Origin of the sequence: Bradyrhizobium sp. WSM3983 (genome assembly GCF_000473045.1) — a bacterium.
Lineage (GTDB): Bacteria > Pseudomonadota > Alphaproteobacteria > Rhizobiales > Xanthobacteraceae > Bradyrhizobium.
The window spans coordinates 1-112,481 of record NZ_AXAY01000027.1 but is presented as its reverse complement, the minus strand read 5'-3'; the positions used below and the strand labels follow the sequence as shown (position 1 = coordinate 112,481).

At 62.7% G+C, this 112,481-nt stretch carries 112 protein-coding genes and 3 pseudogenes (1 of these 115 running past the window's edge); 52 read left to right on the top strand and 63 right to left on the bottom strand.

Features of this window, described 5'->3' with window-relative positions:
• The 3 genes from YUA_RS0130505 to YUA_RS0130495 all read left to right on the top strand — a co-directional run.
• On the top strand, positions 1–637 hold the 3' portion of the coding sequence (locus YUA_RS0130505) for an ABC transporter permease (RefSeq protein WP_027534100.1). Its footprint begins 212 nt before the window's first position; 637 of the gene's 849 nt are visible here — the last part of the coding sequence; its start codon lies beyond the left edge, outside the window; it ends in the stop codon at positions 635–637.
• Positions 634–1,248 carry a hypothetical protein gene (locus YUA_RS0130500; RefSeq protein WP_027534099.1) on the top strand — a complete coding sequence of 205 codons (615 nt, stop codon included), beginning with the start codon at positions 634–636 and terminating at the stop codon, positions 1,246–1,248. The genes YUA_RS0130505 and YUA_RS0130500 overlap by 4 nt, the downstream gene beginning before the upstream one ends.
• A 134-nt stretch (positions 1,249–1,382) precedes the next feature.
• Entirely contained in the window at positions 1,383–1,682 is a 300-nt protein-coding gene (locus tag YUA_RS0130495; protein ID WP_027534098.1) for a copper-binding protein, read from the top strand.
• A gap of 153 nt (positions 1,683–1,835) precedes the next feature.
• Here YUA_RS0130495 and YUA_RS0130490 read toward each other — a convergent pair whose 3' ends face one another.
• Positions 1,836–2,408 carry a PQQ-dependent catabolism-associated CXXCW motif protein gene (locus tag YUA_RS0130490; protein ID WP_027534097.1) on the bottom strand — a complete coding sequence of 191 codons (573 nt, stop codon included), beginning with the start codon at positions 2,406–2,408 and terminating at the stop codon, positions 1,836–1,838.
• Positions 2,405–3,244, bottom strand: a complete 840-nt coding sequence (locus YUA_RS0130485) for a substrate-binding domain-containing protein (protein WP_371259921.1) — start codon at positions 3,242–3,244, stop codon at positions 2,405–2,407. Before YUA_RS0130485 ends, YUA_RS0130490 begins: the two co-directional genes overlap by 4 nt.
• A 160-nt stretch (positions 3,245–3,404) precedes the next feature.
• Here YUA_RS0130485 and YUA_RS0130480 point away from each other — a divergent pair, with 160 nt between their 5' ends.
• Positions 3,405–4,334, top strand: coding sequence for a quinoprotein relay system zinc metallohydrolase 2 (locus YUA_RS0130480; RefSeq protein WP_371259920.1), 930 nt, complete (start codon positions 3,405–3,407; stop codon positions 4,332–4,334).
• 47 nt (positions 4,335–4,381) lie between these two features.
• Complete coding sequence (locus YUA_RS0130475) at positions 4,382–5,200, top strand: quinoprotein dehydrogenase-associated SoxYZ-like carrier (RefSeq protein WP_027534094.1); 819 nt, start codon at positions 4,382–4,384, stop codon at positions 5,198–5,200.
• Positions 5,201–5,379: 179 nt separating this feature from the next.
• Here the strand turns inward: YUA_RS0130475 and YUA_RS0130470 are convergent, their stop codons facing one another.
• Complete coding sequence (locus YUA_RS0130470; RefSeq protein WP_027534093.1) at positions 5,380–5,739, bottom strand: hypothetical protein; 360 nt, start codon at positions 5,737–5,739, stop codon at positions 5,380–5,382.
• Between the two features lie 120 nt (positions 5,740–5,859).
• Here YUA_RS0130470 and YUA_RS0130465 point away from each other — a divergent pair, with 120 nt between their 5' ends.
• Genes YUA_RS0130465 through YUA_RS0130450 form a run of 4 tightly spaced genes read left to right on the top strand, consistent with a single transcriptional unit; the run spans position 5,860 to position 8,647 of the window.
• A complete protein-coding gene (locus YUA_RS0130465) occupies positions 5,860–6,807 on the top strand; it encodes an ABC transporter substrate-binding protein (RefSeq protein WP_035972274.1) in 948 nt (315 codons plus the stop codon).
• 1 nt (position 6,808) lies between these two features.
• On the top strand, positions 6,809–7,546 hold the full coding sequence (locus YUA_RS0130460) for an ABC transporter permease (protein ID WP_027534091.1): 738 nt from the start codon (positions 6,809–6,811) through the stop codon (positions 7,544–7,546).
• The gene (locus YUA_RS0130455) at positions 7,536–8,246 is read left to right on the top strand and encodes an ABC transporter ATP-binding protein (protein WP_027534090.1); all 711 of its coding nucleotides are present in this window, start codon (positions 7,536–7,538) and stop codon (positions 8,244–8,246) included. The genes YUA_RS0130460 and YUA_RS0130455 overlap by 11 nt, the downstream gene beginning before the upstream one ends.
• A gap of 47 nt (positions 8,247–8,293) precedes the next feature.
• Positions 8,294–8,647 carry a hypothetical protein gene (locus tag YUA_RS0130450; RefSeq protein ID WP_027534089.1) on the top strand — a complete coding sequence of 118 codons (354 nt, stop codon included), beginning with the start codon at positions 8,294–8,296 and terminating at the stop codon, positions 8,645–8,647.
• A gap of 4 nt (positions 8,648–8,651) precedes the next feature.
• Here YUA_RS0130450 and YUA_RS0130445 read toward each other — a convergent pair whose 3' ends face one another.
• From YUA_RS0130445 to YUA_RS0130425, 5 genes are all read right to left on the bottom strand, one after another.
• Entirely contained in the window at positions 8,652–8,861 is a 210-nt protein-coding gene (locus YUA_RS0130445) for a hypothetical protein (RefSeq protein ID WP_027534088.1), read from the bottom strand.
• 106 nt (positions 8,862–8,967) lie between these two features.
• Positions 8,968–9,873, bottom strand: a complete 906-nt coding sequence (locus YUA_RS0130440) for a hypothetical protein (RefSeq protein WP_027534087.1) — start codon at positions 9,871–9,873, stop codon at positions 8,968–8,970.
• Positions 9,874–9,902: 29 nt separating this feature from the next.
• The gene (pqqA, locus tag YUA_RS45530) at positions 9,903–9,983 is read right to left on the bottom strand and encodes a pyrroloquinoline quinone precursor peptide PqqA (RefSeq protein WP_012029362.1); all 81 of its coding nucleotides are present in this window, start codon (positions 9,981–9,983) and stop codon (positions 9,903–9,905) included.
• A gap of 223 nt (positions 9,984–10,206) precedes the next feature.
• Positions 10,207–10,530 (bottom strand): hypothetical protein, encoded by a 324-nt coding sequence (locus tag YUA_RS0130430; protein WP_027534086.1) that lies wholly within the window; start codon positions 10,528–10,530, stop codon positions 10,207–10,209.
• A gap of 125 nt (positions 10,531–10,655) precedes the next feature.
• Positions 10,656–11,048, bottom strand: coding sequence for a calcium-binding protein (locus YUA_RS0130425; RefSeq protein WP_027534085.1), 393 nt, complete (start codon positions 11,046–11,048; stop codon positions 10,656–10,658).
• Between the two features lie 343 nt (positions 11,049–11,391).
• Here YUA_RS0130425 and YUA_RS0130420 point away from each other — a divergent pair, with 343 nt between their 5' ends.
• From YUA_RS0130420 to YUA_RS0130400, 5 genes are all read left to right on the top strand, one after another.
• The gene (locus YUA_RS0130420; protein ID WP_027534084.1) at positions 11,392–13,056 is read left to right on the top strand and encodes a methanol/ethanol family PQQ-dependent dehydrogenase; all 1,665 of its coding nucleotides are present in this window, start codon (positions 11,392–11,394) and stop codon (positions 13,054–13,056) included.
• 12 nt (positions 13,057–13,068) lie between these two features.
• The gene (locus YUA_RS0130415) at positions 13,069–13,422 is read left to right on the top strand and encodes a c-type cytochrome (protein ID WP_035972244.1); all 354 of its coding nucleotides are present in this window, start codon (positions 13,069–13,071) and stop codon (positions 13,420–13,422) included.
• Entirely contained in the window at positions 13,419–14,345 is a 927-nt protein-coding gene (locus tag YUA_RS0130410; protein WP_027534082.1) for an ABC transporter substrate-binding protein, read from the top strand. Before YUA_RS0130415 ends, YUA_RS0130410 begins: the two co-directional genes overlap by 4 nt.
• 156 nt (positions 14,346–14,501) lie before the next feature.
• Complete coding sequence (locus YUA_RS0130405) at positions 14,502–15,524, top strand: FUSC family protein (RefSeq protein ID WP_035972272.1); 1,023 nt, start codon at positions 14,502–14,504, stop codon at positions 15,522–15,524.
• A 106-nt stretch (positions 15,525–15,630) separates the two neighbouring features.
• A complete protein-coding gene (locus tag YUA_RS0130400; RefSeq protein ID WP_027534080.1) occupies positions 15,631–16,056 on the top strand; it encodes a hypothetical protein in 426 nt (141 codons plus the stop codon).
• A 55-nt stretch (positions 16,057–16,111) separates the two neighbouring features.
• Here YUA_RS0130400 and YUA_RS0130395 read toward each other — a convergent pair whose 3' ends face one another.
• Positions 16,112–17,080, bottom strand: coding sequence for a helix-turn-helix domain-containing protein (locus tag YUA_RS0130395; protein WP_027534079.1), 969 nt, complete (start codon positions 17,078–17,080; stop codon positions 16,112–16,114).
• A 513-nt stretch (positions 17,081–17,593) separates the two neighbouring features.
• On the opposite strand from YUA_RS0130395, the gene xoxF5 reads away from it, so the two are divergent.
• The 7 genes from xoxF5 to YUA_RS0130360 all read left to right on the top strand — a co-directional run bounded on the left by xoxF5 (position 17,594) and on the right by YUA_RS0130360 (position 25,465).
• Complete coding sequence (gene xoxF5, locus YUA_RS0130390) at positions 17,594–19,402, top strand: lanthanide-dependent methanol dehydrogenase XoxF5 (protein ID WP_027534078.1); 1,809 nt, start codon at positions 17,594–17,596, stop codon at positions 19,400–19,402.
• Positions 19,403–19,513: 111 nt separating this feature from the next.
• The gene (locus YUA_RS0130385; protein ID WP_027534077.1) at positions 19,514–20,005 is read left to right on the top strand and encodes a c-type cytochrome, methanol metabolism-related; all 492 of its coding nucleotides are present in this window, start codon (positions 19,514–19,516) and stop codon (positions 20,003–20,005) included.
• 61 nt (positions 20,006–20,066) lie between these two features.
• Positions 20,067–21,176 (top strand): S-(hydroxymethyl)glutathione dehydrogenase/class III alcohol dehydrogenase, encoded by a 1,110-nt coding sequence (locus YUA_RS0130380; protein ID WP_027534076.1) that lies wholly within the window; start codon positions 20,067–20,069, stop codon positions 21,174–21,176.
• A 31-nt stretch (positions 21,177–21,207) separates the two neighbouring features.
• Positions 21,208–21,771 (top strand): S-(hydroxymethyl)glutathione synthase, encoded by a 564-nt coding sequence (gene gfa / locus YUA_RS0130375; RefSeq protein WP_027534075.1) that lies wholly within the window; start codon positions 21,208–21,210, stop codon positions 21,769–21,771.
• 610 nt (positions 21,772–22,381) lie between these two features.
• On the top strand, positions 22,382–22,834 hold the full coding sequence (locus YUA_RS0130370) for a (2Fe-2S)-binding protein (RefSeq protein ID WP_027534074.1): 453 nt from the start codon (positions 22,382–22,384) through the stop codon (positions 22,832–22,834).
• Position 22,835: 1 nt separating this feature from the next.
• Entirely contained in the window at positions 22,836–25,148 is a 2,313-nt protein-coding gene (locus YUA_RS0130365; protein WP_027534073.1) for a molybdopterin cofactor-binding domain-containing protein, read from the top strand.
• Between the two features lie 56 nt (positions 25,149–25,204).
• Positions 25,205–25,465 carry a hypothetical protein gene (locus YUA_RS0130360; protein ID WP_027534072.1) on the top strand — a complete coding sequence of 87 codons (261 nt, stop codon included), beginning with the start codon at positions 25,205–25,207 and terminating at the stop codon, positions 25,463–25,465.
• Positions 25,466–25,800: 335 nt separating this feature from the next.
• Here the strand turns inward: YUA_RS0130360 and YUA_RS52395 are convergent, their stop codons facing one another.
• From YUA_RS52395 to YUA_RS0130345, 3 genes are all read right to left on the bottom strand, one after another.
• Positions 25,801–26,505, bottom strand: a complete 705-nt coding sequence (locus YUA_RS52395) for a ubiquinol-cytochrome c reductase iron-sulfur subunit (RefSeq protein ID WP_256375391.1) — start codon at positions 26,503–26,505, stop codon at positions 25,801–25,803.
• 354 nt (positions 26,506–26,859) lie between these two features.
• Positions 26,860–27,324, bottom strand: a complete 465-nt coding sequence (locus tag YUA_RS0130350) for a group III truncated hemoglobin (RefSeq protein ID WP_035972270.1) — start codon at positions 27,322–27,324, stop codon at positions 26,860–26,862.
• Positions 27,325–27,459: 135 nt separating this feature from the next.
• Positions 27,460–28,311, bottom strand: coding sequence for a 3-hydroxybutyryl-CoA dehydrogenase (locus tag YUA_RS0130345; protein WP_027534070.1), 852 nt, complete (start codon positions 28,309–28,311; stop codon positions 27,460–27,462).
• Between the two features lie 817 nt (positions 28,312–29,128).
• Between YUA_RS0130345 and arsC the strand changes: the two genes are divergently transcribed.
• Positions 29,129–29,560 carry an arsenate reductase (glutaredoxin) gene (gene arsC / locus YUA_RS45520; protein ID WP_084292966.1) on the top strand — a complete coding sequence of 144 codons (432 nt, stop codon included), beginning with the start codon at positions 29,129–29,131 and terminating at the stop codon, positions 29,558–29,560.
• Positions 29,557–30,255: an ABC transporter permease gene (locus tag YUA_RS0130335; protein WP_027534069.1), complete on the top strand. Its 699-nt coding sequence runs from the start codon at positions 29,557–29,559 to the stop codon at positions 30,253–30,255. The genes arsC and YUA_RS0130335 overlap by 4 nt, the downstream gene beginning before the upstream one ends.
• Here the strand turns inward: YUA_RS0130335 and YUA_RS0130330 are convergent.
• The gene (locus tag YUA_RS0130330; RefSeq protein WP_027534068.1) at positions 30,229–31,038 is read right to left on the bottom strand and encodes a substrate-binding domain-containing protein; all 810 of its coding nucleotides are present in this window, start codon (positions 31,036–31,038) and stop codon (positions 30,229–30,231) included. The two genes, YUA_RS0130335 and YUA_RS0130330, sit on opposite strands and share 27 nt — an antisense overlap.
• Before the next feature lie 232 nt (positions 31,039–31,270).
• Here YUA_RS0130330 and YUA_RS0130325 point away from each other — a divergent pair, with 232 nt between their 5' ends.
• The 3 genes from YUA_RS0130325 (at position 31,271) to blaBJP (ending at position 33,658) form a co-directional block, all read left to right on the top strand.
• Positions 31,271–31,534 carry a hypothetical protein gene (locus YUA_RS0130325; protein WP_027534067.1) on the top strand — a complete coding sequence of 88 codons (264 nt, stop codon included), beginning with the start codon at positions 31,271–31,273 and terminating at the stop codon, positions 31,532–31,534.
• Between the two features lie 163 nt (positions 31,535–31,697).
• A complete protein-coding gene (locus YUA_RS0130320; protein ID WP_027534066.1) occupies positions 31,698–32,594 on the top strand; it encodes a hypothetical protein in 897 nt (298 codons plus the stop codon).
• Positions 32,595–32,767: 173 nt separating this feature from the next.
• Positions 32,768–33,658, top strand: a complete 891-nt coding sequence (blaBJP, locus tag YUA_RS0130315) for a BJP family subclass B3 metallo-beta-lactamase (RefSeq protein WP_027534065.1) — start codon at positions 32,768–32,770, stop codon at positions 33,656–33,658.
• A gap of 73 nt (positions 33,659–33,731) precedes the next feature.
• On the opposite strand, the gene hutU is transcribed toward blaBJP, so the two are convergent.
• The 3 genes from hutU to hutI are packed head-to-tail and all read right to left on the bottom strand — an operon-like array spanning position 33,732 to position 38,183.
• Positions 33,732–35,402, bottom strand: a complete 1,671-nt coding sequence (hutU, locus tag YUA_RS0130310) for a urocanate hydratase (RefSeq protein ID WP_027534064.1) — start codon at positions 35,400–35,402, stop codon at positions 33,732–33,734.
• A 10-nt stretch (positions 35,403–35,412) separates the two neighbouring features.
• On the bottom strand, positions 35,413–36,972 hold the full coding sequence (gene hutH / locus YUA_RS0130305; protein ID WP_027534063.1) for a histidine ammonia-lyase: 1,560 nt from the start codon (positions 36,970–36,972) through the stop codon (positions 35,413–35,415).
• Entirely contained in the window at positions 36,969–38,183 is a 1,215-nt protein-coding gene (gene hutI / locus YUA_RS0130300; RefSeq protein ID WP_027534062.1) for an imidazolonepropionase, read from the bottom strand. The genes hutH and hutI overlap by 4 nt, the downstream gene beginning before the upstream one ends.
• A 98-nt stretch (positions 38,184–38,281) precedes the next feature.
• Between hutI and YUA_RS0130295 the strand changes: the two genes are divergently transcribed.
• The 6 genes from YUA_RS0130295 to YUA_RS0130270 all read left to right on the top strand — a co-directional run bounded on the left by YUA_RS0130295 (position 38,282) and on the right by YUA_RS0130270 (position 44,266).
• Complete coding sequence (locus tag YUA_RS0130295; protein ID WP_027534061.1) at positions 38,282–39,640, top strand: formimidoylglutamate deiminase; 1,359 nt, start codon at positions 38,282–38,284, stop codon at positions 39,638–39,640.
• Positions 39,637–40,365, top strand: coding sequence for a histidine utilization repressor (gene hutC, locus YUA_RS0130290; RefSeq protein WP_027534060.1), 729 nt, complete (start codon positions 39,637–39,639; stop codon positions 40,363–40,365). Before YUA_RS0130295 ends, hutC begins: the two co-directional genes overlap by 4 nt.
• 106 nt (positions 40,366–40,471) lie before the next feature.
• Positions 40,472–41,416: an ABC transporter substrate-binding protein gene (locus YUA_RS0130285; protein WP_027534059.1), complete on the top strand. Its 945-nt coding sequence runs from the start codon at positions 40,472–40,474 to the stop codon at positions 41,414–41,416.
• Between the two features lie 69 nt (positions 41,417–41,485).
• Positions 41,486–42,259, top strand: a complete 774-nt coding sequence (locus YUA_RS0130280) for an ABC transporter permease (RefSeq protein WP_027534058.1) — start codon at positions 41,486–41,488, stop codon at positions 42,257–42,259.
• Positions 42,256–43,041: an ABC transporter ATP-binding protein gene (locus YUA_RS0130275; RefSeq protein WP_027534057.1), complete on the top strand. Its 786-nt coding sequence runs from the start codon at positions 42,256–42,258 to the stop codon at positions 43,039–43,041. Before YUA_RS0130280 ends, YUA_RS0130275 begins: the two co-directional genes overlap by 4 nt.
• Positions 43,034–44,266 (top strand): Zn-dependent hydrolase, encoded by a 1,233-nt coding sequence (locus tag YUA_RS0130270; protein WP_027534056.1) that lies wholly within the window; start codon positions 43,034–43,036, stop codon positions 44,264–44,266. Before YUA_RS0130275 ends, YUA_RS0130270 begins: the two co-directional genes overlap by 8 nt.
• Here the strand turns inward: YUA_RS0130270 and bamA are convergent.
• The 6 genes from bamA to YUA_RS0130240 all read right to left on the bottom strand — a co-directional run bounded on the left by bamA (position 44,263) and on the right by YUA_RS0130240 (position 52,939).
• On the bottom strand, positions 44,263–46,776 hold the full coding sequence (gene bamA, locus YUA_RS0130265; RefSeq protein ID WP_027534055.1) for an outer membrane protein assembly factor BamA: 2,514 nt from the start codon (positions 46,774–46,776) through the stop codon (positions 44,263–44,265). The two genes, YUA_RS0130270 and bamA, sit on opposite strands and share 4 nt — an antisense overlap.
• Before the next feature lie 275 nt (positions 46,777–47,051).
• Complete coding sequence (locus tag YUA_RS0130260) at positions 47,052–48,620, bottom strand: GMC family oxidoreductase (protein WP_027534054.1); 1,569 nt, start codon at positions 48,618–48,620, stop codon at positions 47,052–47,054.
• Between the two features lie 40 nt (positions 48,621–48,660).
• A complete protein-coding gene (locus YUA_RS0130255; protein ID WP_035972241.1) occupies positions 48,661–49,518 on the bottom strand; it encodes a carbohydrate ABC transporter permease in 858 nt (285 codons plus the stop codon).
• The gene (locus YUA_RS0130250) at positions 49,515–50,402 is read right to left on the bottom strand and encodes a carbohydrate ABC transporter permease (RefSeq protein WP_027534052.1); all 888 of its coding nucleotides are present in this window, start codon (positions 50,400–50,402) and stop codon (positions 49,515–49,517) included. The genes YUA_RS0130255 and YUA_RS0130250 overlap by 4 nt, the downstream gene beginning before the upstream one ends.
• Before the next feature lie 66 nt (positions 50,403–50,468).
• Complete coding sequence (locus YUA_RS0130245; protein WP_245285298.1) at positions 50,469–51,698, bottom strand: extracellular solute-binding protein; 1,230 nt, start codon at positions 51,696–51,698, stop codon at positions 50,469–50,471.
• Between the two features lie 206 nt (positions 51,699–51,904).
• The gene (locus YUA_RS0130240; protein WP_027534050.1) at positions 51,905–52,939 is read right to left on the bottom strand and encodes a LacI family DNA-binding transcriptional regulator; all 1,035 of its coding nucleotides are present in this window, start codon (positions 52,937–52,939) and stop codon (positions 51,905–51,907) included.
• 131 nt (positions 52,940–53,070) lie between these two features.
• On the opposite strand from YUA_RS0130240, the gene YUA_RS0130235 reads away from it, so the two are divergent.
• Genes YUA_RS0130235 through YUA_RS0130220 form a run of 4 tightly spaced genes read left to right on the top strand, consistent with a single transcriptional unit; the run spans position 53,071 to position 57,052 of the window.
• Positions 53,071–53,853: a glucosamine-6-phosphate deaminase gene (locus YUA_RS0130235; RefSeq protein ID WP_245285297.1), complete on the top strand. Its 783-nt coding sequence runs from the start codon at positions 53,071–53,073 to the stop codon at positions 53,851–53,853.
• Entirely contained in the window at positions 53,850–54,998 is a 1,149-nt protein-coding gene (locus YUA_RS0130230) for an N-acetylglucosamine-6-phosphate deacetylase (protein ID WP_027534048.1), read from the top strand. Before YUA_RS0130235 ends, YUA_RS0130230 begins: the two co-directional genes overlap by 4 nt.
• Positions 54,964–56,043, top strand: a complete 1,080-nt coding sequence (locus tag YUA_RS0130225) for a Gfo/Idh/MocA family protein (protein WP_245285296.1) — start codon at positions 54,964–54,966, stop codon at positions 56,041–56,043. Before YUA_RS0130230 ends, YUA_RS0130225 begins: the two co-directional genes overlap by 35 nt.
• 4 nt (positions 56,044–56,047) lie before the next feature.
• Positions 56,048–57,052 carry a Gfo/Idh/MocA family protein gene (locus YUA_RS0130220; protein WP_027534046.1) on the top strand — a complete coding sequence of 335 codons (1,005 nt, stop codon included), beginning with the start codon at positions 56,048–56,050 and terminating at the stop codon, positions 57,050–57,052.
• Between the two features lie 37 nt (positions 57,053–57,089).
• Here YUA_RS0130220 and YUA_RS0130215 read toward each other — a convergent pair whose 3' ends face one another.
• Genes YUA_RS0130215 through YUA_RS0130190 form a run of 6 tightly spaced genes read right to left on the bottom strand, consistent with a single transcriptional unit; the run spans position 57,090 to position 62,955 of the window.
• Entirely contained in the window at positions 57,090–58,139 is a 1,050-nt protein-coding gene (locus YUA_RS0130215) for a LacI family DNA-binding transcriptional regulator (protein WP_027534045.1), read from the bottom strand.
• Entirely contained in the window at positions 58,136–58,780 is a 645-nt protein-coding gene (locus tag YUA_RS0130210; RefSeq protein WP_027534044.1) for a ThuA domain-containing protein, read from the bottom strand. The genes YUA_RS0130215 and YUA_RS0130210 overlap by 4 nt, the downstream gene beginning before the upstream one ends.
• Before the next feature lie 10 nt (positions 58,781–58,790).
• The gene (locus YUA_RS0130205) at positions 58,791–59,888 is read right to left on the bottom strand and encodes a Gfo/Idh/MocA family protein (RefSeq protein ID WP_027534043.1); all 1,098 of its coding nucleotides are present in this window, start codon (positions 59,886–59,888) and stop codon (positions 58,791–58,793) included.
• A 22-nt stretch (positions 59,889–59,910) separates the two neighbouring features.
• On the bottom strand, positions 59,911–60,759 hold the full coding sequence (locus tag YUA_RS0130200) for a carbohydrate ABC transporter permease (protein WP_027534042.1): 849 nt from the start codon (positions 60,757–60,759) through the stop codon (positions 59,911–59,913).
• Complete coding sequence (locus YUA_RS0130195; protein ID WP_027534041.1) at positions 60,752–61,693, bottom strand: carbohydrate ABC transporter permease; 942 nt, start codon at positions 61,691–61,693, stop codon at positions 60,752–60,754. Before YUA_RS0130195 ends, YUA_RS0130200 begins: the two co-directional genes overlap by 8 nt.
• Before the next feature lie 2 nt (positions 61,694–61,695).
• Positions 61,696–62,955, bottom strand: a complete 1,260-nt coding sequence (locus YUA_RS0130190; RefSeq protein WP_027534040.1) for an ABC transporter substrate-binding protein — start codon at positions 62,953–62,955, stop codon at positions 61,696–61,698.
• A 165-nt stretch (positions 62,956–63,120) separates the two neighbouring features.
• Between YUA_RS0130190 and YUA_RS0130185 the strand changes: the two genes are divergently transcribed.
• Together YUA_RS0130185 and YUA_RS0130180 are read left to right on the top strand one after the other, a co-directional pair.
• Positions 63,121–63,879, top strand: coding sequence for an SDR family NAD(P)-dependent oxidoreductase (locus tag YUA_RS0130185; protein ID WP_027534039.1), 759 nt, complete (start codon positions 63,121–63,123; stop codon positions 63,877–63,879).
• Positions 63,880–64,014: 135 nt separating this feature from the next.
• Positions 64,015–64,374, top strand: coding sequence for a RidA family protein (locus tag YUA_RS0130180; protein WP_027534038.1), 360 nt, complete (start codon positions 64,015–64,017; stop codon positions 64,372–64,374).
• Positions 64,375–64,422: 48 nt separating this feature from the next.
• Here YUA_RS0130180 and YUA_RS0130175 read toward each other — a convergent pair whose 3' ends face one another.
• From YUA_RS0130175 to leuB, 5 genes are read right to left on the bottom strand one after another with little or no spacing between them, the layout of a single operon-like run.
• Positions 64,423–65,298, bottom strand: coding sequence for an ABC transporter permease (locus tag YUA_RS0130175; protein ID WP_027534037.1), 876 nt, complete (start codon positions 65,296–65,298; stop codon positions 64,423–64,425).
• The gene (locus YUA_RS0130170; protein ID WP_027534036.1) at positions 65,295–66,080 is read right to left on the bottom strand and encodes an ABC transporter ATP-binding protein; all 786 of its coding nucleotides are present in this window, start codon (positions 66,078–66,080) and stop codon (positions 65,295–65,297) included. Before YUA_RS0130170 ends, YUA_RS0130175 begins: the two co-directional genes overlap by 4 nt.
• Positions 66,081–66,124: 44 nt before the next feature.
• Positions 66,125–66,421, bottom strand: coding sequence for a hypothetical protein (locus YUA_RS51960; RefSeq protein WP_245285295.1), 297 nt, complete (start codon positions 66,419–66,421; stop codon positions 66,125–66,127).
• Positions 66,348–67,172, bottom strand: coding sequence for an ABC transporter substrate-binding protein (locus YUA_RS45515; protein WP_245285294.1), 825 nt, complete (start codon positions 67,170–67,172; stop codon positions 66,348–66,350). Before YUA_RS45515 ends, YUA_RS51960 begins: the two co-directional genes overlap by 74 nt.
• A complete protein-coding gene (gene leuB, locus YUA_RS45510) occupies positions 67,172–67,984 on the bottom strand; it encodes a 3-isopropylmalate dehydrogenase (RefSeq protein ID WP_245285293.1) in 813 nt (270 codons plus the stop codon). The genes YUA_RS45515 and leuB overlap by 1 nt, the downstream gene beginning before the upstream one ends.
• Here leuB and YUA_RS45505 point away from each other — a divergent pair.
• A complete protein-coding gene (locus tag YUA_RS45505; RefSeq protein WP_245285303.1) occupies positions 67,874–69,112 on the top strand; it encodes an FAD-binding protein in 1,239 nt (412 codons plus the stop codon). The genes leuB and YUA_RS45505 overlap by 111 nt on opposite strands.
• 39 nt (positions 69,113–69,151) lie before the next feature.
• Here the strand turns inward: YUA_RS45505 and YUA_RS51955 are convergent.
• The 10 genes and pseudogenes from YUA_RS51955 to YUA_RS0130095 form a co-directional block, all read right to left on the bottom strand.
• Positions 69,152–69,689 (bottom strand): annotated as a pseudogene (locus YUA_RS51955) (enoyl-CoA hydratase-related protein); the annotation flags it as partial.
• A gap of 48 nt (positions 69,690–69,737) precedes the next feature.
• Positions 69,738–71,564 (bottom strand): AMP-binding protein, encoded by a 1,827-nt coding sequence (locus YUA_RS0130135; RefSeq protein ID WP_027534034.1) that lies wholly within the window; start codon positions 71,562–71,564, stop codon positions 69,738–69,740.
• A gap of 84 nt (positions 71,565–71,648) precedes the next feature.
• Positions 71,649–72,818, bottom strand: a complete 1,170-nt coding sequence (locus tag YUA_RS0130130) for an iron-containing alcohol dehydrogenase (protein WP_027534033.1) — start codon at positions 72,816–72,818, stop codon at positions 71,649–71,651.
• 71 nt (positions 72,819–72,889) lie between these two features.
• Positions 72,890–74,095, bottom strand: a complete 1,206-nt coding sequence (locus YUA_RS0130125) for an ABC transporter substrate-binding protein (RefSeq protein ID WP_027534032.1) — start codon at positions 74,093–74,095, stop codon at positions 72,890–72,892.
• A gap of 103 nt (positions 74,096–74,198) precedes the next feature.
• Positions 74,199–75,206: a nitronate monooxygenase family protein gene (locus tag YUA_RS0130120; RefSeq protein WP_027534031.1), complete on the bottom strand. Its 1,008-nt coding sequence runs from the start codon at positions 75,204–75,206 to the stop codon at positions 74,199–74,201.
• A gap of 21 nt (positions 75,207–75,227) precedes the next feature.
• Entirely contained in the window at positions 75,228–76,415 is a 1,188-nt protein-coding gene (locus tag YUA_RS0130115) for an acetyl-CoA C-acyltransferase (RefSeq protein ID WP_027534030.1), read from the bottom strand.
• Positions 76,416–76,429: 14 nt separating this feature from the next.
• A complete protein-coding gene (locus tag YUA_RS0130110; protein ID WP_027534029.1) occupies positions 76,430–77,560 on the bottom strand; it encodes an acyl-CoA dehydrogenase family protein in 1,131 nt (376 codons plus the stop codon).
• A 23-nt stretch (positions 77,561–77,583) separates the two neighbouring features.
• Positions 77,584–78,765, bottom strand: a complete 1,182-nt coding sequence (locus YUA_RS0130105) for an acyl-CoA dehydrogenase family protein (RefSeq protein ID WP_027534028.1) — start codon at positions 78,763–78,765, stop codon at positions 77,584–77,586.
• 12 nt (positions 78,766–78,777) lie between these two features.
• The gene (locus YUA_RS0130100; RefSeq protein ID WP_027534027.1) at positions 78,778–79,515 is read right to left on the bottom strand and encodes an SDR family oxidoreductase; all 738 of its coding nucleotides are present in this window, start codon (positions 79,513–79,515) and stop codon (positions 78,778–78,780) included.
• Between the two features lie 166 nt (positions 79,516–79,681).
• Positions 79,682–80,320, bottom strand: coding sequence for a 2-hydroxychromene-2-carboxylate isomerase (locus tag YUA_RS0130095; RefSeq protein ID WP_027534026.1), 639 nt, complete (start codon positions 80,318–80,320; stop codon positions 79,682–79,684).
• A gap of 198 nt (positions 80,321–80,518) precedes the next feature.
• On the opposite strand from YUA_RS0130095, the gene YUA_RS0130090 reads away from it, so the two are divergent.
• On the top strand, positions 80,519–81,022 hold the full coding sequence (locus tag YUA_RS0130090; RefSeq protein WP_027534025.1) for a helix-turn-helix domain-containing protein: 504 nt from the start codon (positions 80,519–80,521) through the stop codon (positions 81,020–81,022).
• Positions 81,023–81,341: 319 nt separating this feature from the next.
• Here the strand turns inward: YUA_RS0130090 and YUA_RS51950 are convergent.
• Positions 81,342–81,467 (bottom strand): annotated as a pseudogene (locus YUA_RS51950) (LysR family transcriptional regulator); the annotation flags it as partial.
• Positions 81,468–81,561: 94 nt separating this feature from the next.
• On the bottom strand, positions 81,562–81,933 hold the full coding sequence (locus tag YUA_RS52385) for a cation:proton antiporter (RefSeq protein ID WP_027534024.1): 372 nt from the start codon (positions 81,931–81,933) through the stop codon (positions 81,562–81,564).
• A gap of 371 nt (positions 81,934–82,304) precedes the next feature.
• Between YUA_RS52385 and YUA_RS45495 the strand changes: the two genes are divergently transcribed.
• Both YUA_RS45495 and YUA_RS0130070 read left to right on the top strand, forming a co-directional pair.
• Complete coding sequence (locus tag YUA_RS45495; protein WP_084292963.1) at positions 82,305–83,834, top strand: alginate export family protein; 1,530 nt, start codon at positions 82,305–82,307, stop codon at positions 83,832–83,834.
• 164 nt (positions 83,835–83,998) lie between these two features.
• Positions 83,999–84,340 (top strand): hypothetical protein, encoded by a 342-nt coding sequence (locus YUA_RS0130070; protein WP_027534022.1) that lies wholly within the window; start codon positions 83,999–84,001, stop codon positions 84,338–84,340.
• 373 nt (positions 84,341–84,713) lie between these two features.
• Here YUA_RS0130070 and YUA_RS0130065 read toward each other — a convergent pair whose 3' ends face one another.
• The 5 genes from YUA_RS0130065 to YUA_RS0130045 all read right to left on the bottom strand — a co-directional run bounded on the left by YUA_RS0130065 (position 84,714) and on the right by YUA_RS0130045 (position 89,182).
• A complete protein-coding gene (locus tag YUA_RS0130065) occupies positions 84,714–85,598 on the bottom strand; it encodes a pirin family protein (protein ID WP_027534021.1) in 885 nt (294 codons plus the stop codon).
• Positions 85,599–85,789: 191 nt separating this feature from the next.
• Positions 85,790–86,563 carry an SDR family NAD(P)-dependent oxidoreductase gene (locus tag YUA_RS45490; protein ID WP_063627829.1) on the bottom strand — a complete coding sequence of 258 codons (774 nt, stop codon included), beginning with the start codon at positions 86,561–86,563 and terminating at the stop codon, positions 85,790–85,792.
• Positions 86,560–87,603 carry an Atu2307/SP_0267 family LLM class monooxygenase gene (locus tag YUA_RS45485; RefSeq protein ID WP_245285302.1) on the bottom strand — a complete coding sequence of 348 codons (1,044 nt, stop codon included), beginning with the start codon at positions 87,601–87,603 and terminating at the stop codon, positions 86,560–86,562. The genes YUA_RS45490 and YUA_RS45485 overlap by 4 nt, the downstream gene beginning before the upstream one ends.
• A 48-nt stretch (positions 87,604–87,651) precedes the next feature.
• Complete coding sequence (locus YUA_RS0130050) at positions 87,652–88,011, bottom strand: nuclear transport factor 2 family protein (RefSeq protein ID WP_051383471.1); 360 nt, start codon at positions 88,009–88,011, stop codon at positions 87,652–87,654.
• A gap of 517 nt (positions 88,012–88,528) precedes the next feature.
• A complete protein-coding gene (locus tag YUA_RS0130045; RefSeq protein ID WP_027534019.1) occupies positions 88,529–89,182 on the bottom strand; it encodes a hydrolase in 654 nt (217 codons plus the stop codon).
• A gap of 148 nt (positions 89,183–89,330) precedes the next feature.
• On the opposite strand from YUA_RS0130045, the gene YUA_RS48885 reads away from it, so the two are divergent.
• From YUA_RS48885 to YUA_RS50355, 5 genes and pseudogenes are all read left to right on the top strand, one after another.
• Positions 89,331–90,227 (top strand): LysR family transcriptional regulator, encoded by an 897-nt coding sequence (locus tag YUA_RS48885; protein ID WP_027534018.1) that lies wholly within the window; start codon positions 89,331–89,333, stop codon positions 90,225–90,227.
• The gene (locus YUA_RS51945) at positions 90,228–91,577 is read left to right on the top strand and encodes a redoxin domain-containing protein (RefSeq protein ID WP_245285292.1); all 1,350 of its coding nucleotides are present in this window, start codon (positions 90,228–90,230) and stop codon (positions 91,575–91,577) included.
• Positions 91,578–91,648: 71 nt separating this feature from the next.
• Positions 91,649–92,491 (top strand): annotated as a pseudogene (gene dnaE2, locus YUA_RS48875) (error-prone DNA polymerase); the annotation flags it as partial.
• A gap of 147 nt (positions 92,492–92,638) precedes the next feature.
• Positions 92,639–92,965, top strand: a complete 327-nt coding sequence (locus YUA_RS50360) for a hypothetical protein (RefSeq protein ID WP_156947346.1) — start codon at positions 92,639–92,641, stop codon at positions 92,963–92,965.
• 94 nt (positions 92,966–93,059) lie between these two features.
• On the top strand, positions 93,060–93,212 hold the full coding sequence (locus YUA_RS50355) for a hypothetical protein (RefSeq protein WP_156947344.1): 153 nt from the start codon (positions 93,060–93,062) through the stop codon (positions 93,210–93,212).
• Between the two features lie 706 nt (positions 93,213–93,918).
• On the opposite strand, the gene YUA_RS47160 is transcribed toward YUA_RS50355, so the two are convergent.
• The 6 genes from YUA_RS47160 to YUA_RS0129965 all read right to left on the bottom strand — a co-directional run bounded on the left by YUA_RS47160 (position 93,919) and on the right by YUA_RS0129965 (position 100,617).
• Positions 93,919–94,863: a DUF4432 family protein gene (locus YUA_RS47160; protein ID WP_051383463.1), complete on the bottom strand. Its 945-nt coding sequence runs from the start codon at positions 94,861–94,863 to the stop codon at positions 93,919–93,921.
• On the bottom strand, positions 94,860–96,398 hold the full coding sequence (locus YUA_RS45465; RefSeq protein WP_035972232.1) for a sulfatase: 1,539 nt from the start codon (positions 96,396–96,398) through the stop codon (positions 94,860–94,862). Before YUA_RS45465 ends, YUA_RS47160 begins: the two co-directional genes overlap by 4 nt.
• Before the next feature lie 24 nt (positions 96,399–96,422).
• Positions 96,423–97,253, bottom strand: a complete 831-nt coding sequence (locus YUA_RS0129985; RefSeq protein WP_027534013.1) for a carbohydrate ABC transporter permease — start codon at positions 97,251–97,253, stop codon at positions 96,423–96,425.
• A complete protein-coding gene (locus YUA_RS0129980; RefSeq protein ID WP_084292961.1) occupies positions 97,250–98,218 on the bottom strand; it encodes a carbohydrate ABC transporter permease in 969 nt (322 codons plus the stop codon). Before YUA_RS0129980 ends, YUA_RS0129985 begins: the two co-directional genes overlap by 4 nt.
• 8 nt (positions 98,219–98,226) lie before the next feature.
• On the bottom strand, positions 98,227–99,585 hold the full coding sequence (locus YUA_RS45460; protein ID WP_051383461.1) for an extracellular solute-binding protein: 1,359 nt from the start codon (positions 99,583–99,585) through the stop codon (positions 98,227–98,229).
• Positions 99,586–99,696: 111 nt separating this feature from the next.
• Positions 99,697–100,617, bottom strand: coding sequence for a LysR family transcriptional regulator (locus YUA_RS0129965; protein WP_027534010.1), 921 nt, complete (start codon positions 100,615–100,617; stop codon positions 99,697–99,699).
• A gap of 641 nt (positions 100,618–101,258) precedes the next feature.
• On the opposite strand from YUA_RS0129965, the gene YUA_RS48870 reads away from it, so the two are divergent.
• The 4 genes from YUA_RS48870 to YUA_RS0129955 all read left to right on the top strand — a co-directional run bounded on the left by YUA_RS48870 (position 101,259) and on the right by YUA_RS0129955 (position 103,336).
• Positions 101,259–101,537, top strand: a complete 279-nt coding sequence (locus YUA_RS48870) for a hypothetical protein (RefSeq protein ID WP_084292960.1) — start codon at positions 101,259–101,261, stop codon at positions 101,535–101,537.
• Between the two features lie 76 nt (positions 101,538–101,613).
• Complete coding sequence (locus tag YUA_RS51940) at positions 101,614–102,084, top strand: hypothetical protein (RefSeq protein WP_245285291.1); 471 nt, start codon at positions 101,614–101,616, stop codon at positions 102,082–102,084.
• Positions 102,008–102,535, top strand: a complete 528-nt coding sequence (locus tag YUA_RS51935; RefSeq protein WP_245285290.1) for a tyrosine-type recombinase/integrase — start codon at positions 102,008–102,010, stop codon at positions 102,533–102,535. The genes YUA_RS51940 and YUA_RS51935 overlap by 77 nt, the downstream gene beginning before the upstream one ends.
• A gap of 513 nt (positions 102,536–103,048) precedes the next feature.
• A complete protein-coding gene (locus YUA_RS0129955; RefSeq protein ID WP_027534009.1) occupies positions 103,049–103,336 on the top strand; it encodes a transcriptional repressor in 288 nt (95 codons plus the stop codon).
• 84 nt (positions 103,337–103,420) lie between these two features.
• Here YUA_RS0129955 and mntR read toward each other — a convergent pair whose 3' ends face one another.
• Positions 103,421–103,894, bottom strand: coding sequence for a manganese-binding transcriptional regulator MntR (mntR, locus tag YUA_RS0129950; RefSeq protein ID WP_027534008.1), 474 nt, complete (start codon positions 103,892–103,894; stop codon positions 103,421–103,423).
• Positions 103,895–104,107: 213 nt separating this feature from the next.
• Here mntR and YUA_RS45450 point away from each other — a divergent pair, with 213 nt between their 5' ends.
• The gene (locus YUA_RS45450) at positions 104,108–107,296 is read left to right on the top strand and encodes a TonB-dependent receptor domain-containing protein (RefSeq protein ID WP_198029530.1); all 3,189 of its coding nucleotides are present in this window, start codon (positions 104,108–104,110) and stop codon (positions 107,294–107,296) included.
• 25 nt (positions 107,297–107,321) lie between these two features.
• On the opposite strand, the gene YUA_RS0129940 is transcribed toward YUA_RS45450, so the two are convergent.
• The 6 genes from YUA_RS0129940 to YUA_RS45435 all read right to left on the bottom strand — a co-directional run.
• A complete protein-coding gene (locus YUA_RS0129940; RefSeq protein ID WP_027534007.1) occupies positions 107,322–108,074 on the bottom strand; it encodes an energy transducer TonB in 753 nt (250 codons plus the stop codon).
• Positions 108,071–108,496, bottom strand: coding sequence for a TonB system transport protein ExbD (exbD, locus tag YUA_RS0129935; RefSeq protein ID WP_027534006.1), 426 nt, complete (start codon positions 108,494–108,496; stop codon positions 108,071–108,073). The genes YUA_RS0129940 and exbD overlap by 4 nt, the downstream gene beginning before the upstream one ends.
• A 4-nt stretch (positions 108,497–108,500) precedes the next feature.
• A complete protein-coding gene (gene exbB / locus YUA_RS45445; RefSeq protein WP_063627828.1) occupies positions 108,501–109,169 on the bottom strand; it encodes a tonB-system energizer ExbB in 669 nt (222 codons plus the stop codon).
• A gap of 729 nt (positions 109,170–109,898) precedes the next feature.
• Entirely contained in the window at positions 109,899–110,186 is a 288-nt protein-coding gene (locus tag YUA_RS45440) for a hypothetical protein (protein ID WP_063627827.1), read from the bottom strand.
• Positions 110,187–110,288: 102 nt separating this feature from the next.
• Complete coding sequence (locus YUA_RS0129920; RefSeq protein ID WP_027534005.1) at positions 110,289–111,269, bottom strand: GTP-binding protein; 981 nt, start codon at positions 111,267–111,269, stop codon at positions 110,289–110,291.
• A 12-nt stretch (positions 111,270–111,281) separates the two neighbouring features.
• A partial coding sequence (locus YUA_RS45435) for a GTP-binding protein (RefSeq protein ID WP_051383457.1) occupies positions 111,282–112,481 on the bottom strand: 1,200 nt, incomplete at its 5' end.

The window sequence follows — 112,481 nt, the reverse complement described above, 5'->3', positions numbered from 1 at the left end:
AACCTACATCCTCTACGAGGTCTTCATCGCGCCGGGGCTGATGGCAATGATCCAGCTCTTCAACGGCATGCAGTCCTCGCTCTCGATGGTCTATGACCGCGAGATGGGCAATATGCGCACGCTGCTGGTGAGCCCGCTGCCGCGCGGCTTCCTCTTGTTCTGCAAGCTGCTCGCGGGCACCGCAGTGTCGCTGCTCCAGGTCTATGCGTTCCTGATCATCGCCTGGTTCTGGGACATCACCCCTCCCCCGATCGGCTATCTCACCGTGCTGCCGGCGCTGATCCTGTCCGGGTTGATGCTGGGCTCGCTCGGCATGCTGATCTCCTCCGGCATCAAGCAGCTCGAGAATTTTGCCGGGGTGATGAATTTTGTCATCTTCCCGATGTTCTTTGCTTCCTCTGCGCTCTACCCGCTGTGGCGCGTGCAGGAGGGCAGCCCATATCTCTATTATCTCTGCGAGGCCAATCCATTCACCCACGCGGTCGAGCTGATCCGCTTTGCACTTTATGGACAGATCAACTGGGTCTCGCTGGCCGTGGTCGCCGGCTGCACAATCGTCTTCATGATCGCCGCGATCTATGCCTATGATCCCTCGCGCGGGCTGGCACGGCGCGGGCCTGCGGGAGGCGAAGGATGATGGTTCGGACACTTGCCATGGCGACCCTTGCGTTGGCGGTCTCGGCCACCGCCGCACGCGCAGCCGATCCCCGCTATCCCGACTGGCCGTGTGCGCAGGCCAAGGTACCCGAGATCTCGCTCGCCGCCGTTTGGGCCGGCCCTGCGCTCGACGACGCCGCGAGCAAGTGGAAGGACGACAGCAAGGTCAGCGCGCTGGTCTCGAAGCTGGCGGCACGCAAGACGCCGCTGGACGAGGCCGAGAAATCGGTGAAGGAATTTTTGACCGGCGCCGCCGCCGACAAGACCGCCAACGCAAAGCTGCTGTTCGCCGGCCTGTTCGACACCCTCAATGCCCAGCGCGCCCAGGTCATGAGCGGGCTCGAACGGGTCAGCCGCAAGCAGCGCGAGGCCGCCGACAAGATCCGCGAGGAGACGATCCAGCTCCAGGCGCTGCAGGACGCCACGCCGCGCGACGACACCAAGGTCGATGCGATGAGCAACCAGCTGATCTGGGAGACTCGCATTTTCGAGGACCGCCGCAAGGTGGTGCGCTTCGTCTGCGAGGTTCCGACCACGATCGACCAGCGCCTGTTCGCGCTCGGCCGCGTCATCCAGCAGGAAATGGAATAGCGTCAGCCCCGCTGTCGGCTTTCATAAAAGTTCCCGCGATATCAACGCCATCCTTAATGTTGCCATGTTATCTGCCGGAACCAAATCGATCTACGATGGCTTGTCCTGTGAATCTTCAACGCCGGGAGGCCTCGATGGGAACAGCAAAATTCATCCTCGCAGGCGCTGCAGCCGTCACCATGCTCTCGTCCAGCGCCTTTGCTGACGACATGACCGGAATGGTCACCAGGATCGATCGGCTCAACAACACGATCTCGATCCAGCAAACGCAAAAGGGTACGGTCGGCGGCAGTGCCGGCGGCGCCGGCGCGCTGCAACAGTTCAAGGCCAAGGACGCCGCGATGCTGGACGCCGTCCACGCTGGCGACAGGGTGACTTACACCGCGACCGACACGGATGGCGCGGGCACGCTGACGAAGCTGCAGAAGCAGTAGGGCGACGCTCCACCACATCGTCATTGCGAGGAGCCCTTGCGGCGAAGCAATCCAGAGTCCCTCCGCGGAGGGATTCTTGAATTGCTTCGCTGCACTAGCAATGACGGATTGCGCGTCTCTCCGACACCGTGATCGCAGGACCCATCGATTCGCTCACTGCTCCGGCCGCGGCTCCGGCTGCGCCTCGTCGGTGGGCAGCTTGGCGTGCTCCCAGCCATCCGTCCCCTCTGGATACCAGGCGACATTGGAATAACCGTAAGCCAGCGCGCGCTTGGCGGCATTCCAGGACATCCAGCAATCGGCGAGGCAATAGATCACGAGCAGCGCGGTCTTGTCGCCGTGCGAGGCTTGCGCGAGACCGCGCTGGAAATACTCGTCCATCGCCGGCGCCAATGCGCCGTAGCCAGTATCCGGCAGCCAGATGCTGCCGGGAATGTTTTTCCGCGGCGCATCGCGCCACAGCGTGCCTGCGGGAAGGTTCTTCGGCTTCGGGGCGCGCGGCAGCACGTCGATGAAGGCACCGCTCTTCGCGCGCCAGATCGCCTCGGTCTCCGCCGTCGTCAGCACGCGCGCGCCTTCCAGCGTCGCCGGCACCGGCGCGCGGTAATTGTCGGTGCGGTAGCCCTCGGGCTCGAACGGCTCCTGCTGCTGCGCCGAATCTTGCTGCGCGACGGCCGGCGCCGCCAGCATGGCGGCGACGAGCGCAGCGGCAAGAGGCCGCTTCATGGCACCTTCTTCGTCTCCGCACCGAGCGGCCGGTCGTTTTCGTCCAGCAACGGCACGCCGAAGTCGAGCAGGATCTTGTTGATCTCGCCCTGGTTATCCTGAATCAGCTTGTTGAGCTGCCGCTTCCAGTTCTGATCAGCGGCACGCACGCCCATGCCGATGCGATAGACCAGCTTTGGACCGGTGGTTTCCTTCACCAGAGGCGTCACATGCAGCGAGCCGGCCTTCTTGGCGTAGTACCCCGCCATCGGTCCCCACAGCACGCCGGCGTCGATCTTGCCTGCGGTGAGATCATCGATCATCGCCTGCGCGGAGTTGTCGTAGCGCGTGTCGATCATCAACGGATACGGTTTGGCATCGCCCATCAGACCGGCGAGTGCCATGTTGGTCGCCGGTGGCGTGCCGGCGACGATGCCGACATGCTTGCCCTTCAACCTGGGGTCCTCGAGCGTGTCGACGTCTTCAAGTCCGCTGCCTGCTTTCGCAACCAGCGCGTACGACGTGCGATAGTAAGGATTGGTGCCTTGCACGAGCTCGTCGCCCTGCGGAAAGCCCATGATGACGTCGCAGCGATGCGCGCCCAGCGTCATCCGCACGAAGCCCGTGGCCTGTGGAAAGAAGACGTAGTCGAGCTTCTTCTGGAGCTTGTCCGCGAACAGCTCGGCGAGCTTGTTCTCGATCCCTTCGCCCTTCTCGTTGGAGAACGGCAGATTGCGCGGGTCGGCGCAGACGCGCAGCACCTTGGGGTCGACCAGCTCGAACGAGAGGTCACCACTATCGGTCGTCTGCGCGCGGGCGACGTCGCCGATCAAACAAGACGCCGCCATCACACACATCGAAATCAACCAGCGACGATGTTGTCCGGCCTCCATCGCGCTTCCTCCTCATTTCATTCGAATTCTATCCATGCAACGCAGGACCGCACCATGTTTTGCCAAACTTTGTGTTGGCTTGATGTGTTGCAGTGCAACGCAACGAACCCTGAACTGAGGCGGAATAGTGTCGCATCTCACGTCAAAGATCGCAGCCCTGTCCCTGCTGGGGATAGCGACGCTAGCACGCGTCGGGGCAGCCGAATTGCCTGTAAGCGAAGTCGCACCGGGAATCTTCGTGCACTCCGGGACCATCGCCTTGATGACCCGCGAGAATGAGGGCGACATTGCCAATGTCGGCTTCATCGTCGGTGAGGATGCCGTGGCCGTGATCGACACCGGCGGCAGCCTTCGTGAAGGCGAAGCACTGCTGGCCGCGGTGCGGGCCCGCACCAGCAAGCCGATCCGCTACGTCATCAACACCCATGGTCATCCCGACCACGTCTTCGGCAATGCGGCCTTTGTCGCAGAGGGAACCGGCTTCGTTGGCCACAGCAAGCTGCCGCAGGCGCTGGCGACGCGCGGGCCGTATTACCTCGACAATTTTAGGCGCATCATGGGCAGCGAATTGATCGATCCCGTCAAAATCGTGCCGCCCACTATGCTCGTTAAGGACACCATGACGCTCGATCTCGGGTCACGGCAGTTGACCTTGCGGGCGTGGCCGACCGCGCACAGCGACAACGATCTGACGGTGTTCGACGAGACCACGATGACGCTGTTCGCAGGCGATCTGGTCTTTCTCCGCCACATTCCGGTGATGGATGGCAGCATTCGCGGCTGGCTTGCCTTGCTGAAAGAGCTGGAGGCCGTTCCGGCGGTCCGCGTCGTTCCCGGTCACGGCCCTGTGAGCGACTGGCCAGCCGCTTTGGCCGATGAACTGCGTTATCTCTCGACGCTGCTGTCGGACGTGCGCGCACTGAACAAGAGGGGCGACCCGATCCGGGCAGCCGCCGACAAGGCGGCCTCCTCCGAGCGCTCCAACTGGGATCTCTTCGACGACTACAACGCCCGCAACGCAACCGCAACATTTTCAGAAATTGAATGGGAGTAGCGGACGCGCTACGCTCATCACTGCTTCGTCCTCGCAGGACCACGACCATGATGGGATGCACACGCCGCCTGCCCCTGATCGCCGCACTGCTCGGTATCGCCTTCGTCGCGCCTGTCGGCGCCGAAGAGGCTTATGATCCCTGGCCGGGCCTGGTGCAGGACATCTTCAACAGCCGTCCGATGAACGACGGCAACGGCGTCATTGCCATCGAAATGCCCTATCGCGCCGAGGACGCGGCCATTGTGCCAGTGACCCTGCGCAGCAGGCTGTCACCCGGCGATGCCCGCCGCATCCGCTCGATCACGCTGGTGATCGATCGTAATCCGGCGCCAATGGCCGCGAAATTCGAGCTTGGCGCGGATGCCAACGTCACCGAGATCTCCACGCGCGTGCGCGTCAACAACTACACCGACGTGCATGCGGTCGCCGAACTCAGCGACGGCCAACTCTACGTCTCCAAGACCCATGTGAAGGCGTCAGGCGGCTGCTCAGCCCCGGCGGGGAAGAATGCCGAAGATGCCCAGAACCGCCTCGGCCAAATGCGCTACCGGCAATTCGCGCGCGAGGAGGCGCCGGCGAGCCGCATCCGCGAAGCGCAGATCATGATCGGCCATCCCAACAATTCCGGCCTGCAGATGGACCAGGTGACACAGCTCTATATTCCCGCCTTCTTCATCAACCAGCTGAAGCTGACCCAGGACGACAGCCCCGTGCTGTCGATGGAAGGCGGCATCTCAATCTCGGAAGATCCCAATCTGCGCTTCTCCTATGTCTCCAACGGCGCGAAGCGATTCCGCGCGGAGGCGACGGACACGGACGGGCACGTGTTCCGGAATGAGTGGGACGTGGAGAAGCCGGGGACGTGAGGATCGGAGTACCCTCCCCTGGAGGGGGAGGGTCGGCTCACATTGAGCGCAGCGAAATGTGAGACGGGGTGGGGTGACGGTCTATCCACCTCGCACAGTGCCCGAGTGGAGAGATCACCCCACCCCGCTCGCGCTGCGCGCGATCGACCCTCCCCCTCCAGGGGAGGGTGAGACACCATTCAGAAACACCTCACCTCGGCTTCCGCCTGTGCCCGCCGCAAATCATTCACAGCCGAATTCGCCTGCTCTGATGTCCGGAACTGGGTGCCGAGATTGCCGCGGACCTGGGACATGCTGAGTGCGGTTTCGGCGGTGACATATCGTTCATAGGGTACGATCGAGGCGACCACGTCGATTGAGCAGGAGCATTGCTCGATCGCTTGCCGCGTTTCGCCATTGGCCTTCATGCAGCCATAGACATATTCCGCGCGCGCCGACGTCGGATAATCATTGGCCTCCTCGGCCCGCGCCGCGCAGGCGGTTGCCGCGAGCACGGCCACAGCGGCGACAATCGGTCGTACCCGTCCCGCAAAACTCATGAGCGTCCTCCCGCTGGTTGCGATGGAAGCTATGCTATGCCTATTGTCCTGAAAAGCACTCCCTTCGAGGAAATGGCTCACAAGGCGATGAGAGTTTTGGCACGAATATTGGCGCTCGCAATGATGCTGGCGCTGACGCATGGTGCACCGGCCCGTGCTGCGGACACCATCCGCCTGGCGGTGCAGAAGACCGGAACGTTCTCCTGGGAACTGGCGACGATCCGTGGCGCCGGCCTCGACAAGGAGGCCGACCTGTCGCTGGAGGTCACCGAGCTTGCGAGCCCCGAGGCCGGCAAGATCGCGCTTCGTGCCGGCAATGCCGACATTATTCTGTCGGACTGGCTGTGGGTCTCGCGCGAGCGCGCGCTCGGCGCCAAGCTCACCTTCTATCCCTATTCCAGCGCGCTCGGTGCGGTAATGGTGCCAGCCGCTTCGCCGATCAAGACGCTCGCCGACCTCAGGGGCCGCAAGCTCGCCGTCGGCGGCGGCCCCATCGATAAGAGCTGGCTGCTGCTGCAAGCGCGGATGAAGCAGGACGGCATCGACCTGAAGTCCGATGCGACGATCGTCTATGGCGCGCCGCCTCTGATCGCCGCCAAGGCACTCGACGGCGAGATGGATGCAAGCCTCAATTTCTGGAATTTCTGCGCCCAGCTTGAGGCCAAGGGTTTTCGGCGCCTCGCCGGCATCGAGGAGATTTTGCCGAAACTCGGCGCCAAGGGCGCGGTCTCCGCCGTCGGCTATGTCTTCGACGAGGGCTGGGCCGCGAGCCATCGCGATGCCGTGGCGCGCTTCATCGCCATGACCCGCAAGGCCAAGCAGCTGCTGGTCACCTCGGATGCGGCCTGGGACAAGATCGCACCGCTCACCGGCGCGAGCGATCCGGCCATGCTCAAAACCTACCGCGACCGCTATCGTGACGGCATTCCACGCCGGAACATCAACGATGAGGAAGCGGATGCGCGCGTGCTCTATCGCGTGCTGGCCGAGACCGGCGGTCGCGACCTTGTCGGCCCGGCAGCCGAGCTTGATCCCGGCACGTTCTATCACGAAGTCCCCGGAGACTGAGGTGCTGCGCCTTCTCTCGTTCGCCCTTTTCCTCGCGATCTGGTGGATTGCCGCGCTGTTCGTCGGCGGCGCCAAGCTGCCTTCCCCGCCGGCCGTGCTTGACGTCATCATCGCGGAAGCGTCAAGCGGCGCGCTGTTTCTGCATCTCGGTGCGACGCTCGCGCGCGTCGCGTTGTCCTTCGTGCTGGCGATGTCGGTCGGCAGCGCCATCGGCTATTTGATGGGGCGGGTGAAGCTCGCCGACCGGCTCGGCGATCCCTGGCTGATCCTGCTGTTGAACCTGCCGGCGCTGGTAGTGATCGTGCTGGCCTATATCTGGGCCGGGCTGACCGAGGCCGCGGCGATCGCTGCCATCGCCATCAACAAGCTGCCGACTGCAGTCGTCACCTTGCGCGAGGGCACGCGTGCGCTCGACAGGTCGCTGGATGAAATGGCGACCGTCTTTGCGATGCCGCGCTGGCGCGCGTTCCGCCACGTCGTGCTGCCGCAGCTTGCGCCCTATATCGCGGCCTCCGCCCGCTCCGGCCTGTCGCTGGTGTGGAAGATCGTGCTGGTCGCCGAGCTGTTGGGGCGGCCGAACGGCGTCGGGTTCGAGATCGGTGTCGCCTTCCAGCTGTTCGACACGCCGCGGCTGCTCGCCTATTCCCTGACATTCGCCGCGGTCGTGCTCGTGATCGAGACAGCGCTGGTCCAGCCGTTCGAGGCCCGCGCAACGCGGTGGCGGCCCCGTGCGGCTTGAGGTCGAGATCACAGGCAAGACCTACAGGAGCGCTGCGGGCGAGACGCACGAGGTGCTGGCGCCGCTGAAATTCGCGCTGCAGTCCGGCGAGATCGGCGTGCTGATCGGCCCCTCCGGCTGCGGCAAGAGCACGATGCTGCGCATCATCCTCGGGCTCGACCGCGACTTCGCCGGCCATGTCGCGCGCCCGCCGAAGGCGCGGATCGGCATGGTGTTCCAGGAGCCGCGGCTGTTGCCGTGGCGCTCGGTCGAGCAGAACGTGCGGTTGGCTGCGCCTGACGCCTCCGATGCGAAGCTCGCCGAGCTGTTCAGGATATTAGAGCTCGACGCGCATCGCAGCCACTATCCCGGCGAATTGTCGCTAGGGCTCGCTCGCCGCGTCGCACTGGCCCGCGCCTTCGCAGTCGAGCCCGACCTGCTCGTGCTCGACGAGCCGCTCGCCTCGCTCGACGACGCGCTCGCCCGCCGCCTGCGCGACGAGATCGCGACGCTGGTGGCGAGCCGTTCGGTGATGACGTTGCTCGTCACCCACAGCCTCGACGATGCGATCCGTCTCGGCGACCGCCTGTTCTTCCTGTCGCCGCGCCCGGCTCGCATCGTGCAGGAGGTGCCGATCTCGATTCCGCGCGCTGAGCGCAGTGAGGCTGAGCTTGCCGGGATCAGGGTGGGGCTCGCATCGCCGCCGCTTGAATCGAAATGAGAACTCGTGGTCAACTGAGCCCAACGAGATTGTCGAGGGAGATCACCATGCGCCGTCACCTGATTGCGATCGGCATCCTGTTGGTCGCGATGCCGGGCGCGGCGCTCGCGCAGACCAAGGGCAAAGGCATCCGGCTTTGGAATTTGACGAGTGAGACGATCTCGGGCTTCCAGCTCGCACCGGCCGGCAAGACCGACTGGGGTCCGAACCAGTGCCTGAACGACAAGGACAAGGAGGTCGACCACGACGAGCGCCTGCGGATCACCGGCGTCGAGCCCGGTCGTTACGATGCCAAGGTCAGCTATCCCAACTCACGGCAATGCGTCGTACGCGACATCGAGATCAAGGCCGATGCGGTGTTCTCGATCGCCGACAAGGATCTGAAGGACTGCACGAAGTAGCGCCTTAGGCCTTGTCGTTCGGGTGCGGATATTCGCAGCGCCAGCGTACCGCTTGCCACTTCGGATGCTCACCGACCCACTGCGCGATATAGGGCGGCGCGGCCATCGCGCATTGCGTCGGCGATCCCGCATAGTTGAACACCAGATGCTGCTCCTCGCAGGTCGCAGGCGAGAGCACCGCACACACAGTCACCACCAGGTCGATTGGATTCATGCCGGGATCCTCGCGCGGAAGCGATTGAGATTAGCACGAAAAGTTACGCTCCAAGGAGCGGGAAAGTTTCAATCCGGCGTGAGAAACGGGCGGGGAACGCGTTTTGCTAGAAGTTAATCCCGAACACCAGCCGCGCCTGATGGCGCTCGAAATTGACGAGATCGAGATTGGCCCCCGATCCGGCTGGACGGCCCCAGGCCTGCATGCTCCAGCTCAAAGTGAGCCGCGATTGCCCGGAGAGCTGGAAATAGGCGGTCGGTCCGACGAATAGGGCCTGGCCGGAGAACTCGCCGAGGCTGATGCCTTCATACTGGCGGAAGTAGCGTATCTCGCCGCCGAGCAGCACGTTGGGGCTTACGCGCACCATGCCGGCGAAGGCCGCGCCGATGGTCGAGCTTTTCTCTGACAGTCCGCTCACCTCGAAGCGAGTCCACTCCGGCTGGTAGATCAAATTGAGCGCGCCGATCGCAAAATTCGGGATCAGCTCGCGATCGAAGGCGAGCGTAAAGTCGGTGCCGTACATCCGCCCCTTCGCACCGCTGACCTCGTCGATGCGATCGCCATGGGTCTCGGCGGCGACGGTCATCCCGAACGGGGCTCTCTCGCGGTCGAGCAGGCGATAGCGCAGGTCGAGCGAGAGGCCCTGGAAGTTGAACTGGCGCCGGTCGTCGATATCAGGGACGCCGGTGATGTCGTGCAGCGTGGCGGTGCCGCCGACCTCGATGCGAAAATTCGGCAACGGCACGATTTCGATCTCGACCTCATGGCCGAGCGCGCGATAGTTGCCGCCGCCCTTGCCGAAGCGTCCCGTCGTCTCGGTCTGGAATTCGCGCTCGCCGACATTGCCGACATCGCTACCGATCATGAAGCCGAAGATGTGCTCGGTGTCGAAGCCCTCTTCGGCGCTCGCAGGTACCGGCGCAAGCGCGATTGTGCAGGCAGCTATGGTCCAGAGTGTATCGGCTCTCGCGCGCATCCCTGACACTACCACGGCTTCGACGGCATCCGCCATCGAAGCCGTGGTAGGTCGTTCGTTCAGTCTTACTTGCGCGCAGCGCAGGCGTACATGTTGATTTCCATGCCGACCGGCACTTCCACGATCTTCGGAGCTTTCCAAGCCATTCGGGGTCTCCCCAAGTATTGAGCGCGACATCGCGCCGGGCAAAACCTAGGGCTGCGCCCGATACAGTTCAAGCCTCGATTCGAACGTCGAGCGAGTCCGTGCCGATTCTTCGCGGCTGCATTTCTCTCTCGGGCAAAGCCAGTTCTCTCGTGGTCAAACGCGGCCTGTGGAGGGCGCCTTGCGCGACGCCGCGAGCGTCTCGATACGAGGCACGCCTCGCTGTCAGCAGCCCTCGTTGGAGGCCATCGCGTTCGGCTTGGCACCTTCGGCCTCCTGAGCCGCCGTCGGCTGGCCTTGCATCTGACGCTGTGCGTCCTCAGACGACGCCGGCGTTTCGCCGCTCGCACGATTCATCGTGCTGGTCGGCGGGTGCTGGCCGGTGTTGCCGGCCGCGTCGGATGAATGGGACTGCGCCGAGCCCACCGTGGGACCAGAGCCGGCGTCCTTGTCCGCGGCGCTGCCGGTGCTGCATGGGCCCGCCATCGCCGTGCCGGCGCTCAACGTCAGGACTGTGCACGCAACAAGAATGGATCGTTTCGTGTTCATCTGCTTCGTCTCCTTATCCTTCCCGCCGCGCGGCCCCAGCGCCGGGATGTTGAGGAGAACAGGTCGAATCGACCGATGTTCCGAATTTCAGGGCAGAAATTCGGTGTCCGCTCCCGGCGGCCCGCCTATCGCAACAGCCGCAGCAGTGCGCGGCCGGCGCGCGACTTCAACTCCTTCGCATCCAGCGTTCCATCCTTGTCGGGATTCGCGGCGTTGAAGCGCTGCTCCACCACGGCGAGATATTCATCGAGCGTCAGCGTGCCGTCGTGATCGGGGTCGGCGGCGGCGAATTCTTTCGCCGTTAACCGTCCGCGCAATTCGCGCGCGTCGAGCGTCCCGTCGTGGTCGGGATCGAGCTTTGCGAAGAGCGCGGCTGCAGCCTTCTTCGCCTCGGCGAGATCGAGCGTGCCGTCATTGTCGGTATCGAACATCTTGACGGCGTCGCCGGATGCCGACCAAGCCGGCCCCGCCAACAATGCAGTCGTGAGCGCAAGCGCAACTGAGCGACGCGATATCATTTGAGACCTCCCTGACCAAGAGCCCCGATTCGATGGGGACCGAATGACATAAATCCACTTGGGGGCGCCCGGTTCAAGTCCGGAAGTGCAACCTGCGCACCGCACAATTCGCGGATCCGGCCAGCCCCGCGCCAGAGCCGATCGCTGGCCCTGCATCATGCCGCGGAATTTTTTCAGCGCCTGCGCGCAAGTGACGACAAGATTGTCAGGTTTCCGTCAGGTGACCGGCATCCGCCGCGCAACATATTGGCAGCGCGCTTTCGACTTTCGTATTGACGCGTTTTGCTTTCCGACGGAGTGTTGTTCCTGCAGCGCCAAAAGGCGCGCATATTGGGAGGAACGGATGAAACGCTTTGCGATGGCCGCGAGCCTCGTCATATCCGCATGCTCGGTTGCGAGCGCGCAGACGACCGATCAACTGGTCAAGGGCGCAACCGATACGTCGAACGTTCTCAATTACGGGATGGGCTACAATCTTCAGCGGTTCTCGACGCTGAACCAGGTGAACAAAGACACCGTCAAGAACCTCGTCCCGGTCTGGAACTATTCCTTCAACGACGATCGCAGCGAGGAATCGCAGCCGCTGGTGTACCAGGGCGTGATCTACGTGACCTCTCACAACGCAACCATGGCGGTCGACGCCAAGACCGGCAAGCAGATCTGGAAATCCAAGATCGAATATCCGGCCGAGACGCCGCGCATCGTCTGTTGCGGCATCATCAACCGCGGCGCCGCACTGTTCGACGGCAAGCTGTTCCGCACCACGCTCGACGCCAACGTGATCGCGATCGATGCCAAGGACGGCAAGGAGCTGTGGCGGCAGAAGGCGGCCGACATCAAGGAAGGCTATTCGATGACGGTGGCGCCGCTCGTTGCCGACGGCGTTGTCATCACCGGCATCTCCGGCGCCGAATTCGGCACGCGCGGCTTCATCGACGGCTGGGATCCGGCGACGGGCAAGCATCTCTGGCGCACCCATTCGGTCCCCTCGCCGGATGAGCCCGGCGGCGACACCTGGAAGGGCGACACCTGGAAGCTTGGCGGCGGCTCGACCTGGATCACCGGCTCCTACGATCCCGAGCTGAACACGGTGTATTGGGGCATCGGCAATCCCGGCCCGTTCAACGCGGCCGTGCGTCCCGGCGACAATCTCTACACTTGCTCCGTGCTGGCGATGGATCCCAAGACCGGCAAGATCAAGTGGCACTACCAGTTCTCGCCGAACAATCCGTTCGACTATGACTCAGTGGCCGAAATGGTCCTCGCCGACATGAACGTCGAGGGCAAGCCGACCAAGGTGCTGATGGACGCCAACCGCAACGGCTTCTTCTACGTGCTCGACCGCACCAACGGAAAGGTGCTCGCGGCCAACCCTTACGTGAAGGTGAATTGGGCAACCGGCGTCGACCTGAAGACGGGCAAGCCGATCGAGACTGACGTCGTCAAGGATGCGCGCGACGGCAAGAAGGTCACGGTTTATCCGTCAGTCCTCGGCGGCAAGAACTGGGAGCCGATGTCGTTCAATCCGCAGACCGGCCTTGCCTACGCCAACACGCTCGCCTTCGGCGGCAGGTACAAGTCGGAGCCGGCCACCTTCAAGCAGGGTGAATGGTATCTCGGCATGGACCTGACCGATCCCTGGGAATGGGGTGACGGCGCGCGCGGCCATCTGAAGGCGATCGATCCGATGACCGGCAAGGCGAAGTGGGAGGCGGCAAGCGACATCCCGCGGTTCTCCGGCGTGCTCTCGACCGCGGGCGGCGTCGTGTTCACGGGCGCGCTGACTGGCGAGTTCGAGGCCTTCGACGCCGACACCGGCAAGAAGCTCTGGCAGTTCCAGACCGGCTCCGGCATCGAGGGACAGCCGGTGACATGGCAGCAGGACGGCGTGCAATACATCGCCGTCACCTCCGGCTATGGCGGCGTCTACTCGCTGTTCTCCGGCGACGAGCGGCTGGCCAAGGTGCCGCCCGGCGGCTCACTGTGGGTCTTTGCGGTGAAGCAGTAACGGCAAGAGACGTTGAGAGACATATCTCACAAGACGGTGGCGATCCTCGCCGCCGTCGCGGTGCTGACGGTCGCGCTTGCGACGACCGTTCGTGCCGCGGATGATTCAAACGGCAATCCGCTGCAGGCGCAGATCGACCACGGCAAGTCGACCTATGCCGAAAAATGCTCGCACTGCCACGGCCCCAACATGATGAACTCCGGCACCATCACGCCGGACCTGCGCGCCTTTCCCGACGACAGGACGCGCTTCGTCACGACCGTGAAGAACGGCAAGAACAACAAGATGCCGCCCTGGGGCGACATTTTGAACGACGACGAGATCGGAAATCTCTGGGCCTTCATCTCGAGCCGGAGGAAGCCATGAGAGGCCGGCTGGCAGCACTCGGTCTCGCCGCAATGCTTGCGACTCCGGCAACGGTGGCGTGGGCGGCAGATCCCCTGAGCATCTGTCTCGACGAGGACCGGCCGCCTCTCTCGGCGCATCACAAGGGCCAGGCGGACGCAGGCTTCGACGTTCTGCTGGCACAGGCGATCGCGGACCGAATGGGACGCCCGCTCAGGATCCAATGGTTCGAGAGCAAGCTGGATGAAGATTCGAGCCCGCAGCTCGAGGCCAACGCGCTGCTGTCCGACGGCCGCTGCGCGCTGGTCGGCGGTTACGCGCTGACGACAGACTCTCTCGTCAAGCCTGGCTTGAAGACGGCGCGCTTGCCGGATTTTGCGGGTGCCACGCGCGACGACCGGCGCCGTCGCGTTGAGCTCGGCGTGCTGACGCCGAGCCGGCCTTACGTCTATTCGCCGATGACGGTGGTGCTGGGGCCGAAGGCGCGCGAGCGCAAGATCAGCGATATCGGCGACCTCGCCGGCCTACGCCTCGCGATCGAAAGCGGCTCCCTGGGCGACGCCATCCTGATGACCTTCGACAGGGGACGGCTGATCGACGACATCACCCATCTCGTCCCCGCCCGCGACGACATCCTGGGCGCGCTCGATCGCGGCGACTATGATGCGACCCTGATCGATCTCGCGCGCTTCGACGCCCACCGCACCGCGCATCCCGACACCGCCATATCAGCCTCCGGCTATTATTATCCAATCGGGGCCAATCGCGCCTATGTCGGGCTTGGCAGCGATCCAGCCTTGATCGAGGCTGTCAACAAGGCACTCACGGATCTTGCGGCCGAGGGCAAGATCGCCGAATTCGGCAAGCAAGCCGGCCTGACCTATCTGCCACCGCGCGAGCCCGCGATTCTCGGGGACGTCTGGACTAAGATCATTCAGCGGTGAGGTGGTCTCACGTACCGCCTCATAGCCACTGTCATGCCCCGCGAAGCCGGGCGATGACAGCGAGAACGTAGAGAACGCCCGCCAAAATCCATTCGCTGGCCTAGCGGCATCCGGAGCCATATGATCGCGGCGTTTCATCCGCCCCTGCGGTGCCCCGTGAACGCCCCGACTATCCCGCCCTCCACCGGCCTGCGCGATCTCTTTTCCCGCGAAATCAACACCGGCGAGCTGCTGCGCGCGCTGATCGTCGTCGGCCCGTTCGTGGCCGCCTATTTCATCTCGCGCGAGACGGCGCTCTTGAACTTGGGACTGATCGCCGTGTCACTGCTCATTCCCGCGCTCAGGCTGCACTGTCCGCCCAAAGTGATCGCGTGGCACTATTTTGCAATCCTCGTGGCGTTTGCCGCGCTCTTCCTTGCGGCTCCCGTCAAACCGCTGTTCGTGGTGCTGACGGCGCTCGCCGGCTTCCTTGCGGTGGCGGCGACACGCTATGGCGAACATCTTCGCACGCTCGGCAATTGGGTGTTCATTCCGGCCGTCTATCTCGCCTGCGAGGTGCGCGAGGGCGTGAGCGCCTCGGAAGCGCTGCGTCACGCCGGCATCATCATCGTCTCGTCGCCGATTGCACTGGCGCTGGTTTGCGGCATCCAGATTTACGACCAGCGGCGGCGTGGCAATGCCACGACCTCATTCGGGCCGGCGGCGGCCGAGTGGCTGCTGCCCGCGGCGGCCACCGCCATAGCGGTGTTCGCCGCGGCGGCGCTGGTCGAGATCCTGGATCTTGCGCAGGGGCAATGGGTCATGTGGTCGGCCGCGAGCGTCGTCGTCGGCGATCTCTCCGCCTCCACCGACAAGCTGAAGCTACGTGCCATCGGCGCCTTCGTCGGTGTGCCCCTGGGCTTCCTCGCTGGCCTCGCGCTTCCGCAAAATCGCGTCGGTTATGCACTTGCGGTTCTCGCGGCCACGCTGACGCTGATCTCGTTCTCTCGCTATGTCGTCGGCTTCGGCCTGCGCTGCTTCTTCATTGCGCTCGCCGCATCCTTTGCCGGCGGCGCAAGCGGCATCGCGGAGGAGCGCGTCGCCAATGTAATCATTGGTGGCGCGTTCGGCCTCATCGCGGTGGCCCTGACCGACATCGTTTGGCAGCGCATGGTGCGGAAAGCCCCGTCATCGGGTTAGAGCCCGGCATTCAACCAAAGCCTAGTGTCGGGGACGCGTTTGCGAGTTATGATCAGGCGCTACAACCGGAAGCCCCTTACCGTCCGGTACGAGAAAGGCCGCTCGCATGAGACCCGATGCTGTCGCCGTGGCCGCCTTGGTCATCCTGCTTTTTCCGACGGGCTATTTCCTGCTGGCGTCGCCCGCCTTCCTGCTGGTGAAGCTCGACATCCCGCCGGTCACGCAGCTGTTGCGCGGGATGTTCAACATCCAGTTCAGGATGATCAGCGTGGCCGGGATCATCGGGACGGCGGCTTTCATCTTCGCAGGACGACCGCTGTTCGCGGCGGGTATCGCCCTGATTGCAGCCCTCGCAATCTGGGGACGCCCGTGGTTCATGCGCCAGATGGACGACCAGCTCAGTGCCAGAGATGCGGGTAATGCGGACGCCGTGCGCCAGCTACGTCGCCTGCATTGGAGTGGGATGCTGTGTAACGCTGCGCTGATCGCCGCTCTCGTAGCCAGCATTCCCTACGTTGCCACATCGACGTGAGACGATCACGGATCCGGGAACCGAAGTCCACGATCAGCCGCAGTCTGACGCGCGCTTAATTCTCGTCCACGGCAACGGCGCCCTGCTGCCCTTTATGGATCGAGGACGGCACCACACCAAAGTATTTCCGGAACACGCGGCTGAAATGCGATGAGCTGGAAAAGCCCCAGGAGAACGCGACGTCGGTGATGGTCTTGCCGCCGTGAGCCTCGAGCTCCTGGCGGCAGTTCTGCAGGCGCGCCTGCCAGATGTAATCGCTGACCGTGGTGCCGCGCTCGGAAAACAGCATGTGCAGATAGCGCTTGGAGCAGCCAAGCTCGGCGGAGATCTGGTCGATGCACAGATCAGGATCGCGCAGGTGCTCGCGGATGAAAAATTGGGCACGCACATACATCGCCTCGGGCCCGACTCGATCGAACATCGTGTCGGCTTCGCGCAGCGGCAGCAGCAGCAGGTCGATCAGCGAATCGGCAACGCCGACCGCGCTGTTGGCCGACAGCTTCGCCGCCTCGTCGAACGTGGCATGGACGAAATCATGGGCGATCCGCCCCGTCCCCGTCTTCGCCGACAGCTTGCAGGCCGGCATGCGTTGCGACGGGAAGCCGCGATCGCGCAGCAGCGCCTTCGGCACGATCACCACGTCGTGGCGCGTGAAGGCAGGGCTGACGATCAGATGCGGGCAGGAGACGTCATAAGCGATGATGTCGCCGGGGTTCAGCTCGATGTGGCGACCTTCCTGCTCGAAATAGGACACGCCGTAGGTCTGGAAGTGAATCTTTATGTACGGGTGCTCATTGGCCTTCGCGCGCGCCAGCGTGTGCGAGATGCGATGCTGGCTCACCTCGATCTGGCAGAGCTTCAGGCGCGAGACGCTGGTGTAGTCGATGCGCCCTTCGAGCGATGACGCCTCCAGCGGATCGACATCGAAGTGTCCGCACAGACTCGTCAGCCCGTCGATCCAGCTCTGGATCTGCCGCTTCGGCGTCAGTCCGGTCGTCGAGAGCGTATGAATTGTGTCGGACATTAATCCAGCCACTGGTGATACCCGGAGATTCGACGCGAATCGCGGCCAGCGCCTGCTGCAGCCCTCAGCCAAGATTGCGTGACGTTTACCTCAAATTTGGGCGGTCTTTTGAAACGAGCGCCATCGTTCCTTTGCTACCCTTGTAACTTAATCCTCCGCCTTAGTAGCAGCGCCGTCAAGGGGAACCTGAGCGCTGAGCGTGGCCCCGCGCCGCACGGAAGCCGCTGAATTCGCTACCGCAATATCAAAAACTTTGCCTCCGTGCGCTGTCGAGCAAAGCGGGTTCACTCTTGGGCAAGTTTCCTGTTGGCGAAGTCGTTAGAAATTGCGGCAGGAACAAAAAGAACGGGCCGCTCCTGCGCGTGGACCCGTAGCTCTCATCGGAGGAGGAAACAGCACAGCATCGTTTCTGGTCCCCCAAGTGACCGCCCTGCACGAGCAGACGCCGGACGAGAAGCCCGGTGATTGAGCAATGCTTCGGAAACAATAAACGAGACCAACGGAGGAATGACTATGCGCAAGGTGCTACTGGCAACCTTTCTTGGCTCCGCGGCCGCTCTCGCCGTCGGGAGCGCCTCGGCCAATGACGAGGTCCTCAAGATGTCGCAGAACCCAAAAGACTGGGTCATGCCGACAGGTGACTATGCCAATACCCGCTATTCCAAGCTGAACCAGATCAACGCCCAAAATGTCGGCAAGCTCCAGGTCGCCTGGACATTCTCGACCGGCGTGCTGCGCGGCCACGAAGGCGGCCCGCTGATCATCGGCAATATGATGTACGTCCATACGCCGTTCCCGAACAAGGTCTACGCCATTGACCTTTCGCAGGAGAACAAGATCGTCTGGAAGTACGAGCCGAAGCAGGATCCGAACGTCATCCCGGTGATGTGCTGCGATACGGTTAACCGCGGCCTCGCCTTCGGTGACGGCAAGATCTTCCTGCATCAGGCCGACACGACCCTCGTCGCGCTCGACGCCAAGACCGGTCAGGTCGCATGGACCGCCAAGAATGGCGATCCGAGCAAGGGCGAGACCGGCACCTCGGCACCGATGGTCATCAAGGACAAGGTGCTGATCGGCATCTCCGGCGGCGAGTTCGGCGTTCAAGCTCACATGAGCGCCTACGACATCAAGACCGGCAAACTGGCCTGGCGCGGCTATTCGGAAGGCCCGGATAACGAGCTTCTGGTCGACGACAAGACCACTGCACTCGGCAAGCCGATCGGCAAGGATTCGAGCCTCAAGACCTGGCAAGGCGATCAGTGGAAGATCGGCGGCGGCGCCACCTGGGGCTGGACCTCCTACGATCCCGAGCTGAACCTGATCTACTACGGATCGGGCAACCCCTCGACCTGGAATCCGAAGCAGCGTCCCGGTGACAACAAATGGTCGATGACGATCTGGGCACGTAACCCGGACACCGGCGTCGCCAAATGGGTCTACCAGATGACGCCCCATGACGAATGGGACTATGACGGCGTCAACGAGATGATCCTCTCGGATCAGTCGATCAACGGTCAGCCGCGCAAGCTGCTGACGCATTTCGATCGTAACGGTCTCGGCTACACGCTCGACCGCACCAACGGCGAACTGCTGGTCGCCGAAAAGTACGATCCGAAGGTGAACTGGACCTCCGGCGTCGACATGGACAAGAACTCCGCCACCTATGGTCGTCCGAAGGTGCTCGACGCAGCTTCGACCGACAAGGCCGGCGAAGATCACAACGTGAAGGGCATCTGCCCGGCAGCGCTCGGTACCAAGGACGAGCAGCCGGCGGCCTACTCGCCCGACACGCAGCTGTTCTACGTCCCGACCAACCACGTCTGCATGGACTACGAACCGTTCAAGGTGAGCTACACCGCGGGCCAACCCTATGTGGGCGCGACGCTGTCGATGTATCCGCCGCCGGGCGAGACCAACATGGGTAACTTCATCGCCTGGGACGGCAAGACCGGCAAGATCGTCTGGTCGAACAAGGAGCAGTTCTCGGTCTGGTCGGGTGCGCTCGCAACCGCCGGCAACGTGGTGTTCTACGGCACGCTCGAAGGCTACCTGAAGGCAGTCGACGCCAAGACCGGCAAGGAACTCTACAAGTTCAAGACTCCCTCCGGCATCATCGGCAACGTCACCACCTACGAGAACGGCGGCAAGCAGTATGTCGCAGTGCTCTCCGGCGTGGGCGGCTGGGCCGGCATCGGTCTGGCAGCAGGCCTGACCGATCCGACCGCAGGTCTCGGTGCAGTCGGCGGCTACGCCGCGCTCAGCAACTACACGGCACTCGGCGGCACGCTGACCGTGTTCTCGCTGCCCGCGACGAACTAGCCTCGACTCCGTATCGCTCCGGCGCGTGGATCAACTCCACGCGCCGGCTCGTCTCCACCTGATGCCTTCGAGGAACACCTTTTGCGTAAAATCTGCTCTGTCATTGCTGCGATGATCTTCGTTGCGTCCGGAGGAATTGCTGTCGCGGACGACGGCTCGGGCGACCCGGCCGCCGTCAAGCAGACCGAAACTGGCGAATGGCTCGATAAGGAGGGCAACCCGACCTACAAGATCAACGGCGACACCGTCGACTGGTACACCTATTCCGGATACCGCCGCTATCACTCGGACTGCCATGTGTGTCATGGCCCGGATGGCATGGGCTCGACCTATGCGCCCGCACTGAAGGATTCGCTCAAGACGATGAGCTATGCCGATTTTCTCGGCGTCGTCGCCTCGGGCCGCAAGAACATCTCCACCGCCGCAGAGAACGTGATGCCGGCCTTCGGAGATAACCCGAACGTCGCCTGCTACATGGACGATCTCTACGTCTATCTGCGCGCCCGCTCCAACGAGGCCTGGGGCCGCGCCCGCCCCGGCAAGCATGAGGACAAGAACGACGCCTATACCAAGAACGAAGACTCGTGCATGGGCAAGAAGTGAACGTTTGCAGCCCGGCCGAGACTTAAGTCTTGGCATCCTGCGAGAATTTGAGGAGTTACCGATGAAGACACGCGCCGCTGTCGCTTTCGAAGCGAAAAAACCGCTCGAGATCGTCGAAGTCGATCTGGAAGGGCCGAAGACTGGCGAAGTCCTGGTCGAGATCAAGGCGACGGGCATCTGCCACACCGATGCCTACACGCTCGACGGTCTCGACAGCGAAGGAATCTTCCCGTCGATCCTCGGCCATGAGGGCGCCGGCATCATCCGCGAGATCGGCGCGGGCGTGAGCTCGGTCAAGCCGGGCGACCACGTCATTCCGCTCTACACGCCGGAATGCCGGCAGTGCAAAAGCTGCCTGAGCCAGAAGACCAATCTCTGCACCGCGATCCGCGCGACGCAGGGCAAGGGCGTGATGCCTGACGGCACCAGCCGCTTCTCCTATCAGGGCAAGCCGATCTACCACTATATGGGCTGCTCGACCTTCTCCAACTTCACGGTGCTGCCGGAGATCGCGGTGGCGAAGATCCGCGAGGACGCTCCCTTCGACAAGAGCTGCTACATCGGCTGTGGCGTCACCACCGGCGTCGGCGCCGTGGTCAACACGGCCAAGGTCGAGCCGGGCTCCAACGTCGTCGTGTTCGGCCTCGGCGGCATCGGGTTGAACGTCATCCAGGGCGCCAAGATGGCCGGCGCCGACAAGATCATCGGCGTCGATATCAACGACTCCAAGGAGGAATGGGGCCGCCGGTTCGGCATGACCGATTTCGTCAACCCCAAGAAGATCACCGGCGACATCGTCCCGCACCTGGTGACCCTGACCGACGGCGGTGCCGACTACACCTTCGACTGCACCGGCAACACCACGGTGATGCGCCAGGCGCTGGAAGCCTGCCATCGCGGCTGGGGCACCTCGATCGTCATCGGCGTTGCCGAATCCGGCAAGGAGATTGCCACCCGCCCGTTCCAGCTCGTCACCGGCCGCAACTGGCGCGGCACCGCCTTCGGCGGCGCCCGCGGCCGCACCGACGTGCCGAAGATCGTCGACTGGTACATGAACGGAAAGATCCAGATCGACCCGATGATCACCCACACGCTCAAGCTCGAAGAGATCAACAAGGGCTTCGACCTGATGCATGAGGGCAAATCGATTCGTTCAGTCGTCGTGTTCTAACTCAAGCGTCACACCCAAGGAGGATCGACCCATGACTGTTGCACTCCACCCCTCGATCGACAACGGCATCAAGCAAGGCAGCGGCCACTTTGCCGGCGGCACGCTCGTCTGCAAATGCAAGGACCATCCGGTCAAGGTCGGCATCAAGGGCGACGTGGCGCACAACCACGCCTGCGGCTGCACCAAGTGCTGGAAGCCGCAGGGCGCGACCTTCTCCGTGGTCGCGGTGGTGCCGCGCCAGAACGTCACCGTGCTCGAGAACGGCGACAAGCTCCAGATAATCGACGCTTCGGCGGTGATCCAGCGACACGCCTGCAAGGCCTGCGGCACCCACATGTACGGCCGCATCGAGAACAAGAACCATCCGTTCTACGGGCTCGATTTCATCCATCCCGAGCTGTTCCAGGAGCAAGGCTCGCAGGCGCCGCAATTCGCCGCCTTCGTCTCCTCGGTGATCGAATCGGGCGTGAAGCCGGAGCAGATGGCCGGCATCCGGTCGCGGCTGAAGGAGATCGGCCTCGAGCCCTATGACTGCCTGTCGCCGGCGTTGATGGACGCAATCGCGACCCACGTGGCGAAGGCCAAGGCCGCCTGAGCAAGCCGCCAAAAATTTGTCCGTCGCCTCGCTGGTCGCCAACGAGGCGACGGACAGCTCTCGAATGATCGCGGCGAGTTCGCCGCCCGTGCACTTTGCGTATGCGAGCGCTTTCCGCTCCCTCAGTCCTGGTCTCTGAATGACTGCGCAGTGCCGTCCTCTTCCTGCTTGAAGTCAGCGCGCCTTGCGATTCTCCCTCCCTCGACTGAGGAATACTGCTTCGTCCGCGCAGTCCCTCTGGCGGACGAAGCTTTTTTTCACCCGTCTCAGATTCTATATTTGCGCAACGCGCGACATGTGGCCGCGCCCAGCTTTTGACAAACCCCGGATGCAATCTGTTCACGTCGAGAACACCCGGCTGTGAATGCCGGTCCGGCGCGATCTCTGCTACGGTCGCGTCGTCACGATGCCGCGCGAGTTCAATCAATCAAGAACAAAACGGAAGGTATCGAGCACATCCGGACATTGCGATTCGCATTCCAGCTTCCTGCCGGGATTTGCCCGCGCGGGACAACGGGCCGGGATGCGGTTGCGACGACACACGGACCACGGAGCCGACCGACGTCGGCTATTCCAACTTCGGCAAGCTTATGAAGAGCGAGGGACGATCATGATCAAGGTGAAGATCAACGGCCAGGAAAAGAGCTGGGACGGCGACCCGGATCTCCCGCTACTCTGGTTCCTCCGCGACGAAGCCGGGCTGACCGGCACCAAGTTCGGCTGTGGCCAGGCCCTGTGCGGTGCCTGCACCGTCATCGTCGACAAGGAGGCGGTGCGGTCCTGCATCACATCGATCAACGACGTGGCGGGGCGCGAGGTCACCACGATCGAGGGGCTGCATCCGGACGGCGATCATCCCGTCCAGAAGGCATGGCGCCAGGTCAATGTTCCTCAATGCGGCTTTTGCCAGGCCGGCCAGATCATGCAGGCCGCAGCGCTCCTGATGGATAATCCCAAGCCGTCGCACGACCAGATTCGCGAGGCCATGTCCGGCAACATCTGCCGCTGCGGCTGCTACCAGCGCATCGAGAACGCGGTCCATCTCGCATCGACCGGAGTGTGACATGAATTTCATCGACAATCCCCGGAAGCTTCGTGGCTTCGAAAAGAATTTGAAGGTCGAGAAGGTATCGCGTCGCAGCATCCTGAAGGGGCTCGGCGTCACCAGCGGCTTCGTGCTCGCCGCACCCGTGATGACGCGCCAGGCTTTTGCCTATGAGACCGGCGCCGGCAAGATGCCGCACGGCGTCGTGGTCGATCCGCGCGTCTTCGTCGCGGTCGCGCCCGACGGCACCGTCACCATCCTGGCGCATCGCGCCGAGATGGGCACCGGCGTGCGCACCAGCCTGCCGCTGATCGTGGCCGAGGAGATGGAAGCCGACTGGTCCAGGGTCAAGGTGCAGCAGGCCCATGGTGACGAGGTCAAGTTCGGCAACCAGGACACCGACGGCTCGCGCAGCACGCGGCACTATCTGATCCCGATGCGCCAGATCGGTGCCTCCGCCCGCACCATGCTGGAGCAGGCCGCGGCCAAGCGCTGGGGCGTGCCGGCGACCGAGGTCAAGGCGGTCAATCACGAGGTCGTCCACAGCGCCAGCGGTCGCAAGCTCGGCTTCGGCGAGGTCGCAGCCGATGCCGCCAAGGAATCGGTGCCGAGCATCGAAGGCCTCAAGCTGAAAGACCCCAAGGACTTCCGCTATCTCGGCAAGGGCCAGGTCGGCATCGTCGATCTCCACGACATCACCACCGGCAAGGCCCGTTACGGAGCCGACGTGCGCCTGCCCGGGATGAAATACGCCGTGATCGCGCGCCCGCCGGTGACCGGCGGCAAGCTCACCTCGTTCGATCCGGACGCGGCGCTGAAGGTACCTGGCGTCGAGAAGGTGATGCAGGTGCGCGGCTGGCCGTGGCCGTCGAAGTTCCAGCCGCTCGGCGGCGTCGCGGTGATCGCGCGTAACACCGGCGCCGCGATCAAGGGCCGCGACGCGCTGAAGCTCGTTTGGGACGACGGCGCCAACGGCAAATACGACTCGGTCGCCTATCGCAAGGAGCTCGAGGAGGCCTCGCGCAAGCCGGGTTTGGTCGTTCGTCAGGAGGGCGACGCGGACGCCGCCCTGAAGGCCGCTGCCAAGGTCGTGATCGGCGAATATTATCTGCCCCATCTCGCCCATGTCTGCATGGAGCCGCCGGTTGCGGTTGCCGACGTCAAGGGCGACAAGGCGGAGATCTGGGCGCCGGTGCAGAGTCCCGGCGGCACGCGCGAGGATGTCGCCAAGACGCTCGGCATCCCCGAGGGCAATGTCACCGTCAATGTCACGCTGCTCGGCGGCGGCTTCGGCCGCAAATCGAAATGCGACTTTGCACTCGAGGCCGCGCTGCTGTCGAAGGAGCTCGGTGCGCCCGTCAAGGTGCAGTGGACGCGCGAGGACGATCTCCACCACGACTTCCTGCACACCGTCTCGGTGGAGCGGATCGAGGCCGGGCTGGACAAGGACGGCAAGGTGGTCGCCTGGCGCCACCGCAGCGTAGCGCCGACCATCGCGTCGACCTTCGCGGCCGGTGCCAAGCACGCAGCGGCATTCGAGCTCGGCATGGGGCTCGTCGACATGCCGTTCGAGATCGCCAACATCAGTTGCGAGAACCCGGAAGCCGCGGCGTTCACCCGCATCGGCTGGTTCCGCTCGGTCTCGAACATCCCGCGCGCCTTCGCGGTGCAGTCGATGGTCGGCGAGATCGCGAACGCGACCGGACGCGACCAGAAAGAGACGCTGCTCGCGCTGATCGGCACGCCCCGCATCGTCAAGCCAGCGGTCAAAGACCTCTGGAACTATGGCGAGCCCTATGACAGCTACCCGATCGATACCGCACGCCTGCGCAAGGTCGTCGAGCTGGTCGCCGAGAAGGGCGAATGGGGCCGTCAAGTCCCGAAGGGCCACGGCCTCGGCATCGCCGTGCACCGCAGCTTCGTCAGCTACATCGCGACCATTGTCGAGGTGGCCGTCGACGACAAGGGCAAGCTGACGGTGCCGCGGGTCGACACCGCGATCGACTGCGGCACCTATGTCAACCCCGAGCGCATCGCCTCGCAGATCGAGGGCGCGGCAATCATGGGCCTGAGCCTCGCCAAATATGGCGAGGTCAGCTTCAAGGACGGCAAGGTGGAGCAGAAGAATTTTGACGACTTCCAGGTCGTCAGGATCGACGAGGCTCCGCTGGTGACGAACGTCTACATCGTGCCACCCGGACCCGACACGCCGCCGAGCGGCGTCGGCGAGCCCGGCGTGCCGCCATTCGCACCGGCGCTGATGAACGCGATCTTCGCGGCGACCGGCAAGCGCATTCGCGCGCTGCCGATCGGCAAGCAATTGGAAGCTTGACGCGGAACATCAGGCGGCTTCGCGCCGTTTCTCTTCGATCTGACAGGAGCAGATCGATGATCAACTTCCCAAGGGCGCTCGCAGTCTCGCTGCTGTCGAGCGCCTTTCTTTTGACGAATGCAGCCGCGTTCGCCCAGAGCACCGCCACACCGCCAACCACGGCAACGCGCCCCACCGCGCCGGACCAGAACTCGCCTCCCAACGCCAGCGCCCCGCCCGCTTCGACCACCCAGACCACCGGGCAGAGCAGCACCGATCCGAAGGTTCAGGAGATGAATCAGGCGGAGAAAGACAAGGTCGACCGTCAGGGGAAGTAGTGGTTTGACGCCTGCGCATTGATGTGCCCTCTCCGCTTGCGGGAGAGGGCAGCGACGCTGATTGCTGCGATCTCACTTGGGTGAGGGGGCCGCCTCCGCGAGGCTCGCGCATTGTTGTTCGCGGATAAATACCCCTCATCCGGCGCCATAGCCGATGCGAAGCATCGGCGTTCTCAAGAACGGCGGCCGAAGGCCGCCTATTGCCACCTTCTCCCACAAGGGAAGAAGGGAAGAATCTCTTCCCATATCACGCTACGCAAAGTGCGGCGGACGTTGCCGTCCGCCGCACTCGCCACCCCCCCGCGGCTCCGCTGTCTTCGATCCGCCTGCGGAGCTTACTTCTTCAGCGCGAACACCCAGATCACGCCGCCTTGCGGCACGTTGGATTCGATGCCGATATTGTTGGTCGCGAGCGCGTCCGGGATCCGCTGCGCGTCCACGCCCCAGCCCGACTGGATCGCGACATATTGCGTGCCGTCGATCTCATAGGACATCGGCGTGCCCATGATGCAGGAGTTGGTCTTCTGCTCCCACAACAACTCACCGGTCTTGGCGTTGAAGGCGCGGAAGTTGCGGTCGTTGGTGCCGCCGGCGAAGACGAGATCGCCCGCGGTCGCCGTGACCGAGCCGTGGCACATGCACTTGAGGACGTCCTTGTCGCCGACATCGCTCTTGACCCAGGCGGTGACGGGACAGCCGGCATGGGAGCAGATCGCCGAATAGGCGAGGATGCCGTCGACGGCACGAGCTTTGGTTTGCTCGTCGAGCTCGGCGGGATCGAGCTGGATGATCAGGATCTCGTTGAGCCGCGAGGCGTTGCGCACCACCGATGTCTTGGGATCCTGCGGCCAGGCATGCACCGGCGGACCGCCGGCCTGCAGATCCGCGGTGATGAGCTTTCCTTCGCTGTCGCCCTCGGAGAACACGAGCACATCGCCCTTCTGCGGCCGCTCGTCGGAGCCAGGCGGATCTTCGCCCGCACGCGCTTGCGCGGAACAGCCGAGACAGGCGGTGGTGGCGAGCGCTCCGAGCAGCAGCATTCGCCGCGTTTGCTCCGCGTTCACATCGGCTTCGGGTGCCGCAGTGCTGTCGGAGGATGGGGATACAGTGTTGAACGATGTCCGCGACATGCATGCTAGCAGGCGCTGGAACTCTGCCGAAATGAAGGCGCAGATTTGGCGCCGCAGTGCATCAATATGGCTTTACTCGCTTTGATTGAACGCGATTGCACGCATTCATGCGCGTTTTTGCGATTTCAACGTCATGCTGCGCGAGCGGCATGACGTTTTTGCAGATCAGACCGATGATGTTGGAATTGATGCGACGCGCTGCTTTCTACGCAACGCAACCATAGCGCGATTCAACTGCACGTTTCGCAGGCAGGCCCGCTGTGGTCAGGACCGCAGCAGGTGACGCGGCGCGGCGATGCGGCCGGCAATGGTGGCCGATGCCATCTCAAAACTGTCGGCAATGCGACGCGCCTTGTCGATGAAGAGCGCAGCCGCCGGCGGCGGGCAGACTTCGCGCGCGGTCAGTTCGAACAGGTCGAGCCAGCGGTCGAAATGATCGCCAATCAAACTCAGCGGCATATGCGCCCGCATCGGCGAGCCATGGTAGCGCCCGCTCATTAGCACGACCGACGACCAAAAATCCCTAAGCTTGGCGAGATGCTCGTCCCAATTCTGCACGATCGCGAACACCGGCCCGAGCAGCGCATCCTCGCGGACGCGTCCGTAGAAGCGGGTGACGAGTTCCCCGATCATCTCCTCGGTAATCCCGGTGCGCTCGATCGCATCCTGGGTCAGCAGGTTCCGCCGCGTGGCCGCAGCTTCCCGCTCGGCCTTCAGTCGAACCGACATGTCCTTCGTTTTCCGTTCGTTGTTCTCGCGAGCCGCCCGTTCGACATTCTCGGGCCAATTGCGCGCGACGTCCTTGTCCTGGCGCAAATTGCGGCATGGGCGGCGGATGATCACCATCCGCCGCCCACGCCATGATCAGGCGCCGTAGGTGTAAAAGCCCTGCCCGGTCTTGCGGCCGAGATGGCCGGCATCGACCATTTCCTTGAGCAAGGGGGCCGGACGGTATTTGGGGTCGTTGAAGCCCTTATAAAAGACCTCCATCACCGACAGCATGGTGTCGAGGCCGACGAGGTCAGCCAGCGCCAGCGGCCCGATCGGATGGTTGCAGCCGAGCTTCATGCCGGCGTCGATTTCTTCTGCGGTCGCGATGCCCTCCTGGAGCGCGAAGATCGCCTCGTTGATCATCGGGCACAGGATGCGGTTGACGGCGAAGCCCGGGCTGTTCTTGGCCGTGATCGCCACCTTGCCGACGCGCTGGGCGAAATCGAGTGCCTTGGCGTGGGTGTCGTCCGAGGTCTGCAAGCCGCGGATGAGTTCCAGCAGCGCCATCACCGGCACCGGGTTAAAGAAGTGCATGCCGATGAAGCGGTCCGGGCGATCGGTCGCAGCCGCAAGCTTGGTGATCGAGATCGACGAGGTGTTGGTCGCAACCAGCGTGCGCGACGACAGCGTGGCGCAGAGGTCCTTCAGGATCTTGACCTTGAGCTCCTCGTTCTCGGTCGCGGCCTCGATGACGAGATCGCAATCGGTAAGCTTCGCACGATCGGTCGTGCCGGTGATGCGCTTGAGCGTCGCCTCGCGATCGGCCGCCGACATCTTCTCCTTCTTGACCAGGCGCTCGAGGCTGCCGCCGACTGTCGAAATGCCGCGGTTCACTGCCGCATCGGAGATGTCGACCATCACGACCGAAAGCCCGGCTGCGGCGCAGATCTGGGCAATGCCGTTGCCCATGGTTCCTGCTCCGATGATGCCAACGGTATTGATCATGGAATGACGTCCTTCTCGTTGAGCGAGCCCGGCCGCAATGGCGGCGTGCCCGGTTTGACCTGAATTTCGATCCGCGGACGCCTTGAGTGCTGCGCCGCATCCAGGCTCTTCCTTAAAGCATCCGTGGCGAGAATAAAGTCGCCTTTCCGCTCGCAAAGGGCATGATTTCGCGGCCTCGCGGCCATTTCGGCCCGAGTTTTGCGGCTGGTTTGGCCCCCCGGGAATGCCGAGGGCGCAGGGAAGGCCGGGCGCCAGCTGGCACCCGCGGTTCGCTGTGCGTGTGTAGCGCAAAAGGAGGCTGCACAGCGACGTACAGGGCAGCCGAGACATCCCGACCTTCCCTGCGCGAGTGGTTTGACGGCTTATGCCGTGCCCCCGGAGCCGAATTCCTTTGGCCTCCGTCGCCCTGCGAAAAGTTGACGGCGAGGGCCGGTTGGCCCTCATGCCGCCTTCCGCAAGACTTGACTGTAGCGACGACAGTCAGGACCACACGGCTTTGCCGTACGCCGCCCGCGCCGTTCGTCACACGCGGCCAGGTGCTCACGAGGTTCGGCTCAATCCTCCGCTCGCCCTGCTCCCGACCTTCGCGTGCCGACGCGAGCCCGCGTCCACCGCAACTCACCCACGTACCGGACGACTCGCGATCCGTCCCTCGTGCCGGGTGAGATGCGCGAAACATACGCCAATTCCGAATTTCGGTAAAGTGGAATATTTTTGTGGGCAGGGCTTGACCTTTTGTGGCGGCGCGGGTGGCAAGGTGTTTTGCCCGTCGGGACAGCCAGATTTAGGTTGACGCGCCAGGCGCGAGGGGGGATCGATGATTTCTGCGACGCGGTTCGTAATCTTGAATGAGCTCGTCAATCTGACGGAAGGTGCTGCCGATGGACCGATCATCTACCACAATCCCGAATGCGGCACGTCGCGCACCACGCTTGCCACGATGCGGAATGCCGGTATCGAGCCGCACGTGATCAAATATCTGAAGACACCGCCGTCGCGGGCGCTGCTGCAGCAGCTGATAGCCCGCATGGGGATTTCGGTGCGCGAGGCCGTACGCGAGAAGGCTGCGCCCTATGCCGAACTCGGACTCGAAAACCCGGCACCAACTGACGATCAGTTGCTCGATGCGATGACGGCACATCCGATCCTGATCAACCGGCCGATCGAGGTGACGCCGAAAGGCGTCAGGCTTTGCCGTCCCTCCGAGCTGGTGCTGGATCTGCTGCCCACACGGCGAAATCCGGGATGAACGATTTCGCGCGCTCCATCGTTGCTGCGTTCGCGCTGATTAGCGAGGCCGATCCCGAACTGCTCGGCATTGTCACCCTGTCGGTGCACGTGAGCCTGACGGCCAGCATCATTGCGCTGTTGATCGGGGCCCCATTCGGGGCCCTTCTTGCGATCACCCGCTTCCGCGGACGGCAGGTCATCATCGTGCTGACCAATGCGTTGCTCGGCCTGCCGCCGGTCGTGGTCGGGCTCGCGCTTTATCTCATGTTGTCGCGGTCCGGCCCGTTCGGGGCAGCGGGCCTGTTGTTCACGCCGACGGCCATGGTGATCGCACAGACGTTGCTGGCCACCCCGATCGTGGTCGCACTGGTGCACCGGCCGGCGAGCTTGCTGTGGGCGGAATATGGCGACCTCGCGCGGATCGACGGGCTATCAACGCTGCGCAGCATCGGCCTGCTGTTCGCACTCGGCCGGACCTCGCTGCTGACGGCCTTTCTCGCAGCGTTCGGGCGCGCGATCGCCGAAGTCGGCGCTATCATCATCGTCGGCGGCAACATCCGCAGTTTTACCCGCACGATGACGACGGCAATTGCGCTCGAGACCAGCAAGGGCGACCTGCCGCTGGCGCTCGGGCTCGGGCTGATCCTGCTCGCGCTCAGCGTCGCCGTCTCGACCGTCGCCTTCCTGCTAGTGGGACGCGTTCGGGAAAAATAGCTGCTCGCCGCCGACCTTGTAGCCTGCGATCGCATCCTGCCCCTTCGGGGAGACCAGCCAGTCGATGAAGGCCTGCCCGTCCTTCGCCTTCACATTCGCATGCTTTTCCGGATTGACCAGCATGACGCCGTATTGATTGAACAGCCGCTTGTCGCCCTCGGTCAGGATCGCAAGCTCGCCGCGGTTCCTGAACGACAGCCAGGTGCCGCGATCCGACAGCAGATAGGCGTTCGATGACGATGCCATGTTCAGCGCCGGGCCCATGCCCTGCCCGATCTCGCGATACCAGCTGTCCTTGCCATCAGCGATGTCGACGCCCGCCTCCTTCCACAATCTCAGCTCGGCGGCATGGGTGCCGGATTTGTCGCCGCGCGAGATGAACGGCGCCTTTGCCGCCGCGATTCTGCGCAAGGCATCAGCGACGTCCTTGCTGCCGGCGATCTTCGCGGGATCGCTCTTTGGCCCGACGATGATGAAATCGTTGTACATGACGTCGAAGCGCTTCACGCCCTGCCCTTCGGACATGAACTTGTCTTCGGCCGGCCTGTCATGGACGAACACCACGTCGGCATCGCCGCGCCGCCCGATGTCCAGTGCCTGGCCGGTGCCGACGGCAACGACCTTCACCTCGATGCCTTCGGCCTTCGAGAACAGCGGCAGCAGATAGCCAAACAAGCCCGACTGCTCCGTCGACGTCGTCGAGGCCACGGTGATGCTGCGGTCCTGCGCGTAGGCACAACTCGACCAGACCAGAACCGCTGCGATGGCGGCAAGCTTCTTCATGGCGTTCCTCACTCCCCGGATGTTTCAAATTAGGCCGGAAGGATGGCGCTGGAAAGCCCGACGTTATGTCTTGCCGGTCACGTGTTCGCTCCTTCGCTGTCGAACGGACACGCCCCCTCACGCCGGCCTCACGGCCGTTAAACCCCGCGTGAGCTGCCGCGCGATCATGTGGCGGCGCGGAATATCGTCCCGCCTAGCCTGATCCTGCTGATGGAACGGATTGGAGCGTCCCATGACAAAGACAATCATCGTCACCGCCTTGCGGCTCATCTTGTCCCTGGCAATCGCCGGCCCGGCGCAGGCGTGGTCCGCACAGTCGTCAAGCCTCGACTACGCATGGAGCAGCGAACAGGCGGAATGCGACGCGCTGACCGTGGCACTGGTCCGCAGGCACGCGCCTGCGCATTCGCACATCCGCAAGACGGAGCACGCGGTTGCTCCGACGCATCTGCCCAATCGCGACGAAGATCCGCTCGCATCGATGCATTTCGAATGACCACTGTGGCGCGCGAGGCTGTGCAGATGTTCTGCAATTGGTCTCGCCTCAATTGACAGGGGTGTGACGGCCGGGGCAGTTTTTCACATTGCTGGCGAATCAGCGATTGCCTACGGCCTGCGTACCTCTTGGACAACTCCCGGTGCTTTCGAGACTGATATCGTTGCTGAGCCGCATCCCTGCGGTGAAATGGGCGTTCAACCGGCTTCGGCCTCTGCCGCACAGCGGCAGCATCGACGTGGCGCAGATCGCTGCGCATGAGTCGCCGGCCGTCCTAGCTGTTGCAGAAGCTGCTCCGGTACTCGACGGCGCTGGGCCGTTGCATCGTAACGCCGACATCGAGGTCGTGACTCCGATCGCTGAAGACACCGCTGCCATCTCCGTCCCCGTGGAGAGCCTGTCAGCAGCGCCGACAGAGACCATCGTCAGCGACGATTCATCAGTAGAGACGCCGGCAGAGGTCGAGCCCGTCACCGTGGAGGAGGTCTCGGTCTCTTCGATTGAGACCGAGAGCGAGCCGGTTGACGCGCCCGAGTTCGTCACTGAGGACGAACCCGCATCCGTCGCTTCCGTGGAGATCGAGCCGGTCGTCGCAAACGATCTTCAGCCCGTCGCGGCCGTTGCCGCCGAGGAGACGATCGCCGACGCGCCGGTTGTCGCCCCGCACATCGAGCCGGAGCCCGTGTCGCCCGCCCCAAAGAGCTCCAGCACGCCGAAGCCTCGCGCGAAAGCCGTCGAGCCCGCCGATCGCGCCGCGCTGATCCGCCAGCGCTGGACTGAGACAGGGATCAGGATGTGGAATCCGCGGCTTCACGGCACGGGCGAAGCCACGCTGAACATCCAGGGGCGCATCGGACTGCTGCCGCCCGAGCCTGGCGAAACACTGCCGCGCTACGACAAGCTCGAATTCAGGATGCTCGGCGGCCAGATCGTCTGCGAAGGCGTGATCGTCGAGGCACCCGTGCATGCGGGCCAGCGCAGCTTCACCCGGCTCGCCGAGCCGCGTGGCGCCGATCGCAGCCGCGAGACGGTGCGGGAACGCCAGGCCGCCCTCGCCTGACGTCCAAAGGACGCGGCGCGCTCGACCGCTGGGGTGACGATTATTCCGCGCATGACGCGGAATTTTTCGAACGCAGGCCGTTGCTGCCTCATCGCTTAACATTTAGCGTGCGGCCGGTCGATCAGCGCGAAGGCGCGGTCGCAACGAAAAACAACAATCGGGAGGACCCATCCATGAGAAAGCTCACGGCCGCGCTGTGTACGCTGACACTCTTCGCACCTGTGGCGCAGGCGCAGACCCTCAAGGACTTCCTGGCAACAGTGATGCAGAAATGGACCGCCCCGTTCGAGCCGTTCCAGCTGATCGACAACATCTACTATGTCGGGACCGACGGCATCGCTGTCTATGTCATCAAGACGTCCCAGGGCTTGATCCTGATGGACACGGCGATGTCTCAGTCGACCGGCATGATCAAAGGCAACATTGCCAGACTCGGCTTCAAGGTTGCCGACATCAAATACATCCTCAACACGCACGCCCATCTCGACCACACCGGCGGCTTCGCCGAGATCAAGAAGGAGACGGGCGCGCAGCTCGTGGCCGGCGAGCGCGACAAGCCGCTGCTCGAAGGCGGCTATTATCCGGGCGACGAGAAGAACCAGGATCTCACCTTTACCCCCGTGAAGGTCGACCGCGCCGTGAAGGAGGGCGACAAGGTCACGCTCGGCGACACCACGCTGACGGCACATGCGACGCCCGGCCACTCGCCCGGCTGCACGAGCTGGGAGATGACGGTGAAGGACGGCGGCCAAGACCGCAAGGTGCTGTTCTTCTGCAGTGGCACCGTGGCGCTGAACCGGCTGGTCGGCCAGCCGACCTATCCCGGTATCATGGACGACTACCGCGCAACCTTCGCCAAAGCCAAGGCGATGAAGATCGACGTGCTGCTCGGGCCGCATCCGGAGGTGTATGGCATGCAGGAAAAGCGTGGGCAGCAGATCAAGAACGAGACGCCGAATCCGTTCGTCAAGCCAGGCGAGCTTGCGACTTACGCTACGGGCCTGTCGGAGGAATTCGACAGGCAACTCGCCAAGCAGACCGCCGCGCTTCAGGGCGCGAAATAACACCCTCCCGGAGAATGGCCGCGGCGTCGCCAGCGACGCCGCGCGCGAGGCCAAGGTCGTTGCTGACGTAGCGCTACTTCGCCAGGCTCGGCAGATCGAGCCCCTTGTCGCGGGCGCAGTCGATCGCGATGTCATATCCCGCGTCGGCATGGCGCATGACGCCGCTGGCGGGATCGTTCCAGAGCACGCGCTCGATCCGCTTGGCGGCCTCAGGCGTGCCGTCGGCCACGATCACCATGCCGGCGTGCTGGGAATAACCGATGCCGACGCCGCCGCCGTGATGCAGCGAGACCCAGGTCGCGCCGCTGGCGCAATTCAAGAGCGCGTTGAGCAGCGGCCAGTCGGACACCGCATCCGATCCGTCCTTCATCGCCTCGGTCTCGCGGTTGGGGCTCGCCACCGAGCCGCTGTCGAGATGATCGCGACCGATCACGATCGGTGCTTTCAACTCGCCGCGCGCGACCATCTCGTTGAAGGCGAGGCCGAGGCGATGACGATCGCCAAGGCCGACCCAGCAAATCCGCGCCGGCAGGCCCTGGAACTTGATGCGCTCCCTGGCCATGTCGAGCCAGTTGTGCAGATGCTTGTCGTCGGGCATCAGCTCCTTGACCCTGGCGTCGGTCTTGAAGATGTCCTCGGGATCGCCCGAGAGCGCGGCCCAACGGAACGGCCCGACGCCACGGCAGAATAAGGGACGGATATAGGCAGGCACGAAGCCAGGGAATTCGAAGGCGTTCTTCAGGCCCATGTCCTGCGCCATCTGGCGAATGTTATTGCCATAGTCGAGCGTCGGAATGCCCTGCGCATGGAAATCCAGCATGGCCTGGACGTGCTCGACCATCGACGTCTTTGAGGCGCGCTCGACCGCCTTCGGATCGGACGCGCGCCTGGTTTCCCAATCGGCGAGGGTCCAGCCCTTCGGCAAATAGCCGTTGATTGGATCATGCGCGCTGGTCTGGTCGGTGACGATGTCGGGCTTGACGCCGCGGCGCACCAGCTCGGGAAAAATCTCCGCGGCATTGCCGAGCAGGCCGACCGAGACGGCCTTCTTCGTTGTCGCGGCGTCCGACATGATGGCGAGCGCTTCGTCGAGCGTCGCGGCCTGGCGATCGAGATAACCGGTCCGCAAGCGCATCTCGATGCGGCTCGGCTGGCATTCGACCGCGAGCATCGAGGCACCCGCCATGGTCGCCGCCAGCGGCTGCGCGCCGCCCATACCGCCGAGACCGGCGGTGAGGATCCATTTGCCGGCGAGGCTGCCGCCATAATGGCGACGGCCGACCTCGACGAAGGTCTCGTAGGTGCCCTGCACGATGCCCTGGCTGCCGATATAGATCCAGGAACCCGCCGTCATCTGGCCGTACATCATCAGGCCCAGGCGATCGAGCTCGTTGAAATGATCGAGCGTCGCCCAGTGCGGCACAAGGTTGGAGTTCGCGATCAGCACGCGCGGGGCATCGGCATGGGTGCGGAACACGCCGACCGGCTTGCCGGACTGGACCAGCAAGGTCTGGTCGTTCTCGAGCTTGCGCAGCGCGTTGGTGATCCGGTCAAAGCTCTCCCAGTCGCGCGCGGCGCGGCCGATGCCGCCATAGACGACGAGCTCGCTCGGACGCTCCGCAACGTCGGGATCGAGATTGTTCATCAGCATGCGCAGAGGGGCTTCGGTCAGCCAGCTCTTGGCGCTGATGTCGCTGCCGCGGGGGGCGCGGATGGTGCGGTCATTGTCCAGTCGGCGGTTCATGAAGACCTCTTCAGACGAGTCTTGGGAACGGATCAGATGGAAGCGCGGCGATCGCGACGGCCGGGAGTGCATCGGCTTCGATCAGCGCAGCGGCTTTGGCGAGATCGCCGGCCATGTAGCGGTCGGCACCGAGCGCGGGCACTTGCTCACGCAACGCCGCGATGATGGCAACGAGCGGCGCGCTGGTTGCATGCGGCGCGCGCAGCGTGATGCCCTGCGCGGCAACGAGCAGCTCGATGCCGAGGATCGGAGCGAGATTATCGGCCATGTCGGAGAGCCGCCGCGCGGCATGCGCGGCCATCGAGACGTGGTCTTCCTGGTTGGCGCTGGTCGGCGTCGAGTCGATCGAGCAGGCCGCTGCGCGCTGCTTGTTCTCGGCGTAGAGCGCAGCCGCCGTCACCTCGGCGATCATGAAGCCGGAATTGATGCCGGGGTCCGGTGTCAGGAACGGCGGCAGGCCGAAATTGAGCGCGGGATCGACCAGCGTCGCGATGCGCCGCTCGCTGATCGCACCGATTTCCGACAGCGCCAGCGCGATCGTATCGGCGGCAAACGCGACTGGCTCGGCGTGGAAATTGCCGCCGGAGACGATCTCGCCGGTCTCGACCAGCACGAGCGGGTTGTCAGTGACGGCGTTGGCCTCGACGACCAGCGTGCGCGCGGCCTGCGTGATCAGGTCGAGCGCGGCACCGGCGACCTGCGGCTGGCAGCGCAAGCAATAGGGATCCTGCACGCGCTCGTCGCCTTCGAGATGCGACAGGCGGATATCGCTGCCGTCAAGCAGCGCGGTCAGCGTCGCAGCAGCGGCGATCTGCCCGGGATGACCGCGCAGCGCCTGGATTTCGGGGCGGAATGGCGCGGTCGAGGCCATCGCCGCATCGACCGACAGCGCACCCGTGACGAGCGCGGCGCGCGCGAGACGAAATGCGCGCAGCACGCCGGCGATGGCATAGGCGGTCGAGAACTGCGTGCCGTTGATCAGCGCAAGCCCCTCCTTCGGACCCAGCGTCAGGGGCGCAAGCCCGGCCGCAGCGAGCGCCTCGGCGCCTGATACGGTCTTCCCGTCAACGATCGCTTGCCCCTCGCCGATCATCACCGCGGTCATATGTGCAAGCGGCGCCAGATCGCCGGAGGCGCCGACCGAGCCCTGCTGCGGCACCAGCGGGTAGACGCCGCGCGCCAGCATCTCTTGCAATTGCTCGATCACCTCGCGGCGCACGCCGGAGGCGCCGCGCCCGAGCGAGACAATCTTCAGCGCCATCATCAGCCGAACGATGGGCTCAGGCGTGGCCGGCCCGACGCCGCAGCAATGCGAGACGATGAGATTGCGCTGGAGCAGCGCAGTCCGGTCCGGCGGAATCCGCTTCGACGCCAGCTTTCCAAATCCGGTGTTGATCCCGTAGACGGGCGCGGCGGCCTGAGCAGCCTTCGCGACGATCGCCGCAGCCCTATCGACGCGCGGCCAGAACGGGGCATCGAGCATGACGGATGCGCCTGCAAGCACGCGCGCGAGATCGTCGAGGCTCACCGTTCCCGGCTTGACGACGATTGCGGCGCCCTGCTCCGTCATTGCCCCCTCCACACCCGGCGATGCAGCGGATTGAATCCGATGCGATAGACCAGCTCGGCGGGCCGCTCAATGTCCCAGATCGCGAGATCGCACCATTTGCCGGCTTCCAGCGTGCCGGTTTCATGGAGCACACCGAGCGCCCGGGCGCCTTCACGGGTGATGCCGGCCAGGCATTCAGCGACATTCATCCGGAACAGCGTCGCGCCCATGTTCATGGCGAGCAGCAGCGACGTCAGCGGCGAGCTGCCGGGATTGCAGTCGGTCGCGAGCGCCATGGGGACGCGATGCTTGCGGAAGGCTTCCACTGGCGGCTTTTGCGTCTCGCGGATGAAGTAGAAGGCGCCCGGTAGCAGCACGCCGACCGTGCCGGCCTTGGCCATCGCGGCCGCGCCGGCTTCGTCGGTGTGCTCGAGATGATCAGCTGAGAGCGCCGAGTATTTTGCGGCGAGCGCAGCGCCGCCGAGATTCGAGAGTTGGTCGGCATGGAGCTTGACGGGCAGACCGAGCACCTTCGCCGCCTCGAACACGCGCGCCGTCTGCTCAGCCGAGAACGCGATGCCTTCCATGAAGGCATCGACGGCATCGGCCAGGCCAGCCTTTGCGACGGTCGGCAGCATCTCGTTGCAGACAAGATCGATGTAACGATCCTTGTCGCCGTCGGCCTCGACCGGCAGCGCGTGTGCGCCGAGGAAGGAGGTGCGGATTGCAACCGGCCGCTGACGGCCGAGGCTGCGCGCGGCGGCGAGCTGCCGCATCTCGGTCTCGGTGTCTAACCCGTAGCCGGACTTGATCTCGATCGTGGTCACGCCCTCGCCGATCAGCGCGTCGAGCCGCGGCAATGCGCTCGCGACCAGTTCGGTTTCGTTCGCCTTGCGCGTCGCGGCCACCGTCGAGACGATGCCGCCGCCGGCGCGCGCGATCTCCTCGTAGCTCGCGCCCTTCAGGCGCAGCTCGAATTCGTGCGCACGGTTGCCGCCATAGACGAGATGGGTGTGGCAATCGACGAGGCCCGGCGTGATCCAGCGCCCCTCGCAATCGATCCGCTTGATCGCGTCGGCGTCCGCCGGAAAATCCGCCGCAGCGCCCGCATAGACGATGTGGCCGCCGCGCATGGCGATCACGCCATGCCCGATCTCGCCGAGATCGGGACGGTCGGCCCGCATCGTGGCGAGCCGGGCGTTATGCCAGATCCGGTCGAAGCGTTCTGCCATGCAACGGTCCCTTCGCGAAGTCCCTGCGCCCTGGGATGCTTGACTTATATGTCTAGACATATAATCGTAAGATGGTTCTGTCCAGCCGGCGTGTCACCATGTCCCGACTGCATTTCGCCTCCGCGCTCCTGCCTTCGGGCTGGGCCAATGACGTGCAGGTGGTCATCACCGCCGGCGCGATCGCAGCGGTGACGCCGGGCGTAGCGCCTGCCGCAGGCGACGAGCGCCACGCTGTCGCGCTTCCCGGACTTGCGAGCCTGCACAGCCACGCCTTCCAGCGCGGCATGGCGGGACTTGCCGAGCTGCGCGGCGACAGCACCGATACATTCTGGACCTGGCGCGAGACGATGTATCGCTTCGCGCTGGCGATGACACCGGACGATGTCGCCGCCGTCGCCACGCTGCTGTATGTCGAGATGCTGGAGCAGGGTTTTACCCGCGTGGGCGAATTCCATTATCTGCATCACGATCGCGACGGCTCACATTACACCGATCCCGCCGAGATGGCCGCGCGCATCGCGCAGGCTGCCGAAGCCTCCAGCATCGGCCTGACGCTGCTGCCGAGTTTTTATGCGCATGGTTCCTTCGGCGGTGCCGCACCGCATGACGGCCAGCGCCGCTTCATCTGCTCTGTCGATCAGTTCACCACGCTGATGGCTGCCTCGCGCAAGGCGATCGCAACATTGCCGGGTGCGAATATCGGCATCGCACCGCACAGCCTGCGCGCAGTCATGCCGGACGAGCTCGCAGCCATCATTCCGCTAGCGGATGGCGGGCCGGTGCACATTCACGCCGCTGAGCAGGTGAAGGAAGTCGAGGACTGCCTGGCCTGGTCGGGTCGGCGCCCCGTGCAATGGTTGCTGGAGCACGCGCCGCTCGATCAGCGCTGGTGCCTCATTCACGCGACCCAAACGACGGATGCGGAGGTCGCAGCATTCGCGAAGACCGGTGCGATCGCTGGCCTCTGCCCCATCACCGAAGCAAGCCTCGGCGATGGCATCTTTCCGGCACGGGAATTTCTCGACGCTGGGGGCATGTTCGGTGTCGGCACCGATTCCAACGTGCTGGTCGGCGTCGCCGACGAGCTACGCCAGCTTGAATACGGCCAGCGGCTGAAGCATCGCGCGCGCAACCTGCTGTCCGGCGGCGCCGGCCGTTCGACCGGGCGCACGCTGTTCGACGATGCCCTCGCTGGCGGCGCGCGGGCACTTGCGCAGCCGATTGCCGGCCTCACGCCGGGCGCGCACGCTGATATCGTCACGTTTGACGCTGCCCATCCATCGCTGGCAGGGCGCGCGGGCGATGCCATCATCGACGGCTGGATTTTTGCGGCCGGCAACGGTGCAATTGATTGCGTCTGGGCCGGCGGAAACAAAGTTGTTGAGCGCGGGGAGCATAAATTGCGCCAGTCCGCGCGCGAGCGCTTCAACGCATCCGTGCGGAGGCTCGTCGCATGAGCCTCGCGACCGACGCGGCCGACAAGCCGACGCTCTACAAGCGTATCCGCGCCGACATCGAAAAGCGCATCCTGACCGGCGAATGGCCGCCAGGCCACCGCATTCCATTCGAGCACGAGCTGGTCGCGCGCTACGGCTGCTCGCGCATGACGGTGAACAAGGCGCTGTCGGAGCTCGCCCAGGCCGATTTGATCGAGCGCCGGCGCCGCGCCGGCTCTTTCGTCCGCCGGCCGCAGCATCAATCGGCTGTGCTCAAGATTGCCGACATCCGGGCCGAGATCATCGCACTCGGGCGCGGTTACGGCTACGAGCTCATCAGCCGCAAGCTGCGCGCTACGACCGCCGCCGACCGCGAGCGTCTTGGCGTCAAGAAGGCTGGCAAGGTGGTTGCGATCTCTTGTCGACACAGCGCCGACAATGTGCCGTTTGCGGTCGAGGACCGGCTGATCGACCTTTCATCCGTGCCTGACGCCGCGACCGCGGATTTCTCTCGCGAGCCGCCGGGCTCGTGGCTGCTTCATCATGTCCCATGGACGGAAGCCGAGCATACGATCAGCGCCATTGTCGCGGATGATCGCATGGCGGACGCGCTCGACATCGCCGTCGGTGCGCCTTGCCTCGTGATCGACCGCTATACCTGGCGCAGCGCGCGCACGATCACTGCGGTACGCCTGCTCTATCCCGGTGACTCTCACCGCCTTGTCGCCCGATTCAAGGGAGGCTGAGAGAACGATGTCGGCACAAATCGTGCAGCGCTTCGGGCAACGGTCCCCACAGACCGACAGAGATCAACAGGACGTCAATCCATCGATCGGCAAGAGGACGACAATCATGCGTAGTTCGACAGTTTTTGCGACAATCATTGCGCTTACGGCCGCCACTCCCGTGCTCGCCGACGACGTCAAGGTCGGCGTCGGCATCTCCGGTTGGACCGGATTCGCGCCGCTGACGCTGGCGAAGGAGGCCGGCATCTTCAAGAAGAATGGCCTCGACGTCACCATCAAGAAGATCCCGCAGAAGGACCGCCACCTCGCCATCGCCTCCGGCGACGTGCAGTGCGCGGCGACCACGGTCGAGACCTGGATTTCCTGGAACGCCAACGGCGTCGCGACCAAGCAGATCTTCCAGCTCGACAAGAGCTTTGGCGCAGACGGCATGGCTGTGCGCAACGACGTCACGTCGATCAAAGAATTGAAGGGCAAGACCGTTGCGGCCTCCGCGCCCGGTACCTCACCCTATTTCGCGCTGGCCTGGATGCTGAAGAAGAACGGCCTCACCGTGAAGGACGTCACTGTCGTGAACCTCGAGCCGGCCGCAGCTGCGCAGGCCTTCGTCTCCGGCCAGAACGACGCCGCGATGACCTACGAGCCGTATCTATCGACCGTGCGCGCCGCCCCCGACAAGGGCAAGATCATCGCGACCACGCTCGATTATCCGATCGTGATGGACACGTTCGGCTGCACGCCGAAATTCCTCAGCGAGAACCCCAAGGCGGCGCAGGCATTGGCCAACAGCTATTTCGAGGCGCTCGACATGATCGCCAAGGATCAGGCCAAGTCCTATGAGATCATGGGCGCCGACGTGAAGCAGACCGGCGAGGCGTTCGGCAACTCGGCAAAGTACCTGCGCTGGCAGGACAAGGCCGCGAACCAGAAGTTTTTCGCCGGCGACTTCCTCGCCTTCAACAAGGATGCGGCCGACCTCCTGCTCGAGATCGGTATCATCAAGGCCGCGCCGAAGGTCGAAGACCTCTACGACGCAAGCTTCATCAAGTAAGCCTGGATAAGCTGCTGGTCCTGCCGCGCGGTGGGACCAGCACAAGATCGACCATTCGGATAACTATCGATGCGTCCTCTGGATTCCGTGACATCGAGGCAGCGCGTGGCCTATGGCCTCGCGTTCTTCGTGCTGTTCGTCGCCCTCTGGTCGTGGGCAACCTTCGGCGGCCATGTGTCAAAAACCTTCCTTGCCAATCCGCTGACTATGGTGCAGGAGGGTTATGACCTCCTGGCCAAGCAAGGCTTCCTGTTCGACATCGGCATGACGATATGGCGCGTTGTCGGCGGCTTTGCGCTGGCCGCGATCATCGCGGTGCCGCTCGGCGTTCTCATGGGCGCTTACAAGCCCGTCGAAGCCTTCCTCGAACCCTTCGTCTCCTTTGCGCGCTACCTGCCCGCCTCCGCTTTCATCCCGCTCCTGATCCTGTGGGCCGGCATCGGCGAGTTGCAGAAGCTGCTGGTCATCTTCATCGGCTCGGTGTTCCAGGTCATCCTGATGGTCGCCGTCACCGTGGGCGCGACGCGGCGCGATCTGGTGGAAGCCGCCTATACGCTTGGGGCAAGCGACCGCGGCATCATTCGCCGTGTGCTGCTGCCCTCCTCCGCGCCGGAGATCGCAGAGATCCTGCGGCTGGTGCTGGGCTGGGCCTGGACCTACGTCATCGTCGCCGAGCTGATCGGCTCGTCCTCCGGCATCGGCCACATGATCACCGACAGCCAGGCGTTGCTGAACACCGGCCAGATCATCTTCGGCATCATCGTGATCGGACTGATCGGCCTGCTCTCGGACTTCATGTTCAAGGCGTTCAACGCCTGGCTGTTTCCGTGGAGGCTCGCATGACCGCGCTGAAGATCGAGCAGGTTTCGCGAACCTTCCCCGCGCGCCACGGCAACGCTCCGACCAAGGCTCTGGAGCCGACCGACCTTGTCATCGGCAACAACGACTTCGTCACCATCCTCGGCCCGTCCGGCTGCGGCAAGTCCACGCTGCTGCGCATCGTCGCCGGCCTCGACCGCCCGACCAGCGGGCGCGTCACGCTCGACGGGCGCGAGGTGACCGGTCCTGGCGCCGATCGCGGCATGGTGTTCCAGTCCTACACGCTGTTTCCCTGGCTCACCGTGCGCGAGAACATTGCCTTCGGCCTGCGCGAGCGCGGCGTGTCCGAGGCGGAGCGCAACAAGATCGCCGACGCCTTCACCCGCCAGGTTGGGTTGTCCGGCTTCGAGAACCACTGGCCGAAGCAGCTCTCGGGCGGCATGCAGCAGCGCACGGCGATTGCACGCGCGCTCGCCAATGATCCAAAGATCCTGTTGCTCGACGAGCCCTTCGGCGCGCTGGACAACCAGACCCGCGCCTTGATGCAGGAAATGCTGCTGGGCATCTGGGAGCGCGACCAGAAGACGGTGCTGTTCGTGACCCACGACATCGAAGAGGCAATCTTCCTCGGCAGCCGCGTCATCGTGATGAGCGCGCGTCCCGGCCGGATCAAGGCCGAGATCAATGTGGACCTGCCGCATCCGCGCTCCTACAGGATCAAGACCACGCCCGAATTCGTCCAGTTGAAGGAGCGGCTGGTCGAAGAGATCCGCACCGAGGCGCTGAAGGTTGCCGAACATGCCTGACACCAAGCCGCGCGCCAATGGCGAGCGTGTTCTCGCCGATCTCAATGCGCTGCGTGCGCTCGGCATCTACAAGACCGGCGTGCACAAGCCGACCTTCTCCGGGCCGCACAAACAATCGCTGGACTGGCTGGTGCGGAAGTTGCCCGATGCCGGACTTATTGGTGCGATCGACGGCATCGGCAACATTCTCGGCACGAGCGCCAAGCCCGGGCCAAGACTGCTCGCGGGCTCCCATCTGGAAAGCCAGAACTACGCCGGCTGGCTCGACGGCCCGCTCGGCGTCGTTTACGCACTCGAAGCCGCGCGCGTGCTCAATGCCGATCCCTCCGTGAAGGGTGCCGTCGAAGTGGCCGCGTGGTGTGACGAGGAAGGTCATTTCGGCAGCTTCCTCGGTTCGCGCTCCTATGTCGGACAGGTGACCGAGGCGGAGATCGACGCCGCGCGCGACCGCACCAATGGCCGCGCCATGCGCGACGCGCTGGCCGACATGGGGCTCGCCGGGCGTCCGCGTATCGCCGCCGAGCCCGGACGGCACGTCGGCTATCTCGAGGCGCATATCGAGCAGGGTGACACGCTCGAGAGCGGCAAGCTCGCGATCGGCGTCGTGACCTCGATCGTCGGCATCTGGCAGTATCGCATCACTTTCGCCGGTGAGCAGAACCACGCCGGCACCACGCGCATGGCCGTGCGCAAGGATGCTGGCCTGGCGCTTGCCAAGTTCTGCGTGGCGATCGATGAGAGCTTCCCGGCTGCATGCGGGCCGCGCTCGGTCTGGACCACTGGCCGCATCACGCTCGATCCGGGCGCCCCGAGCATCATCCCGGGTGGCGCGGAGATGCTGTTCCAGATTCGCGATGACACCCCAACCGTAATCGCGCGGCTGGAAGAACTGCTGCGCACGATGGCGGACGAGGCTAGTGCCAAGGGCCCCTGCATCGTCAACGTGGAGAAAATCCGCACCGGCGCTCCCGCAATGATGAACGCCGGTTTTCAGGACGCGATCGAGGCCGCGAGCAGGGCACTGGCCGGTGGACGATCGCTGCGCATGCCGAGCGGCGCCGGCCACGACGCGCAGATGCTCGCGACCATCATGCCCGCTGGCATGCTGTTCGTGCCCTCGATCGGCGGCATTAGCCACCATTGGACCGAGAACACCGCCGACGCCGACATCGTTACCGGCGCGCAGGTGTTCGTCGATGCCTGCCTGCGGATTTTGGCAGGCTAGAACGATGTACCGCCGCCGAACCTGAACTCCTGCACCACGTCGTATTTGCCCTTCGTGAGCGGCACGGCGTAGTCGAAGCGCAGCGGTCCGAACGGCGAAGCCCAGATCAAGCCGACGCCGACTGACGAGCGCACCACGCTGCTGTCGTCATATTGCAGTCCGCAGGTCGGGCAGGCCTTGGTATTGACCTCGCCCGTGGCCGTCCACGAGGTCGGCCCCTGATAGCCCCAGAGCGAGCCGGCATCGGCATAGACCGCGCCCTTCAAGCCAACCTCCTTGGGCAGGAACCAGAACGGCATCTGCAATTCCATGGACGCGCCCCAGTATTTCGTACCGCCCAGCGCATCGCCGGTGGCGCCGAAGCTCGCATAGGTGATGTCGCGCGGACCGATACCGTTGGAGGCGAAGCCACGCACGAGGTTCGGGCCCATCTGGAAGTGATCCAGCATGCGCAGATCGTTGTTGCCGATCTTGCTGAGAACGCCGCCCTGGAGGTGGATCACACTGATGATCTCGGACACCAGCGACGTGTAGTACTTGGTGTCCAGCGCAGTCTTCAGATAGGTGACGTCGCCGCCGACGCCGGCAAAATCCTGCTTGAAGTCGACCAGCAGACCGTCGGTCGGGTTCTTGGTATTGTCGAGCGTGTTGTAGGTCAGCGTGTAGCCCAGCGCCGAGGTCCAGGTCGGACCGTTCCCCAGTTCTTTTCGGACCGGCAGGCTGGATTCGCCGTCGCCGTAGCAGCCATAGCCGTAGACGCCCGAGCTCGTGGAGTTCGTCGGATCCACCCCGCCGAGGACATTCTGGATGTAGGCCGGCGTCGGATTGAAGGCCAGCGACATGTTGGCTGCGTTGTTGTTGCAATTGTTGTAGGCGCTGGCGAGCGTGATGCTCTGCTGATAGAGCGAGTAGCGGAGCTGGAGCGACAGGTCCTCGCGCAACGCGAAGCCTACGCGCGGCGAGAAGCCCAGCGTCGTCACCCCATAGCTCGTATAGCTGTTCGACAATTGCTGGCGCCAGTAGGTGTCGAATCCAAGCGCAATCCGGTAGTCGAGCAAATAAGGCTCGACAAAGGACAGCGATAGCCCGCGGGCATATTGGCCGTAGGTCACCGACGCCTTGGCGAACAGACCGCGGCCGAGCAGGTTACGCTCGGAGACCGAGACTTCGGCCAGCGCACCGTCGGTGGTCGAATAGCCGCCCGAAACCGAGAAGTCGCCGGTCGACTTCTCCTCCATGTCGACGATCAGAGTCACGCGGTCGCTGGACGAGCCGGGCTCCGTGGTGATCTTGACGCTTTTGAAATAATCGAGGTTCTTCAAGCGGCGCTCGGCGCGATCGACCAGCGCACGGTTGTAGGCATCGCCCTCGGAGAGGTCGAATTCGCGCCGGATCACGTAGTCGCGCGTGCGGGTATTACCCCGCAGATTGATGCGCTCGATATAGGTGCGCGGCCCTTCGTCGATGTTGAACACGACGGAGACGGTGTGCGCCTCGAAATTGCGGTCTCCGCCCGGCCGCACCACGGCGAAGGCATAGCCGCGGCGCGAAGCCTCGATCTGCATCTCCTCGGTCGACTTCTCGACCGATTCAACGTTGTAGAGCGAGCCGACATTGACGCGCGAGAAGATGCGCAGCGAGTTCGCATCAAAATTGGCGATGCCGGAGCGGAACTCGACGGTGCCGACGCGGTATTGCTGGCCCTCCTCGATCTTGAAGCTGACGAGGAAGCCCTTCTTGTCCGGATCATATTCGGTCAGCGCCGCCACAACCTGCGCGTCGGCAAAACCGTTCTTCAGATAGAAACGTCGGATCAGGTCGCGGTCGGCCTCGACGCGATCGGGATCATAGATGTCACCGCTGCTGAGGAAGCTGAGCAGATTGCTCTCATGGGTCTTGATCACGTCGCGCAGGCGCGCGGCTGAGAAGGCGCTGTTGCCGATGAACTCGATCGACTTGACGCCGGTCTTGGCGCCCTCCTCGACCGTGAAGACAAGATCGACGCGGTTGCTCGGCTGCTCGATGATTTCAGGGGTGACGCGAACATCGTAGCGGCCCGAGCGGCGGTAGATCTCGGCGATCCGCAGCGTGTCGGATTGCACCATTGCCCGCGAGAAGGTGCCACGCGGCTTGGACTGGGTTTCGGCCGAAAGCTGCTCGTCCTTGATCTTCTTGTTGCCCTCGAACGCAACGCGGCCGATCACGGCGTTTTCCACCACCGACACGACGATATGGCCGCCGGCCCGGTTGACCTTCACATCCTGAAACAGGCCGGTCTCGATCAATGCCTTGAGACCGTCGTCGATGGCCACCTGGTCGAACTGCCCGTTGGGGCCGGCCTTGAGGTAGGAGCGAACCGTCTCGGCCTCGACGCGGCGATTGCCTTCGATCACGATCGCGTCCGTGGTCTGCGCCGCGGCCGGCTGCGGCAACAGCACCAGCGGAAGTGAAGTTGCAATCGACACGCCACCCACGACCGCCGCGACTAGCCAGGCCCGCAAAAACGACATTCCACACCTCAAGAGCACCTGACCTGCTCTGAAACGGGAAAGCTGTGGCCACGGTGTGGCTTTCAGATTGCTGGACTGTTTCCGGGGATTGAGTTTGATTGAGCCGCCAATCTACATGACGTTGCCCGCGCCCGGCACGTCATTCGCCAACCAGAACAAACAACCGCCCGCTCGACCGGCAGCCGCTCAGCCCGGCCTCGGACCCCAGCGGATTTGAGCAGAGGATGCCGCTCGCCTGGTAACAGGCCGAGACCATTTCTCACGCCCATCACGTCTTATATTGTGCCCTTCATCCGATCTGCCATGCGCTCAGCGATGGCGACCGTGGTCAAATGGGTGTTGGCGCGTGGCACTTCCGGCATGATCGAGGCATCGATCACGCGCAATCCCGCGCATCCGATCACCCGGCATTCGTGATCGACGACCGAACGTGCGTCGTCCGACGCGCCCATTCTGCAGGTGCCGCTGGCGTGCTGCGCGTCGCTACACTCGGCGAACAACCAGTCATCCAACTCTGCGTCGCTGAACGGCGCGTCCATGGAGCGTCCGCTGGCGCCATAATCGACGCGGTGAGCGATATCGGTCACCGCTGACTGCAGGCAGATATCACGCAGCCGGCGGACGCCGTCGCGCATGCGCACGAGATCGCGAGGATCGGACAGCATGCGCTCCTCGACCACCGGATCGACCTCGGGGTCGGTCGTAGCGATGCGAACGTAGCCTTGGCTGAAAGCCTGATAGACGGAAACGGCGATGCGTCCCAGCGTGACATCAGCCATCGATTGCGATGAGCGGGCAAGATTGCCGGCGATCATGATCATGTCGTTGTCGCCGGCGTCTGCGAGGCTGGACGAATAGCGCAGGCAGCAATTGGTGTGCCGGTGCATCAGCGTGCTGACATGGCTGCCCTCGCGCAAATGCAGCAGTGCGTTGACGATCGGATGGTCCAGCAAATTCTCGCCCACCGGCAAGGCCGCGCGGATGGGGATGCCGAGCTCCTCCAACAGGGCGGCGGGCCCAATGCCGGAGCGCTGCAGAATGGCCGGCGAATGGATGGCACCGGCGCAAAGGATAACGTCCCGCGTCGCGCGGGGCGTGTAGGACCGATCGTTCACGCGGACCCGGACGCCGCTGGCGTGCAGCCGATTGCCTTCGAAGGTGATGGTATCGACCAGCGCGTCACCGACGATGTCGAGATTGGTGCGACCGCGCGCCGGCTCCAGATAGCCGTCATTGGTGGAGATTCGTAAGCCGCCGTCGCTGTTGATGGCGTAGGGTGAGACACCGGTGCCGGTCGGCGCGTTGTGATCCTCACACCAGCCATAGCCAAGGCCGAGCGCCGACGCGCGCAGCGCGCGGTCGACGTTGCCCCAATCCGGGATCGGAGCGCGATACACCGGGATCGGACCGCGCTCGCCGTGATAGGGTGCGTCGGGAAAATTCTTGTCCGTTTCGAGCTTGCAGAAATGGGGCAGAAGCTCGTCCCATGACCAGCCCGTGCAGCCCGCGCACGCCCAGCGGTCGATGTCGTCGGGAACGGCGCGGATCGCGATCTGGCCGTTGATTGTCGAGCTGCCGCCCATGGCACGGCCACGCCAGAGCAGGATCGGCTGCTGACGCTCGGTGCGTCGCGCCAGGAGCTTCGGCCAGCGGAAGTCGTCGTCACCGATGGCGCGCATCGGATTGGGAATGCGGATGTGTTCCGGCGTGGTCGCGGTGCGAAGATCTTGCCCCGCTTCAAGCAGCAGCACACGATGCGATGGATCTTCGCTGAGGCGCGCGGCCAGCGTCGCTCCGGCGGAACCTGCTCCGATGATGATCGTATCGTATTCCTGTTCAATCACGTCCGGTGCGCTCCTACGACGGCCCAATGGGACGTGGCGATTATTCCTTCAGACCGGTTCCCGCCACACCACGCACGAAATTTCGGCGCATCAGCGAGAAGAATAGCGCGCTAGGAACGAGGGCGAGGGCCGCAGCCGCGCTGAGATGACCGATATCGACGGTAAAGCCGGTCTGGAAAAGCGCCAGCCCAACTTCGAGCGTATACGTATCCTTGTTGGTCGTCACGACAAGCGGCCATGCGAACGCGGTCCAGGCCTGAAAAAACGCCAGCACGGTCAGCGCCCCCAAAGGGCCTCGCATCAGCGGCACCACGATCCGCAGAAAGATCCACCCCTCGCCCGCGCCATCCACCCGCGCGGCCTCCAGAAGCTCGTCGGGGATCGACGTCGTCACATATTGCCGCACCAGGAAGATGCCGAAGCTCATCACGAGATAGCCGACCAGGAGTCCGGGCAGCGTGTTCAACATCCCTGCCGCCTGAACATTCAGGTAGAGCGGGATCATGTACACTTCAAAGGGAACGACCGATGTCGCGATGATGATGCCGAACACGGCCGGAAACCAGGGCAGATCGAACTTGCCGAGCACGTAACCGGCGATGGCGGAGGTGGTGACGATGCTGGCCGTCGAAAGCCCCGCAAAGACGAGCGTATTGCCGATCCAATGAAGCAGCGGCGTCTCGTGCAGCACGCCGAGGATGTTCTCCAGCGTCGGTCGGTCCGGAATGATGGTTGGCGGCCACGCCAGCAATTCTGGCGGCGTCTTGAACGCGTTGCTGATCAGGAAGACGAGCGGCAGCAGCATCATCAGGCCGACGGCGAAGAGAACGACATCGATCGCGAGGCCGGCAGGCGTGTTCCGATCGGCATCGCTGGACGGATGGTCTGGATCGCTCACGCGCGGCTCCGATCCCGAAATAGTCTGAACTGCGCGCCCGTCAGAACGAGCACGATCGCGAGAAGGACAACGGCCTCGGCGGCGGCATAGCCGACCCGGTAATTTCGAAAGCTGTTTTCGAGCATGTCGAGGACGAGGACGCGAACGAGATGTCCTGGCGCACCCTGGACGTCCGAGGCCAGGACGAAGGCCTGCGCATAGATGTTATAGGACGAGATCAGCGTAATCACCGACACGTACAGCATCACCGGCTTCAACAGAGGTATTGCAACGTAGCGGAAGGCCTGGAACGAGGATGCGCCGTCAAGGCGCGCCGCCTCGTAGAGCGCCTCGGGAACGTTCTTCAAGCCGACGAGAAAGATCAGGACGGCGTAGCCGATTGACTGCCAGGAGCACAGGACGATCAGACACACTATCGACAGGACGGGGTCGAACAACCAGGCCTGGGCGGGAATTCCAAACCACCCAATGAGGGCGTTGAGTGGCCCGAGCCGGGCATCGAAGATCCATTTCCAGGCCATCGCCGCCGGCACCAGCGACACGACGTGCGGCAGGAAGATCGAGGTTTCGTAGAAGCCACTACGCCGCAGCCCCTGCCGGCTGTTGATCAGTGCGGCGAGCGCCAGTCCGACGGGAATCGTAATCACCAGGACGCCGAAGGCTACAATGGTGGTATTGAAGATCGCTTCGAGAAACAGCGGGTCACTCATCAACTCGATGAAGTTGTCGAGTCCGACGAACGGCTTGCGCCGCGAGATGATGTTCCACTTGAACAGGCTGAGACGGAGTGTCTCGGCGATCGGATAAATGCGCAGGCAAGCATAGAGGCCGAGAACCGGGAGCAGCGCCAGAACCGGAAACAGCCATTTCGGCTTGGAACGCATGAATTCTCCCGGAGGTGGCCGCCGGCTAGCGCCGCAATTGTGTCGTCGCGACCATGGGCGGCGATCTTACGGTTTGGCCAGCAAATCTTCCCGGGCAAGAATCTTGTCGCTTTCCTCAGCAGCAGATTTCAGGAAGGCGTCGATGGCGGCATCGTTTCCGGCCAGCGATTTGTCGGTGAATGTCTTCTCGAGGCGCGCCGCGAGCCGGGTGAGAATTTCGCTGGCCGGACTGATCGCTGGAACGGTGAAGAAGACGTGGTCGGCGGGGGTGTTAACGAACGCGCCGAGTTGAGGAATCCTGCCGAGGACCGCAGAGTAGTCGAGCCCCTTGCGGTTCGGCACCCATGCTGTGTTCTCAAGCAGCCACAGCAAATTCTCCGGCTCGTTTGCCTTCCGAACGAAATCCCAGGCGATCTGGCTCTTCGGCCCCTTGTTGGGGACGTAGAGGTCGACGGGGACCATCAGCGTTCCCTTCGGCAACGGCGCTGTTGCATATTTGAGGTTGGGCGCCTTCTTGGCGACGTCGCCGATCACCCAGGACTCCCGGATGAACATCGCCGTCTGGCCGAGCTCGAAGGCTTCGGCATCTGCCTTCATCTCGGGCGACACCGTCCGATAGGTTACGACGTTGTCGAGGTACTGCTTGAGCGCATTGCGGCCTGCTTCGTTCGCATAGGCCGCGCGCCACTTGCCGCCCTTCTCCTCCAACAGCGTGCCGCCGTGATTATAGAGGATGGTCCAGTACTTCTCCGCGATCCCGGAGCCACCGCCGCTGAGACGCAGGCTCCAGCCGCTGACCGTCGGCGCGCCGGACGCGTCACGCTGCACGAGCTTCTGCGCATAGGCCGTGTATTCCGCCATCGTCTTGGGAGGCGAGTTGAGGCCGGCCTTGGCAAACATGTCGGTGTTGTAGAACAGCGCGCCCTGCCCCTGGAACAACGGAACGCCGTAGATCTTGCCGTCATACGTGGCGGTCTTCACGCGCGTCATGTCGTAATTGGCTTTGACGAAATCCACGATCGAGGCCGGCGGCTCCGGAATCAGGCCCGCCTCCAGATATCGCGCCGCCTCGACCTCCATCTCGATGACGTCTCCGGCCGCGCCGGATGGAAGCGACAACGCAAGCCGCTTCTCGTGCTCACGCAAGGCAATTGCCTCGACGCTGATTTCGAGATCGGGATACTTCGCCTTCAGCTGATCTCCGACGCGCTTATAGAATGGGGCGAGGTCAGGCCAGCCGCTCCAGATGGTCAGCTTCTCCGCCGACGCAGGCGACGCCAGCATTGGCAGGGCCATAGCCACCGCCAGCCACCGAGCAGCTGACAGCCATGAACGACGCTTCTTCCCGGGAGAGGTTGGATATCCGAATCTGCCGACCGATGTCGCGATGAAGGCCATGTCCCCGCTCCCTACATACATAAATCCCGATCAAAAGCTGTCATGCAACCGGTTGCGTGTCAATTGCGATCCGTTGCCGCTTTCCGCGGCGATTGACCAAATCGTCAGCGGCCTTTTCGTTTCGCAGGCGCCGGACCGGTGCTCGCACGAACGACGAGATGAGAGTTCAGCTTGTGGCGGATCTCGCCCGACGCGCCGCCATTCATCTGGCTAAGCAGGAGGCCAACCGCGACATCGCCTGCATCGGCGCAGCGCGCCGACACCGTGGTCAGCGGCGGGTAAGTGGTTTCGCCGAGCACATCATCGCAGCCGACCACGCTGAACGATTTGGGCACGTCGACATCGAGGGCAGCAAGCCCAGCCAATAGGCCCTGGGCAACGAGGTCATCGAACGCGATGGCCGCGGTCACCCCGCTGGCAACGATCGGGGCGGCTGCAAGCCGGCCAGTGTCGTAGGACGGCGGGCGGGCCGGAATGGCGATCACCTTGAGCCCGCGTTTTGCCGCCTCCTTGCGGATGGCGTTGCGCCGCTGCTGGTTCGACCATGACGTCGTGGGGCCGCTGACATAGGCGATGTGTCGATGCCCGAGCTCTGCAAGATGCGTGATCGCGGCTGCAACGCCCGGCGCCGTGTCGATCAATACCCGCGTAATCCCCTCGATGTCGCGATTGATCAACACCAGCGGCCGACGCGCCGCATAGATCCGGATTTGCGCTTCGTCCAGACGCGATGAAGCGAGAACAAGTCCCTCCACCTGGCCGATAAAGCGGCCGAGCAACAACTCCTCACGGGCGGGATCTTCGTCCGAGTTGCCCAGAAAGACGCAGAGTCCCGCCCTGTCGGCATGAAGCTGAGCGGCCCGGATCAGGGGCGGAAAGAACGGGTTCGCAACGTCGGAGACGATGAGCGCGACATTGCCGTGCCGCCCGGTCGAAAGCGCGCGCGCGACCTGGTTGGGCACATATCCCAGCTTGTCGGCGACCGCCTTGACGCGACGGACGGTCTCTTCACTGAGCATTTCCGGTCGTGTGAAGGCGCGCGACACAGTCGCGCGCGAGACCCCGGAGATCTTTGCGACCTGACTTATCGTCGGCGCGATCTCTGAGCGCTGCTCCCTGCCGTCGGAATCGCGTTTCACCGGGGGCGTCTCCTGTGCGGGATCTCGGGACTACACATGCCTTGATCGTCGCCGGGGCGCAAGCTTGACATGCAACCGATTGCATTACATCCTTGATCACGTGGAGTGACAGGCCCCGACGAGAACCACGGATGAGCATGATGGCTTCGGTCGCTCCAGGAATCGCGACGTTCGAGACGCGGGATGCGATGGGTCGGGCCGCGGCGTCGGACATCGCGGCCGCGATGCGCGATCGCCTCGCGCGGCAGGATATCGTGAGGATGGTGTTCGCCGCCGCGCCGAGCCAAGCAGAGATGCTGGATGCGCTCGTTACAGAACGCGATATCGATTGGCGACGCGTGACCGCCTTCCACATGGACGAATATCTCGGGCTTCCGGCGCATGCGCCCGAGCGCTTCAGCACTTGGCTCACCCGCCATTTCTTCTCGCGGGTCCCCATGGGCAACGTCCACTTGATCGGACAAGAGCCAGATCCGGACCAGGAGGCGGCGCGTTATACGGCGCTTCTGGCCGAGGCCCCGATCGACATCGTGTGCCTCGGCATCGGCGTCAACGGACATCTGGCGTTCAACGATCCGCCCGTCGCGGATCTGCACGACACGAAGCAGGTCAAGATCGTCGAGCTCGATGCGACCTGCCGTCAGCAGCAGGTTGACGACAAGTGCTTTGCCATACTGGGCGACGTCCCGACACACGCGATCACCCTGACGATCCCCCGATTGCTGGATGCCAGCCAGCTTTTTTGCGTGGTGCCCGGTGCATCCAAGCAAGCCGCGGTCGAGCTATCTCTGTACGGCCCGATCGGCGCCGCCTGTCCGGCGAGCGCATTGCGTACGCATCCGCGATGCAAGCTGTATCTCGACCGGGCTTCAGCACCGCCCCAGCTTTCGCTGCAAGCGCCGGCACGCGCATGAGCGGCGCGACGACATCCGTCTCGGGCCGCGATCCGGAAACCGGACAGCCTCGCACCATTACCATGATCGATGGCCGTATTTCAGGCATCGCCCCGGGCGGTGCCGATGACGGGCATTGGTTGTCGCTCGGACTGTTCGATCTGCAATTGAACGGCTTCGGTGGCCATGACCTCAACGGCGGCACCGACCCCCAGACGGTTCGCGATCTCACTATCGCTGTCCATGGCAGCGGCGTGTCCCGTTTTGCGCCGACGCTGATCACGGCATCGCGCACCGCGCTCATCGATGCATTGAAGGCGATTGCGCAGGCGCGCGACAGCGACCCACTGGTCAAGCACGCGATCCCCTTCGTCCATGTTGAAGGCCCCCATATCGCACCGGAGGACGGTCCTCGCGGCGCGCACCCGGCCGAACATGTCAGGCCGCCTGATCTCGATGAGTTCGACGCCTGGCAAGCCGCCAGCGGAAACCTCGTTGGTCTCGTGACATTGTCGCCGCACTGGCCGGAGACGCCCGACTATGTGCGAGGGCTGCGGGCGGGCGGGGTTCATGTTGCGCTCGGCCATACCGGCGCTACGACGGATCAGATCTCCGCCGCGGTCGAGGCTGGCGCGATGTTGTCAACCCACCTTGGGAACGGCATCGCGGCGCGGCTGCCGCGGCATCCCAACCCGATCTGGACGCAGTTGGCGGAGGACAGGCTGTGGGCGAGCTTCATCGCCGATGGCCACCATCTTCCGCCCGAGACCTTCAAGGCCATGCTGCGCGCAAAGGGCCTCGAGCGATCCATGCTGGTTTCGGACGCCGTCGCACTCGCGGGTTGTCCGCCGGCGATCTACGACATGCCTGTGGGCGGACGGGTCGAACTGAAGGCGAATGGCCGGCTGGAAGTGGTGGGCACGCCGTTTCTGGCGGGAGCAGCCGCCAGCCTGGCATTCGGGATTGCGACGGCCAGACGAATGGCCGGATTGACGCTGGCCGAGGCACTGAAGTTGGCAACGATTAATCCCCGCACACCATTCCAGCTTCCGGCTCTGACAGTCGGTGCGCCCGCCGATCTGCTTCGATTTCGTTTCGGAGATGACGGGTCGATTATTCCCGAGACCGTCTATGTTGCCGGTCAGCCCTTTCCGGCCAAGCATTGAGGAAATTGAGATGAGCCGACTTCGCATCGGGTTGGTCGGTCCAGGGGCGATCGGTGAAACCCACGCGTGCGCGATCAGGGCGCTCGACGAAACCGTCTTGGCCGCTGTCGCCGGCGGCACCCCCGAGCAAATCGCCGCGTGCATCGATGGCGAAGCTGTTCCGACATTTGCAACCACCGACGCCATGCTTGCCGGTGCAGCGATCGACGCGGTCGTTATCTGCACCCCGAGCGGCGCTCATCACGATGCAGCACTTGCCGCCATCAGATCCGGACGACATGTGCTTGTCGAGAAGCCGCTTTGCGTCGATCCGGCCGAGGCTGCGTCCCTGGTCCATGCTGCCGAGAGTTCGCAGCTGACATGCGGCGTGGTCTCGCAGCGTCGGCTCGAACCGCAGCACCAGGCGATCAAGAAGCTGCTCGACGCAGGCAACCTTGGACAACCGCGCCTAATCGAGGCGGCGATCCACTGGTATCGCTCCGATGCCTACTATGCCGAGAAGCCATGGCGTGCCGAAGCCGATCATGGCGGCGGCTCGCTCTTCAACCAGGGCGTCCACAATCTGGATCTGATGCTTTGGCTGTTCGGACCCGTGGCGAGTGTTCAAGGCAAGACTGCAACGCTTGGACACGCGCACGCCATCGAGGACACGACGGCAGCGCTACTGTCCTTCGTATCCGGCACGATGGGCGTGATCGTGACGAGCACGGCGCTGCCGCCGGGACGGCCCGCTATGCTGCGGCTGTTTACCGATCGCGGCAGTTGCGAGCTCGCGCACGACAGCATCGTCCGCTGGGATTTTCCCGGTGTCCCGCAGCCGGCGAGCGCGGCGGGACCAGGAAGTGCCGCCAACGATCCCAAGGCCATCGGCATCGAGGGGCATATCGCGCAATGGCGCGACTTCGTCGAAGCGGTCCGGGAGCGACGGGCACCCGCCACTCCGTTCAGGGATGGGTTCGAGGCTACGCGCGTGGTCACAGCCATTTATCGTTCGGCCACGGACGGTCGGGCCGTCGACCCCCACGACGTTTCGCCACAGGTGTAGCTCGATGGCCGATAATTCAACGCTCGACATCGCCATCATTGGTGCGGCTCATCCGCATGTCGAATATGTGCTCTCGGAGATCGCGACCCGGACCGACGTCAGGATCGCGGCGGTCGCCGACCGCGACGCCGCACGCCTTGCCGAGCTGGTACGACGCACGCAGGTGCCCGGCTATGCCGACCTGATCGCGCTGTTGGAGGCGCACAAGGTCCAGGCCGTGGCTGTTTTCACCGAGTTCGGTCTCCGGGCTCCGATCGTGGCCGAACTGCTGCGCCGGAATATCTTTGCGATCGTCGACAAGCCGATGGCGGTGACGCTGCCGCAGCTCGCGCTGATCGAGGACGCCCTCGCCGGCCGCGATCTGCTGACGCTTCTGCTCGAGAAGCGCTTCTATCCGGTGACGCTCGCGCTTCGCTCGGTTCTCGATAGCGGCGAGTTGGGCGACATCGTCTCGATCAGCTCGACCGGGCCACACAAGCTCGTGCCAAACCGCCGTCCGGCATGGATGTTCGAGCCATCGACCTATGGCGGCATTCTCGCCGACCTGACGGTCCACGACATCGATCTGACGCTTTGGTTGACGGGACATACCGGCGGTATGATCAGCGGCTGGGTCTCGCCCACCCCGGCTGCCGGCACGACGAACTTTCCCGCGCTGGGACGCGCGATCCTCGCCTGCGATGACGGCCCGCAATTTTCAATCGAAGTCGACTGGATTCAGCCGGAAGCTTCTCCCCGCCATGGCGACTATGCCATGCGGATATCGGGGACACGCGGACGCGCTGACGTTCTCTTCGCCGAGAACCGGCTTCTCGTTGAAACCGCAACACGACCGCGGCGTGAGGTCGACCTGCCCCCGGGCGCCTCACCGGCCGGCTTCGTCTTCGATCACCTTGCGCGCGGCGAATCCCTGCAAATTTCGGCGAAGGACGCCCTGCGCGCCACGCGCATCGCCATCCTCGCCGAAGAAAGTGCGAAGCAAGGCGGCAAACTCATTCGGTGGGGTTGAGAGAAAAGACCAAGGCTGCCGGCTACGATTCTCGAAGTTACGGCAGATTGTCCCGCAGAAAAATGTCGATACGGATGCGCTCCTGGTCGGGGCTGATCGGCTCGCCCGAACAATGCGCGAGCAGGACGCGCGCCGCAGACCGCGCCTCGTGGCCGGGATCCTGATTGATGATGGCATCGAGCGTGCCACGGACCAGGAAACGCCGCGTGTACTGAGTGAGCTCATGGGTGATCCAGACCACCTCGCGCGCGCGGCCCGAGGCCTCGAGCGCATCGGCGATGCCACGGTTGCCAGCGCCGCAGCAATATATGCCGCGGAGATCAGCATGGCGCGCGAGCAGCGCGGCGGTGAGCTCCCGCGTGCGCTCGCTGTCGTCGCGGCCCTCGATGACCGGTAGCGCGCGCAGGTTCGGATACTCGCTGGACAGGATCTGGTGGAAGCCGAACTGACGCTCGGTATGATCGCGTAGCGACAACGATCCCGCGATTACGGCGACCGTGGCCTCGCGCCCGGCAAGAAAGCGTCCAATCAGCGTCGATGCAGTCCGCCCCGCGGCCGGGTTGTCGATACCGACATAATGCAGGCGGCGCGAGCTCGGCGCGTCCGACACGAGGGTCACCACGGCGACCCCGCGCGCGGCGAGCTCGTCGATCGCGGCGCGCACCCTGGGATGATCGAGCGCGATCACGGCGACGCCCTGATAGGCCGGCGACAGGTTTTCCAGCGCGCTTGCCAGCACATCCGGATCGAACACGTCGACATGGAGGATATCGATGAAGCCGCGCTGGCCGGCGAGCCAGTCCGCGGTGCGCTGGACCTGCTCGGTCAGGTTGGTCATGAAGCTATTGCTGCCGGACGGCAGCACGAAGGCGAAGCGAAAACTCTGCCCGCGTGCGAGCCGTGCGGCCGCCACGTCCGCGCGGTAGCCGAGCTTGGCGACGGCGGCTTCGACGCGCGCGACGGTCTTGGCGCGCACGCCCTCGCGCCGGTTGACGACGCGATCGACGGTGGCGAGCGAGACTCCCGCCGCACGCGCGACGTCCTCCAGAGTGGCGCGAACCGCCGGCTGCGTCGCGCCAGCTGTCATTCGCGCGCCGCCCACAGCATGCCGCGAGTCATCAACGTCCGGATCTCCGGCACGTCGAGCTCGTAGGCGCGGTGGCCGAGCGAGGAATAGAACACCCTGCCCGCGCCGTATCGCTTCTTCCAGACCACCGGCATCACCACACCCTCGATCCAGGATACGTGCTCGCCGGTAAAGGTCGTCGTCGCCAACACCTCGTTGGCGGGGTCGACATGCATGTAATATTGCTCGGAACGATGCTCAAAACTTTTCAGGCCCTTCATGATGGGATCATCCGGCTTCGTCAAGTCGACCGTGTAGTCGATGATGTTGCCGGGATGCGCGACCCACTGCCCGCCACACAGAAACTGGTAGTCGACGGACTCGCGGAACGCATCGCACATGCCGCCGTGGTGACCAGCGAGCCCGACGCCGCTACGCACGGCGGCGCAGAGATTGAGCGCGTCGGCCTTCTCGATCTTCGACATGGTGTAGATCGGGATGATCAACGAAAGATCGTGGATCGCGGGATCGCCGAATGCCTCTGTCGTCGTTTCAATCCGGACCTCGAAGCCTTCCGCCTTCAGCCAGCCGCGGATCATCGAGGCACAGAGATCGGGATCGTGTCCCGGCCAGCCGCCCCATACAATCAATGCCTTGCGCATGGTCATTCCCTCAGTCGATCTGTCCGGTTTCACGTCCGGCCGGCAACATTGCCGGCCGCTCGACGCGGTTCTCGATCTTGACGCGCCGCCCTTCGTCGGCGGAGGTCTGGAACGCCTCCATCACCTCCAGCACATGGAAAGCGAGCGCACCGCTGGCACGATGCGGCCGGTTGTTCAGGATCGCGGAGGCCATGTCGGCCACGCCGATGGAACGGAACTCGCCTTCAACGTGACCGTGTGTCAACGGCACCGTCTCCCATTCGCCGCCGGTCTTCGCGACCTGCACCTCGCCCCCGAAGCGGTTCGGGTCCGGCACCAGCATGCTGCCCTTGTCACCATAGATCTCGATCGGCGCGCGCCGGTGCTTCGGCACATCAAAGCTCATCGCGATCGAGACGACCGCGCCGCTCTCGAATTCGAGCGTGCCCGCGACATGGGTCGAAACCTCGACCGGGATCAAGGCGCCGTTCATCGGCTGGCTGGTGACCAGGCGCTCGGATTTCGGGCGTGCTACAGATCCCATCACGCTCGCGACCGGGCCCAGCAGCTGCACGAGATCAGTGATGTAATAAGGGCCCATGTCGAGCATCGGCCCGCCGCCGCGCAGATAGTAGAATCCCGGCGCCGGATGCCAGCGCTCGTGGCCGGGGCAGCCGAAGAAGGCGCTGCCCGCCACGGGCGTGCCGATCGCACCGTCGTCGATCAGCTTGCGCGCGGTCTGGTGCCCCCCGCCGAGGAACGTGTCGGGCGCGCAGCCGACGCGCAGGTTCTTCTGCGCGGCGATATCCATCACCTTGCGGGCTTCCGTGACGTTGATGCCGAGCGGCTTCTCGGAGTGAACGTGCTTGCCGGCGTTCAGCACCGCGAGGCTGACGTCGGTGTGGGCGAGCGGCACGGAGAGATTGATGACGATCTCGACGTCGTCGCGTTTGAGCAGCTGATCGACCCGCATCGCCGGCAGCCCGAAGGCGGCGCCCTGGCGCTCCGCCGCGTCGCTGCGCATGTCGGCGAGCGCCTTGATCTCCATGACCGGGAAGCGTTGGGCAGCTTTCAGATACGCGGTGCTGATATTGCCGCAGCCGATAATTCCGACGCCGACTTTTCTCATTGTGATCTCCGTGAGGTACCGTTCATCCCTTGACCGCGCCTGCGGTGAGGCCGGCGACGATGTGCTTCTGTGCCAGCAGGAACAGAATGATCGTCGGCAGGATGGTGAGCGTGATGAAGGCCAGGATCAGGTGCCATTCGGACGAATACTCGCCCTGGTAAATCATGATGCCGAGCGGCCAGGGATAGAGCGCATCGGTGTTGAGCATCACCAGCGGCAGAAGATACGCATTCCAGCTGTTGACGAAGGTGATGGTCCCCACGGTCGCCAGGATCGGCCGGGACAACGGCAGCGTCACGTAGCGGAAGAACTTGATGTAGCTGCAGCCATCGACCAGCGCCGCCTCGAGCAGTTCATGGGGAATGTCCTTGAAGAAGCGCCGCAGCAGCAGCACGCTCATGGCGAGGCTGAAGGCCACCTGCGGCAGCGCGACGCCGAAATAAGTATCGAGCAGTCCGAGATCGCGCACCTTGATGAACAACGGCAGCACGGCGGTCGCTGCCGGAAACAGCAGGCCGAGCGTCAGGTAGCTCAGCAGCATCGATGAGCCGTAGAACTTGACATGGGCGAAGGTGAACGCCGCCATCGAGGCTGTGATCAGGGTCAATATCACCGTGAGCGTCGAGATGATCAGCGAGTTGCGCAGGAGCTGCCAGTAACGCCCGGAGAACAGGATGTCGGCATAGTTCTGCCATTCCCAGTGGCGCGGCAGGCCGAACGGATTCACGCGCAATTCGCCGAGCGATTTGAAGCCGCCGAGCAGGGTCGCGAGCAACGGCACCAGCACGAAGACGGCAACGACGGCGAGGAACGCCGCCTTGAACAGCACAGCGGGATCGAACGGCGTGCGGGTGATCTCGGCGTTACTCATCGCGCATGAACCATCGCTTGTAGGTGAACGCAAAGGTCACGCAAATCACGAACAGGATGACGCCGATGGCGCTGCCATAGCCGACACGCATGCGCGAAATGCCGTTGTTGTAAAGGAAGCTCACCATGGTGTTAGAGGAGTCCGCTGGCCCCCCGCGCGTCAGCGGCATGACGAGGTCGAACAGCTGCAGCGAGCCGACGATGGCGAAGAACACGGAAAGCCGGATCGTCGGATAGAGCAAGGGGATGACGACATGGCGCAGGGCTTGCGAGCGCGTTGCGCCGTCGATCCGCGCCGCCTCGATCAGGCTCTTGTCGAGGCTTTGCAGCGCCGCGATGAACAGCATCATGTGGAAGCCAAAATACTTCCAGACGATCACGATCAGCACCGCCAGCATCGCCGTGTCGGTCGAGGCCAGCAGATGTGGCGGCTCGGCGCCGAAGGTGCGCCAGATCGAGGCGACAAGGCCGTAGTCGCCGTCATAGACGAAGCTGAAGATCAACCCGGTCGCGATCTCGGCCAGGATGTAGGGCATGAAGAACAGCATGCGCAGCGCGACCGCCCCGCGAAATCGTTCGGCGAGCATCAACGCCAGCGTGAGCGCGAGCGGGAGCTGGATCGCGAGCGAGACCGCGATGATCAGCCCGTTGTTGCGCAGCGCGAGCCAGAAGGCGCGCGTTTCCAGCACGAAGCGGTAATTGTCGAAGCCGATCCAATTGGTCGGCCGGCCAAAGCCGTTCCAGTTGAAGCCGGAATACCAGGCCGCCTCGCCGATCGGAAGCACCACGAACAATGTGAACAGCAGCAGCGCCGGCGGCAGGAACAGGACCAGGACGGTGGAGCGGCCGTCCCAACTCGGGCCGCGGACCGCGGCCTGCGAGACCGTCTCGCCGGCAACGCCCATCGGCGACGCGATCGCGATCCGCCGCGCCACCGTCAGTTACCCTGCTTCCGCGCCGCTTCGATCGCTTTCGCAGCGTCCTGCGGGCTCATGCTGCCACCGGCGATCTCCGCGGTGACGTCGTTGACGACGCGGCCAACCGAGGGGCCGAGACTCTGGTCATAGAAATTCTGGTGGTAGTTCGACTTCGCGAGGTTGGACGCGATCAGCTTCATGAAGGAATTGTTGAGGCCGGCGTCCGCGCCCTGCACCACGGGGATGATGAAATTGGACGCCGCGAGCCGCGTCTGCACGTCCTTGGAGATAAAGTACTTCAGGAAATCGACCGCCTCCTTCGGCGAGCCCTTGGTGATCAGCCAACCGGTGATGCCGCCGAGCGTATCCGTCGGCGCGCCCTTGCCGCCTGACACGACCGGAAAATCGAACCAGCAAATTCTGTCCTCGCTCAATCCCACCTTGTCGGCAGCGAGCGCGCGCTGCAGGTTATAGACGGTCGAGATCGCGAGCGTCATCGCCGCCTTGCCGTCGCCGAAATAGCCAACGGCCTGCGGGTTCTTGAAACCGAGAAAGCCGTTCTGGAACGGCTGGAGATCAACGAGCTGCTTGAACAACTCGCCTGATCTTTGGAAGGTCTCGCCGGCAAAGCCGCCATTCTCGCCACGCAGCGCCGCATCGAAGGCCGCCTTGCCGCCGACGCGAACCGCGAGATGCGTCCAGTAGAAATGCAGCGGCCATTTGTCGGCGCCGCCGACCACGATTGGCGTCACGCCGGCTGCCTTCAACGTCTTCACTGCGGCGAGCAGATCGTCCCAGCTCTTGATGGCAGCAGGATCGACCTTCGCCTTGGCCATCAGCTCCTTGTTGCAGAGGAATCCGACCTGCGACAGCGCGGTCGGCAGGCCGTAAATCTTGCCATTGCTGGTGAAGGCGGCGAGCGCAGCCGGGGTGAGGCTGTCGCTGTAACCCTTCACAGAGTCGGTGATGTCGTCGAGGACGCCGGCCTCGATCTGGGTCTTCAGGACGCCGCCGGCCCAGCTGTAGATGATGTTCGGCCGGTCCTTGGATTGCAGGATGGTCGGCAGCTTGGCCTTGTAGGCCTCGTTCTCGAGGAACTGCATCTCGACCTTCACGCCGGGATGCAAGGCCTCATAGGCACGCGCAACCTCCTCCCAGATCTTCACCTGGGCCGGATTGACCTCGATGTGCAGCCATTTCACTGTGGTGTCGGCTGCGGCGACGTTGGCGCCAAGCAGGCATACGGCAGCGGCGAGTCCCAGCTTCGTGAGCAGCCTCATCACATCCTCCCAACCGGCTCTTATTCTTTGGCTGCAATTCTGCCTTTGATTTTTGAGGTGCGCAACACAAATTCTGACCTATGCACCTCACGAAAGGAATGGCTAAGGTCAGGAAAAAGAATCGGGCCGGCAGTCGCGCTGCCCGCAACAAACTGAGAGGTGCCCATGGCTGCCATCTATTCCGACCTTGCCGGCAAGGTCGTTCTCGTCACCGGAGGCGCAGCGGGCATTGGCGCTGCGATCGTGCGGCACTTCGCGCAGCAGAAATCCAGGGTCGTGTTCTTCGACATCAAGGTCGACGAGGGCCAACGCCTGGCGCGCGAGCTATCGGATCAAGGTCTCACCGCGCATTTCCAACAGGTCGACCTGACCGACATCCCCGCGCTACGCGCCGGCGTGGTGGAGGCGCGCAAGGCGCACGGCGCGATCAACATCCTCATCAACAACGCCGCGCATGATGAACGGCACAAGACCGAGGAGATGACGCCGGAATATTGGGACGACCGCATCGCGGTGAATTTGAAGCACCAGTTCTTTGCGTCGCAAGCCGTGCTGCCGGACATGAAGGCCGCGAATGCCGGCGCCATCATCAACTTCGGCTCGGTATCGTGGATCGCCGGACAAGGCGGCATGGCGGCATACACCGCCAGCAAATCAGGCGTGATCGGCCTGACACGCTCGCTGGCGCGCGACTACGGTCCCTACAATATCCGCGTGAACGCGATCGCACCGGGCTGGATCATGACCGACCGCCAACTCGAGAAATGGATGACGCCGGCGGGCGAGGTCGAATTGCAGCAGCGGCAATGCCTGAAGCGCAGGCTGGTGCCGGACGAGGTCGCGAAATTCACCGTCTTCCTCGCCTCCGACGAGGCCTCCGCCTGCACCGCCCAGCACTACATCGTCGATGGTGGCTGGGTGTGAGATCCTTTGAGAGCTGGTGCATGCACCAGCTCTCAGCTTGGATGCGCCGATTGTGAATGCGTGTTGACTTGTCAGGAGATTCATCGGCTATTCCAACAAACGTCTGGCCGTCCCGGCAACGTCAGAGGTGGCACCATGATCAAGCGCGTCCTACCCTATGAGGGATTGCTCCACGAGGTTGTCGAGCACAACGGCGTGCTCTACATCGGTGGAATTGTCCCTGAGGATACGAGCCTCGATATGGCCGGCCAGGCAAATGATGTACTTGGCCAGTTGTCGCGTTTGCTGGAAACCCTCGGATCGGACCGGTCCCATGTCCTGCAAGTGACGATCTTCGTTACTAAGCTCAGCGAGAAGGCCGCATTCAATACGGCCTGGAAGGCATGCTTCGCGGAAGCATCTTTGCCGGCGCGCGCGGTCATCGGGGTGGCCGACCTCGGCCCTGGCGTCAAGCTCGAGATGACCGCAATTGCGGCTCGTCGAACCTCGAGCTGAAGGCGCGTATCTGATCCGAGGCGAACTGATAGCCCGCTGTTGTTCAGGCTACTCAGCGAGATTGTGCTGCTGCCAACGTAGCAGGTAGGCCTGCAACCGCCAGATCAACGCGGATAGCGCAACACCGACCAGCATCAGAACGATGACGGCGACCATCATTCCCGAGGCCTCCGCTCGCGCCTCGGACTCGATGATGAGGCGCCCGATCCCCCGTTCCGCACCGATGAACTCGCCGACAATCACCCCGATCAGGGCGAAGGAGATCGCGGGTGTCAGCGAGGCAAAGACCCAGGCCATGGTCGAGGGGATGACCACCGTGCGGGTGATCTGCCACTCGCTGGCGCCGAGCAGCCGCGCCGCATTGACAAAACCCTCGTCGATCGAGCGCGCTCCTTCGAACGTATTGAAGAAGACGAGAAAGACGACCACGATCCACGACGTGACGATCTTCGAGGTATCGCCGATGCCGAAGGCCAGCACGATGATCGGCGCGAGAGCGATGCGGGGAATCGAATTCACCGCCGTGATGAACGGCTGAAAAATTGCGCTCAACCGATCCGAACGGCCGAGCACCAGGCCCGCGGCAAAGCCGCTACTGACGCCGGTCACGAAACCGAAGAACGTGTTCTTCAGGGTGACTGCGGTCGCGATCCAGAGATTGTTCTCGGATCGTGCCATGCAGCGGCCGAATTCGCCATTGAACCAGCCGTTGAACACCCCGACCTTCGACTTGAGGCAGCTCAGGATCAGGAAATGCTCGAAGATTTCCGAGGGCTTGGACACGAAATAGGGGTCGAGCAGATCCGGCACCAGCCAGGGAAGGCGGCCGTGCAGATCGTAGCCCCACTGCCAGATCGAAAGGAAGCAAAGGCAAATGATCGCTTGCCATGCCAACGTTCTGCCAGGGTGGCGCGCTCGCCTCATGGGCTACGGCCCTTTATGAACTCCTCGCCAAGCGAGTGCCAGATCAGCTGAAACAGTTCGGCATAACGCGGCGTCTCCCGGATCTTCACGGCGTTGCGCGGGCGGGCAAAATCCACCTCGAAGCTCTCCTTGATCCGGCCGGGCCGCGCGGAAAACAGAATGATGCGATCTGCCAGTGTCAGGGCCTCGCCGAGATCATGGGTCACGAACAGCACGGTCTGCTGCTCGCGTTCCCAGATGCGAAGCAGCACATCGTGCATATCGATCTTGGTGTGGGTGTCGAGCGCGCCGAACGGCTCGTCCATCAACAGAACCTGCGGTTCAACGACCAGCGTTCGCATCAAGGCCGCGCGCTGGCGCATGCCGCCCGACAATGCCGAGGGATAGGCGTTGCCAAAATCCTGCAGCCCGGCTTGCTTCAGGCAGGCACTGATACGTTCCTTTCGCTCCGCCACCGGAACGCCCGCCAGTTGCAGGCCGTAGCCGATGTTGTCGGCGACGGTGCACCAGGGAAACAGGGTATCGCGCTGGAACACATACCCGACATTCGGCGTCGCCTGTCCGGGAACAACGGGCGTTCCATCGATCAGGATATGACCGCTGGTTGGCTTGACCAGTGTCGCGATCATGTTGAGGACGGTGCTCTTGCCTGAACCGGATGGCCCCAAAAGAGCGACGAATTCGCCGCGGCGGACATTGAAGGAAACGTCGCGCACCGCCTCGATGGCCGTACCTGCCAATTGGAAGGTCTTGCACAAGCCGCGCACGTCGATGCGCTGCATCTCGGGCGAGGCAACGCGGCGCGACACGTGCATGGCCCGCACCGTCAAGCCGGATAGGCCTTGCGTGCCGCTTCGATGAAGCTGCTATTGACGATTTCGGCCATCGCGAGCGGCTTGATGCCGGTCATTTCACGAAACCAGACCTTCTGACCGCGCGCGAAGCTGTCCGCGTCGATGATGCCTTCGTAATCGGTGACCTTCTTCATGACCGTGATGTCGACAATGTTCGCATCGCGCGACGTGCTCCCGACATAAGGCTCGATCGCGTCATAGACCTCTTCGGGAGAATGCCCCTTGATCCACTGGGTTGCACGCCACAGCGCCGTGACGAACGCCTGCATCTTCTGCGGGTCCCTGTCGATGGTCGACTGCAGGGTGAAATGAGGTCACCGGAACTTTGCCCCCGATATACTTGGCCCAGACCGCCTCGTCCGTTCCATCGAACAACAGCGCGCCCCAGCCCTGCTCGATCGAGTCCTTCAGGATCGATGGCGAGTTGATGAGAACATCGACCTGTTTCGTTTTCAACGTGCCCATCATGGTGTCGACGTTGCCGGTGCCGATCCAGGTCACCTTGTCGTCGAGTCCCATGGTTTCCATGTAGTAGGAGGCCCATACGTGATTGGTCCCGCCCAGCGACGACACCGAAACGATCGGCTTTCGTCCGTCAGGCCGTTTCCACTTCGCCAGTGCCTCGAGGGTGGTGATGCCCTGATCGAAGAGATCCTTGCGGATGATGAAGATCGCGGCGTTGCTGCGCGTATCGACCGGCATCAGGACCCGCGCACTGCGGCCGTGATTGCTGAGCTGCATCGGGTGGGTGATATCTCCGATACCGATATCGCCCTGGGACGAGGCGATGATCTCGCGCGTCTTCACGCCGCTTCCACCCTGGATCAGCCTGCAGTCGAGGCCGGCCTCCTTGAAGAATCCGGCCCGGTCCGCGACGAATTGAGACTGATAGATCGGAATGGCCACCGGATAGATCACGCGGCCCGACGTGACATCAGCCCGCGCCCGCCCCGCCGCCATAGAGACACCGGCGCCGGCGACAATCGTCAGCGCGGCCCGTCTGGTGACCCGAGTTCTCATCACGCGTGCTCCCTCTCCTTGCCGACCACTTTGTCGAGTGCGTTCAGCACCGCATCGCCCATCTCCTGGGTCGAAAGTCTTTTTGCGCCGGGCTCGGCGATATCGGCGGTTCTTGCCCCGGCCGCCAGGGCCGTATCCACGGCCTTCTCCAGCAGCAGGGCATCATCGGGCCGATTGAGGGTGATGCGCAACATCATCGCGACGCTGAGGATCGAGCCGAGCGGATTGGCAATGCCTTTTCCCGCAATATCGGGCGCGCTGCCGTGGACCGGCTCATAGAGCGCCTTGCGGCGCCCCAGCCGGTCGGGCGGTCCGAGCGAGACCGACGGCAGCATGCCGAGCGAGCCGGACGCCATCGCCGCGCAATCGGAGAGAATGTCTCCAAAGATATTGCAGGTCACCATGACGTCGAACTGCGACGGCGCCCGCACGATCTGCATGGCGGCGTTATCGACATAGAGGTGCGTCAGTTCGACATCGGAGAATTCCGCAGCATGCAGCGCCGTGACTTCTTCGCGCCACAGCACGCTGGTTTCCAGCACATTGGCCTTATCGACCGAGCAGACCCTGCCCTTGCGCGTCCGCGCCAGTTCAAACGCGGTTCGCGCCACCCGGCGGACCTGGCTGGTGGTGTATTGCTGTGTGTTGAAACCGCGGCGCTGGCCGTCGGGCAGCGTTTCGATGCCGCGCGGTTCGCCGAAATAGATGCCGCTGGTGAGCTCGCGGATGATGATGAAGTCGACGCCTTTCAGCACCTCGGCCTTGAGCGGCGCGGAGTCCGCCAGCGCCGGATTGGCGACGATCTGGCACATGCTTTCGGCCTGCTGGCGCGACAGGCGGTCGACCGCCTTCGATTTCAGCGCGGAACCCGGCTAGTCATGGGCAACGCGCTGGCCGGCCGGCTGTTCTACGATGTGCGCGGAGCAGGCGTCGATGTGCGATTTGAAGCCGCCCTCCAGCAACTGCTCGTCGAAGACGGGCGGGTGATTGGCGCCATAATGAACGCTCCTGGCCGCTCGCTCTGCATAGGTGCCCGCAAAGGCATCGTATTGGCGACGGGTGGTGCAGGTTGGAGTCCCCAACTTCGCGAACGACTGCTGCCGCCCGCCGCGCGGCGCTTCTCGCTGGCGCCCGCCTCGAATTGCGGCGATGGACTTTCGACTGCCGAAGCCATTGGTGGCGAGATCGTCGCCGATACGGAGAGCGCCGCCCTGTGGATGCCCAGTTCAGTGATGCGGCAGCCCGACGGACAGCTCTCCGTCATTCCGCACATCATTCTCGACCGAGCGAAGCCGGGGCTTCTCGCCGTTGACGGCTCCGGCCGGCGCTTCGTCAATGAGGCTGATTCTTACCACGACTTCGTCACAGCCATGCTGCAAGGGAGCGGCACCGCGTCCCGGGTACCGTCGTTTCTCATTTGCGACCGCCGCTTCATTGCCGACTACGGGCTTGGGCTCATCCACCCCCGAGCGAGCAATCTCAAAACTTTCATTGCTGCCGGCTATCTCCTCGGAGCCGATACGATCGAGGGATTGGCGAAGGCGATCGGCAGCGAGCCGACCGAACTTCGAGCCACGATCGAGCGCTACAATCGTTACGCAGAGACCGGCGTGGACGAAGAGTTCGGCCGCGGCGCGAGCGAACTCAATCGCTTCAATGGCGACCCGTCAAACAAGCCGAACCCATGCCTGCGCCGTATCGGGTCCGGCCCGTACTACGCCCTCGCGGTCTGGCCATCCGATCTCGCCAGCAGCGCCGGCTTGCGGACCGATGAGTGCGGACGTGTGCTCGGGCGCGACGGTAATGCGTTGGACGGGCTTTACGCTGCGGGCAACGATGCAGTCTCGATATTTCGCGGGACCTACCCGGGACCGGAACGATGTTGGGACCGGCGATCATATTCGGGTGGTGTGCCGCAATGGACGCAGCCGGAGCGTTGAACGACTATCGACCCTGACGTCCGCAGTTGGTTGCCAGGCCGGTCCCTGCGCCAGCGACCTTGCGAGCGCGGCCTCGCGCAACTCAGCGTCGGGTACCACGCGGTTTACGAGAACAAGCGTCTCGCAGCGGCGCGCGTCGATCCGCTCCGACAGGAACATCAGCTCCCGCGCCCGCGAGGTCCCGAGAGGGCGGGTCGACAGCCACGCGGTGCCAGAGCCCCCGGTCAGCCAGATCCGGGCATATCCCGTGGACATGATCGCGGATTATCCGGCAATCCGGATATCGCAGGCAAGCGCAAGCGCCGTCGCGGCGCCGGCTGCGGGTCCCGGAAGGGCTGCAATCGTCGGATTTCTCACCGCCGCCAGCGCTCCGGTCAAGTTACGTTGCCTGACCTGTAGATTGGCAATCCGATCTTCAAACGCGGTTTCGATTTCCAGTTGAATTGCTCCCTATGCCGTTGACGTCGCCGTCAGCGCAAAAGGCCGTACCCGCGCCCGCGATCAGGGCGACGCGGTCGCGGATCTCGCATAACAGCTCGCCGGTTCCGGAGTCGATTTCGATCTGAGCTTCCGCCATCTCAATCACTCCCGCTTGAATCCGCGGCAGCCGCTCTCACGCAATCGCCTAGATGACGATCACCTGGCCGCAAGGCTCGGACGAATAGATCAGTTCCATCTGCGCGGCTCGATTGATCAGAACGGCGCGTTGATTGATGTAGGCCTTGTCCGTGATCTCGCCGGCCGCCAGCGAGGGCGGCTCCTCAAGCAGCGTGAACGCGCAGATGCGCTCGCTGCTTCCGACATTGGAATTGTAAAGCCGGAGGCATTGCTGGAGAAAAGCGATCACACCCGGGTCGCAGTTCAGATTGCCGTCGGCGTTGGTGGCGTGCCTTCTGGCCATGACAGGATTCAACCAGCCCAGCACGGCGCAGGAGTGGCGATTCTCACCGGCAACAACGGCGTCCTGTAGGATGCCATGGGTGGCCGCCAGAACCGCGGCGCGCAGATTGCCGACAGCCACCCATGTCCCGTTGGCGAGTTTGAAGTTTTCGGAAACTCGGCCGGTGAAGCGCAGGCCGCGGTTCGGATTGGCAGGATCGATGAACGAGATGGTGTCGCCGACCCGGTAGAAGCCTTCATCGTCGAAGGCCGCCGAGGTCAAATCCGGACGGCCGAGATAACCTGGTGTCACATTGGGGCCGCGCACGCGGGCCTCATACGTGTCGCCAGCAGGGATCAGCTTCAATTCCACCCCGGGCGCCGGGAGTCCCAGTTCACCCGGCGTGTCGGTCGCCCAGTGCGTAGTGGCGATCGTGGGCGCCGTTTCGGTGGTGCCATAGCCTGCCATCACTGGAATAGGTCTGCCGGTCGATTGCTTCGCCAGCTGATAGAGCTTGTCCAGCGTGGTGCGTGATATCGCAGCGCCAGCGTAAGTCATCCGGTCGAGCTGCCGGAAAAGATTGGCTCGCAGATCCAGGTCGGTCTCCAGCGCTTCGCACAACAGCATGTATCCCGCCGGCACGCTGAACATGGCCGTCGGCGATATTTCCTTCAGATTGGCAATCGTCTTGTGAAATAACTGGGGGACCGGACGCCCATCATCGATGTAGAGCGTGCCGCCATTCTTCAGAATGCCGTGCAGGATGACGTTGCTGCCCATGGTGTGATGCCATGGAAGCCATTCGACCTGCACCGGCGCCTCACGAGGCGCCACCAGCAGCGTCCCCATCTGGAGCGAACTTGCCATCATCGTGTGGGTGTTGATCACGCCCTTGGGAAGCCCGGTCGAACCCGAGGTGAACAGAATTTTGGCGGCGGCTTCCTTGTCGATCGAATGAAAGGCCTGCTCGAACTCAGTGCCGGGATGCGTCGAATAAAGCGACTGAATCGACACGGATCCGGCCTTCTGATCCGCGCTGATCCATGTTGCGGACGCAAGCTCCGGAATCGTGCGCGCACCCGAATAGGTTTCGCTGTCCTGCACGAAAACGAAGGCGGGCCCAAGCAGTGTTGCGATATCCTGCAAGCGAGCCAGGCCGCCCGGCATCAACGAATAGTTTGGAGATATCGGAGCTACGACGACCCCGACCGACATCGCCGCGAACATGACGATTGCCTGCTCGATGGAATTGCCGGAGAGAATCGCCAGCCGGTCGCCACGCTTGGCGCCCAGATCGATCATGGCCTGCCCAACGGACCGCACCCTTTGCCAGAGTTCGGCGTAGGAAATCCTCTGCCACTCGCCGTTGCGGCCGCGCTGGGCCAGAAATGCGCGCTGCGGCGCCTTCTCTGCCCATTCTGGGATGAAATCCAGGATCGACCATTGCGGCCTTTCGAACCCGATCGGGGACCGCAGCACCAGCGTCCCATCTGGCCGCGTCTCGATCCTTACCTCTCGCGGCGCAAACTGGAGGCCTTCTGCAGGAATGGCTAAAGATTCGTGGCGGGTCATGCGGCGTGCTCCTGTCCGACGATCTATGCTGTTGGTTGAGTGCCGAGGGGTTCGCGCATCTGGCCCTCTCGGCGGCAGCCGTCGCTATGCGGCAAGTTGAAGAATCTCGACGATATTTTCGGGACCCTTGATGGCCCGTGGGTTGGCGCGGGTGAAGATCGATTGCATCGCGTTGCGGCCGATCAGTTCGAACTTCTCCTTGGTCACACCGACTTCCGAGAGATGGCCGGGCAATCCCAATCGACCGATGAACTCAGCGAAGATGTCGCTGGCGCTCGCGTCCGGCGCGCCCCACGCCTCGACAATTTTCTTTTGGGCTTCATCCGTGACCGGCTGATTGTATTTCAGCACACTCGGCATCATCACCGCCGTGCACAGGTAGTGCGGGACGTCGCAGGTGCCGCCCAGCACGTGTCCGATCGCGTGGCTGGCCCCCATCGGGACGCGGCATTGCAGTCCAAAGGCGGACATCCAGGAGCCCAGCTGGCAAAACTGTCGTGCTTCCAAATCGCCCGGATTGTCCTTGGTGGCCTGCAGGCCATCGTACAGGTAGCGCAGGCCGCGCAGGCATACGCTTTCCACCAGCGGATTGCCTCTCGGAGAGCAGATCGCTTCGATCCCGTGATCCATCGCGCGGGTGCCTGACCCGAGCCACAACGTCTGCGGGGTATGCCGGGTGATTTCCGGATCCAGGATGATCGACAGCGGCATCATCAATGGATGGCTGAATATCTGCTTCAACTTCCTGCGCGAGTCCGTGACGAGCGTTCCGGAGTTGTACTCTCCGCCCGAGAGCGTGCTCGGGATCGCGATCATCCTCACCTTCGGGGCGCGAAATGGACCGGGCCTGGGCCCCTCGGGAGTCGAAACCAGCTCAAATCCGTCGAGGCCTGATTCCTCGGTGATACCGTGTTCAAGGCACATCAGGACGATCTTGGCCGCATCGACGACCGATCCACCTCCCACGGCAACGACCAGGTCCGCCTTCGCCTCGACGGCATGCGCGGTTGCCTCTACCGCCGACGCTCGCGTCGTATGCTGCGGAACACCATCGTACGTGCCGGCATGTCTGCTACCCAGCGCGTTGCGGATCTTTTCGATCTCATCGGTCTTCGTATTCAACGTTCGGCTGACGATGAGAAAGACGCGCTTGGCACCACGCCGTTCGGCCTCCTCGCGCAATGCCTGGGCCGCCGGCTTTCCGAAGATCACCTGATCCATCGGCGGATATTGATGAAAACCGACTTTCGTCATGCTCATTTTCCCTGGTGATCTCAGCTGCAAGACGGCACTTCGACGTTGCTCGGACGGCGTCTCTCACGCATTCATTCGGAACTTGCGTCCAGAATCGGGCCGAAGGGCTCCCAAGCGCTGCCGCTCCACCGCTGCAACTGCATCTGGCTCCAGATCATGTTGCTGGATTCACTGGTATTCACCTCAATGCCCGGGAATGCCGTGGGGAGCACGACGCGGCTCAGCGACTTTGCCTGCTTGAGGATGTTTTTTCGCGAAAGGTCGTCCCCACACTGTTTGACGATCTGTTCAAGGATCATGCCTTGCATGTAGCCGGTGAGATAGCTGGTGTTATCGAAGTCCGCGCCCGCTAGATATTTGCCAAAGAACGCCTTGTAGCCGCGCACGCCTTCATCGTCGTTCCACTTCGCATCGGTCGGGTCCTTGTTGATGGTACCGACGATCACGCCGACGGAATTCTCCAGTCCGGCGGGCCTTAGCGTGCCGCCGATCGACCCCGACGGAAAGTTGATGATGATCTTGGGCTTCCAGCCGGTCTCGGCAGCCTTGCGGATCGCCTGCGCGGCGAATTTCGGCGTGCCGGCAATGAACAGCGCCTCGGCGCCCGAGTTCTTGAGATTGACGACCTGGGAATCCACGGTCGGCTCGGTCACCTCATAGGCCGCGGTGACGACACGCGTGTCGAATTCCGCCTTCAGGAACGATTTGAAGGCGCTGACGTAATCCTTGCCGAGGTCGTCGTTCTGGAAAAGAATCGCGTATTTTGCTTCGGGCAACGTCTTGTCGAGGAACTTGGCGTAGATTCGTCCCTCGGTTTGATAGCTAACTAGACCGGTCGTGGTCAGCGGATAATCGGCGACGTTGGTGAATTTGCTCGAGCCACTGACGATCGCGATCGAGGGAACGCCCTTGGCTTTAAGATATTTTGCCGTCGCCGAATTGCCGGGGGTACCTAGCTGGCCGAAGATGAATGATACTTCGTCACTTTCGACCAGCTTGCGGGCTTGCTCGACTGCTTTTGGCGGGCTGTAGGCATCATCCATCGCGATATAGTTGATCTTGCGACCGTTGATGCCGCCCCGATCGTTGATCGACTGCACATAGGCCACCACGCCTTTGCCAACCAGGCCGATTGGGGACGCCGGACCGCTGAACGGGAATATCCCGCCTATCTTGATTTCCGTCGCGCTCACGCCGGGTTCGTCGGCTGCTGAAGCGGGCGACCCAAGCAGAGATATGACCGCACACGCGGCCACGAAGGCGAATTTAGTATTCATGTCTCTCTCCCTTTGCGCCGGTTCGAGCCGTGCGCCTTTGCCTGTTCGGCTATTTTTCTAGAAATAGAATCGCCGTTCGACGACACGTCGCGAACGGCTCACTTCATGCGGCCTTCACCGCCTTTGACTGCTCGACGCCGTCAATGAAGCCGATCAGCCGCTGCCGGATGATTGCTTCCGCTTCCACCATGATGCGGTCGATCAACTCCTTGACCGTTGGGATGTCGTGGATCAGCCCGACCACCATGCCGCAGCTCCAGGCGCCCGCGTCCATCTCGCCATCGACCATCACCTTCGGATAGACGCCCGCGACCTGCTCGTGGATGTCTTCAACTTTCAGGCTGGCGCCCCTCTCGCGCTCGATCTCGAGCAGCCGGTCGACACCCCTGTTCTTCAGCACGCGCTCGGTGTTGCGCAGCGCGCGCATGACAAGCACGGTGTCGAGCTCAGTCGCCTTGACCAGCGCCTGCTTCACATTGTCATGGACCGGCGCCTCTTTGGTGGCGACGAAGCGAGTCCCCATGTTCATGCCGGCGGCGCCCATCGATAGCGCCGCCACAAGGCTGCGCGCGTCTGCCATGCCGCCGGAGGCGACGAACGGGATCTTGAGTTCATCCGCCGCCCGCGGCAGCAGGATCATGTTGGGGATGTCGTCCTCGCCGGGATGACCGCCGCACTCGAAACCATCCACGCTCACGGCGTCACAGCCGATCTTCTCGGCCTTGAGTGAATGCCGCACCGACGTGCATTTGTGGATCACCTTGATGCCGGCCGCTTTAAGCGCCGGCATGTAGGCTTCCGGGCTGCGGCCCGCGGTCTCGACCGCCTTGATCCCGCCCTCGCGAATGGCGGCGATGTATTCCGGATAAGGCGGCGCAGTGAAGCTCGGCAGGAAGGTGAGGTTCACGCCTAACGGTTTGTCGGTCATGTCGCGGCATCGCGCGATCTCTTTCGCCAGCAGTTCGGGCGTCTTCTGCGTGAGCCCGGTGATGATGCCGAGGCCGCCAGCATTGGACACGGCAGCCGCGAGTTCGGCGAAACCGACGTAATGCATGCCGCCCTGGATGATCGGATGCTGGATGCCGAACAGTTCAGTGATCGCTGTCTTCACAAATCTCTCCCGCGTTTCCGATCAGTGGACGATTTCAAACAGACCCGCCGCGCCCATGCCGCCACCGATGCACATGGTCACCACCCCGTATTTCGCCTTGCGTCGCCGGCCCTCGATCAGGAGGTGGCCGGTGAGGCGAGCGCCGGTCATCCCATAGGGATGGCCAATCGCGATCGAGCCGCCGTTGACGTTGAGCTTGTCCGGATCGATGCCGAGCTTGTCGCGGCAGTAGATCACCTGCACCGCATAGGCTTCGTTGAGCTCCCAGAGGTCGATGTCGTCGATCTTCAGGTTGTGCCGGCTCAAGAGCCGCGGGATCGCCGCGACCGGACCGACGCCCATCTCGTCCGGCTCGACGCCGGCGGCGACGAAGCCGCGGAAGATGCCGAGCGGCTTCAGGCCCTTCTTCGCCGCGATCTTGTCACTCATGATCACGCAGGCCGAGGCCCCATCTGAGAGCTGGCTGGCGTTGCCGGCGCTGATGGTCTTGCCCTCAAAGACCGGCTTGATTTTCGCGAGGCCCTCCGCGGTGGTATCCGGGCGCGGACCTTCGTCCTTGGACAGCGTCACCTGCTGATAGCTGACCTCCTTGGTGTCCTTGTCGACGACGGCCATTTTGGTCGTGATTGGCACAATCTCTTCGTCGAAGCGGCCGCCCTGCAGCGCGGCACCGATGCGGCGCTGGCATTCGAGGCTGTACTCGTCCTGCCGGTCGCGGCCGATTCTGTAGCGCTCGGCGACGACCTCGGCGGTCTCCAGCATCGACATGTACATTTCCGGCTTCATCGCCATCAGCTCATCATCGACGGCGCGGAACCTGTTCATGTTGTCGTTCTGCACCAGACTGATCGACTCGATGCCGCCGCCGATCGCGATCTCGACGCCATCAAGCATGACCGAACGTGCCGCGACCGCGATCGCCTGGAGACCAGAGGCGCACTGGCGATCGATCGTGGTGCCGGCGACAGTGACGGGAAGGCCAGCGCGGACCGCGCCCTTGCGCGCAACGTTCATCACCATGGTCCCCTGCTGCATGGCGCAGCCCATCACCACGTCCTCGACCTCACCGGGCGTGATGCCCGCGCGCTTCACGGCTTCGGCGATCACATGTCCCGCCATCGTCGGACCATCAGTGTTGTTGAGCGCGCCGCGATAGGCCTTGCCGACGCCGGTGCGCGCGGTGGAAACGATTACTGCCTCAGTCGTCATGCTTGCCTCTCTGGTTAAGCCGCCGTGTCGAGTTGGGCGTAGCGCAGCAGGTGATAGGCGGGATCACCGAACTGGATGTTGATGGACGAAATCCGCTTGAAGTAATGACCGATATTGAGCTCATCGGTCATGCCCATGCCGCCATGGAGCTGCACCGCCTGGTCGGCCACGAACCTGCCCGCATAACCGATCTTCGACTTGGCGCCGGACGCGAGCCGCGCGACGCCGGCTTCGCCTGTGTTAAGGCTGAGATTGAGGTGCTGCATCAGCGAGAGTGCCTCCTGATGCGCGATGAACATGTCGACCATCCGGTGCTGCAACACCTGAAAAGAGCCGATCGTGGTGCCGAACTGCTTCCGGGTCTTGGAATACTCCAGCGTCGCGGAATTGAGTTCGCTCATCGCACCAACGGCTTCGGCGCAAAGCGCGCCGATCGCGCGGTCGCGGCAAGCTTCCAGCGCGGGGACGCCCTCGCCCTCTCTACCGAGCAATTGTCCTCGGACACCGCGCAGGCTGATCTCGGCGGCACGACGACCATCGATGGTCTTGAAGCTCTGCAGGTCGAGATTGGCTGCGCGGCGATCGATGACGAACAGGCTGACGCCGCCGCGGTCGTGGCGATGACCGGAGGTGCGGGCGGACACGATCAGATAGTCGGCCCATGGCGCGGCGATCACGGCGCTCTTGTCACCAGTGAGGACATAATCTTCTCCATCTCGGAGCGCGCCAGTCGTGACGTTGACGAAATCGAACCGCGAGCTTTTTTCGGTCCAGGCCAAGGTCCAGATCTTGGTTCCCGCGATGATGTCCGGGATACACGCCTGCTTCTGGGCCTCAGACCCCAGCTGCTCGATTAGCCCACCGGCAAGCACGACCGTCTCAACGAATGGCTCGACCACGAGATGGCGGCCAAACTCCTCCATGATGAGCATGGTCGACAGCGGACCGCCGCCGAGTCCGCCGGTGTCCTCCGAGAAGGGCGCGGCAAGCAAACCGAGTTCAGCAAAGGCCCGCCACTGCCTGCGGCTGAGCCCATCCTCGCTGCCAAGAATCTTGCGGCGAGCCTCGAAATCATATTGGTCCCGCAACAAGCGCTGGACGCTGGACCGCAACAATTCCTGCTCTTCCGTGAACTGGATATCCATCCGATCCTCTTGTTGCGTCGTTGCTAGAGACCGAGCACTGCCTTGGCGATGATGTTGCGCTGGATCTCGTTTGATCCGCCGTAGATGCTGAGCTTGCGGGAGTTAAGATATTTTTCTGAAGCTGTGTGACCGTAGTCCGGTCCGGGCATGAAATGGTTGGCGCTGACCGGATGCTCACGGATCGCCAGGCCGTAGTTGCCGATGGCGCGGTGGGTCAGTTCCGTGATGTTCTGGAAAATCTCCGTGCCCCGGATCTTGAACAGCGATGCCGCCGGTCCCGGATCGATGCCGCGCGCCATCTGCGCCACAACCCGCAGCTCGGTCGCTTCCAGGGCCAGAACGTCGAGCTCGACCCGCGCGATGTCCCGCAGGAATTCGAGGTGGGCCGGATCATCCGCTGCAATCTCGGCCTTCACGATCTTTTTCAGCTTGTCGATGTAACGCGTCGAGCGGCCGATCCCGGCCATGCTGGTGCGCTCATTGCCGAGCAGGAATTTGGCGTAGGTCCAGCCCTTGTTTTCCTCGCCGATCAGGTTCTCGACCGGCACCCGAACGTCTTCGAGAAAAACGTCGTTGACCTCGTGGGAGCCATCGATGGTGATGATCGGGCGTACGGTGACGCCCGGCGACTTCATGTCGATCAGCAGGAACGAAATGCCAGATTGTGGCCTGGCGGTCGGATCGGTGCGGACGAGACAGAAGATCCAGTCGGCGTGCTGCGCGAGCGTGGTCCAGGTCTTGTGCCCGTTGATGATGTAGTGGTCGCCATCACGCACCGCCTTGGTGCGGACGGTGGCAAGATCGGAGCCGGAGCCAGGCTCGGAATAGCCCTGGCACCACCAGTCCTCACCAGAGAGAATACGGGGCAAGAACTTTCTCTTCTGCGCCTCGTTGCCGAACGTGTAGATGACCGGGCCGACCATGGTGACGCTGAACGCCAGTGGCGGCAGCGTACCGGCGCGGCTAGTCTCCTGTTCGAAGATGAATCTGCGGGTGATCGACCAGCCGGGTCCGCCATATTCCTTCGGCCAGAGCGGCGCGATCCAACCCTTCCTATGCAGGATGCGATGCCACAGCAGCATCTGCTCCTTGGAGAGATCGGTCTCCGGATTGGGAACACGCATCTCCTCCGGATAGTTCTCCGCGATGAAGGCGCGGATTTCGTCACGAAAGGCAGCATCCTCCGCCGACAGCGCCAGCTCCATCGAACGCGCTCCCTACCACTTCTCGCCGAAGGGACGGATTTCCAGCTCGAACGTCCAGGCGCTCTTCGGCTGCTGGTAAAGTTGCCAATAGGACGCGGCGACTGATGCCGGTGGCATCAGCAGATCCGGGTTGTCCAACGCGTCGGGGCCGAGCGCTTCGATGCGGCGCTGCCGCACCCATTCCGTATCGACGCCGGAATCGATGATGAGGTGCGCGACATGGATGTTCTTCGGCCCCAATTCGCGCGCCATCGCCTGCGCCACCGCGCGCAGGCCGAACTTGGCGCTGGCGAATGCCGCGTAGCCGCTGCCGCCGCGCAGGGATGCCGTGGCGCCGGTGAAGAAGATGTTGCCGCCCCCGCGCGACAGCATCAGCCGTGCCGCCTCGCGGCCCGCGAGAAAACCGGAATAGCAGGCCATCTCCCAGACCTTCCGGAACACGCGCTCGGTGGTTTCCAGAATGGGGAAGTTGACATTGGCGCCGATGTTGAAGATGCAGACTTCCAGCGGCGCATGCTTGTCGGCCTCATTGAGGAACGAGGTGATCTCCTCCTCTTTGCGCGCATCGAGGGAGCGGGCATGGATCTCGCCACCTGCAGCCTCGATCTCCTTGACCAGCGGCGCGAGCTTGTCGCCATTACGGCGGCCCGCAAAAATCGTAAATCCTTCGGAAGCGAATTTCTTGGCGATCTCGCTGCCAATAAAGTCGCCGGCACCAATGACAGCGACAGTCGCGTTTCTCTTCTGCATGGTCCTACTCCGGCCTCAAATTTGAGTGAACTCTCGAACGGAACATCAGCCTTCGCTGCGCGGCGACGCCGCCAGTTTGTGTTTCGGGCGCTTGCCCGTCGACGTCGCAGGGAGAGCGTCCATCAGGATGATCTCGATCTTTTGTAAGCGTCCAGGTGTCGGCGATTCACGCCGTCTTGCGCTGGGCGCCATTCAACTGCACCACAATCTCTTCCTCGACATTGGGCAGGCTATCCTTCCCGAAGAAGATTTCTTTGCCGACGAAAAAAGTCGGCGAGCCGAACGTGCCGCGAGCCACGGCATCGCTGGTGTTCTCAATCAGCTTCTTCTTGACGTCATCCTGCTGCACGCGTGCGATGAGGCGATCGATGTCGACACCGGATGACATGAAGGCGGCGCGGAAGATTTGGGGATCATCCATCTTCTTCGGCTCGACCCACATGTGGTGGTAGGCGGCGCGGAAATAGGGATCGAACAGACCTTCGAACTGGGCGGCGACCACGCCGCGCATCAACATCAATGTGTTCACCGGGAAGAACGGGTTCGCCTTGAATTTCGTGACGTTATGCCGGCGCAGGAAACGCTCTGTCTCGAGGGCGTTGTATTCGGGCTTGTTCTTGATTCCGTGCAGGGATTCGGCTGGCGACATGTTGCCTGTCGCCTTGTAGACGCCGCCGAGTAGCACCGGAACATAGTCGAACTTCACGCCGGTGCGCTGCTCGATCTCTGGCAAAGCAAGTTCGGCCAGATACGCATTGGGGCTGCCGAAATCGAAGTGGAATTCGACCTTGAGCGGTGCAGCCATGGGCGCTTCTCCCCTTCCAATTGGTTGCAGGCGCGCGAGTTGGCCCCGGCGGCCGTGCTGAAGTCTTAAAGTTCTATTTTAGAACCGTCAACCCGAAACTGATCAATCTTGATAAAAATGCCCTTCAATCATTGAAGCCTTGCGAGTTCTGAATTAGAATTGTTAATCATTTTCTTTGGCAGAGCATTGGAGACATTGATGAAATGGGACTCGCTCGAGGACGAACCGTGTTCGCTGGCCCGCACCGTGGCGGTGATCGGCGACCGCTGGAGTCTGCTCATCCTGCGCGAATGTTTTCTTCGCATCCGCAGGTTCGATGAATTCCAGGCATCGCTCGAAATTACTCGGCATCTGCTCGCCGACCGGCTCAAGAAGCTGGTGCGTTTCGGCGTGCTGCGTCGGATTCCCTATCAGGAATCGCCAAAGCGCTACGAATACATTCTGACGCAGAAGGGGCTCGACCTCTATCCGATCATCATGTCGATCGTGCACTGGGGCAACATCCACATGGTGGATTCACGCGGTCGACCAATGCTGCATCAGCACAAGAGCTGCGGAAAGATGTTCGACCCCGTGATGGTTTGCTCGGAATGCGGCGAGCCGCTCAGCGCCAAGGCGGTCCACGTACATCCGGGTCCGGGCGCGCGACGTCCTTCACCGGTGCTCGAGCAGCGAACCAAGCGAGGTCTTGAATCGCGTTAAGCTGGTGGCTAGAGCGTTGCTGCGGTCGGAGCATAAATCACGTGCTGGTTGAGCCCGACTCGCCGCGAGCAACTAGCATAGGCTTGCAATCGCAACCAGCCCACAACCAAGTCGCTTGCGACAAACAGAACCGGCGCAATGGCCGCCGTTAGTCCTGTCGATGAGCCCCGCACCGGCCCGTTTGCAACAGGAGCTGCGAGATCGCGTTGGCCCACCAGCGCTCCGGTGCGGTCCAGAACCGCGAGCCGCGAGATAGGCTGACCTGATGCCGATCTCCATTCCGCTTCGTCGTATTCCCACGTCAAACGATAACCGGAGCTCATCGTGCGCCAGTGCGAAGAGCTTCGACCAGAATCGAGAAGGCAGGCGTCGGCTGTCGCCGGCTTGGGTAATACAGGTGGTAGCCCGCAAACGGCGCGCACCAGTCGTCGAGCACCTGGACTAGGCTAGGCTTTCTCCCTCCAAAAGCACGATGACTCGTTGCGGCAAAGGCAGTTTCTGAAGTATCGCCTTCGCCGCTACGGCGTCTGGCGGCGAGACTATCGCGCCGAGAGCGAAGCAGGCTCCCCATGGGAGGGTCGGTTGCACCAAGTGCGCCACCACTCCGACGACCAGCGTCGTAAAAAAACAACGGCTCCCACAGCAAGTTGCATTATGATTCTTATGTCCGCGCGGAAATCCCGCCAGGCGGTGAACCATGCGCTGGCCATCAACAACGGCGGCAGGAAAAGGACCATGACGAGATCGGGATCGAGTTCGATGTTTGGAGTTCCCGGGATCATGGCAAGACCGATCCCACCAACGATAAGCGCCGCGGCACGAGGACGTTGAAGCCGCTGCGCGAGCATTTCAAGGACAACGATCATAGCGATGAGCAAGAGCACGATCTCGAAGCGAGTGACGGAGGACATGTCTTCCTTGTCTGGACTTGCCCATCAACAGGCTTGATTGAGCAGTCATTGAGACTGGGACGGGCTCGGCCTGATCCCAGAGGAGCCGGCGAGAGCTTTTGCCCGTTGTGTCTCGTCTAGTGGGCAAAAGTGTCTCAGCCTGCCCAACAGCGGCTGCGTCGCGAACATAGCGCGCTTTTGAGTCTACCCCAGTTTGAAAAAGCGAAATCTGCGTTCCACTTTGCACGACACAGAGGATCAAGTCGTGCGACTACCGCGTTTGGTCCCAAAGCGATATGCGGCAAGCAGTCGGAGCGTCATGGTGGGCGCTCCCGGAAGAGCCGAGTCGATTCGGGATCGCCTGATCTCATCGAGATGGGAAAAGGCGGACAATGACGATCTCGATGCCGCAGTGCCCGAAGGTGAATCGGGCGATCTTTTCAGCTAGGGCACCGGCTGCTTCGATATTCTCGAAGCCGCTGATGGGAACTGGTTCGCGGCGCGAGAAAGAATCGCGGACCCCGTCGAAGTGGGTTTGGATGTTTGCCCTGAGCATGATCTCCTCTAGCGCATGGGCGGATTCGATCTGCCCCTCGCCGCCGCCCTATGCGCTGCTGCGTCAGGATGAAGACTACAGCTATCTTCGTGACCCCGGGTGCAAACGCGATTTCTTAGACCCCATCAAGTTCATTTCTTTGAGTCCTCAAAAAGACCAGTATCTAACCCTGGGCGGTGAAGTTCGGGAGTGGTACGAGGTATTTAGGAACGCCAATTGGGGGGTGGGGCCACAAGATCGCGACGGTTACCTCCTTCAGCGCATTTCAACTTACTCGGATTGGCATCTAGGAGACGGGATCCGGCTCTTCGGGCAACTTTCCAGCGCGACATTAGATGGACGCAACGGCGGGCCCCGCCCGGTGGATGAGGCTCAACTGTGGCTGGAACAGGCGTTTGCCCAGTTCGACGTACCGGCCTTCTCGAGCGCGGATATTACGGTCCGCCTTGGGCGGCAGGAGTTTCGATTCGGCTCTGGTAGATTCGTGGACGTGCGCGATGGACCGAACGTCCGGCGGGCATTCGATGGAGTCTCGGCTGTCTTGGATGTCGGCGGTTGGCACGCAACCGCGCTCGTCACCCGACCGGTACTGAACCGACCGTCCATGTTCGACGATCCGTCGGACACGCGCACGACGTTTTGGGGCCTCTACGCGACTAAGGCGGTCTCTTCGATGGGTGGCGGCGTCGATCTGTATTATCTGGGCATCAACAATCGCCAAGCTACCTTTGATCGCGGTACGGGAGACCAGCAGCGTCATACATTCGGCGCGCGGGCTTTCGGGTCGAAGGGAAACTGGGATTACGACTGGGAATTGACATATCAGGCCGGCAGTTTTGCGGGTCTTCCGTTAAGCGCCTATTCTTTCGCCACAGAAACGGGCTACACCTTCAAGTCCATACCTTCCGCGCCTCGCGTAAGTCTGAAGGCGGCGGCGACGAGCGGTGACGGCGGCCCGGCAAGCGGTACATTCGGAACGTTTAGCGCTCTATTCCCCACTGGAATCTACTTCGGTCAAGCTGCAATCGGCTTGAACGGCGCTCCCAATCTGTTGGCGCTGGGCGCCACGTTCAAGGCCAATCTATCGGACTCAATTCAACTGGGAATTGGCTACGACCTGTTCTGGAGAAATAGTCTACACGACGGCGTCTACGGGTTAGCCGGCAATTTGCTTCGGACGGGACAGGAGAGCCGCGAGCGCTACATCGGAGACCAGCTTTCGGCGTCGATCGTTTGGCGAGCCACCCGGCACGTAGACGTTTCGCTGGCCTATGCCTACTTTTTCGTTGGACCGTTTCTGACCGCGAGCGCGATCCCCGGTCGCGACGTCCAATATGGCTCGGCCTACGTGAGATTTAAGTTCTGAAAGAAACTCAGGCCAATCGCTGTGCTGCTCCGATGCCGACGTAGTGGCCGGCACAACGACTTCGTTGTCCCGCTCCTCGACCAGCCTTACGGAAGACTTTGATTACGCCGCGCATTGGAGAGGAGTTTCTCCACTGAAACCATCAAAGTTCACGGAGGTTAGTAGTGACAAAAAGTTGCCCTGTTCTTACGCCGGCTGAAAGAAAGGCCGTCGACGTAATCAAACGTGCGGACACGGCGTTGGCTGCTGCGGTCTCTCTGGCTTTGGAAGAGGCGGTCAAACAGGCTACCGAAGACATGCGAGCAATCGATCAGGTAGACGCCACGCCGGTGCTGGAATATTTTGCAGGCGTCGTTCATCAGCGAATGTATTGCCTGATGTGCGGTGCAGATCCGGACACTTTTGAAGGAGGCGATCCGGATATTGCCTACCACGTCATCCGAAACATTCAGAATATCGCCAGGCATTATTGGTCTGCGGACATCGAGCCCTACCCACCCAAGTAGTAAGGGGCTGTCTTATGGCAACCGGCGCAGGCTGTTCCAGGCGCGGCTGGATCCGGATGAGCAAGACCAGCAGTGACGGGCGCGGGCCAGCGTACGGTCATGACTGTGCACTCTGCTAGAACTGACGTCAGAAGCTCGAAAGGGTTGGGTCCAAGTCCGCCGCCACCAGCCTCCACCGGTTCATCACCTGTCAGGGCATGGCCGCCCGCGTCGATACGGACTGAAAACGGGCTCTGCCCGGCTTCCGAGACTTTTACTTGAATGCGCAGTCCTGCCATTGAGACCTTGGTTGGATGTCGGCGAGAGTTCGACCGGCCGCCTTGGCGGCGTGCTCCGTCGCGGATCGACGTTCGTTTCATCGGCTACCCACGCCTCATCGGAAGGTCGGTATCGGCCCGTCCGGCAGCGGAATGAACTCGACATTGTCGGCGTCGGGAAGCTTCATTCTTCCCGCCTTCCAATCCGAGGCCGCCTGCGCGAGGCGATCCTTCGAGGATGATACGAAATTCCAGTAGATATACCGTTCGCCGACGGGCTCTCCTCCCAAGACCATCACTGAAGACTGCTCCAGGGCGAGCACGCGGGAGGCGACGGAAGCCAGCACCAGCATCTTGCCTGCCTCGTAGCGCTTACCATCCAGTTCCACCGCCCCTGTAGCGATGTACAGGGCGCGCTCTCTGTGCCCGCCCGGTATCTCGGCGGTCGCGCCGCTCGCCATATTGAGATGAGCGTAAAACAGCGGCGAATGCGTCGTGGCACTCGCCGTCAGACCATAGGCGCTGCCGGCGATGAGTTGGCCTACCACGCCTGCTTCGTTCCATTGGGGAAGGTCCCCTCCGGAATAGTTGGAGAAGGAAGGCGCGGTCTCTTCATGTTCGGTCGGTAGCGCGACCCAGGCCTGGACGCCGTGTAAATGATCACCTTGCAGTCTCGCCCGCTCGAGCCGCTCGCTGTGGGTAATGCCTCGACCTGCGGTCATCCAGTTAACCTCTTGCGGACGGATAGCTTGCTCGTAGCCGAGGCTGTCGCGGTGCATCACTTCGCCCGCGAACAGATAGGTGACGGTCGAGAGTCCGATGTGCGGATGTGGGCGGACGTCGAGGCTACGATCGACACCGGGCGCAAGATCGAGCGGTCCCATATGATCGAAGAAGACGAAGGGACCGACCATGCGACGCTTGGCGATCGGAAGCACGCGGCCGACTTCAAATCCGCCGCCGAGGTCGCGGCGCCTCTGTTCGATGACCATTTCAATCATGTTGAACAACCTTATCGCGTTCAGACGCTCTCGATCCGCTCCCTCCGTGCGGACAGTTTCTTGTTCTCGCTCGCATTGAAGTTCCCTCTTTCGCGACTCGAATGAAGATCAAAGGCCGACGCGGCTCTACGACGCGCATCGAGTTCGGAGTCGGTTTTCTCGTGAACATCGACGAGCATCTGCTCGGCATCTTACCCGATCGCCGAGCGAGTCGGCGCCGGATACCGCTCAGCGAGCTCGATTATGCGCGCGGCGACCGACGACGACGATTCGTTCAGTTGGACGCCTCTCATTTTTTTTGCGACGATATCAAGGGATTTGCCGTAGAGCTTGCGCTGCTGAGGCGTCATGGCATTCGCCTTTCGTGTCAATGCTGCTGCCGTCGCCGCGCCGTTCATGTCGCCCGTGGCTGCGACCAGAACTTCGATGCCAAAAGGCTTGAGTTCGGCGCGATAGACCGCTGAGAACACCTCGATGGCCGCCTGCGAAGCTCCCGACGCGCCCCCGAACGGCAATGGCACGCTCGCCAACCATGTGCTCACTTGAACGATGCGCCCGCGCGACTTCCGTAAGGCCGGCAAGAACGCGTTCGTCACCGAGATGGTGCCGAACACGTTGACCTCGAATTCATGGCGGATGTCGTCGAGTTCGAGGAGCTCGATCGGGCCCTGAGCGAGAAGTCCGCCGTTGTTGATCAGGAGGTCAAGGCCGGCATGGCCCAGTGCATCGCTCACGCCGCAAGCCCATGCTTCCACGGCGACCGTCTCGGTGAGGTCGCAGGCCGTCAGACTGACCCGACCGCCGGACGCATTCTTGATCTCTCTAGCCTCCGCAGCGGACATTGCTGTCCCGAAGACCATGTATTTCCTTGCGGCGAGTCCAAGCGCGATGTCGCGGCCGAGACCAGCGCCGGCGTTCGTCACGACGACGGACCTGCCCGATCGTGGCGGGACGGATACCATCATGTGTTATCCTTCCGACGATCGAAAGTGCTTTTGCTGTGTCCTGTCGCCGCCCGGACCGCCGGCGCGACCTCGTTACCCAGCAGTTCGATCGAGCGGTTCATCGCTGCGGTTTCAAGCGAAGCAGTGCTCATCTGGAAGGTAATGCGGGAGAGTCCCCCAAGAAGTTCGTTGGCGCGAAGCATTTTGGCTGCGACTGCCGCCGGATCGCCGACGAGAAAGGCCCCCTCGGGACCGGCCATGACGTCGAATTGCCGTCGGTTCGGCGGCGACCAACCGCGCTCGCGGCCGATCTTCGCGGTCAGGTGCGCCCATCCCGGGAAGAAGGCGTCTCTGACGGCGGCGACGGTCTCTCCGACGAAGCCCATGGCGTGCACGCCTACCGACAGTTGCTTAGGATCATGGCCTGCGCGCAGGCCGGTCTCGCGATAGAGATCGACGAGAGGACGGAACCGTTCGAAGCTGCCGCCTATGATCGCGACCATCAACGGAAGGCCAAGCTCGCCGGCTCGCGCGAAGGATTGCGGCGTGCCGCCGACGCCGATCCAGAGCGGAAGTTGCGACTGATGCGGGCGTGGGAAGATGCTTTGGCTATGGAGCGCCGGCCGGAAGCGCCCCTTCCAGGTGATGTTGGTCGATTCGCGGAGCTTGAGAAATAGATCGAGTTTCTCGGCGAAGAGCTCGTCATACGCCATGGTGTCGAGGCCAAACAGCGGGAAGGCCTCACCGAACGAACCGCGACCGACGACGATCTCCGCCCGGCCGCCGGCGATCAAATCGAGTGTCGCGAACTCCTGGAACACGCGCACCGGGTCGGCCGCGCTCAAGACGGTCACGGCGCTCGTCAAGCGGATCTGACTGGTGCGGGCTGCCGCCGCGGCCAAGATGACCGCGGGAGCGGAATCCAGGAACTCTGCGCGATGGTGCTCGCCGACACCGAATACATCGAGTCCGGCCCGGTCGGCGACCTCGACCTCCGCGATGAGGTCTGCCATGCGATCGGTGCCGGATGGAAGCTTGCCCGTCGCCGGATCGGGAAGCATGGCCGCGAAGCTGTCGATACCGATTTCCATGGGAAGCCTTGCGAGCAGTTAAGGTTGGCGAGATCCCTCGTCGGGATCGAACATCGAAGCGCCCCCGATCGTCGCGGTTGCCGGCACATCGTTCTGTAGAACGTCCCAATGCTCGGCCAGTTTGCCGCCTTCGATCCGGAAGAGATCGACTACGACCTGCGGCACGTCTGCCCAACCTCGGATTCGACCGTGGATCGCGACGAAATTGCCTTCGGCGACCATCAGGCCAGGCGCGTAGTATACGTCGCGCGACAGATTAGCGACGAGCGCCTTCAAGGCGTCTCGGCCTTGTGGGATGCCGGGATTGTGCTGGATGTAGGCTGGAGCATAGAGCCGCTCGACAGACGCTGCGTCTCGACGCTGGAATAGAGATGTCATCGCATCGAGGACCAGCGCCTTGTTTCGCTGGGGCCGATCGTCGGCGACGCGGTCGGGCGGCCGGGTGACAACCAAAGGCCCTGTCATTCGCATGAATTGACCACTCGGCAACGTAGCGAATGAAAGGACTTGGCAGCGGTCGAAGTCCGCCCCTCTTTGATTTCGAACGTCAATTGCGTCGCGGACAGCAACGTCAGGCTGACTTTGAAATTCCGATAGGACACATCCATTTGCAGTCCAACCAGGTAGTGTTCGGCCACCATTTTGAGCCTTCCTTGCGGGTCGATTGATACACAAACATTCGGCCGATCGCGCCGCGACGTCCTCCGCGGATGAACAGTGAAAGGCGGCTGGAAATGGATCAGTTACGTTGCCCGATTCGAGCGAGGTCGCTGTAGGCTCAACCCCCGCTGAAAGCGGTTCGGTTCCCAGTTTTCCGGAAAGAGGGGATGACAAGACTAGCCCAGCGGACACCCTTCACAATGCATCGTCCGGACGCCCGTCACCCCCCTTCAATTCACTTCGCTGCGCTTGGTACCGGAGTATTGAGCAATTGCTGTTCCCACATATAAGCGATACCGCTGCCGGCGAAGTGCTGGATGAGAATCTCGGTCAGCTCCTCGACATGCTCGGTGCGCGCCCAATCGCGTTGCCATTCGCCAGCGAGCGCCATCACGGTCATCACGTTCGCGCCGGCCGCGATCATTCGCTGGATGGCAACTTCGTGAGACTCCTTCGAAATCCCGCCCGACGCGTCGGTGATCACGGTCACGTCCCAGCCTTCGCCGGCGGCCTGAATGACAGGCATTGCGACGCAGACCTCGGTCCACAGACCCGCGATGATCAGCTGCTTGCGGCCGGTCGCCTTGACGACGTTCACCACATTCTTGTCCTGCCAGGTGTTCACCCAGGTGCGATCGATGACTTCCTCTTCCGGAAATACGTCGGTGATCTGCTTAAAGAGAAGTCCACCGCGCGCCGCGATCACGCTGGTGAGAATGGTCGGAACATTGAATGCTTTTGCTAACTTCGCCAGCGCGGTCGTGTTGTTGACCACAGCTTGCGGATCGTGGCTGTTCAGGTTCGTGAGCTGATAGGGCTGGTGATCGATCAGAACGAGTACCGAGTCCTCGGGACGAAGAAGCGACGCAAGGCCGTTGCGAAAGGTCATGAATATCCTCTGCTGCCGTTAGATGAGGCTGATTTGTGGGAGACATCCGCCGACTGCGACGATGTCTGCGTGGACACTGCCATTCCCATTTGCGATACGGTAGCGCTCGCCCTCCCCACACTGTGTCGCAAAAGCAGGAACGCTAAAATTGGACATTGAAGAACTGCGAACATTCGTAGAGGTCGCTGACGCCGGCGGAGTATCATCTGCTGCGCGCCGGCTCGGGGTCTCCAAGTCGATCGTTAGTCGGCAACTCGCTCGGCTCGAAGCAGAGCTCGGCGTCCAGTTGCTTGCACGAACCACTCGCGGCGCCGTACTCACAGAGGCGGGTTCCACATTCCGAGATCACGCCGCCAGAGTCTGCGCCGAGATCGATGTTGCCAAGGAAACGATCCTACCCGCGGGTGATCTTCGCGGCCGCTTGCGGATTGCTGCACCACTTACCTTTGGCCCGACTCATCTTGCTCCGGTGCTCGCCGAAATGGCGCGACGTTATCCTCAGCTTGGCATCCACACCTGCTACACTGATCGCTTCGTAGATCTCATCGCAGAGGGTTATGATTGTGCGATACGGCTTGGCCATCTTCCGGACTCTAACCTGATCGCAAGGCGCGTCGGACCGATCTATGGGAGATTAGTTGCGAGTCCGGAGTATATCAAAGCGCACGGATCGCCTGAGACACCGGATGAACTCCTCACGCATCAGGCTCTCATGCAGGGCACTGAAACCTGGCAGTTCATGGATGGTGAACAAACCGTCACGGTTCGACCGCAGGGGCGCTTCAAAGCCGACAACGGCACAGCTCTGGTCACTGCCGCCATAGCAGGACTCGGCATCGCTTATCTCCCCGAGGGCCTGATCCATGAGCATCTGGCCTCTGGCACGCTTGTTGCGGTCATGACCCGGCACCCGATACGTCCGGCGGGTGTATTTGTCGTCCGGCCACCAGGCCAGCATCCCGCTCGCAAGATAAGAATCCTCACCGAAATGCTGATCGAGTGTTTCGGAAAAGCTCCGGACGTTGTCGGCACTGCACCTGTCTGAGTGGAGCACTGGCGCGCCATACGGGCGCTGATCGACAGCGGCCAGGCTGAACGCGCGCTCAGCGCCGGCGACACGGCCCCTGACTTCGAGCTCGAGGATGCCAACGGTAATTCGGTCAGCTCGCGCAAGCTGGTAGCCGAGGGAACGCTTGTCCTGACCTTCTATCGCGGTGTCTGTTGCCCGTATTGCAACTACGACCTCCAGGCGCTCGAAGACGTGCGCACCCTGATCGAGGACCGGGGCGCACGCTTGGTCGCGATATCTCCGCAGACTCTGGCCAACAGCCGCGAATCCCAACGTGATAACAAGCTCGGCTTCCCCATTCTGAGCGATGCCGGTGCGCACGTGGCGGATCGTTTCGGACTGCGCTTCGAACTCCCGGCCGATCTGATCGAGGTCTACAAACAGTTCGGCAACGACCTGCCGATGATCAATGCTAACCCGCAATGGGTGCTGCCGATGCCGGCGCGGTACGTCATCGGAGCCAACGGTGTCATCGCCTATGCCGAAGTGAACCCCGACTACACGCACCGCCCGGACCGTCCGAGCTGCTGCCGGTACTTGATCAGCTCCGCAATGATCGGCCGGCATAGGCCAGGCCGAAAGCATCGGGTGCTCCCGTTAGCGGGCGCCCGCTTGTCATCCTTGCTGAAGATTCCAAAACTGAGGAGGTTTTATCCTATGCCTATCAAGATTTACGGCGATCCCGGTTCGGACAGCCTGCGCCGTGTCACTTCTGCCGCAGCGATCATGGGGACCGCGATCGAACGCGTGAACGTGGATCTCTTCAAGGGCGAAAGCCGCACGCCCGAGTTCCTGGCACTGAACCCGCACGGCCTCACGCCCGTGATGGTTGACGATGAGACGGTGCTCTACGAAGCGTCCGCGATCAACATCTACCTTGCCGAGAAAGCCGGTTCCGATCTCCTCGGCGCAAACGACCAGGAGCGCCATCAGGTGCTCCAGTGGATGTTCTGGTCTGGTGAGCAATGGCGGGTCTTTTCGGTGCTGCAGTTCAACGAGCGAGTCGGAAATCGCTTCCTCGGCGAAGCCGAGAACAAGAGCATCGTCGACCTTGCGCTTAAGAATATCCGCGCAGCCGCGGCAGTGCTGGACGCGCATCTTGCCGATCGACGCTTCATCGTCGGCGACCATCTGACATTCGCCGGCATCGACATCGCAGCACCTTTTTCGCAGGTGACGCGCAACCACCCACCGTTCGCCGAATTCGGCCACCTCGCAGCTTGGCAGCAGCGATTGCTCGATACGGTGCCGGCCTGGGCAGCTACGAAGCAGGAAGTCGATGTGCGGATGGACGCGGCGCTCGCCGCCGCTGGCATCGAACTCTGACGGCCGACCGAGGGCTCTCGCCGTCGGCATTTTACCGGCGGAGAGCACCTACATCCCAGGATTGCTGACTGGTCGCCGTGCAAGGCCGTGGGTCAGCGGCGAAAAGCTGCGTGTGCTTTATGCTCGGCATCACATCGATCGACCCCATCCAGCACGAGCTGCTTTCGCGAGTTTCGTTTCCGGCGAACGCAAGGAGCCGCCGGATATAGACGTCGATTTCGAGCCTGAGCGGCGCGAGGAAATCATCCAGTGGATATATGAAACCTACGGCCGGCATCGCTCCGCACTAACCGCCGTCGTCACCCGCTACCGCACGCGCGGCGCCGTCGCCGAGGTCGGCAAGGCGCTCGGCCTGCCACACGATCTCACCAAGATGCTGACCGGCCTGGTCTGGGGCTGGTCGGTCGACGGCATCTCGACCGACCAGATCGAAAACCTCAACGCCAAGGACCATCGCCTCCGACTGACGCTGGACCTTGCGCGTCAGCTTATCGGCGCGCCGCGCCATCTTTCCCAGCATCCCGGCGGCTTCGTGCTCACCCAGAAGCGGCTCGACGATCTCGTGCCGATCGAGCCTTGCCCGAATGGAAGACCGCCAGATTATCGAGTGGGACAAATACGATATCGACGCCCTGAAATTCATGAAGGTCGACGTGCTGGGGCTCGGCATGCTCGGCTGCATGAACCGCGCCTTCAGTCTGTTGGAGCAGGACAAGTGCATCAAGGTCACGATGGCCGACCTGCAGGACGATGATCCCGAGGTTTATAAGATGATCCAGCGCGCCGACACGCTCGGCGTCTTCCAAATCGAGTCTCGCGCGCAGATGTCGATGCTGCCGCCGATCGAGCCGAACAAATTCTACGATCTCGTCATCAAGGTGGCGATCGTCAGACCCGGGACGACCGAAACAGACTTTCGCATCTTCTGTCCCGTTGAGTTCTGCGCGAGGCGCGTAGCCAACTAGAGCGGATGGTGAGTTTTGCAGCAGCGTTCGGGCTGACGGCCCTGCGCCCGAAGCACTGTCTCTGCAAAAGCCGCTCGCCGAACGGAGCACTCTAAATTGACGCCTGCGGAGGCCTTCCGGCTTATTCGTCAGTCCTGCCTGCCGATCAGCTTCGGCGTCGGCCCGGCTATCCCAGAACGCCCACTTTCGGCAAAACTCTCGATCAAGGACAGCGCGCCAGCGAATTTGACGATCAACTTTGGCGATCCCCGAAGTCGTCCAACACCGGCTAAGTGTCTCGCTGGGCATCGTGGCGCCCAAGGATGGGTACGCATGACAAGACTGCGAGGACGCCTGCTGCACGATTCGTTTGGCGAAAGCGTGAAGCAGAGCGGAGTCGCAGTTAAGATGCAGCAGGAAATCGAACAGGCGATCGACGGGTGACGCTTCAGCGTTTTCGTCGACGAAACGCGCACGTTCATCAAGCAGAGTTTCACCGTGAACAGCGCGTTCTGATGATCTCCCACAGCAGATGCTCATGCCGATCTCGACCACAGCAGAACACGGCGAAGCCGGCGATGGAAGCGAGAATGAGCTGCGGCTGGGTTTCCTGATTTGCGCGCCGAAGTTCGCCAACCTTCGCCGACGCTTATTCAATGAACATTCGACGACTTCTGCGAAAGGGATCTAAACGATTGAAATGGTTGGCGCTCCCTAGGGGAATCGAACCCCCTGTTTCAGCCTTGAGAGGACGATGGCAAAGCGCTTGAAGAAGTTGCGACTGTTGAGCCAATCACCTCCGAACCGCGAACTGGCAACCGCACCAGTTTCGCACCAGAAACGACCTCGTCGAAACGCAACAAACGCGATCGAACGCAGGCGAAACCGCAGCAAAATCAACGAAGGTGATCGATAGTCTGCCGCTCATAACGGTCTGGTTGCAGGTTCGAGTCCTGCCGGGCCCACCAGCTAAACAATGGCTTAGCTGCTTTTCGCTTCGTATATCGTCGGCCACCGCACCAGAAATACCTTCGCCTTCGTTCGAAAGAAAGGTTTAGCAGTTCCGCAAGTTAGTTCTCCGGCTTCAATCTGGCTACCCTGCTCTGCGTGATCGCAAATTCGGCGGCAATTTCGTACTGCGCGTCGACGCAACCGGTTACATTCCTGGTCAAGAAGGCCGTTGGCCGGCTGAGATCCTGCGAGCAGAACGTGCAGATTTGCGAAGGACAGAGGCGCATCAACACGAGTCCGTGATTGTCGACGAATTGGAATAGATGGGCTTAAGCGTGGTCTGCTCCAATCTCAAAAGCAGAGACGGACTGCTTGCGAGCATCGGCTCCAAGCGCGGCGTCCCGGCATCTACCGTCATAGGACTCGTTAATAGCCAAGGTCCGCAGTTAGACCTTCATCGCAAACTCAACATCCAAAGCATAAGCGCGGCTCTCGCCGGGCAAAAGCACCGATTCGGCTCCATTCACCTTGGCGCTTGTGCAGGGCTCGATCGCAAGCACGCAGGCATGCGGCCGCAAATCGTGCCAGAGCTGAAGATGTGGCAGGGTGCTGACATCAAAGCTGATGGCAATCTCCAGCATCATGCCGCCGTCCATGGTTGTGAGTTTGCATACAGCGGTAGCGCCGCCATTGTCGGCAGGATAACTCACGGATTCGGATGATAACGACACGTCGGGCAGCGCCTTGACCTCCAGCAGGCGCCGAGAGCCAAGGGTCACGGATGATCCCGGCGCGAGAGCGGGGTAGCCGAAATTGAAGTGATAAAGGCTCGCCTGCGGCGTGGGCTGGTTCGAAAGGTTGGTCACCTCGTCGCGAATTCGCAAGACGTTGCCGCCGATTGGCGCCTCGAGCCGACGCCTGAGGCGTAACGCTTCGCCGCCGAACCGGAACTGCATCACCTCACCCTCGCAGAACAGCACGGGCTCGCTTCGATTCCAGTCCTCGCCATGGGCCGTCACGCGCGCGGGGGTGAACGGCAGCCGGCCGTGCATGGGATGACCGGGCACGGGTTGTCGAAAATGGTCGAGCCCGCAGGTGACGAGAAACCCGGAATTGGTGCGGCTGTAGCCGCGCCCCCCATCCTCCTCCGGATGATGCAAATGCGGGCTGCGAAATCCCGCCATGCTCTGCCAGGCGACCGGCAAGCCCTTCCACCAGAGCGGCCCGATGTCGAGCGAGCGGTCGGCAAGCGCCCAGAAATCGAGGCCACCTCCGTTCGTGAAGGCGAGCGCAGAGACGCCGCGCTCGACGCCGTCGTCGAGCACAATGCGGCGAACATTGGCGAATTGCCTGAGATCGCCGAGCTTGACACGTAGATCCTCGCTGATCACGAGGACATCTCGCGCCCGGCTGCAGGCTCGGCCAGATCCAGTCTGCCGAACGCTTCGGGCGGCGCCTCGTTCGCCGCCATCAGCCGCGTCATCAACGCGACGAGGCGCGCCTCCTGCGCTGCGTTCTGCACGGGCTGTTGCTGGCCAGGATCCTTCGCGAGATCATAGAGTCGCGTGTCATTCTCGAGCAGCGCCCCCGGCCCGTAATTGAGATACATCGGCGACCTCTCGATCACCGGGACCTTCAACAGTTTCGCGCCCTTGGTAAAGGGAAAGCCATTCGACAGCGACGCACCGGCCAGCTCCTCCGGCAGGAACGGCGAGCGGATATGCGTCGGCATCACCGTATACTGGAAGATCTCCCGTGTATTCAGGTCGGCGGGAAAACGATGATAAGTGTAGTGCCCGTCGGTGATGTTCACCGCGCCGCCGAAATAGCCGAACAGCGCCGCCTCGCGTAAGGGCTGGCCGGATCGCGCAGCCTTCAGGATCGAGTGGCCCTCCATCTCGCGCGGCGGCGACACGTCGAACAGATCGAGGAATGTCGGCGCGAGATCGATGGACTGGGTGAGTACCCCGCTTCGCGCACCGGGGTGCGCGCGCCGTGGATCGTGCACGAACAATGGAATGTGCACGATCTCTTCATAGAGGTTCATACGGTTCTTGGCCCAGAAATCGTGCTCGCCAAGCAAGAAGCCGTGGTCGGTGGTCACGACAAGGGCGGTGTCCTTCCACATGTCGTGGCGATCGAAATCGTCGAGCAACTGGCCGAGCAGGAAGTCGCACATCGACACGACGGCATAGTAGTTGGCGCGCAGCTCCTCACATTCGGCCGGCAATTCGTCGACCCGGCCATAGCGCGGCCAGTCGCGGATCGGTCCATTCCAGCCGCTGTCGAACGGCGCCTTGAAGCGCGCTGGTGCATGAAAAGGCTCGTGCGGGTCGAAGGTCTCGAGCTGGAGCAGCCAGTTGTCGGCGCTGCGGTTGCGATCGAGAAAGTCGAAGGCGTGCGCGAAGCACTGCACGGACGGAAAGTCCTTCTCCTCCCTGATGAACTCGCGGTTGATGACGTTCTGCGAATGGTATTTCCGTCGCTCGGTGGTGAATTGGCGCGCGTGATACATCTCGCGCAGCCGCTCCCAGTGCGGCTGTACCATCGCTTTCCAGGGATCGCCTTCCTGGCCGCGCACGAATTCATAGCTGTCGTAGCGATTGTGATAGGTCGCGCCGCCGTCCTCCCAATAGTGGAAATGATCGGTGATGAGGTGGCTGTAGACGCCGGCGTGATGCAAAAGCTCCGGCATCGCATTGTCGAACGGCTCGAGCGGGCCCCAGCTCCGGTGCAGAAAGCTGAGCCGGCCGGTGAGGAGATCGCGCCGCGCCGGCATGCAGGGCAGGCTGCCGACATAGTGACGGTCGAAGGTCAGCGTCTTCGCAGCGAGACGATCGAAATTCGGTGTCGGAATCCGGCTGCCGCCATAGGCGCCGAGCAGATGGCGGTTGAGGGAATCGAAGAGAACGAAGACCGTCTTCATGGCATTTCCTTCGTTGATCGGGTCTTATTTCACGGCACCTTGAGTGAGGCCCGCCACGATATAGCGCTGGCCGATGATGAGCAGCACGAGTGCGGGCAGGATCGACAGCGCGGCGGCGGCCGCCATCTGCGTGTAGAGAATCTCGTAGTCTTGGGCGAATTTGGCGATCGCGACCGGAACCGTTGCGGTCTGCTTCATGGTCAGCGTGAGCGCGACGCCAAAGTCGTTCCAGCTGAACACAAAGGTCAGGATCGCGGTCGCGACGAGGCCGGGTGCGATGATCGGCATGACGATCCGCCATAGGAGGATCGGCGTCGTGGCGCCGTCTAGCCGCGCGGCTTCCTCGAGCTCGAGCGGTACGTCGCGTACGAACACGCCCATCAGCCACAACGCCATCGGCAGATTGAGCACGGTGTGTGCGAGCACCACGGCCGTCAGCGTGTTGTCGAGACCGACGGTGCGCATGATGGTGAACCAGGCGCTCGCCAACGCCAGCGGCGGGAACATGTGAAACACCAGCGCCCAGCCGAGGAATATGTGCACGAACCAGCGCGGCCACGACATCCGGTTGAGCGACCATGCCGCCAGCGTGGCGGCGACGAGACAGATCAGCGTGCTCAATGTCCCGACAACGAGCGAGTTGCGATAGTTGACGAGGAAGTCTGAGGTCTTGGAGAACAGCACCTCGTTGAAATTCTTCAGGACCGGGGTGAACCAGAACGCGCCGGAGAGCAGCGAGATCTGGGTGCGGAATCCGGCAGCGACGACCCAGAGGACCGGGATGAGCACAAGCAGGGCCGCCGCGATCAGCAGGGCATGAACAATCAGGGGCCGCGCTCTTGGAGATGTCGTCATTTCGCGGCCCCCATCCGTCCGCGAGCGGCGAAGGCGGCCGACAGCAGAATGCAGGTCATGAATATGATGGCGACCGACATTGCCGAGCCATATCCGGTTTGGTCCTCGCGGAAGAAGCGCTGGTACAGCGTGAAGCTCATGACCTGGGTCGATGTCCCTGGACCGCCGCCTGTCAGCAGATAGACCTCGTCAAAGACCTTGAACGCGAGCACGAGGCGGAAAGCGAACGTCACCATGATGGTCGGCAGCATCATCGGCAGCGTCACGTAGGTGAGCTCCTGCCAACCGCTGGCGCCGTCGATCTGGGCGGCTTCGTAGACATCCTGCGGCAGCGATTGCAGGCCGGCGAGGAATAGCAGGAAGCAGAATGGCGTCCAGTGCCAGATGTCGACGAAGATCACTGAGGCAAGTGCTGTGTTGGCTGAGCCGAGCCAGTTGAGGGGATCGAAGCCGACCAGCTCGACGGCTTGGTTGACCAGGCCGAAGTCGAAGTTGAGCAGGAGCTTCCAGATCGCGCCGACGACGATGCCGGGAACCAGGATCGGCAGGATGAAGATGGTGCGGTAGAGCAAGCGGCCACGTGTCACGCCGGTGCAGAGCAGTGCGAGCACGAAACCGCACAGCATCTGTCCCCCGACGGCAAACAGCGCAAACAGGACCGTGTTGAGAATACCAGCACGGAATAGTGTGTCGCCGGCGAGCGCGCGGTAGTTGTTCAGGCCTGCGACTGCGAAGCTCGAGTGGCCGCCACTCCCGCTCACGGTAAAGAGGCTCGTTGCGAACAGGTTGACCAGTGGCAGCACGCTAAGGGCCAGCAACAGGAGCAGCGCCGGCGACAGCGTCAGCCAGCGCCAGAGCCGCTCGTCGAGGCCGCGCTGGAAATCGGCCGCGATCGGCAGGCCCCTCGGCGCGGCTGGCTCTGGCACCGCCTCGACGTGCGCCGCAGCGCTCGCGGTCGGCTTCATCGTCGGCCTCAGCGCAATGCCGGCAGTTTGCCGGTCTTGTAGTTGTGCTTCGACATCACGCCAAAAATCTGTTCGGCCATGCTGTTAAGCGCCTGCACCGATGTGGCGTTGCCGGCGACGGTCTGGTTGAGGCCGAGCTCGAGGATGGAGATCACCTCGCTCGCCTCGGGGAATTGGTAGATGTTGACCGCGTGCGGCAGGGCTTCGCTGAGCGGTTTCATCCAGCGGTAGCGGCGCTCCTGTGCGATCGGGTCGCGATAGCTCGCTGCGCTGACGGGAATGCCGCCGACCTTGGCGTAGGCGAGCTGCGCCTCCCTGGTCTGGAACCAGCGCAGGAATTCGAGCGCGCTGCGCTTACGATCATCAGGCACGTTGCGCGCGATGCCGCCGAGCCAGTGGCCGAGACCGGGACCGGTGGAAAAGCCCTCGGCATGCGGAGTGACCGCGAATTCGACCTTGTCGACGACGGCGGATTTGTCCGGATCGTCCATCTGTGACCACGCCGACACCACCACCATGATGTGCGCGGCCTTGCCGGTCAGCATGTTCTGGATCACCTCGGCCTGGTCGAGTGAGGCGGTCTGCGGATGGCCGGCCTCTTTGGCGATCCGCGAATAATAGTCGAGCGCGGTGCGGCCGGCTTCATTGTTGAGCGTGACAGTATAATCGCCGGCTGCCTGGTTCTTGAAGATGCCGCCGCCAAAGCCGTAGAGGTAGGGATAGAAGTCGTAGCTGACGGAGGCCGGGCCGCGGGCGCCGCGCTGGACGATGCCGTAGCGGCTCGGCGGCTTGTGCAGCTTCTTCGCGTTGGCCTCGAGCTCGGCGAACGTCTCCGGCGCCTTCAGGCCCGATTCCCTGTAGAGATCGCCGCGATAATAAAGTAGCGGGATCAGCGGCGAGATTGGCACCGACATCAGCTTGCCGGCGGCAGACATCGTCTTCTTGTCGGCGTCGAAATAGACGGTGTTGTCGAGTGTGTAGATGTCAGGATCAAGCTTGAAGGACGGATCGATCGCCCCGATCGGCTCGACGAAGCCGCCGAAATACATCTCGGCGACCCATCCGGAGTTCATGATCAGCAGGTCGTACTGGCCGTTCGCGCTACGCACTGAGTTGCGCTGCTTCTCCAGCGATCCCGCGAAAGGGTTGACGTCGAGCTCGACCTGGTTGCCGCTCTCCTTTTCGTAGAGCTCGACGGTCTTGCGGAAGCTGTCGAACCAGGGCGACTGGTTGATCACGATGGTGATCGGTGCGGCCTTGGCGGCTGCCGCATAGCGCCACGGCGCGGCGAGCCCGAGCGCCACCGTGCCACCTGCACCAACGACCTGACGGCGCGTCAGGCCGCGCTTCCCGCTTTGTCCCGGCATCTCAATCCTCCCGCCCGCACTTCGGCCGATTCCGGCTCTCTCGGAGTCCAAGCAAAACAGGATTCAGGTATTCTTACAAAGAGATAATTATGCCATAGATATAGATGAAAGCTATGGCTTGCCCTTGCGGCCCGCTGTCTCCGCGGCGCAGACGGCCTTGAGCGCATCGATGATCCCCGCGGCCGCCGGTGAGACCCAGCCGTCCTTGCGCGTGATGACGCCGGCATCGCGGGTCAGCGCAAGCTCGGGAACATTGAGCATGACGAGGCCATCGCCTTCAGGCGTTTGTAGCGTCTTCGACACGGTGGTAGCGAGCGCGTCGGAGTGCCGGAGGACGTTGAGTTGAAGGGCGACCGACCCGCTTTCGAGCATGCTTTTCGGCGGCGGCAGATCATTGGCGACGAACAGCGAGTCGAGCCGCCGATGGGCCCGCGTCGCATGCGGTGGCTTGATCCATGGATATTGCAAGAGATCGCTCATGCTGACCCGCCGGCGTTGGGTCAGCGGGTGACTGCGGCGGCAACAGACGCCAAGCCGATCGGATGTCAGTGTCAAGGTCTCGAACTCCCGCTGGTCTTCCGGCGAAGGAATTTCGGCGACCACGAATTCGAGTTCGCCCTGCCTCAACGCACGGAGCAGCAACTCGTCGAAACCGGCCTCGACGCGGACCCGGATCGACGGATGTGCCGAGATCGTGCGCGCGAGCGCACCCGGGAGATATCGTCGCAGCCATGTCGGGCCTGCACCGATCACGACGGTCCCGACGGCGCCGGAACGCTGCGCGGCAATCTCGTGACCGGCATCCTTCATCTGCACATGCACGGCCTCCGCATGACGCAGCAGCGTGGTCCCGAACGACGTCAGTGCAACGCCACGTGGCAAACGCTCGAACAATTTGACGCCGAGCTGCTCCTCGAGCTGCCTGATGCTCTTGGTCAGAGTCGGTTGGGCAATGTTCAGATCGACAGCGGCAAGTGATATGTTCTTGCGCTGCGCGACGCGCAAAAAATATTCAAGCTGTCGGAAGTCCATTGCTGCCCATGCCCCGAACACATTGCGCTTTCAACATTCCCATCGCGCCAGGAAGAAGTACTTTCGCAGCGTGCGCCTTGGAGTGAGTTATACCGGGCATTCGGTCGTGACAACCCATCCGCCAGTCGAAGATCTCCGTCTCGAACCGAGAACGGGGTTCTGGTCACAACCGGAAAGTCTCAAGTTGAGCGATCCGTTCCGCTTCTCACCCCATGGCGGATGCAGACCTCCGGAATCGAACCGACGCACGGTTGAACCGCACCAGTTTCGCACCAGAAACAAGATGAATGAACCACAGCAAACGCGATCGATACCAAACAAAACTGCAACAAAATCAACAGTGCTGACCGATGTCCCGTCGCTCATAACGGCCAAGTTAAAGGATCGAGGCCAACGGGCCCGCCGGTGAATTAGCGGACCGTCGGACGCGGTTTTGGATCACCGCACCAGACACAACTCAATTCCGTGAAATCCCACAAGCGGATTATCGCGCGCATCGACCCGTCCGATTTCCACTCCAAGCTAACCGAATGCGCGATCGCCAGCCCGCTGGTCTTTTGTCGGCTGGCTTCTCAGCCTTGATCAACAACTCCGCCGCCCAAAACTGGGCTATTCAAACTGGCGTGAAGTGGGAGTGTTGAATGATCGAGTCCCGTGGCATGTCGAAAGAGCAGGCTGCGGCCTATGCTGGCTGCGAGACGTTATCGGCATTCAACGATTGGATCCGACGTGGAATCATGCCGGGGCCGATCCCCGGGACGCACAAATGGGATAAGAAAGCTATCGATGCAGCCCTTGACCAACTATCTGGTCTTCAGCCTAAAATTGAAACCCAACTGTCACCATACGACGCGTGGAAGGCATCCCAAAATGCGAGTGCGGCTGAAGGGAATCAACTGGTCAATCAAAAGGCTCGCTGACGGTACGTCGAAGACCTACTGGTACGCTTGGAAGGGCGGCCCGCGTATAGACGCGGAGCCTGGCACGCCGGAGTTCATGCGCCTCTACAACGAAGCTGTGGCGTCGTACAAGAAGAAGGGCACCGAGACGTTCAGCTCGCTCATCGACTACTTCAAGGACTGCAGCGGGTACAAGGATCTTGGTGACAAGAGCAAGCGCGCCTACGACGGATACCTCAAACTCATCGAGGCCAAGTTCGGCTCGATGCCAATCGGCGCCCTCGAGGACAAGCGGTTGCGGGGTGACTTCAAAGAATTTCGTGATTCTTTCTCCGCTACGCCCCGCAAAGCGGACTATGTCTGGACGACCATCGCGCGTGTGCTGTCGGTTGCAAAGGATCGAGGCAAGATCGTAGTGAACGTCTGCGAGCGCGGTGGCCGGCTCTACGAATCTGATCGATCGGAGATAGTTTGGACGGCCGAGGACATTCGTGCCTTCTGCGCTGTCGCGACGATCGAGCTGCAGGCCGCTCTGCTCCTCGCGCTATGGAGGCCAGCGCCAGGGTGACCTGCTGCGGCTGCCCTGGAATGACTACGATGGCACATACATCCGGATGCGTCAGTCGAAGGGACGCGGCCGCAAGGGCCGGCGCCGTCTAACTATACCGGTGGGGTCACCGCTGAAGGCGGCGCTTGATGCTGCTCTCAGGGAGAAGCGCTCGGCCGTCACAATTCTGGTCAACTCGTTCGGCCGACCATGGACGGCGGACGGTTTCAGAGCGAGCTGGGACAGGGCATTCAGGAAAACGTCGCTGAAGGACCTGCACTTCCACGATCTCCGCGGCACTGCCGTTACGCGGCTCGCCTTGTCGAATTGCTCGGTGCCGGAAATTGCTTCGATTACCGGCCATTCGATGAAGACGGTGCAGGAGATCCTGGATGCGCATGCGCACTACCTGGGCGGCCGGGTCGAACTCGCCGAGTCAGCAATCAAGAAACTGAGCGAAGTGTACGGGTAAGAACAGAGAATAAGTGGGATCGATGCCAAGTGAAGGCGTCTTCCGTCGCCAAGGCTTCTGGGCGCGATAGTGCTCCACGCCGCCGGGAATGAGCTAGCCGCCGTCCCGCGAACGTTAGAGGAGACAAAATAGCAAATGCGCACGAATACCGAACAAATTTCTCAAACCGGACATCAAACCGAAGAGACCGTTCTGACGCCTACTACCGCTAAGTGCTTGATTTGCTTGGTGAGCGCACCAGGGCTCGAACCTGGGACCCGCTGATAAGAGACAGCCCCGGGTTGGGAAAAATCAATGAGTTGCCCGTCGCACCACTGGGCTTATCCGATGAAAAAGGGCATTCGTCGCACGATCATAGTGGCTTCGTTGTGCTCATGTCAGCGCCAGCCACAATAGTCCGCTAAATGCCGCGTTTTTTTGCGCTACCCTAGTGCGGTCTTCTCCGAGCCCACATTGACATGCTTGCTCGATGATGCATATCATATATTATGTAGTTCATACTACGGAAATTCCATGCCGGATGCTGAACTTCGGGGAATTCTGGTCGCCCGCGGCCTCCGACCAACCAGGCAACGGATCATCCTGATCGGCCTTCTGCTACAGAACGATGCACAACCGGCCACGATCAAGGCGGTCATCAAACGTGCACAAGACAATGGTCGCAGGATCTCGCGATCGACCGTTCGCAACGGATTGCGCGACTTCGAGCAGTTCGGATTGACGGATAGCCGCTCAGTCCAGGGCGTCCGAGAGACGCACTTTGCCCTCAACCCGCCATTGGGCGGCAATCGGTCTGGCTAAGCCTTTGAGCGCAGGCTGATGCCCGCGATGATCGGCCCGTAGTCGATGCGCCGGGTCCCAGACCACGCAGACCTCAACGGCCCGTCAACTGGCCTTCTTCACTCCCGACATCTTGATAAAATCCGAGAACGCCTTGAGCGTCGCTTCGGAAACATGATGCTCGATGCCTTCGGCGTCTGCTTCCGCGGTCTCCCGGGGTACGCCAAGCGCGAGCAGCATCTCCAGCACTACCCGGTGGCGCGCGCGCACGCGCTTGGCGAGCGCTTCCCCCTTCTCGGTCAGGAAGATACCGCGATAGGGACGGGCAATCGCCAAACCCTCCCGCTTCAGCCGCGTGATTGTGTTGATGGTCGTCGGATGAGACACCCCGAGCCGGCGCGCAATATCGGTCGCGCGAGCCTCGCCGGTCGATTCAATCAGGTCGGCAATCAGTTCGACATAGTCCTCGAGGATTGCGCTCGAACGCGCCGAACGGGCCTTGCCAAAACGCCGCGCCTGCGCCTGCTCGGTCGGGAGGGCGTGAAGCGATGGCGCAAGGTCCGCAGTCTTCCGGCGCATTTGAAAATCCAGAATCTCAACGTCTAAACCATGGGCTCTCCATGGCGACATTGCAAGCAGACGCGACGCTCCCTGTCACCCTGTTGCAACAGCCTCGCAATTGCAACAGCCGTCCCTTGACTCTGTAGCCTCTACTCTTCAATTGTAGCCCAAGCTACATTTTAATGCGTTAACTAGATGCCCGTCTCGCCAGCGGCGCATCGGGGGTTGAAGATGTATGTGCGCGTAACCCGTTCGGCTGTTCTGGGCACGACATCGATCGTCATGATCGGCCTGAGCGGTTTTGCCCACGCCCAGCTAGCCTCTCCCGAGGCGCCTGCTGCTTCGCCGACCGAGCAGGCCGCGCCGAGCCAGCCGCCGCCTGCCACAACGACCGCTCCTGCGGCCTCCACCTCATCCGACGCGGCCACACGGCCCGCCTTACAACCATCGAACACGGCAGCGTCACCTCCATCATCCGGCGCGCCGGATGAAATCGAGATTCCGGTGGTCACGGTCGAAGGCCGGCAACCGAGGCCGGCCCGTCGTGCCAACCGCGGAGCCCCGAGCCGGCCGGCGCCGAGCAACGCAACAACCCCGCCTGCGTCGGCACCGGCTTCGACGGCGGCCTCCAGCCAACCGGCTTTCGCGCCCTCGGCCCAGACCAGTAGTCAGATCCAGTCGAGCACGAGTCCAAGCTTCGGAAACCTGTTCTTCACCGCGCCGGGCGCGACGTCGGCGGGTCTGTCCACCCAATCGGCGCGCCCCGTCCTCCGCGGATTGTCCGATGCCAAGGTGCGCATCCAGGAAAACGGCATCGGCAGCGTCGACGTTTCCGACATCGCGCAGGATCACGGGGTCCCGATCGATCCGCTGGCACTCCAGAAAACCGAAGTGTTCCGCGGACCGGGCGCGCTGCGGTTCGGATCGCAAGCGGTTGGCGGCATCGTCGACGTGACCAACAACCGGATTCCCACCGCCGCTCCGATCGGCGGAGTAGCCGCGGAGCTGCGGTCTGCCGTCACCTCGGTCGACAGTGGCTGGGAGAGCGGCCTTCTGCTCGACTCAGGAAGCGGCAATGCCGCCATGCATGCCGACGTCTACGGCCGCGGCGCCCAAGACTATCGCATTCCCAGCTACCCTTACCTCGTGCCCCCCAGTCCCGCACCGGCGTTCAACGGGCGGCAGCCGAACTCGGCCACGCAGAGCGCGGGTGCGTCAATCGGCGGCTCCTATCTGTTCGATGGTGGCTATGCCGGCCTGTCGATCTCGCGCTTCACCAGCGACTACCACGTTCCCGGCATCGCCTCGTCGGAAAGCCAGCAGCACAACCAGCTCGAGCAGACCAAGATCGCCAGCAAGGGCGAATATCGACCCGACGCCGCGGCCATCGCCGCGGTCCGTTACTGGCTCGGATATTCCGACTACCGGCACGATGAAGTCGACGTCAACAGCACGAACCTCGGCGATTTCCAGACCATCGGCGCAACGTTCAAGAACCGCCAGACCGAAGGCAAGCTCGAGCTCGAAACCGTGCCACTCTCGACCCCGCTCGGGATGCTGACCAGCATCGTCGGCACGCAGGGCGCCTACCAGCGCCTGGACACGCTCGGTCAGGCAATCCTGCTTCCCGCGCAGACTACGACCGCCGCCGCGTATTTCTTCGAGGAGCTGAAGCACACCGACACGCTGCGAACGCAGCTTGCTGGGCGTATCGAATCCGTCAACGTCGCAGGGACCTCGTTCGATTTTCCGTCGGCCTATCTGCCGCCGCCGGACGCGCCGTCGAGCTCGCCGTCCAAATCGATCTTCCTGCCGACCAGTGTCAGTTTCGGCGTGATCAAGGATCTCTCCTCGAACCTCGAGGCGAGCCTCACGCTCCAACGCATCCAGCGTGCCCCGCGCGCGCTCGAACTCTTCGCTTCCGGTCCGGACGATTCCGAAAAGACCTTCAAGATCGGCAACCCGGATCTGACGGTGGAGACGGCCAATACCGCGGAGATCGGTCTGAAACGAGCACGCGGCGATTTCAGGTTCAATGCGAACGTCTACTATACTTTCTACGACAAGTTCATCTACGGCCGCGCCACCGGCAATTTCTGCGGTGCGACCTTTGCGACTTGCGCTGCCGGCGGCAATGGCGACTACATCCAGGTCGCCTACTCGCAGCGCGACGCGATCTTCCGCGGCGGTGAGTTGTCGTGGCAATGGGATGTGTCGCCGCTTTCGGACGGAATCTTCGGCGTGGAAGGCCAGTTCGATACTGTGCGCGCCACCTTCACCGACGGCACCAACGTGCCGCGCATCCCGCCAATGCGGCTGGGCGGCGGCGTCTACTGGCGCAACGACAATTGGTACACGCGGCTGAACTATCTGCACGCGTTCACGCAGAATGATTTCGATGAATTTGACACGCCGACCAACGGTTACGACCTGCTCAAGCTTCAGATCGAACACCGGCAGAGATGGCAAACCTCACCCTGGGGACCGGTTGAGGTCGCGACCGGCCTGATCGGCGACAATCTCCTGAACGCCGATATCCGCAACTCCGTGCAATTCCACAAGGACGAGATTCTCCAGCCCGGCCGAACGTTCAAATTGTTCCTCAACGTCAAATACGGCGCCGATACACCTGCAAATGCGCCGATCGGCGCTGTGCGGCTGCAGCAAGCGGACACAGTCTTCCGCAAGGCGCCCGCGGCGGCGGCCTGGAATTGGAGCGGGTTCTACGCCGGCGGCAATCTCGGCTATGTCTGGGGGACAGCCACCACATACGCCGGCTTCGTCGACAATGCATCGCAGACGCCGCTTTTCGGCAACACGCCCGCGGCCCGGCTCGACCATGCGGGCGTCGGCATTCACGCCGGCTACGACTGGACGGCGGGGCCGATCATCACCGGCATCGAGGGCGATGTCATATACGCGAACCAGGCCGGCCGCTCGGCGAGCAATTGTCCCGGCGCGGTTTGCAATGCGGCGCTGCTGCCATTCAATGCACCGATGTCGGCTGACCTCGGCTACCGGCTTGACTGGCTGGCATCCATTCGTGGGCGCATCGGCGTCGCGGTCACGCCAACCGCTGTCGCTTACGTTACAGCCGGTATTCCGTTTGGCGTCGTCACTGCGTCGGGCTCAGTGGCAGGGTTCACGGCCGGCGGCGCTCCCGTCGCGACGCCCTATAACGTGGATACGTTCCGCTTCGGCTGGGCCGCCGGTGCAGGCATCGAGACGCGGCTAGCCGGCAACTGGACCGGACGCATCGAATACCTGCATGCGGACCTGGGATCGTTCCGCGCGACACCGAACCTGCCGGCCGGCATGGCGACGTCGTTCGATGCAGACGCGCGGGTGAGAACCAATGCGCTGCGTGTTGGGGTCAACTACAGGTTCGGCGCAACCGATCGTGCGGCCGTGACGAACTAGCGCCGCCGGCCGCGTCACAGCAGACTTACTTGACGGTGAAGCGGATCGGCAGCTTCACGGCCACCGATTGGCCCTCAAATGAATTGGGCGGAGCTGGAAACGGCTGCGCCCGCTGCAGCAACGCGATGGCTTCACCGTCGAGGGCGGTGGAGCCGGAGCTTTGCGTAACCTCGGCGTTGCTCACCTGTCCCTTGCGGTCCAGCGTGAACCGGACCCGTGTGATCCCTTGCTCGTGCCGGGACCGCGCGGCTTCCGGATAGCGCTTGTTGCGCTCGACCAGCGCGAGGATCTGGGAACGCCAGGTCGCGACCGCCTGCTCGTTCTTCAGCTCCGGCCTCCCCTGCATCGGCGCCGCAGCCACCGGCGCGAGCCGTTCCGAGACCATGGCGGGCGCCGCAGTGGCCGCCGCAGCCTGCTGGTCCGGTTCGGCGTTAGGCTGCGCCTTGCTCGCGCTATCGACGAGAGCCTCCGGATTGGGTGCCTGCGGCAGCTCCGGCGCATCATCAGGCGGCGCTGCATCCGGTTTCGGCGCCGGCCGGGCCTCCGCCATCGCCTGCTCCGGACCGGGCGGAAGATCGGACGGTGTGAACGACGGTGCGCCCGCTTCAGGCGCAAGGTCAACCACGACCGCGCCGGATGGCTCAGCCGGCTCGACGTCGTCGGGCTGGCGCCAAACGAGGAGCGATGCGGTGAGCGCGCCGTACAGCGTCACCACGGCAAGACCACTGAACGTCCAGCGTCTCAGGTCGGAGGCGTCTTCCGCCGCAAGAGTCTTCATGGTGCGGTCGATTGCTCCAGGCCGACCAGCGCCACCTTGAGGTAGCCCGCCGCTCGCAAGCCGTTCATGACCCGCATCACCTCGCCATAGGGAACCGCCTTGTCCGCGCGAAGGAAGATGCGGCTATCCTTCTGTCCATGGGCCGCCGCATCGAGCGCGGCGGCCAATGAGGCGCGGCTCACGGACTCGTCTCCCACCGACAGGGAGAGATCGGGCTTCACGGTGAGATACACCGGCTTGTCCGGGCGCGGATGCGGCTGCGCGTTTGAGGCCGGTAGATCGACCGCGACATCGACGGTCGCCAGTGGCGCCGCCACCATGAAGATGATGAGAAGCACGAGGATGACGTCGATGAACGGCGTCACGTTGATGTCGTTGAGTTCGGCAAGCTCGGTGCCGGATTGGCTGAAATTGACCGCCACCGGATCACTCCGCGGCCGTGAGATGCGCTCGTCGCACGACGATCGCACCACCGTCGAGATCACGGCCTGCGAGCCGCGTGATCTCGGCAACCCCGTCGCCGAGCAGAGCCCGGTAGGCGCCGATCTGGCGGACGAAAAGGTTATAGATCACCACCGCCGGAATTGCCGCGACGAGACCGAGCGCGGTCGCCAGCAACGCCTCGGCAATGCCAGGGGCGACGACCGCGAGGTTGGTGGTCTGCGATTTCGAGATGCCGATGAAGCTGTTCATGATGCCCCAGACCGTGCCGAATAGGCCGACGAATGGCCCGGTCGCACCGATGGTCGCCAGCACGCCCGTGCCGAACGCGATGCGTCGGCCGGCGGCAGCCTCGATCTGCTGCAGACGCGACAGGATGCGCGCCTTGATCCCGTCCCTGTCCATACGATCGGTGCTGAGCTTCAGCTCTGCGACAGCGCCATCGAGCAGCCGCGCCACCGGCCCTGCAGGCACCGTCCGCACTGCATCTTCGACGCCCCTGGCCTCCGCGAGCTCGCGCAGCGAGCGTCGCACGGTACGGCGCGCATTGAACAGCTCGATGGTCTTGGATAGCCATACCGTACAGGTCACGACAGTGGCCAAGGCAAGCCCGGTCATCACGGCCTTCACGACGATGTCGGCCTGCATGAACATGCCCCAGGGACTGAGGTCACGTGGCAGGACGGCGGTTCCGATCGCCGCGCCTTCGGATACACCCTGTGCAAAGGCAGGTCCGGTGAACCCGGCCAGGCAGAGCAGGACAACCGACGTGCCAACAGCACCGGAACGAGGCGCCCTAACAGTGCAACAAGCGACACCTCGCGGGTTTGAGCACAACTGCATGGATCAGCCTTCCTCGATTTGCGATTATGTCAAGGCTCCACCATGTATCATACACTACATCTTGCTGTAAACGCTAATGGAGCTCACGAGCAAGCGACGGCCCACCGAGCCTCACGGGGCTCCATCATGGCGCGTACCCGGCCGCACGCGAAGGAAACGCGGACCAGGCGTCCGTCCATTCCGACAACCAAGCTGCCAGAGTTGCATTGAACCCTCACTGGTTTTTCTCTTTGTCGGAACGAGCGGTCTCGGTTGACCAAAGGGATTGCCTGAGGACCGCGGGTGTTGGGCACTCCGGTCAAATGCTACAATCTGGCGCCAGCGCCCAAGCATCTTCTTGACCTCCGCCAAGGACAAGCCGGTTTCCCTTAGCGGCGCGCCTCTCCCCAATGCCTGCTGAGCTTCGATCTGCCGCACCAGCCGACTCCAGCCGAACAGTTGCGGCTCGGCCAACTCGACAACGCTCCGCTTGATGCATCGAGTAGCTTCGGGGAAATTTTCGCGAACAAGATCCTCGTGAAATGTCCGTGAAAACGCGCTTCAGGTATAGAGTCTCGGATCGAAAGCTGCTTTCAGTTCATCGAGAGTGACGTCGAGAATCGATTTGTGGATTCTTGCGATGGTCGGCTTCTCCCCCTCTCTCAGGATCGCGACGATGGTTTCGACATCGGGACATCCTGGCTCTCGGCAGGTCAACTCGCTAACCGAGATTGTGACCTCGTCCGACAAGCCCAACAGCTTCTGCGTTTGCAGCTTCAATTGCTGAACTGCCTGAGGATAGCCGGCCTTCTGGACCCGCCGCGCCATAGGTAAGGCAATCTTTTGCATGCTTTTGACGTCCGAATGGATTTGCGAGGGCTGGCGGCCTCAGCATGGCACGGACAAACTCCAATGCCATGCTGCGGCCTGATACATCATCCGCGCCTTCGATCAGTGACTTGGGCCCTGACACTGCTCGAAACCCGCCTTCAAAACGTCCTCGGGCAAGTCGCGGCCGATGAAGACCAGACGGCTTGTCCGGGGTTCATCGGGATGCCAGGGGCGCTGATGGTCTCCCTCGAGCAACATATGCACTCCCTGAATAACAAAGCGGTCGGGATCGTCCTGGAACTGAATGATTCCTTTTAGCCGCAAAATATCAGTCCCGAACTGACGAACTGTCTCCTGCATCCAGGGAAGAAATTTCGCGGGAATGAGAGGTGTCTGCGACGCCAATGACAGGCTCTTGACGTGGGTGTCGTGCTCATGGCCGTGGGCCTCAGTGAGAAAGCCCGGCTCGAACTCAAGAACCCTGTTGAGATCGAACGCGTTGCGATCCAGGACTTTCTCGAGGTCGAGCGCGCAGCGCTCCGTACGATGGATTACGGTATAGGGATTGATTGAACGAATTCTCGCCTCGACGAGCGTGAGGTCCGCCTCCGAGACCAGATCGGTCTTATTGAGCAAGACGACGTCGGCGAATGCGATCTGCTCCTGCGCCTCGTGGGCCTGGTCGATCTCTCCGAGGAGATGCTTTGCGTCGATGACCGTGACGATGGCGTCAAGCTTGGTGTTGCGACGAACGTCATCATCGATAAGAAAGGTTTGCGCCACCGGCGCGGGATCGGCAAGCCCGGTGGTCTCCACGATGATCCCGTCGAACTTGCCGCGCCGCTTCATCAGCCCTTCGAGAATCCTGATGAGATCGCCTCTCACCGTGCAGCAGATGCACCCGTTGTTCATTTCGAATATCTCTTCGTCCGCGTTGACGATGAGATCGTTGTCGATTCCGACCTCGCCGAACTCGTTCACAATCACCGCATAGCGTTTGCCGTGGGTTTCGGTCAGGATTCGGTTCAGCAAAGTCGTCTTGCCCGCGCCTAGGTACCCGGTGAGGACGGTGACCGGTGTTTGTGAAATCGCGTCGTTCATGCTTGGTCCTTTTCAACGTTTGGAGTTTGGTAGATCGTGGATGACGGCAGAGGGTTCGAACTGGGCGGTGGCGCGCTCGTGGAACATGAGCAAGATGCCAGCGACCAGCGCCACGCCGAGAAGGCTCAAGCCAGCGGCAGTCAACACCAGTTCCGCTTTTGCGCGCGTTGAAAGGCCTGTTATCGTCGTGAACAGGTTTTTCACGATGGCGTCGTCCAGGCCGTGGCTAATGACGACAATGCGCGTGCGACGATCGTCCGACGGCCAGACCGGCAGCCGATATTGATGGATCGCATGCTGAACGCCGTGCACGACCAGGGGCCGATCCGGATCGTCCTCGAGTCCAACAAGGCCCTTGAGGCGGAGCAGTTGCGGGCCCGCCACGGCCTTGAGCAGCTCAATGAATGTGGCGAGGTTTCGTGCCGATACGGGGCGGCCGTCCAGCAACGCCAGCGTTTGGATGCCAGCCGCCGCATGGCGGCTTGCGCCTGCGCCATTGTCGTGAGCTTGCCCTTGCTCGGCCAACGCCTGCTCTAGAGCCAACCATCCTTCAACATCGGCCCCCTGCTCGGAAGGAACGTAGCCGCGCGGCGCGAACGCAGTGGCGAGTTCGAATTCAGCCCCGTGACGGTCCACGATGGGAGCCGCCGCATTGATTTGGCGGATCTGTTGCACCAGTTCAGAAATGGGGGGACGATCTGCGGGCTCTGCGCCAACATCCGTCTTGGTGAGCACGACGAAGTCCGCAAACGCCACCTGCTTCATGCATTCGAAGTGCCGCTCCATCGACGCTTCGATCGTCGTTACATCGATTGCGCAGACGACGCCGGACAGCCGGAAGCACCTTGCGACGACATGATCCCGAAACCCCGCTGCCGGAAGACCGCCCGGTGTGACCTGATTGATGATCGGAGCCGGATCGGCCAGCCCGGTCGTCTCGACGATCACGCGCTTCAACGGCGGGACAGCCTTGCTCTCCACAGCGTCGTAAAGTTCGAACAGGGAAGTCCTGATGTCGCTCGCGACCGTGCAGCAGAGGCAGCCTGTGGTCGTCACCATCATTTCGCGTTTGTTCACCCGAACAAGATCGTGATCGATGGAAATATCGCCAAACTCGTTGATGATGACGGCGGTGTCCGCAAAGGCCTCGCTTTCCAGGAGCTCGTTGAGCAGCGTGGATTTCCCGGCACCCAGGAAGCCCGTGAGGATCGT

What these genes read in the sequence shown, in the direction of transcription:
- YUA_RS0130500 (WP_027534099.1), top strand. Translation starts at nt 634, where the DNA reads ATGATGGTTCGGACACTTGCCATGGCGACCCTTGCGTTGGCGGTCTCG.
- YUA_RS0130495 (WP_027534098.1), top strand. Translation starts at nt 1,383, where the DNA reads ATGGGAACAGCAAAATTCATCCTCGCAGGCGCTGCAGCCGTCACCATG.
- YUA_RS0130490 (WP_027534097.1), bottom strand. Translation starts at nt 2,408, where the DNA reads ATGAAGCGGCCTCTTGCCGCTGCGCTCGTCGCCGCCATGCTGGCGGCG.
- YUA_RS0130485 (WP_371259921.1), bottom strand. Translation starts at nt 3,244, where the DNA reads ATGTGTGTGATGGCGGCGTCTTGTTTGATCGGCGACGTCGCCCGCGCG.
- YUA_RS0130475 (WP_027534094.1), top strand. Translation starts at nt 4,382, where the DNA reads ATGATGGGATGCACACGCCGCCTGCCCCTGATCGCCGCACTGCTCGGT.
- YUA_RS0130470 (WP_027534093.1), bottom strand. Translation starts at nt 5,739, where the DNA reads ATGAGTTTTGCGGGACGGGTACGACCGATTGTCGCCGCTGTGGCCGTG.
- YUA_RS0130465 (WP_035972274.1), top strand. Translation starts at nt 5,860, where the DNA reads ATGATGCTGGCGCTGACGCATGGTGCACCGGCCCGTGCTGCGGACACC.
- YUA_RS0130450 (WP_027534089.1), top strand. Translation starts at nt 8,294, where the DNA reads ATGCGCCGTCACCTGATTGCGATCGGCATCCTGTTGGTCGCGATGCCG.
- YUA_RS0130445 (WP_027534088.1), bottom strand. Translation starts at nt 8,861, where the DNA reads ATGAATCCAATCGACCTGGTGGTGACTGTGTGTGCGGTGCTCTCGCCT.
- YUA_RS0130440 (WP_027534087.1), bottom strand. Translation starts at nt 9,873, where the DNA reads ATGGCGGATGCCGTCGAAGCCGTGGTAGTGTCAGGGATGCGCGCGAGA.
- pqqA (WP_012029362.1), bottom strand. Translation starts at nt 9,983, where the DNA reads ATGGCTTGGAAAGCTCCGAAGATCGTGGAAGTGCCGGTCGGCATGGAA.
- YUA_RS0130430 (WP_027534086.1), bottom strand. Translation starts at nt 10,530, where the DNA reads ATGAACACGAAACGATCCATTCTTGTTGCGTGCACAGTCCTGACGTTG.
- YUA_RS0130425 (WP_027534085.1), bottom strand. Translation starts at nt 11,048, where the DNA reads ATGATATCGCGTCGCTCAGTTGCGCTTGCGCTCACGACTGCATTGTTG.
- YUA_RS0130420 (WP_027534084.1), top strand. Translation starts at nt 11,392, where the DNA reads ATGAAACGCTTTGCGATGGCCGCGAGCCTCGTCATATCCGCATGCTCG.
- YUA_RS0130410 (WP_027534082.1), top strand. Translation starts at nt 13,419, where the DNA reads ATGAGAGGCCGGCTGGCAGCACTCGGTCTCGCCGCAATGCTTGCGACT.
- YUA_RS0130400 (WP_027534080.1), top strand. Translation starts at nt 15,631, where the DNA reads ATGAGACCCGATGCTGTCGCCGTGGCCGCCTTGGTCATCCTGCTTTTT.
- YUA_RS0130395 (WP_027534079.1), bottom strand. Translation starts at nt 17,080, where the DNA reads ATGTCCGACACAATTCATACGCTCTCGACGACCGGACTGACGCCGAAG.
- xoxF5 (WP_027534078.1), top strand. Translation starts at nt 17,594, where the DNA reads ATGCGCAAGGTGCTACTGGCAACCTTTCTTGGCTCCGCGGCCGCTCTC.
- YUA_RS0130385 (WP_027534077.1), top strand. Translation starts at nt 19,514, where the DNA reads ATGATCTTCGTTGCGTCCGGAGGAATTGCTGTCGCGGACGACGGCTCG.
- YUA_RS0130380 (WP_027534076.1), top strand. Translation starts at nt 20,067, where the DNA reads ATGAAGACACGCGCCGCTGTCGCTTTCGAAGCGAAAAAACCGCTCGAG.
- gfa (WP_027534075.1), top strand. Translation starts at nt 21,208, where the DNA reads ATGACTGTTGCACTCCACCCCTCGATCGACAACGGCATCAAGCAAGGC.
- YUA_RS0130370 (WP_027534074.1), top strand. Translation starts at nt 22,382, where the DNA reads ATGATCAAGGTGAAGATCAACGGCCAGGAAAAGAGCTGGGACGGCGAC.
- YUA_RS0130365 (WP_027534073.1), top strand. Translation starts at nt 22,836, where the DNA reads ATGAATTTCATCGACAATCCCCGGAAGCTTCGTGGCTTCGAAAAGAAT.
- YUA_RS0130360 (WP_027534072.1), top strand. Translation starts at nt 25,205, where the DNA reads ATGATCAACTTCCCAAGGGCGCTCGCAGTCTCGCTGCTGTCGAGCGCC.
- YUA_RS52395 (WP_256375391.1), bottom strand. Translation starts at nt 26,505, where the DNA reads ATGCTGCTGCTCGGAGCGCTCGCCACCACCGCCTGTCTCGGCTGTTCC.
- YUA_RS0130350 (WP_035972270.1), bottom strand. Translation starts at nt 27,324, where the DNA reads ATGTCGGTTCGACTGAAGGCCGAGCGGGAAGCTGCGGCCACGCGGCGG.
- YUA_RS0130345 (WP_027534070.1), bottom strand. Translation starts at nt 28,311, where the DNA reads ATGATCAATACCGTTGGCATCATCGGAGCAGGAACCATGGGCAACGGC.
- arsC (WP_084292966.1), top strand. Translation starts at nt 29,129, where the DNA reads ATGATTTCTGCGACGCGGTTCGTAATCTTGAATGAGCTCGTCAATCTG.
- YUA_RS0130335 (WP_027534069.1), top strand. Translation starts at nt 29,557, where the DNA reads ATGAACGATTTCGCGCGCTCCATCGTTGCTGCGTTCGCGCTGATTAGC.
- YUA_RS0130330 (WP_027534068.1), bottom strand. Translation starts at nt 31,038, where the DNA reads ATGAAGAAGCTTGCCGCCATCGCAGCGGTTCTGGTCTGGTCGAGTTGT.
- YUA_RS0130325 (WP_027534067.1), top strand. Translation starts at nt 31,271, where the DNA reads ATGACAAAGACAATCATCGTCACCGCCTTGCGGCTCATCTTGTCCCTG.
- blaBJP (WP_027534065.1), top strand. Translation starts at nt 32,768, where the DNA reads ATGAGAAAGCTCACGGCCGCGCTGTGTACGCTGACACTCTTCGCACCT.
- hutU (WP_027534064.1), bottom strand. Translation starts at nt 35,402, where the DNA reads ATGAACCGCCGACTGGACAATGACCGCACCATCCGCGCCCCCCGCGGC.
- hutH (WP_027534063.1), bottom strand. Translation starts at nt 36,972, where the DNA reads ATGACGGAGCAGGGCGCCGCAATCGTCGTCAAGCCGGGAACGGTGAGC.
- hutI (WP_027534062.1), bottom strand. Translation starts at nt 38,183, where the DNA reads ATGGCAGAACGCTTCGACCGGATCTGGCATAACGCCCGGCTCGCCACG.
- YUA_RS0130295 (WP_027534061.1), top strand. Translation starts at nt 38,282, where the DNA reads ATGTCCCGACTGCATTTCGCCTCCGCGCTCCTGCCTTCGGGCTGGGCC.
- hutC (WP_027534060.1), top strand. Translation starts at nt 39,637, where the DNA reads ATGAGCCTCGCGACCGACGCGGCCGACAAGCCGACGCTCTACAAGCGT.
- YUA_RS0130285 (WP_027534059.1), top strand. Translation starts at nt 40,472, where the DNA reads ATGCGTAGTTCGACAGTTTTTGCGACAATCATTGCGCTTACGGCCGCC.
- YUA_RS0130280 (WP_027534058.1), top strand. Translation starts at nt 41,486, where the DNA reads ATGCGTCCTCTGGATTCCGTGACATCGAGGCAGCGCGTGGCCTATGGC.
- YUA_RS0130275 (WP_027534057.1), top strand. Translation starts at nt 42,256, where the DNA reads ATGACCGCGCTGAAGATCGAGCAGGTTTCGCGAACCTTCCCCGCGCGC.
- YUA_RS0130270 (WP_027534056.1), top strand. Translation starts at nt 43,034, where the DNA reads ATGCCTGACACCAAGCCGCGCGCCAATGGCGAGCGTGTTCTCGCCGAT.
- bamA (WP_027534055.1), bottom strand. Translation starts at nt 46,776, where the DNA reads ATGTCGTTTTTGCGGGCCTGGCTAGTCGCGGCGGTCGTGGGTGGCGTG.
- YUA_RS0130250 (WP_027534052.1), bottom strand. Translation starts at nt 50,402, where the DNA reads ATGCGTTCCAAGCCGAAATGGCTGTTTCCGGTTCTGGCGCTGCTCCCG.
- YUA_RS0130245 (WP_245285298.1), bottom strand. Translation starts at nt 51,698, where the DNA reads ATGGCCCTGCCAATGCTGGCGTCGCCTGCGTCGGCGGAGAAGCTGACC.
- YUA_RS0130235 (WP_245285297.1), top strand. Translation starts at nt 53,071, where the DNA reads ATGAGCATGATGGCTTCGGTCGCTCCAGGAATCGCGACGTTCGAGACG.
- YUA_RS0130230 (WP_027534048.1), top strand. Translation starts at nt 53,850, where the DNA reads ATGAGCGGCGCGACGACATCCGTCTCGGGCCGCGATCCGGAAACCGGA.
- YUA_RS0130225 (WP_245285296.1), top strand. Translation starts at nt 54,964, where the DNA reads ATGTTGCCGGTCAGCCCTTTCCGGCCAAGCATTGAGGAAATTGAGATG.
- YUA_RS0130220 (WP_027534046.1), top strand. Translation starts at nt 56,048, where the DNA reads ATGGCCGATAATTCAACGCTCGACATCGCCATCATTGGTGCGGCTCAT.
- YUA_RS0130215 (WP_027534045.1), bottom strand. Translation starts at nt 58,139, where the DNA reads ATGACAGCTGGCGCGACGCAGCCGGCGGTTCGCGCCACTCTGGAGGAC.
- YUA_RS0130210 (WP_027534044.1), bottom strand. Translation starts at nt 58,780, where the DNA reads ATGCGCAAGGCATTGATTGTATGGGGCGGCTGGCCGGGACACGATCCC.
- YUA_RS0130205 (WP_027534043.1), bottom strand. Translation starts at nt 59,888, where the DNA reads ATGAGAAAAGTCGGCGTCGGAATTATCGGCTGCGGCAATATCAGCACC.
- YUA_RS0130200 (WP_027534042.1), bottom strand. Translation starts at nt 60,759, where the DNA reads ATGAGTAACGCCGAGATCACCCGCACGCCGTTCGATCCCGCTGTGCTG.
- YUA_RS0130190 (WP_027534040.1), bottom strand. Translation starts at nt 62,955, where the DNA reads ATGAGGCTGCTCACGAAGCTGGGACTCGCCGCTGCCGTATGCCTGCTT.
- YUA_RS0130185 (WP_027534039.1), top strand. Translation starts at nt 63,121, where the DNA reads ATGGCTGCCATCTATTCCGACCTTGCCGGCAAGGTCGTTCTCGTCACC.
- YUA_RS0130180 (WP_027534038.1), top strand. Translation starts at nt 64,015, where the DNA reads ATGATCAAGCGCGTCCTACCCTATGAGGGATTGCTCCACGAGGTTGTC.
- YUA_RS0130175 (WP_027534037.1), bottom strand. Translation starts at nt 65,298, where the DNA reads ATGAGGCGAGCGCGCCACCCTGGCAGAACGTTGGCATGGCAAGCGATC.
- YUA_RS0130170 (WP_027534036.1), bottom strand. Translation starts at nt 66,080, where the DNA reads ATGCAGCGCATCGACGTGCGCGGCTTGTGCAAGACCTTCCAATTGGCA.
- YUA_RS51960 (WP_245285295.1), bottom strand. Translation starts at nt 66,421, where the DNA reads ATGCAGGCGTTCGTCACGGCGCTGTGGCGTGCAACCCAGTGGATCAAG.
- YUA_RS45515 (WP_245285294.1), bottom strand. Translation starts at nt 67,172, where the DNA reads ATGAGAACTCGGGTCACCAGACGGGCCGCGCTGACGATTGTCGCCGGC.
- leuB (WP_245285293.1), bottom strand. Translation starts at nt 67,984, where the DNA reads ATGTGCCAGATCGTCGCCAATCCGGCGCTGGCGGACTCCGCGCCGCTC.
- YUA_RS0130135 (WP_027534034.1), bottom strand. Translation starts at nt 71,564, where the DNA reads ATGACCCGCCACGAATCTTTAGCCATTCCTGCAGAAGGCCTCCAGTTT.
- YUA_RS0130130 (WP_027534033.1), bottom strand. Translation starts at nt 72,818, where the DNA reads ATGACGAAAGTCGGTTTTCATCAATATCCGCCGATGGATCAGGTGATC.
- YUA_RS0130125 (WP_027534032.1), bottom strand. Translation starts at nt 74,095, where the DNA reads ATGAATACTAAATTCGCCTTCGTGGCCGCGTGTGCGGTCATATCTCTG.
- YUA_RS0130115 (WP_027534030.1), bottom strand. Translation starts at nt 76,415, where the DNA reads ATGACGACTGAGGCAGTAATCGTTTCCACCGCGCGCACCGGCGTCGGC.
- YUA_RS0130110 (WP_027534029.1), bottom strand. Translation starts at nt 77,560, where the DNA reads ATGGATATCCAGTTCACGGAAGAGCAGGAATTGTTGCGGTCCAGCGTC.
- YUA_RS0130105 (WP_027534028.1), bottom strand. Translation starts at nt 78,765, where the DNA reads ATGGAGCTGGCGCTGTCGGCGGAGGATGCTGCCTTTCGTGACGAAATC.
- YUA_RS0130100 (WP_027534027.1), bottom strand. Translation starts at nt 79,515, where the DNA reads ATGCAGAAGAGAAACGCGACTGTCGCTGTCATTGGTGCCGGCGACTTT.
- YUA_RS0130095 (WP_027534026.1), bottom strand. Translation starts at nt 80,320, where the DNA reads ATGGCTGCACCGCTCAAGGTCGAATTCCACTTCGATTTCGGCAGCCCC.
- YUA_RS0130090 (WP_027534025.1), top strand. Translation starts at nt 80,519, where the DNA reads ATGAAATGGGACTCGCTCGAGGACGAACCGTGTTCGCTGGCCCGCACC.
- YUA_RS52385 (WP_027534024.1), bottom strand. Translation starts at nt 81,933, where the DNA reads ATGTCCTCCGTCACTCGCTTCGAGATCGTGCTCTTGCTCATCGCTATG.
- YUA_RS45495 (WP_084292963.1), top strand. Translation starts at nt 82,305, where the DNA reads ATGACGATCTCGATGCCGCAGTGCCCGAAGGTGAATCGGGCGATCTTT.
- YUA_RS0130065 (WP_027534021.1), bottom strand. Translation starts at nt 85,598, where the DNA reads ATGATTGAAATGGTCATCGAACAGAGGCGCCGCGACCTCGGCGGCGGA.
- YUA_RS45490 (WP_063627829.1), bottom strand. Translation starts at nt 86,563, where the DNA reads ATGATGGTATCCGTCCCGCCACGATCGGGCAGGTCCGTCGTCGTGACG.
- YUA_RS45485 (WP_245285302.1), bottom strand. Translation starts at nt 87,603, where the DNA reads ATGCTTCCCGATCCGGCGACGGGCAAGCTTCCATCCGGCACCGATCGC.
- YUA_RS0130050 (WP_051383471.1), bottom strand. Translation starts at nt 88,011, where the DNA reads ATGACATCTCTATTCCAGCGTCGAGACGCAGCGTCTGTCGAGCGGCTC.
- YUA_RS0130045 (WP_027534019.1), bottom strand. Translation starts at nt 89,182, where the DNA reads ATGACCTTTCGCAACGGCCTTGCGTCGCTTCTTCGTCCCGAGGACTCG.
- YUA_RS50355 (WP_156947344.1), top strand. Translation starts at nt 93,060, where the DNA reads ATGCCGATCTCGACCACAGCAGAACACGGCGAAGCCGGCGATGGAAGC.
- YUA_RS45465 (WP_035972232.1), bottom strand. Translation starts at nt 96,398, where the DNA reads ATGAAGACGGTCTTCGTTCTCTTCGATTCCCTCAACCGCCATCTGCTC.
- YUA_RS0129985 (WP_027534013.1), bottom strand. Translation starts at nt 97,253, where the DNA reads ATGACGACATCTCCAAGAGCGCGGCCCCTGATTGTTCATGCCCTGCTG.
- YUA_RS0129980 (WP_084292961.1), bottom strand. Translation starts at nt 98,218, where the DNA reads ATGAAGCCGACCGCGAGCGCTGCGGCGCACGTCGAGGCGGTGCCAGAG.
- YUA_RS45460 (WP_051383461.1), bottom strand. Translation starts at nt 99,585, where the DNA reads ATGCCGGGACAAAGCGGGAAGCGCGGCCTGACGCGCCGTCAGGTCGTT.
- YUA_RS0129965 (WP_027534010.1), bottom strand. Translation starts at nt 100,617, where the DNA reads ATGGACTTCCGACAGCTTGAATATTTTTTGCGCGTCGCGCAGCGCAAG.
- YUA_RS48870 (WP_084292960.1), top strand. Translation starts at nt 101,259, where the DNA reads ATGATCGAGTCCCGTGGCATGTCGAAAGAGCAGGCTGCGGCCTATGCT.
- YUA_RS51940 (WP_245285291.1), top strand. Translation starts at nt 101,614, where the DNA reads ATGCGCCTCTACAACGAAGCTGTGGCGTCGTACAAGAAGAAGGGCACC.
- YUA_RS0129955 (WP_027534009.1), top strand. Translation starts at nt 103,049, where the DNA reads ATGCCGGATGCTGAACTTCGGGGAATTCTGGTCGCCCGCGGCCTCCGA.
- mntR (WP_027534008.1), bottom strand. Translation starts at nt 103,894, where the DNA reads ATGCGCCGGAAGACTGCGGACCTTGCGCCATCGCTTCACGCCCTCCCG.
- YUA_RS45450 (WP_198029530.1), top strand. Translation starts at nt 104,108, where the DNA reads ATGTATGTGCGCGTAACCCGTTCGGCTGTTCTGGGCACGACATCGATC.
- YUA_RS0129940 (WP_027534007.1), bottom strand. Translation starts at nt 108,074, where the DNA reads ATGAAGACTCTTGCGGCGGAAGACGCCTCCGACCTGAGACGCTGGACG.
- exbB (WP_063627828.1), bottom strand. Translation starts at nt 109,169, where the DNA reads ATGTTCATGCAGGCCGACATCGTCGTGAAGGCCGTGATGACCGGGCTT.
- YUA_RS45440 (WP_063627827.1), bottom strand. Translation starts at nt 110,186, where the DNA reads ATGCAAAAGATTGCCTTACCTATGGCGCGGCGGGTCCAGAAGGCCGGC.
- YUA_RS0129920 (WP_027534005.1), bottom strand. Translation starts at nt 111,269, where the DNA reads ATGAACGACGCGATTTCACAAACACCGGTCACCGTCCTCACCGGGTAC.